General features: G+C 57.1%; 96 protein-coding genes, 3 pseudogenes and 1 riboswitch (2 of these 100 cut by a window edge). Of the genes and pseudogenes, 53 read left to right on the top strand and 46 right to left on the bottom strand.

Going from position 1 to position 115,343, the window contains the following annotated elements:
- On the bottom strand, positions 1-756 hold the 5' portion of the coding sequence (gene proP / locus J1C59_RS20825) for a glycine betaine/L-proline transporter ProP (protein WP_128086137.1). It extends 711 nt beyond the left edge of the window; only the first 756 of its 1,467 coding nucleotides appear in the window; the start codon lies at positions 754-756; its stop codon lies beyond the left edge, outside the window.
- Positions 757-1,228: 472 nt separating this feature from the next.
- Here proP and J1C59_RS20820 point away from each other — a divergent pair, with 472 nt between their 5' ends.
- The 6 genes from J1C59_RS20820 to J1C59_RS20795 all read left to right on the top strand — a co-directional run bounded on the left by J1C59_RS20820 (position 1,229) and on the right by J1C59_RS20795 (position 5,950).
- A complete protein-coding gene (locus J1C59_RS20820) occupies positions 1,229-2,248 on the top strand; it encodes an isopenicillin N synthase family dioxygenase (protein ID WP_128086136.1) in 1,020 nt (339 codons plus the stop codon).
- A 30-nt stretch (positions 2,249-2,278) separates the two neighbouring features.
- Positions 2,279-3,082, top strand: coding sequence for a MetQ/NlpA family ABC transporter substrate-binding protein (locus tag J1C59_RS20815; RefSeq protein WP_128086140.1), 804 nt, complete (start codon positions 2,279-2,281; stop codon positions 3,080-3,082).
- On the top strand, positions 3,075-3,863 hold the full coding sequence (locus J1C59_RS20810) for a methionine ABC transporter ATP-binding protein (protein WP_128086135.1): 789 nt from the start codon (positions 3,075-3,077) through the stop codon (positions 3,861-3,863). The genes J1C59_RS20815 and J1C59_RS20810 overlap by 8 nt, the downstream gene beginning before the upstream one ends.
- Entirely contained in the window at positions 3,851-4,519 is a 669-nt protein-coding gene (locus tag J1C59_RS20805; RefSeq protein ID WP_111139640.1) for a methionine ABC transporter permease, read from the top strand. Before J1C59_RS20810 ends, J1C59_RS20805 begins: the two co-directional genes overlap by 13 nt.
- Positions 4,520-4,748: 229 nt before the next feature.
- Positions 4,749-5,345 carry an NAD(P)H-dependent oxidoreductase gene (locus J1C59_RS20800; protein WP_128086134.1) on the top strand — a complete coding sequence of 199 codons (597 nt, stop codon included), beginning with the start codon at positions 4,749-4,751 and terminating at the stop codon, positions 5,343-5,345.
- Positions 5,342-5,950, top strand: a complete 609-nt coding sequence (locus J1C59_RS20795) for a TetR/AcrR family transcriptional regulator (protein WP_128086133.1) — start codon at positions 5,342-5,344, stop codon at positions 5,948-5,950. Before J1C59_RS20800 ends, J1C59_RS20795 begins: the two co-directional genes overlap by 4 nt.
- 85 nt (positions 5,951-6,035) lie before the next feature.
- Here the strand turns inward: J1C59_RS20795 and malG are convergent, their stop codons facing one another.
- The 3 genes from malG to malE form a co-directional block, all read right to left on the bottom strand.
- Positions 6,036-6,926, bottom strand: coding sequence for a maltose ABC transporter permease MalG (gene malG, locus J1C59_RS20790; RefSeq protein ID WP_111139643.1), 891 nt, complete (start codon positions 6,924-6,926; stop codon positions 6,036-6,038).
- A 100-nt stretch (positions 6,927-7,026) separates the two neighbouring features.
- The gene (gene malF, locus J1C59_RS20785; RefSeq protein WP_128086132.1) at positions 7,027-8,553 is read right to left on the bottom strand and encodes a maltose ABC transporter permease MalF; all 1,527 of its coding nucleotides are present in this window, start codon (positions 8,551-8,553) and stop codon (positions 7,027-7,029) included.
- A gap of 59 nt (positions 8,554-8,612) precedes the next feature.
- Positions 8,613-9,803, bottom strand: coding sequence for a maltose/maltodextrin ABC transporter substrate-binding protein MalE (malE, locus tag J1C59_RS20780; RefSeq protein ID WP_128086131.1), 1,191 nt, complete (start codon positions 9,801-9,803; stop codon positions 8,613-8,615).
- A 362-nt stretch (positions 9,804-10,165) separates the two neighbouring features.
- Here malE and malK point away from each other — a divergent pair, with 362 nt between their 5' ends.
- The 3 genes from malK (at position 10,166) to malM (ending at position 13,665) form a co-directional block, all read left to right on the top strand.
- Entirely contained in the window at positions 10,166-11,275 is a 1,110-nt protein-coding gene (gene malK / locus J1C59_RS20775) for a maltose/maltodextrin ABC transporter ATP-binding protein MalK (protein ID WP_128086130.1), read from the top strand.
- A gap of 42 nt (positions 11,276-11,317) precedes the next feature.
- On the top strand, positions 11,318-12,619 hold the full coding sequence (locus tag J1C59_RS20770) for a maltoporin (protein WP_128086129.1): 1,302 nt from the start codon (positions 11,318-11,320) through the stop codon (positions 12,617-12,619).
- A 104-nt stretch (positions 12,620-12,723) separates the two neighbouring features.
- Entirely contained in the window at positions 12,724-13,665 is a 942-nt protein-coding gene (gene malM / locus J1C59_RS20765; protein ID WP_140916901.1) for a maltose operon protein MalM, read from the top strand.
- A 223-nt stretch (positions 13,666-13,888) separates the two neighbouring features.
- Here the strand turns inward: malM and malQ are convergent, their stop codons facing one another.
- Complete coding sequence (gene malQ, locus J1C59_RS20760; protein WP_140916900.1) at positions 13,889-15,964, bottom strand: 4-alpha-glucanotransferase; 2,076 nt, start codon at positions 15,962-15,964, stop codon at positions 13,889-13,891.
- 8 nt (positions 15,965-15,972) lie between these two features.
- Positions 15,973-18,375, bottom strand: a complete 2,403-nt coding sequence (gene malP / locus J1C59_RS20755; RefSeq protein ID WP_128084853.1) for a maltodextrin phosphorylase — start codon at positions 18,373-18,375, stop codon at positions 15,973-15,975.
- A gap of 281 nt (positions 18,376-18,656) precedes the next feature.
- On the opposite strand from malP, the gene malT reads away from it, so the two are divergent.
- The 4 genes from malT to yfiB all read left to right on the top strand — a co-directional run bounded on the left by malT (position 18,657) and on the right by yfiB (position 23,929).
- Positions 18,657-21,359 carry an HTH-type transcriptional regulator MalT gene (gene malT / locus J1C59_RS20750; protein WP_140916899.1) on the top strand — a complete coding sequence of 901 codons (2,703 nt, stop codon included), beginning with the start codon at positions 18,657-18,659 and terminating at the stop codon, positions 21,357-21,359.
- Positions 21,360-21,685: 326 nt separating this feature from the next.
- On the top strand, positions 21,686-22,246 hold the full coding sequence (gene yfiR, locus J1C59_RS20745) for a regulatory sequestration protein YfiR (RefSeq protein ID WP_128084854.1): 561 nt from the start codon (positions 21,686-21,688) through the stop codon (positions 22,244-22,246).
- Position 22,247: 1 nt separating this feature from the next.
- The gene (dgcN, locus tag J1C59_RS20740; protein ID WP_128084855.1) at positions 22,248-23,453 is read left to right on the top strand and encodes a diguanylate cyclase DgcN/YfiN; all 1,206 of its coding nucleotides are present in this window, start codon (positions 22,248-22,250) and stop codon (positions 23,451-23,453) included.
- Positions 23,454-23,455: 2 nt separating this feature from the next.
- Positions 23,456-23,929, top strand: coding sequence for an outer membrane lipoprotein YfiB (gene yfiB / locus J1C59_RS20735; protein WP_140916898.1), 474 nt, complete (start codon positions 23,456-23,458; stop codon positions 23,927-23,929).
- A 102-nt stretch (positions 23,930-24,031) separates the two neighbouring features.
- Here the strand turns inward: yfiB and J1C59_RS20730 are convergent, their stop codons facing one another.
- Entirely contained in the window at positions 24,032-24,934 is a 903-nt protein-coding gene (locus J1C59_RS20730; RefSeq protein ID WP_128084856.1) for a LysR family transcriptional regulator, read from the bottom strand.
- A 100-nt stretch (positions 24,935-25,034) separates the two neighbouring features.
- Between J1C59_RS20730 and J1C59_RS20725 the strand changes: the two genes are divergently transcribed.
- Positions 25,035-26,102 (top strand): SDR family oxidoreductase, encoded by a 1,068-nt coding sequence (locus J1C59_RS20725; protein ID WP_128084857.1) that lies wholly within the window; start codon positions 25,035-25,037, stop codon positions 26,100-26,102.
- An 85-nt stretch (positions 26,103-26,187) separates the two neighbouring features.
- Entirely contained in the window at positions 26,188-26,844 is a 657-nt protein-coding gene (locus J1C59_RS20720; protein ID WP_128084858.1) for an SDR family oxidoreductase, read from the top strand.
- A gap of 103 nt (positions 26,845-26,947) precedes the next feature.
- Here the strand turns inward: J1C59_RS20720 and fumA are convergent, their stop codons facing one another.
- Both fumA and J1C59_RS20710 read right to left on the bottom strand, forming a co-directional pair.
- Positions 26,948-28,594, bottom strand: coding sequence for a class I fumarate hydratase FumA (gene fumA / locus J1C59_RS20715; protein ID WP_128084859.1), 1,647 nt, complete (start codon positions 28,592-28,594; stop codon positions 26,948-26,950).
- A 157-nt stretch (positions 28,595-28,751) separates the two neighbouring features.
- Positions 28,752-30,260 carry a DASS family sodium-coupled anion symporter gene (locus tag J1C59_RS20710; protein ID WP_128084860.1) on the bottom strand — a complete coding sequence of 503 codons (1,509 nt, stop codon included), beginning with the start codon at positions 30,258-30,260 and terminating at the stop codon, positions 28,752-28,754.
- Between the two features lie 590 nt (positions 30,261-30,850).
- Between J1C59_RS20710 and J1C59_RS20705 the strand changes: the two genes are divergently transcribed.
- Positions 30,851-33,631 (top strand): flavocytochrome c, encoded by a 2,781-nt coding sequence (locus J1C59_RS20705; RefSeq protein WP_128084861.1) that lies wholly within the window; start codon positions 30,851-30,853, stop codon positions 33,629-33,631.
- A 63-nt stretch (positions 33,632-33,694) separates the two neighbouring features.
- Positions 33,695-34,657, top strand: coding sequence for an FAD:protein FMN transferase (locus J1C59_RS20700; RefSeq protein WP_128084862.1), 963 nt, complete (start codon positions 33,695-33,697; stop codon positions 34,655-34,657).
- Here the strand turns inward: J1C59_RS20700 and dcuR are convergent.
- Entirely contained in the window at positions 34,651-35,370 is a 720-nt protein-coding gene (gene dcuR, locus J1C59_RS20695) for a two-component system response regulator DcuR (RefSeq protein ID WP_128084863.1), read from the bottom strand. The genes J1C59_RS20700 and dcuR overlap by 7 nt on opposite strands.
- Positions 35,367-37,001 (bottom strand): sensor histidine kinase, encoded by a 1,635-nt coding sequence (locus J1C59_RS20690; RefSeq protein WP_128084864.1) that lies wholly within the window; start codon positions 36,999-37,001, stop codon positions 35,367-35,369. The genes dcuR and J1C59_RS20690 overlap by 4 nt, the downstream gene beginning before the upstream one ends.
- A gap of 305 nt (positions 37,002-37,306) precedes the next feature.
- Between J1C59_RS20690 and mqo the strand changes: the two genes are divergently transcribed.
- Positions 37,307-38,956 carry a malate dehydrogenase (quinone) gene (gene mqo / locus J1C59_RS20685; RefSeq protein WP_128084865.1) on the top strand — a complete coding sequence of 550 codons (1,650 nt, stop codon included), beginning with the start codon at positions 37,307-37,309 and terminating at the stop codon, positions 38,954-38,956.
- 73 nt (positions 38,957-39,029) lie between these two features.
- Here the strand turns inward: mqo and J1C59_RS20680 are convergent, their stop codons facing one another.
- Positions 39,030-39,341, bottom strand: coding sequence for a VF530 family protein (locus J1C59_RS20680; RefSeq protein WP_140916937.1), 312 nt, complete (start codon positions 39,339-39,341; stop codon positions 39,030-39,032).
- A 193-nt stretch (positions 39,342-39,534) separates the two neighbouring features.
- Between J1C59_RS20680 and J1C59_RS20675 the strand changes: the two genes are divergently transcribed.
- Together J1C59_RS20675 and J1C59_RS20670 are read left to right on the top strand one after the other, a co-directional pair.
- Positions 39,535-40,848: an MFS transporter gene (locus J1C59_RS20675; RefSeq protein ID WP_128084866.1), complete on the top strand. Its 1,314-nt coding sequence runs from the start codon at positions 39,535-39,537 to the stop codon at positions 40,846-40,848.
- Positions 40,849-40,993: 145 nt separating this feature from the next.
- Positions 40,994-41,143 carry a hypothetical protein gene (locus tag J1C59_RS20670; RefSeq protein WP_158086872.1) on the top strand — a complete coding sequence of 50 codons (150 nt, stop codon included), beginning with the start codon at positions 40,994-40,996 and terminating at the stop codon, positions 41,141-41,143.
- 45 nt (positions 41,144-41,188) lie between these two features.
- Here J1C59_RS20670 and J1C59_RS20665 read toward each other — a convergent pair whose 3' ends face one another.
- The 3 genes from J1C59_RS20665 to J1C59_RS20655 all read right to left on the bottom strand — a co-directional run bounded on the left by J1C59_RS20665 (position 41,189) and on the right by J1C59_RS20655 (position 45,103).
- Positions 41,189-42,655, bottom strand: a complete 1,467-nt coding sequence (locus J1C59_RS20665) for a pyridoxal phosphate-dependent decarboxylase family protein (protein ID WP_128084867.1) — start codon at positions 42,653-42,655, stop codon at positions 41,189-41,191.
- Positions 42,656-42,669: 14 nt separating this feature from the next.
- Entirely contained in the window at positions 42,670-44,052 is a 1,383-nt protein-coding gene (locus J1C59_RS20660) for a diaminobutyrate--2-oxoglutarate transaminase (protein ID WP_128084879.1), read from the bottom strand.
- A 475-nt stretch (positions 44,053-44,527) separates the two neighbouring features.
- Complete coding sequence (locus tag J1C59_RS20655; RefSeq protein WP_128084880.1) at positions 44,528-45,103, bottom strand: TetR/AcrR family transcriptional regulator; 576 nt, start codon at positions 45,101-45,103, stop codon at positions 44,528-44,530.
- A 95-nt stretch (positions 45,104-45,198) separates the two neighbouring features.
- Here J1C59_RS20655 and J1C59_RS20650 point away from each other — a divergent pair, with 95 nt between their 5' ends.
- The 3 genes from J1C59_RS20650 to cspE all read left to right on the top strand — a co-directional run bounded on the left by J1C59_RS20650 (position 45,199) and on the right by cspE (position 48,032).
- Entirely contained in the window at positions 45,199-46,092 is an 894-nt protein-coding gene (locus J1C59_RS20650) for an ABC transporter six-transmembrane domain-containing protein (protein WP_128084868.1), read from the top strand.
- A 160-nt stretch (positions 46,093-46,252) separates the two neighbouring features.
- Entirely contained in the window at positions 46,253-47,449 is a 1,197-nt protein-coding gene (locus J1C59_RS20645; protein WP_128084869.1) for an MFS transporter, read from the top strand.
- A gap of 370 nt (positions 47,450-47,819) precedes the next feature.
- Positions 47,820-48,032: a transcription antiterminator/RNA stability regulator CspE gene (gene cspE / locus J1C59_RS20640; protein ID WP_111138446.1), complete on the top strand. Its 213-nt coding sequence runs from the start codon at positions 47,820-47,822 to the stop codon at positions 48,030-48,032.
- Positions 48,033-48,194: 162 nt separating this feature from the next.
- Here the strand turns inward: cspE and J1C59_RS20635 are convergent.
- The 3 genes and pseudogenes from J1C59_RS20635 to J1C59_RS20625 form a co-directional block, all read right to left on the bottom strand.
- Positions 48,195-48,965: pseudogene (locus tag J1C59_RS20635) on the bottom strand (lipoate--protein ligase); the annotation flags it as partial.
- 683 nt (positions 48,966-49,648) lie between these two features.
- Positions 49,649-51,058 (bottom strand): PAAR domain-containing protein, encoded by a 1,410-nt coding sequence (locus J1C59_RS20630; RefSeq protein ID WP_128084871.1) that lies wholly within the window; start codon positions 51,056-51,058, stop codon positions 49,649-49,651.
- Positions 51,059-51,068: 10 nt separating this feature from the next.
- Positions 51,069-51,779 (bottom strand): hypothetical protein, encoded by a 711-nt coding sequence (locus J1C59_RS20625; RefSeq protein WP_128084872.1) that lies wholly within the window; start codon positions 51,777-51,779, stop codon positions 51,069-51,071.
- Between the two features lie 574 nt (positions 51,780-52,353).
- Between J1C59_RS20625 and J1C59_RS20620 the strand changes: the two genes are divergently transcribed.
- The 4 genes from J1C59_RS20620 to J1C59_RS20605 all read left to right on the top strand — a co-directional run bounded on the left by J1C59_RS20620 (position 52,354) and on the right by J1C59_RS20605 (position 56,767).
- A complete protein-coding gene (locus tag J1C59_RS20620) occupies positions 52,354-53,265 on the top strand; it encodes a DMT family transporter (RefSeq protein ID WP_128084881.1) in 912 nt (303 codons plus the stop codon).
- A 144-nt stretch (positions 53,266-53,409) separates the two neighbouring features.
- Positions 53,410-54,669 carry an MFS transporter gene (locus J1C59_RS20615; RefSeq protein WP_128084873.1) on the top strand — a complete coding sequence of 420 codons (1,260 nt, stop codon included), beginning with the start codon at positions 53,410-53,412 and terminating at the stop codon, positions 54,667-54,669.
- Positions 54,666-55,727: a sugar phosphate isomerase/epimerase family protein gene (locus J1C59_RS20610; RefSeq protein WP_128084874.1), complete on the top strand. Its 1,062-nt coding sequence runs from the start codon at positions 54,666-54,668 to the stop codon at positions 55,725-55,727. The genes J1C59_RS20615 and J1C59_RS20610 overlap by 4 nt, the downstream gene beginning before the upstream one ends.
- Before the next feature lie 59 nt (positions 55,728-55,786).
- The gene (locus J1C59_RS20605; protein ID WP_128084875.1) at positions 55,787-56,767 is read left to right on the top strand and encodes a LacI family DNA-binding transcriptional regulator; all 981 of its coding nucleotides are present in this window, start codon (positions 55,787-55,789) and stop codon (positions 56,765-56,767) included.
- 189 nt (positions 56,768-56,956) lie between these two features.
- Here the strand turns inward: J1C59_RS20605 and J1C59_RS20600 are convergent, their stop codons facing one another.
- Positions 56,957-57,778 carry an alpha/beta fold hydrolase gene (locus J1C59_RS20600; protein ID WP_128084876.1) on the bottom strand — a complete coding sequence of 274 codons (822 nt, stop codon included), beginning with the start codon at positions 57,776-57,778 and terminating at the stop codon, positions 56,957-56,959.
- A gap of 259 nt (positions 57,779-58,037) precedes the next feature.
- Positions 58,038-58,259 carry a hypothetical protein gene (locus tag J1C59_RS20595; protein ID WP_139805875.1) on the bottom strand — a complete coding sequence of 74 codons (222 nt, stop codon included), beginning with the start codon at positions 58,257-58,259 and terminating at the stop codon, positions 58,038-58,040.
- A 374-nt stretch (positions 58,260-58,633) separates the two neighbouring features.
- Between J1C59_RS20595 and fdhF the strand changes: the two genes are divergently transcribed.
- Positions 58,634-61,606: a formate dehydrogenase subunit alpha gene (gene fdhF / locus J1C59_RS20590; protein ID WP_128084877.1), complete on the top strand. Its 2,973-nt coding sequence runs from the start codon at positions 58,634-58,636 to the stop codon at positions 61,604-61,606.
- Positions 61,606-62,091 (top strand): helical membrane plugin domain-containing protein, encoded by a 486-nt coding sequence (locus tag J1C59_RS20585; protein WP_128084878.1) that lies wholly within the window; start codon positions 61,606-61,608, stop codon positions 62,089-62,091. Before fdhF ends, J1C59_RS20585 begins: the two co-directional genes overlap by 1 nt.
- 9 nt (positions 62,092-62,100) lie before the next feature.
- Here J1C59_RS20585 and J1C59_RS20580 read toward each other — a convergent pair whose 3' ends face one another.
- The 5 genes from J1C59_RS20580 to J1C59_RS20560 form a co-directional block, all read right to left on the bottom strand.
- Positions 62,101-62,517, bottom strand: coding sequence for a GFA family protein (locus J1C59_RS20580; RefSeq protein ID WP_128084882.1), 417 nt, complete (start codon positions 62,515-62,517; stop codon positions 62,101-62,103).
- Between the two features lie 191 nt (positions 62,518-62,708).
- Positions 62,709-63,350, bottom strand: coding sequence for a DUF1109 family protein (locus J1C59_RS20575; RefSeq protein WP_140916798.1), 642 nt, complete (start codon positions 63,348-63,350; stop codon positions 62,709-62,711).
- Positions 63,337-63,888 (bottom strand): sigma-70 family RNA polymerase sigma factor, encoded by a 552-nt coding sequence (locus J1C59_RS20570; protein WP_128085942.1) that lies wholly within the window; start codon positions 63,886-63,888, stop codon positions 63,337-63,339. Before J1C59_RS20570 ends, J1C59_RS20575 begins: the two co-directional genes overlap by 14 nt.
- Before the next feature lie 71 nt (positions 63,889-63,959).
- On the bottom strand, positions 63,960-65,201 hold the full coding sequence (locus J1C59_RS20565; protein ID WP_128085941.1) for a protein-disulfide reductase DsbD family protein: 1,242 nt from the start codon (positions 65,199-65,201) through the stop codon (positions 63,960-63,962).
- Positions 65,202-65,225: 24 nt separating this feature from the next.
- Entirely contained in the window at positions 65,226-65,789 is a 564-nt protein-coding gene (locus tag J1C59_RS20560; RefSeq protein WP_111138435.1) for a peroxiredoxin, read from the bottom strand.
- 63 nt (positions 65,790-65,852) lie between these two features.
- On the opposite strand from J1C59_RS20560, the gene J1C59_RS20555 reads away from it, so the two are divergent.
- The 5 genes from J1C59_RS20555 (at position 65,853) to J1C59_RS20535 (ending at position 71,456) form a co-directional block, all read left to right on the top strand.
- Positions 65,853-66,137, top strand: coding sequence for a hypothetical protein (locus tag J1C59_RS20555; RefSeq protein ID WP_128085940.1), 285 nt, complete (start codon positions 65,853-65,855; stop codon positions 66,135-66,137).
- Positions 66,138-66,148: 11 nt separating this feature from the next.
- A complete protein-coding gene (locus J1C59_RS20550; protein ID WP_128085939.1) occupies positions 66,149-67,357 on the top strand; it encodes an aldose 1-epimerase family protein in 1,209 nt (402 codons plus the stop codon).
- 135 nt (positions 67,358-67,492) lie between these two features.
- On the top strand, positions 67,493-67,960 hold the full coding sequence (locus tag J1C59_RS20545; RefSeq protein ID WP_128085938.1) for a DUF3237 family protein: 468 nt from the start codon (positions 67,493-67,495) through the stop codon (positions 67,958-67,960).
- A 466-nt stretch (positions 67,961-68,426) separates the two neighbouring features.
- Positions 68,427-69,659, top strand: a complete 1,233-nt coding sequence (locus tag J1C59_RS20540; RefSeq protein ID WP_242281403.1) for a methyl-accepting chemotaxis protein — start codon at positions 68,427-68,429, stop codon at positions 69,657-69,659.
- 948 nt (positions 69,660-70,607) lie between these two features.
- Entirely contained in the window at positions 70,608-71,456 is an 849-nt protein-coding gene (locus J1C59_RS20535; protein ID WP_128085936.1) for a hypothetical protein, read from the top strand.
- A gap of 517 nt (positions 71,457-71,973) precedes the next feature.
- Here the strand turns inward: J1C59_RS20535 and J1C59_RS20530 are convergent.
- Positions 71,974-72,735, bottom strand: coding sequence for a hypothetical protein (locus J1C59_RS20530; RefSeq protein WP_128085935.1), 762 nt, complete (start codon positions 72,733-72,735; stop codon positions 71,974-71,976).
- A 104-nt stretch (positions 72,736-72,839) separates the two neighbouring features.
- Positions 72,840-73,845 (bottom strand): annotated as a pseudogene (locus tag J1C59_RS20525) (IS3 family transposase).
- Between the two features lie 263 nt (positions 73,846-74,108).
- Between J1C59_RS20525 and J1C59_RS20520 the strand changes: the two are divergent.
- Positions 74,109-74,864 (top strand): DUF2971 domain-containing protein, encoded by a 756-nt coding sequence (locus J1C59_RS20520; RefSeq protein WP_140916950.1) that lies wholly within the window; start codon positions 74,109-74,111, stop codon positions 74,862-74,864.
- 384 nt (positions 74,865-75,248) lie between these two features.
- Here J1C59_RS20520 and J1C59_RS20515 read toward each other — a convergent pair whose 3' ends face one another.
- The 3 genes from J1C59_RS20515 to J1C59_RS20505 form a co-directional block, all read right to left on the bottom strand.
- Entirely contained in the window at positions 75,249-75,503 is a 255-nt protein-coding gene (locus tag J1C59_RS20515) for a hypothetical protein (RefSeq protein ID WP_128085934.1), read from the bottom strand.
- A gap of 284 nt (positions 75,504-75,787) precedes the next feature.
- Entirely contained in the window at positions 75,788-78,901 is a 3,114-nt protein-coding gene (locus tag J1C59_RS20510) for a chromate transporter (RefSeq protein WP_128085933.1), read from the bottom strand.
- Between the two features lie 483 nt (positions 78,902-79,384).
- A complete protein-coding gene (locus J1C59_RS20505) occupies positions 79,385-80,293 on the bottom strand; it encodes a LysR family transcriptional regulator (RefSeq protein ID WP_140916951.1) in 909 nt (302 codons plus the stop codon).
- Between the two features lie 129 nt (positions 80,294-80,422).
- Here J1C59_RS20505 and J1C59_RS20500 point away from each other — a divergent pair, with 129 nt between their 5' ends.
- Genes J1C59_RS20500 through J1C59_RS20490 form a run of 3 tightly spaced genes read left to right on the top strand, consistent with a single transcriptional unit; the run spans position 80,423 to position 84,098 of the window.
- Positions 80,423-81,745, top strand: a complete 1,323-nt coding sequence (locus tag J1C59_RS20500; protein WP_128085932.1) for an MFS transporter — start codon at positions 80,423-80,425, stop codon at positions 81,743-81,745.
- A 2-nt stretch (positions 81,746-81,747) separates the two neighbouring features.
- Positions 81,748-82,836: a tartrate dehydrogenase gene (locus J1C59_RS20495; RefSeq protein ID WP_140916952.1), complete on the top strand. Its 1,089-nt coding sequence runs from the start codon at positions 81,748-81,750 to the stop codon at positions 82,834-82,836.
- 2 nt (positions 82,837-82,838) lie between these two features.
- The gene (locus tag J1C59_RS20490) at positions 82,839-84,098 is read left to right on the top strand and encodes a glycerate kinase type-2 family protein (protein ID WP_128085931.1); all 1,260 of its coding nucleotides are present in this window, start codon (positions 82,839-82,841) and stop codon (positions 84,096-84,098) included.
- Positions 84,099-84,211: 113 nt separating this feature from the next.
- Here the strand turns inward: J1C59_RS20490 and J1C59_RS21850 are convergent.
- The 4 genes and pseudogenes from J1C59_RS21850 to J1C59_RS20475 form a co-directional block, all read right to left on the bottom strand.
- Positions 84,212-84,280, bottom strand: a pseudogene (locus tag J1C59_RS21850) (MmcQ/YjbR family DNA-binding protein); the annotation flags it as partial.
- A gap of 30 nt (positions 84,281-84,310) precedes the next feature.
- A protein-coding gene (locus J1C59_RS20485) for an IS3 family transposase (RefSeq protein WP_242281402.1) occupies positions 84,311-85,431 on the bottom strand; the annotation gives its coding sequence in 2 pieces (ribosomal slippage) (positions 84,311-85,173 and positions 85,173-85,431; 1,122 coding nt in all).
- A 490-nt stretch (positions 85,432-85,921) separates the two neighbouring features.
- Positions 85,922-86,911 (bottom strand): zinc-binding dehydrogenase, encoded by a 990-nt coding sequence (locus J1C59_RS20480; RefSeq protein WP_128086678.1) that lies wholly within the window; start codon positions 86,909-86,911, stop codon positions 85,922-85,924.
- Positions 86,912-87,104: 193 nt separating this feature from the next.
- Positions 87,105-87,941: a type 1 glutamine amidotransferase domain-containing protein gene (locus J1C59_RS20475; RefSeq protein WP_140917086.1), complete on the bottom strand. Its 837-nt coding sequence runs from the start codon at positions 87,939-87,941 to the stop codon at positions 87,105-87,107.
- A 129-nt stretch (positions 87,942-88,070) separates the two neighbouring features.
- Here J1C59_RS20475 and J1C59_RS20470 point away from each other — a divergent pair, with 129 nt between their 5' ends.
- Positions 88,071-88,997 (top strand): LysR family transcriptional regulator, encoded by a 927-nt coding sequence (locus tag J1C59_RS20470; RefSeq protein ID WP_128086679.1) that lies wholly within the window; start codon positions 88,071-88,073, stop codon positions 88,995-88,997.
- A gap of 46 nt (positions 88,998-89,043) precedes the next feature.
- Here J1C59_RS20470 and J1C59_RS20465 read toward each other — a convergent pair whose 3' ends face one another.
- The gene (locus tag J1C59_RS20465; protein ID WP_128086680.1) at positions 89,044-89,817 is read right to left on the bottom strand and encodes a HalD/BesD family halogenase; all 774 of its coding nucleotides are present in this window, start codon (positions 89,815-89,817) and stop codon (positions 89,044-89,046) included.
- Between the two features lie 99 nt (positions 89,818-89,916).
- Between J1C59_RS20465 and J1C59_RS20460 the strand changes: the two genes are divergently transcribed.
- Complete coding sequence (locus J1C59_RS20460; RefSeq protein ID WP_128086681.1) at positions 89,917-90,828, top strand: LysR substrate-binding domain-containing protein; 912 nt, start codon at positions 89,917-89,919, stop codon at positions 90,826-90,828.
- A 64-nt stretch (positions 90,829-90,892) separates the two neighbouring features.
- Here the strand turns inward: J1C59_RS20460 and uca are convergent, their stop codons facing one another.
- The 6 genes from uca to J1C59_RS20430 all read right to left on the bottom strand — a co-directional run bounded on the left by uca (position 90,893) and on the right by J1C59_RS20430 (position 98,664).
- The gene (uca, locus tag J1C59_RS20455; protein ID WP_140917087.1) at positions 90,893-94,498 is read right to left on the bottom strand and encodes an urea carboxylase; all 3,606 of its coding nucleotides are present in this window, start codon (positions 94,496-94,498) and stop codon (positions 90,893-90,895) included.
- 117 nt (positions 94,499-94,615) lie between these two features.
- Complete coding sequence (locus J1C59_RS20450) at positions 94,616-95,251, bottom strand: urea amidolyase associated protein UAAP2 (RefSeq protein WP_111138424.1); 636 nt, start codon at positions 95,249-95,251, stop codon at positions 94,616-94,618.
- Positions 95,252-95,261: 10 nt separating this feature from the next.
- The gene (locus J1C59_RS20445; protein WP_128086708.1) at positions 95,262-95,990 is read right to left on the bottom strand and encodes an urea amidolyase associated protein UAAP1; all 729 of its coding nucleotides are present in this window, start codon (positions 95,988-95,990) and stop codon (positions 95,262-95,264) included.
- A complete protein-coding gene (locus J1C59_RS20440) occupies positions 95,987-96,772 on the bottom strand; it encodes an ABC transporter ATP-binding protein (RefSeq protein WP_128086709.1) in 786 nt (261 codons plus the stop codon). Before J1C59_RS20440 ends, J1C59_RS20445 begins: the two co-directional genes overlap by 4 nt.
- Positions 96,769-97,584, bottom strand: coding sequence for an ABC transporter permease (locus J1C59_RS20435; RefSeq protein WP_140917088.1), 816 nt, complete (start codon positions 97,582-97,584; stop codon positions 96,769-96,771). Before J1C59_RS20435 ends, J1C59_RS20440 begins: the two co-directional genes overlap by 4 nt.
- Before the next feature lie 24 nt (positions 97,585-97,608).
- Positions 97,609-98,664, bottom strand: a complete 1,056-nt coding sequence (locus J1C59_RS20430; protein WP_140917089.1) for a putative urea ABC transporter substrate-binding protein — start codon at positions 98,662-98,664, stop codon at positions 97,609-97,611.
- Between the two features lie 59 nt (positions 98,665-98,723).
- A riboswitch (guanidine-I (ykkC/yxkD leader) is annotated at positions 98,724-98,822 on the bottom strand.
- A gap of 274 nt (positions 98,823-99,096) precedes the next feature.
- On the opposite strand from J1C59_RS20430, the gene J1C59_RS20425 reads away from it, so the two are divergent.
- Positions 99,097-100,146, top strand: coding sequence for an ABC transporter substrate-binding protein (locus J1C59_RS20425; protein WP_128086710.1), 1,050 nt, complete (start codon positions 99,097-99,099; stop codon positions 100,144-100,146).
- On the top strand, positions 100,146-100,856 hold the full coding sequence (locus tag J1C59_RS20420; RefSeq protein ID WP_140917104.1) for a substrate-binding domain-containing protein: 711 nt from the start codon (positions 100,146-100,148) through the stop codon (positions 100,854-100,856). The genes J1C59_RS20425 and J1C59_RS20420 overlap by 1 nt, the downstream gene beginning before the upstream one ends.
- Positions 100,857-100,877: 21 nt before the next feature.
- On the opposite strand, the gene J1C59_RS20415 is transcribed toward J1C59_RS20420, so the two are convergent.
- Entirely contained in the window at positions 100,878-101,261 is a 384-nt protein-coding gene (locus J1C59_RS20415; RefSeq protein WP_128086354.1) for a cupin domain-containing protein, read from the bottom strand.
- Positions 101,262-101,525: 264 nt separating this feature from the next.
- Here J1C59_RS20415 and J1C59_RS20410 point away from each other — a divergent pair, with 264 nt between their 5' ends.
- Complete coding sequence (locus J1C59_RS20410; RefSeq protein WP_162287380.1) at positions 101,526-102,323, top strand: MetQ/NlpA family ABC transporter substrate-binding protein; 798 nt, start codon at positions 101,526-101,528, stop codon at positions 102,321-102,323.
- Between the two features lie 128 nt (positions 102,324-102,451).
- On the opposite strand, the gene J1C59_RS20405 is transcribed toward J1C59_RS20410, so the two are convergent.
- Complete coding sequence (locus J1C59_RS20405; RefSeq protein ID WP_128086353.1) at positions 102,452-103,159, bottom strand: phage antirepressor KilAC domain-containing protein; 708 nt, start codon at positions 103,157-103,159, stop codon at positions 102,452-102,454.
- 380 nt (positions 103,160-103,539) lie between these two features.
- On the opposite strand from J1C59_RS20405, the gene J1C59_RS20400 reads away from it, so the two are divergent.
- Both J1C59_RS20400 and J1C59_RS20395 read left to right on the top strand, forming a co-directional pair.
- Positions 103,540-103,974, top strand: a complete 435-nt coding sequence (locus J1C59_RS20400; protein ID WP_128086352.1) for a 6,7-dimethyl-8-ribityllumazine synthase — start codon at positions 103,540-103,542, stop codon at positions 103,972-103,974.
- A gap of 52 nt (positions 103,975-104,026) precedes the next feature.
- Complete coding sequence (locus tag J1C59_RS20395) at positions 104,027-104,500, top strand: nuclear transport factor 2 family protein (RefSeq protein WP_128086351.1); 474 nt, start codon at positions 104,027-104,029, stop codon at positions 104,498-104,500.
- A gap of 45 nt (positions 104,501-104,545) precedes the next feature.
- On the opposite strand, the gene J1C59_RS20390 is transcribed toward J1C59_RS20395, so the two are convergent.
- Entirely contained in the window at positions 104,546-104,941 is a 396-nt protein-coding gene (locus J1C59_RS20390; RefSeq protein WP_128086350.1) for a hypothetical protein, read from the bottom strand.
- A 359-nt stretch (positions 104,942-105,300) separates the two neighbouring features.
- Here J1C59_RS20390 and J1C59_RS20385 point away from each other — a divergent pair, with 359 nt between their 5' ends.
- From J1C59_RS20385 to J1C59_RS20375, 3 genes are all read left to right on the top strand, one after another.
- Entirely contained in the window at positions 105,301-106,071 is a 771-nt protein-coding gene (locus J1C59_RS20385; RefSeq protein ID WP_128086349.1) for a MerR family transcriptional regulator, read from the top strand.
- A 116-nt stretch (positions 106,072-106,187) separates the two neighbouring features.
- Positions 106,188-106,577, top strand: coding sequence for a DUF1090 domain-containing protein (locus tag J1C59_RS20380; RefSeq protein ID WP_128086348.1), 390 nt, complete (start codon positions 106,188-106,190; stop codon positions 106,575-106,577).
- 465 nt (positions 106,578-107,042) lie between these two features.
- Entirely contained in the window at positions 107,043-108,317 is a 1,275-nt protein-coding gene (locus J1C59_RS20375; protein WP_128086347.1) for a Glu/Leu/Phe/Val family dehydrogenase, read from the top strand.
- A gap of 42 nt (positions 108,318-108,359) precedes the next feature.
- Here the strand turns inward: J1C59_RS20375 and J1C59_RS20370 are convergent, their stop codons facing one another.
- A complete protein-coding gene (locus tag J1C59_RS20370) occupies positions 108,360-109,529 on the bottom strand; it encodes an ROK family transcriptional regulator (protein ID WP_128086346.1) in 1,170 nt (389 codons plus the stop codon).
- Positions 109,530-109,824: 295 nt separating this feature from the next.
- Here J1C59_RS20370 and J1C59_RS20365 point away from each other — a divergent pair, with 295 nt between their 5' ends.
- From J1C59_RS20365 to J1C59_RS20345, 5 genes are read left to right on the top strand one after another with little or no spacing between them, the layout of a single operon-like run.
- Positions 109,825-111,072, top strand: a complete 1,248-nt coding sequence (locus tag J1C59_RS20365) for an extracellular solute-binding protein (RefSeq protein ID WP_140917090.1) — start codon at positions 109,825-109,827, stop codon at positions 111,070-111,072.
- A gap of 9 nt (positions 111,073-111,081) precedes the next feature.
- Positions 111,082-111,990, top strand: a complete 909-nt coding sequence (locus tag J1C59_RS20360; RefSeq protein ID WP_128086345.1) for a carbohydrate ABC transporter permease — start codon at positions 111,082-111,084, stop codon at positions 111,988-111,990.
- On the top strand, positions 111,980-112,819 hold the full coding sequence (locus J1C59_RS20355) for a carbohydrate ABC transporter permease (RefSeq protein WP_128086344.1): 840 nt from the start codon (positions 111,980-111,982) through the stop codon (positions 112,817-112,819). Before J1C59_RS20360 ends, J1C59_RS20355 begins: the two co-directional genes overlap by 11 nt.
- A gap of 2 nt (positions 112,820-112,821) precedes the next feature.
- Positions 112,822-113,769, top strand: a complete 948-nt coding sequence (locus tag J1C59_RS20350; protein ID WP_140917091.1) for a carbohydrate kinase family protein — start codon at positions 112,822-112,824, stop codon at positions 113,767-113,769.
- A 2-nt stretch (positions 113,770-113,771) separates the two neighbouring features.
- Complete coding sequence (locus J1C59_RS20345) at positions 113,772-114,854, top strand: ABC transporter ATP-binding protein (protein WP_128086696.1); 1,083 nt, start codon at positions 113,772-113,774, stop codon at positions 114,852-114,854.
- A gap of 129 nt (positions 114,855-114,983) precedes the next feature.
- On the opposite strand, the gene J1C59_RS20340 is transcribed toward J1C59_RS20345, so the two are convergent.
- Positions 114,984-115,343: the 3' end of a methyl-accepting chemotaxis protein gene (locus J1C59_RS20340; protein ID WP_128086697.1), read on the bottom strand. Its footprint extends 1,581 nt past the window's final position; 360 of the gene's 1,941 nt are visible here — the last part of the coding sequence; its start codon lies beyond the right edge, outside the window; it ends in the stop codon at positions 114,984-114,986.

Raw genomic sequence — 115,343 nt, 5'->3', positions numbered from 1 at the left:
TTGCTCCAGCGCCTCCTGCTTTTCCATGTGCTGCTGGAATGCCGGGGTCTCTTCCAGCTTCAGTCGCACATAGAGACCGAACAGGCCCAGCGGCGCGGCGATGAAGAACGGCACGCGCCAGCCCCAGGACATCATCGCTTCGTTCGACATCAGGGTCGTCATGACCGTCACCAGGCTGGCACCCAGCAGGTAGCCGCCGATGGTGCCGAACTCCAGGAAGCTGCCCATGAAGCCACGGCGTTTATCGGTGGAGTACTCCGCGATAAAGGTCGCTGCGCCGCCATACTCACCGCCGGTGGAGAAGCCCTGAACCAGGCGCGCCACCAGCAGCAGAATCGGTGCCATGATGCCAATTGACGAGTAAGCCGGGATCAGCCCGATACAGAATGTCCCGATCGACATCATGATCATCGTCATTGCCAGCACTTTCTGTCGGCCGATGCGATCCCCCAGCGGACCAAATACCAGTCCGCCGATCGGGCGCACCAGGAAGGCCGCCGCAAAGGTACCGAAAGTGGCGATCAGCTGCACCGCGTTGTTGGCGTCGGGGAAAAAGACTTTGCCGATAATGACGGCGAGATAGCTGTACACCCCGAAGTCGAACCATTCCATCGCATTACCTAATGCCGCCGCGCCAACCGCACGCTTCAGCATGTCATTATCAATAACGGTAATGTCATCCACAGTCAGCTCTTTAGGCTTCCTGTTCCAGAAATGTTTCTTAGGGTGTTCAGACGATGAGTTTCTGGTGTCCATATTCTCCTCAGGTACTTCAGTGAAGGAGTCTTATAGCTTTCGCAGCCGCAAACGGTGTTCAGAAAATGTGGAAAAGAAAGCTATAAGAAGCCGAAAAAGATCCGTGCAGCGGCAGAAACCGCAGCCGCTAAACCATAGACCACGATTGTAAGGTTTTGCAAGTTTTCAGCCGGAAAAGCTACATTTGCTGACAAAAGCAGCAGGCTCTGCTTAGTCGGATTCACTTTGCTGCTGAAAAAAACTGGCCGAAGAGGCGGGCTTTTTTCGCGTTTCGGGAACACGCAGGAGTCTGATGTGACAACGTCACCATCGGGCGCGTGGCGACGCTGCCAGACAGAGTAATCTGCGGGTGAGAGCGAAAGAGAGGGTGGGATATATTCATCCGCCGCATATCCATAGCAGGATTAGTTGGTAGTTAACGCGTAACTGAAATGGCAATGTAAACCTATTCCATGCCAGCAGAGTGTTAATCATGAGCACATTAACCCCGGCCGCATTGCCGGTCATCGATTTCGCCTTATTGTCGGGAAGTCAGCAGCAGAAGCAGCAGGTTCTGAAAACATTAAGCCAGGCCGCGCGTGATGTCGGCTTCTTCTATCTGATCAATCACGGCGTTGACCGCCAGCTGTCCGATGCGGTGCAGCAGGTCTCGCGGCAGTTCTTTGCCCTGCCACAGGCGGATAAAGACGCTGTGGCGATGGCGAACTCCCCGCATTTTCGCGGCTACAACCTGGCGGGCGTGGAAATCACCCGCAGCCAGCCCGACTTTCGCGAACAGTTTGATATCGGCGCCGAGCGCGAAGCCCTGCCGGTAACCGCTGATTCACCCGCCTGGCAACGGATGCAGGGGCCGAACCAGTGGCCGCAGGCGTTGCCGGCACTGCAGAGCGTCGTGACACGCTGGCAGGAGCAGATGACCGCGGTAGCGCTGGAGCTGCTGCGCGCGTTTGCCGATGCGCTGGATCTGCCGCGCAACGCCTTCGATAACCTCTACGGCGACTATCCCAATGAACATATCAAGCTGATCCGCTATCCGGGCCGCACAGAGGGCGAATCGCGCCAGGGGGTCGGCGCGCATAAAGATTCGGGCTTCCTGACGATGTTACTGCAGGATGACCAGCCGGGTTTACAGGTTGAGGTGACGCCGGATCGCTGGATCGATGCGTCACCGCGTCCCGGCGCGTTTGTGGTCAACATCGGCGAGCTGCTGGAGCTGGCGACCAACGGCTATCTGCGTGCCACCGTGCATCGCGTGGTGTCGCCGCAGCAGAACAGTGAGCGCTTATCCATCGCCTTCTTCCTGGGCGCCCAGCTCGACACCGTGGTGCCAGTCTATCAGCTTCCGCCGCAGCTGGCGGCCCTGGCGCAGGGTCCGACCAGCGATCCGCTTAATCCGCTGCTGCGCGAAGTGGGCTGGAACTACCTTAAAGGCCGTCTGCGTTCGCATCCCGACGTCGCCCGGCGCTTTTATGCTGAACAGCACACGCACTAACCTACTTCCCATAACGATAAGAGATAAATGATGATGAAAAAGCCCTTACTGGTGCTGGCCGGTCTTTCCCTGCTGATTGCACAGAATTTACAGGCCGCACCGCTGCGCGTCGCCGCCGACCCGCTGCCGCACGCGGAGATCCTGGAGTATGTCAAAACCCTGGACCCGAAACTGGATATAAAGATTGTCGAGCTGAGCAACGGCGTGAACGCCAATGAACTGCTGGCTGCCGGTGATGTGGATGCCAACTACTTCCAGCATCTGCCTTACCTGAAAGATCAGGAAAAGGCGCTGGGCAAAACCTTTGCCGTGGTGGCCAGCGTCCACATCGAGCCGCTGGGCATCTATTCGCACAAGGTAAAATCGCTGGCAGCGCTGCCTGAAGGGGCGAGCATCGCCGTTCCGAATAACACCACTAACCTGAGCCGCGCGCTCTGGCTGCTGCAGGACAAAGGGGTGATTAAGCTCAACGCCAAAGGCGAGGCGGGTTCGACGCTGGTCACGCCGAAAGATATCAGCGACAACCCGAAAAAGGTGAAGATCGTTGAGATCGAGTCTCCCCAGATACCCCGTTCGCTGGATGATGTGGACGCCGCCGTCATCAACGGCAACTACGCGCTGGAGGCGGGGCTGAACCCGGCCAAAGATGCGCTGGGGCTGGAATCCGCGGCCCATAACCCTTACGCCAACCTGCTGGTGACCACGCCGGCGCTGGAGAAAGATCCGCGTGTGGTTCAGCTGGCGAACGATCTGCGTTCCCCGCAGGTGGCGGCGTTTATCCGCAAAACCTACCAGGGCTCTGTGATCCCGGTTGCGGACCCGCAGCATGATTAACATCTGTCATCTGCATAAACAGTATGCTGGCGCGCCTGCGCCAGCCCTGGACGACATCTCGCTGACCATCGAAGAGGGCACCATCTTCGGCATTCTGGGCCGGAGCGGTGCGGGCAAAAGTACCCTGCTGCGCTGTCTGAACCGGCTGGAGCATCCCTCTTCGGGCCGGATCGAGATTGACGGGCAGGATCTTGCGGCGATGGACCTGGCGCAGCTGCGCCAGCAGCGGCAGCAGATGGGCATGATCTTTCAGCACTTCAACCTGCTCCATTCCCGCAACGTCCATGACAACATCGACCTGGCACTGGAAATCGCCGGGGTGCCGGTCAGGCAGCGTCGTGATCGGGTCGCCGCGTTACTGACGCGGGTGGGGCTGGATGACTTTGCGGCAGCCTGGCCGTCGCAGCTCTCCGGTGGACAGAAGCAGCGTGTCGGCATCGCCCGCGCGCTGGCTGCCCGTCCCCGCTATCTGCTGTGCGACGAGGCGACCAGCGCACTGGATCCTGAAACCACCACCGCGATTCTCGATCTGCTGGCCGATATTCAGCAGCAGCTCAACATCACGATTGTGATGATCACGCATGAGATGGCGGTGGTGAAGCGCATCTGTCACGGCGCGGCGCTGCTGGAGCATGGCCGGCTGGTGGAGAGCGGCAGCCTGAGCCAGATCATGGGCCGCCAGGAGGGACGCCTGCGCGCAATGCTGCTGAAGGATGGCGAAGCGGATCGGGCGTTTATCGAAAAATATCAGCGAGAGGCGATGACCCGATGCGTAGCATGAGTCTTGATCGGTTCCAGGCACTGCTGCTCAACGCCACAGGCGAGACGCTCTACATGGTGCTGATGGCGGCGCTGTTCACGGTCGCGATAGGGCTGCCGGTGGGTGTGCTGCTGTTTCTGACCCGGCCGCAGGGCCTGCTGCCGAATCGCGCGATCGCGCTGCTGCTGAACACCCTGGTCAACACCGGCCGCGCCCTGCCGTTTGTGGTGCTGCTGATCGCACTGATCCCCGTTACCCGACTGCTGGTCGGCACCACGCTGGGCAGTACCGCGGCGATCGTGCCGATTACGCTGGGCGCCTTTCCCTTTTTTGCCCGCATCGTCGAGAACGCGCTGGATGAGGTCGATCGTGGCCGCATAGAGGCGGTGGTGTCGATGGGCGGCACGCTGTGGCATATCGTCAGCCGCGTGCTGCTGCCGGAAGCGCTGCCCGCGCTGGTGGCGGGGATCACCCTGACAATCGTGATGCTGATTGGCTTCTCGGCGATGGCGGGCGTGGTCGGTGGCGGGGGGCTGGGCGATCTGGCGATTCGCTACGGCTACCAGCGCTTCGACAATCAGATCATGGCGGCCACCATTGTCGTGCTGCTGGCGCTGGTGATGCTGATCCAGAAACTCGGCGACCGGCTGGTCCGTTCGCTGGCTTATCGCCGCTGACCGCCCCGTGATGCGGGCAGACCCGTGACGCGTAATACAACGGCCGGAAGGGTGATCCGCAAGGGGGTGAATCCGGCCGCTCCGCTTTTCCGCTGTCCTCAGTTGTATGCCCCCGCCAATCTTTAACAGCAGATGCGTTTTGCAGGATCAATAATCACCGCCACTTGATAACCTGCCATTAGTAACTTACCTTTAGTAACTTAATGGTGAAGCAGGTAAGGTGACGACGATGCAGGCATTATTGGTAACTTCTCATCCTCATCATGAGGCGCATACCCACCGCGTGGCGGACCAGCTGGCGCAGGGCATTATGGCGACCGGGCAGCATACCGTGGAACGCGCGGATCTGGCGGCAGAGGGTTTCGACCCCCGTTTTACCCTCGATGACCATCGCCGTTTCAACGGCGAGACTGGCGTTCCCGCCGATGTGCTGGCGGAGCAGCAGCGTCTCGATCGGGCGGATGCGCTGGTGCTGGTCTATCCGGTTTACTGGTGGTCTTTTCCGGCGCAGCTGAAAGGGTGGATTGATCGGGTCTTTATTCAGGAGTGGGCCTTCAGCGAACAGGAGGGCCGGATCGTGAAACGGCTCGGGCACCTGCCGGTGCATCTGTTCGCTATCGGCGCGGCCGACACCCGCACATATCTGCGGCGCGGCTATTTCACCAGCATGCGAAATCAGATCGAGCAGGGTATCTTCGGCTACTGTGGCGCGCCGGTGGTAACCAGCGAACTGTTACTGACGGGCGATGAGGGGTATCCTGACGCCCATTACCGCCAGGCCCGGCAGTGGGGCCAGCAAATTTTTAGCCCGCAGGAACCCCGATGACCGCTGAAAAACCGGCCCGTAAACGCCTTTCCCGCGAGGCCCGGCGCAGACAGTTAGCCGATGTCGCATGGCAGATCATGCGGGCTGAAGGAAGTGAGGCGCTGACGCTGGCACGGGTTGGCGAGGCGGCGGGCGTCAGCAAGCCGGTGGTTTACGATCACTTCACCACCCGTCACGGGCTGCTGGCCGCGCTGTATGACGATTTCGACCGCCGTCAGACTGAGCGAATGGACGCCGCCATGCGTGCCGCGCCAATGCGCGTGCAGGCGAAAGCGGAAGTGCTGGCGGCCTGCTATGTGGACTGCGTGATGACGGAGGGCAGAGAAATCCCGGACCTGCTCTCCGCCCTCAGCACTTCGCCGGAACTGGCTGCGGTCAGGCGCCACTATCAGCTCGATTTTATCCGCCGCTGTCAGCACTGGTTTGCGCCTTTTACCGGCCGCGCGGGGATCCCGGAAGCCGGCATGTGGGGCTTGCTGGGGGCTGCGGATGGCATCGCGGGGGCGGTTGCCCGCGGCGATATCGGGCAGGCAGAAGGTCAGCAGGCGCTGACGGCCCTGATCGTGGCGCTGGTGGCGGGCGACCCTCGGCCGGAAGCGCCATAAATGAAAAATGGCGGCCCGCAGGCCGCCGAAACATTCAACCACAACAGACGTTGTGTAAGCAGTGGCAACGCACAATGATGATCGTTTAGCCTTTCACCCCGCCAGCGGTCAGACCGCTTACCAGCCAGCGCTGCGCCAGCAGGAACACCAGGGTTATCGGGATCGCGGAGAGCACGGCCGCCGCGGCAAAGTCGCCCCACAGATAGTTCTGCGGATTCAGATACTGCTGCATTCCGACCGCCAGCGTGTAGCTGTTCACATCGCGCAGCAGCAGCGAGGCAACCGGCACCTCCGTTACCGCGGCGATAAAGGCCAGAATAAACACCACCGCCAGAATCGGCACCGATAACGGCAGCAGAACCAGCCGGAACGCCTGCCACGGCGTCGCGCCATCGAGCGCGGCGGCCTCTTCCAGCGATCCATCGATCGTTTCGAAATAGCCCTTAATCGTCCAGACATGCAGCGCGATACCGCCCAGATAGGCGAAGATCACGCCTCCGTGCGTATTCAGCCCGATAAAAGGCAGATACTGACCCAGCCGGTCAAACAGGGCATAGAGCGCCACCAGCGACAGCACCGCCGGAAACATCTGGAAGATCAGCATCCCCTTCAGCAGGCTGGCACGACCGGCGAAGCGCATCCGGGCGAAAGCGTAGGCGCAGGTGGTGGAGAGCGCCACGATGCCCAGCGCGCTGATGGCGGCAATCTTGACGGAGTTCCACAACCAGAGCAGCACCGGGAAGGGCGGCGGCGTGACCCGCCCATCCGCATGTTCCACGCTGAAACCCAGCGCCAGCCGCCAGTGCTCCCAGGAAATCTGTTCCGGTATCAGGCTGCCGGTGGCGAAGTTACCGGCACGCAGCGAAATCGCGATCACCATCAGCAGCGGAAAGAGGATCGCCGCGATAAATAACAGCAGCAGCAGATGCGTGAACAGCAAACGCAGCCGTTGAGATTTGGGTTGGACCATAGCCATAAGCACTCCTCATCGCCCGATCCCCGGGCTCTCTTGTTGGTCAGCACCCGGCAGCGCATACCCGTTTACGGGCACCTGTTGCGCCTGCCGGGCCAGAGCGTTAGTCGAACTTCATCCGCGAGGCTTTCAGGTTGATTACCGCCAGCGCCCCCACCAGCAGGAAGATCAGCGTGGCGATGGCCGCCGCCAGGCCAAAGTCCTGCCCGCCGCCGCCTTCGAAGGCGATACGCCAGGTGTAGTTGACCAGCAGGTCGGTATAACCGGCCGGGGTGGTCGTCCCCAGACGATCCGGTCCGCCGTTGGTCAGCAACTGCACCAGCACGAAGTTGTTAAAGTTGAAGGCGAAGCTGGCGATCATCAGCGGCATCAGCGGCTTGAGCAGCAGCGGCAGCGTAATCAGGAAGAAGTTCTGCAGCGGACCGGCACCGTCCATCGCCGAGGCTTCATAGAGATCGTCCGGAATGGCCTTCAGCAGTCCCATGCAGAGGATCATCATGTAGGGGTAGCCCAGCCAGGTATTGACGATAATCAGCATGGTGCGCGCCAGCGTCGGATCGCTGAACCAGGCGGGCTTAACACCAAACAGCCCGCTGAGCATGACGTTGATCTCACCGAAGCTCTGGTTGAACAGCCCTTTGAAAATCAGGATCGAGATAAACGCCGGAACGGCATAGGGCAGGATCAGCATGACCCGATAGATCGCCTTGCCGCGCAGCGCCTCCCACTGGACCAGACAGGCCAGCACCATCCCCACGGCGACCGTCAGAACGACGGTGATCAGCGAGAAAAAGAGCGTCCAGCCAAATATCGCCAGGAACGGCTTCTGAATGCCTTCATCGGTGAAGACCCGCACAAAGTTTTTCCAGCCAGTGTTGACGGTGAAACCGGGGCTTAACGTTTCGTTGCCCCAGTGGTTCTGCGCATCCACCACCTGATAAAAACCCGTCTCTGGATTGGCACGGTAGCGGGCACCGGTTTGCTGGTTGATGAGTCCCTTCTCTGCGTCCAGCCGATAGAGCGGCTGAGTGCCGGAGAACTGGCGCAGCGAACTCATGCGCAACGTGCGGCCATCGGGCAGCGTGGCCTGAATCTGGCTCAGTGCCTGACGGTGAGTGGTAATGACGCGCAGGGTTGCGCGTTCACCCGCAGGCGGCGGCGCGGGCGTCATTTTCAGCGTCTGCTCCGCGCCGAACTGAAAAGGCGGCGAAAGATAGTGCTCACTGCCGTCGCTCAGCGCCAGCTGCCAGCGATCGCCCGCCGGGAAGAGCGAGAAACTGACCGCTTCACCCGACTGAAAGGCGCGGCTCAGCAGCACCTGCTGCGCCCGCTCAAAGGTAAGCTGGTTGCTGCTGCTGTAGTTAGTAAAGGCAATGGCGATGGTGCAGGCGAGCGGGAACAGCACAAACAGCGCCATGCCCGCCACGCCCGGATAGACATAACGCCACGCATAGGCGCGACGGTTACCATAAATCCAGAGGCCCAGCGCGCTGAGGATCAGCGTCAGCAGCGCAAACAGATATTCACCCTGCGCGTACATCAGCACCAGCAGATAGCCGACCAGCAGACAGCCAATCCCGATGAGAACGCTCTTAAGCAGCAGACTGCGCGTTTTCGGTTTTCCTGACATGATGCGGTTTTCCTTAACGGTCACTCAGGCCGGGCAGAAGCCCGGCTGCAAAAGGGGAATTACTTTTTCAGGCGGGCCTGGGCATCTTTCAGCGCTGCGTCAACGCTCTGACGACCGCCCAGCGCGTTCAGGGTGGCGGTGCGCATGGCGTACCAGAAAGCGGCCATCTGCGGAATGTTCGGCATGATGTCACCCTGCTGAGCGTTGCTCATGGTGGCGGCGATCCGTGAATCCTTCTCCAGGGTCTGCTGGAACGACTTCAGCGCGACGGCGCCCAGCGGTTTATCTTTGTTAACCGCATCCAGTCCGGCGTCGGTCAGCAGATAGTTTTCCAGGAACTCCTTCGCCAGCTCTTTGTTGGGGCTGGCTGCGTTGATCCCGGCGCTCAGCACGCCCACAAAGGCTTTCGACGGCTGACCTTTCAGGGTCGGCAGCGCCGTAACGCCATAGTCGATACCGCTCTTGTCAAGGTTGCCCCAGGCCCAGGGGCCGTTGATGGTCATGGCGGTTTCGCCTTTATTAAAGGCGGCCTCGGCGATGGAGTAGTCGGTGTCCGCATTCAGCACTTTGGCTTTAACCTGGTCGACCAGGAACTGCATGCCCGCTTTCGCACCGGCGTTGTCCACGCCTACATCCTTCACATCGTAGTGGCCGTCCTTCAGCTTAAACGCGTAGGCGCCGCCAGCGGCCAGCAGCGGCCAGGTGAAGTAGGGCTCCTGCAGGTTGAACATGATGGCGCTTTTGCCCTTAGCCCGGAGCTGTTTGTCGAGCGCGGCGATCTCCTCCCAGGTTTTCGGTGCGTCCGGCAGCAGTTTTTTGTTGTAGATGAGGGATAACGACTCCACCGAGATCGGGTAGCCGATCAGCTTGCCGTCGAAGCGAACGGCGTCCCAGGTGAACGGAAAAATCTTCTCACGGAAGCTGGCGTCCGGGGTGATCTCCGCCAGCAGGCCCGACTGCGCGTAGCCACCAAAGCGATCGTGCGCCCAGAAGATGATGTCCGGGCCATCGCCGGTCGCCGCTACCTGCGGATACTTCTCTTCCATCTTGTCAGGATGCTCGACCGTGACCTTGATACCGGTCTCCTGCTCAAATTTCTTGCCCACTTCGGCCAGGCCGTTGTAGCCCTTGTCACCGTTGATCCAGATGACCAGTTTACCTTCCTCGATTTTTGCCAGGGCACTTGCCGAAAAGAGCACGGCAGAGAGGGCAGAGAGGGCCAGAATTCTTGCTCCGGTTTTCATCGTCATAAATCCATCCTGTTTGCGGAAGTGGGGAATGCTCTACCGGCATCATTGTGCGTATCCGTCGGGGCTTCTCATCCTCCCCGCCTCTACGCCCCGCAGGCAATCGCTGTGATCGCGCTGGCAAAAAGCCCGTTAAGCGCGCGCTTAAGCGATAAAAATCGATGCGGGTCTGCGCGGGCGATCACAAAAAAGCGTGGCGGCGTGCGGCGCGCCGTTTGTGGCCGCGTTTCTCCTCCTCCCGTCTCCTCCCCCAGCAGATTGCCGGGCGGCGGAGGATGTTACCGATTATCTCCTCTCGCATAGTGAGCCCCGGAACCCGTCTGCCGCGGAGCAGACACCAATGAGCAGCTAAGAGGGAAGGGATCATGGCGAGCGTTGTGCTACGCAATGTCACAAAAGCCTGGGGCGATACGGTGGTGTCGAAAGATATCGATCTCACTATCGGCGAAGGGGAATTTGTTGTTTTCGTGGGCCCATCGGGCTGCGGCAAATCGACGCTGCTGCGCATGATTGCCGGACTGGAAACCATCACCCGCGGCGAGCTGTTAATCGGCGACCGCCGCATGAATGAGGTGCCGCCTGCCGAACGCGGCATCGGCATGGTGTTTCAGTCCTATGCGCTCTATCCGCATCTGTCGGTGGCGGAGAACATGTCGTTTGGCCTGAAACTGGCGGGCGTCAGGAAAGCTGACATTCAGCAGCGGGTAAACCAGGTGGCAGAGATCCTGCAACTGGCGCATCTGCTGGATCGGCGGCCCAAAGCCCTGTCGGGCGGGCAGCGTCAGCGCGTGGCGATTGGCCGTACGCTGGTGGCCGAGCCGCGCGTTTTCCTGCTGGATGAACCGCTGTCGAACCTCGACGCGGCGCTGCGCGTCCAGATGCGGATTGAGATCTCCCGTCTGCACAAGCGCCTGAAGCGCACCATGATCTACGTGACCCACGATCAGATTGAAGCGATGACGCTGGCCGACAGGATCGTGGTGCTGGACGCCGGACGCATCGCGCAGGTCGGCAAGCCGCTTGAACTCTACCACTACCCTGCGAATCGCTTTGTCGCCGGGTTTATCGGCTCACCCAAAATGAATTTCCTGCCGGTCAAAGTGACCGCCACCGCCATCGACCAGGTGCAGGTGCGGCTGCCCAATCAGCAGCTGGTCTGGCTGCCGGTGGACAGTGCCGGCGTTCAGGTGGGCAGCAATATGTCGCTCGGCATCCGGCCGGAGCACCTGCTCTCCAGCGACATCGCCGACGTCACCCTGGAGGGTGAGGTGCAGGTGGTGGAACAGCTGGGGCATGAAACACAAATCCACATCGAGATTCCCGCTATCCGTCAGAACCTGGTCTACCGCCAGGAGGACGTCGTGCTGGTAAAAGAGGGCACCATCCTCGGCATTGGCCTGCCGCCCGAGCGTTGTCACCTGTTCCGTGAGGACGGGAGTGCGTGTCGCAGGCTCTATCAGGAGCCGGGCGTATAGCCCTGCCAAAACAATAAAAGCAATGACCTCAGGAGATAGAAAATGTTAACTCTGCGCAAACTTCCCCTTGCCGTTGCCGTCGCGGCAGGAATTCTCTCCGCCCCGACGATGGCGGTCGACTTTACCGGCTATGCCCGTTCCGGCATCGGCTGGACCGGCAGCGGGGGCGAACAGCAATGTTTCCAGGCGACCGGCGCGCAAAGTAAATACCGTCTGGGTAACGAGTGCGAAACCTACGCCGAACTGAAATTAGGCCAGGAAGTGTGGAAAGAGGGCGATAAGAGCTTCTATTTCGACACCAACGTGGCCTACTCCGTGGCGCAGCAGAATGACTGGGAGGCGACCTCGCCCGCCTTCCGTGAAGCCAACGTCAAGGGTAAAAACCTGATCGACGCGCTGCCAGGCTCAACCATCTGGGCCGGTAAACGCTTCTATCAGCGTCATGACGTACACATGATCGACTTCTACTACTGGGACATCTCCGGTCCGGGTGCCGGTCTGGAAGATGTGGATCTCGGCTTTGGTAAGCTCTCCTTCGCCGCGACCCGCTCCTCGGAAGCGGGCGGTTCTTACACCTTCTCCAGCGATCGTATCCGTGATTTTGCCACGCGCACCGCCAACGACGTGTTTGATGTGCGCCTGGCGGGTCTGGAAACCAACCCGGACGGCGTGCTGGAGCTGGGTGTGGACTATGGCCGCGCCAATGCCCGCGACGGCTACCGCATCGAAGATGGCGCGTCGAGGGATGGCTGGATGTTCACCGCCGAACATACCCAGAGCATGCTGAAAGGCTACAACAAGTTTGTGCTGCAGTACGCCACCGACGCGTTGACCTCGCAGGGCAAAGGCGTGCCGCAGGGCACCAGCCTGAACAACAACGGGGATATGTACCGCGTGCTCGACCACGGTGCCATCTCGCTGGCCGAACGCTGGGATCTGATGTATGTGGCGATGTACCAGAACATCGATCTGGATAACAACCGCGGCACCCAGTGGTACACCGTGGGCGTGCGCCCGATGTACAAATGGACCCCCATCATGAGCACCCTGCTGGAGCTGGGCTACGACAACGTGAAGTCGCAGCAGGCGAACGAGCGTAACGGCCAGTACAAAGTGACGCTGGCACAGCAGTGGCAGGCGGGCGACAGCATCTGGTCACGTCCGGCGCTGCGTCTGTTCGCGACCTACGCCAAATGGGATGAGAAGTGGGGCTACAACAAAGACAGCGCTGGCGATCTCACCACGTTCGCCTCCGCTGACAGCAGCGGCAACGGCATCCTGACCAACAGCCGTGGTAAAGATGATGAAGTGACTTTCGGCGCGCAGATGGAAATCTGGTGGTAAGCCAGCCCCTGTTCTGACAGGCGCAACCCTGCGCCTGATGGATCGCTTTGGTGGCGGTGTGCCATTGCCTGGTTCACACCGCTGCCCGCAATAAGGTAAGCATAATGAAAATGAAAAAACTGGCTGCGCTCTGCCTGAGTGCGGCGTTACTGACAGGCGCCGTGCGGCCCGTGCTGGCTGAGGTCAATCTGGTGCCACAGGATCTCTCTGCTGCGCCCGCTGTCGCGCCCGAAAATCTTCAGCGCCTGAGCTGGCAGCCAGTGGCGGCCGCGCAGACGCAGACCACAAAACTGGCGAACAGCGGACAGACGCTGAATGCGCCCACCATCGCCGGGCCGGTGGCGGCCTACAGCCTGCCCGCTAACATCGGCGAACTGACTCTGACGCTGAGCAGCGAGGTGGCGAACGGCCAGGTCTTTGCCCCTAACGTGCTGGTGCTGGATGAAAATCTGCGTCCCGCCGCCTGGTTCCCGAGCCGCTATTTCACCTATCAGAAGCCGGGCGTGATGACGGCCGATCGGCTGGAAGGCGTGATGAAACTGACCCCTGCGCTGGGGCAGCAGAAAATTTATCTGCTGGTGTTCACCACCGACAGCGATCTGACCCAGACCACGACCTTACTCGACCCGGCGAAAGCCTATGCGCTGGGCACGGGCCACGCCGTGCCGGATATTCCCGATCCCGTCGCCAGCCACAGCCGTGAAGGCACAATTAAGCTGAAAATGCAGACCAGTTCCGGTTCGTCTATCCTGGTCGGCCCATTGTTTGGCTCATCCGGCCCGGGCGCGGTCACCGTTGGCAATACCGCCGCACCTGCACCGGCCTACGCTGCAGCGCCGGCACCCGCTCCGGCCGCCGCGCCTGCGGCAAAACCGCGTGCGGAACCGATCATGCACGACACCGAGCGTTACTTTAATCAGCAGATCACACAGGCGGTTAACAGCGGCAATATCGATAAAGCGCTGAAACTGCTGGATGAAGCTGAGCGGGTGGGTTCCACCTCCGCACGGCAAACCTTTATCAGTAGTGTTAAAGGCAAGGGGTGAAGCGGCCCCGATACTATTGATGCTGACCCATCTGGTGCGCTCCGGCGCACCTTTTTTTTAAGGGCAGAACAGGCAGGGCGCCGGGATAGGGCGACAGAAGATTGGCAGGCTATCGGCGCAATAGCATGATGGGAGAGCGGCCCGCCAGGCTTACCCGCCGCCGCCGGTGAAACCCGTTAACCGGTGGCGGGCGACGCCAGGCTTGCCGCCCTCCTTATTTACTTCAGCGTTGCACCGACCGCTTCCGCCTCGCCGTCAGATCCCGCAACAGCGAATGGGTTTTGGGATCGCTGAACATCTCCTCAATCGTCACGCTCAGTTTCCGCCGCCAGTTGGGATATTCGTCGCTGGTGCCGGGGATGTTGACCGGCGCGGCCATATCCAGCCAGTCTTCCGGCTGCAGCCCCAGCAGGGCGCTGTGACTGTCAGCCAGATAACGCTGCATCGCCCGGTTCAGCGCCTTGCTCATCCCGGTGCGGCGCGCCTCGCGTCCGGCCCGTTTCGGCAGCGCACCGACCCGATGCAGGCTGTTCAGCAGCGCCTGTTTTGCCCGCAGACGATCCTCATACAGCCCGGCCAGCACCCCTTTATCCGGATAGAGCCCGAGCTGAGCGCCAGTGGTCAGGTCATCACTCTGCCACCAGCCGCGCAGGGTCGGCAGATCGTGCGTGGTGGCGACGGCCATCGCCTGTCGCGGCCAGCTCGCGGGCGCGCGGAAGCCATCGTCGCTGCACTGTTCAAACCAGAGCACTTTGTAGGAGTAAACCCCGCCATCCCGCAGCTTATCGACAATCGCCTCCGGCACGGTGCCGAGGTCTTCGCCAATCACCATACAGCGATGACGCTGACTTTCCAGCGCCAGAATCGCCAGCAGGTCGTCGAGGGGATAGTTTACGTAGGCGCCGTGCATTGCGCTTTCCCCGGCCGGGATCCACCACAACCGCATCAGCGCCATCACATGATCGATGCGCAGCGCGCCGCAGTGACGCATGTTGGCGCGCAGCAGGGCGATCCACGGCTCCCAGGCGCGCTGGCGCATCACCTGCGGATCCATCGGCGGCAATCCCCAGTCCTGGCCGCGCGGGCCGAGAATATCGGGCGGTGCGCCGATGCTGGCGTCCAGGCAGTAGAGATCGCGTTCGCTCCAGGTTTCTGCACCGCCGCGTGCGACGCCGACGGCCAGATCGCGATAGAGTCCCGGCGTCATCTGCTGCTGCTGGCAATCCTGCCAGCACGCCGCGAACTGCTGTGCGGCCAGCCACTGCAGCCAGAGCCAGAAGCGAACCTGATCCTCATTCACCCGCAGGAAGCGCTGCACCGCCGGACTGCCGGGGTGCTGCATCTCTTTCGGCCAGGCTGGCCAGCCCCAGCGCTGGCTGTCCTGCGCCATCTGGTCGGCGTGCAGCGCATCAAACAGCGCCTGATGCTGCAGGCTTTCGCCGCCCTCGCGGATAAACGCATTAAACGCCTCTACGTCGGGGTCGCTCACGGCGCGCCCGGTGAAGTGCGGCCACGCCAGGCGCAGCGCCGCCAGCTTCAGCCGGGTGACTGCGGCATGATCGACCCACGCCGCCGCGCGTGCCTCTGCCAGCGCCTGCTGCGTCTCCGTCTGCGCCCACCAGGCCTGCGCGGCGGGGCTCTGCCGGAAGTCTGTCACGGCGTTCACATCAATATAGAGAACGTTAAGCCAGCGGCGGGACGAGGGGCTGTAAGGACTGGCACTCTCCGGGCTGGAGGGGAACAGCGCATGGATCGGATTCAGGCCGATAAAGGCCCCGCCCCGCGCGACGACCTCCGGCAGCATCCGGCGCAGATCGCCAAAGTCACCGATGCCCCAGTTCTCCGCCGAACGCAGGGTGTAGAGCTGGACGCAGGCGCCCCACAGTGAGTCGCCCGCTTGCAGCGCGGGTGGCTCATAGCAGCGGGTCGGGGCGATGATGATCCGGCACGACCACTGCTGTGCATCCTGCTGCAGCGTCAGCTGATGATAACCTTCGGGCAGCGGCGGCAAATGCAGCGGCTGGCCGGGCTGGCAGCGCCCGGAACTGATCCCGCCCGCTTCGCTGGTGAGATGCCAGTGGGCATCCCCCTGTAACTGCGGCGACAGGCGCAGCGGGTCGTCGCGGCGAAAAATCACCGCCGGCGGCAGCGGCGTGCCGGGCTGGCCCGGCGGCTGCATCACCGCCAGCAGGCGCTGACGGGTCTGGGCCGGGATCGCCTGCGGCTTGCCGTGCGCATTAATATACTCTGCGGCGATGCCCGCCCTGGAGAACGCATCCAGCATGGAATCTGTTTTCATGGCGTTCCTTAGCGTTTCGCTTGCCAGATGCGCTGCTGATAATCGCGGATGGCGCGATCGGAGCTGAACATGCCACAGCGGGCGGTATTGAGGATAGCGGCTCGCGTCCAGGCGTCCGGATCGCTCCACAGCGCCTCAGCCTGCGCCTGGGCGGCCAGATAGGGCTGGAAGTCGGCCAGCACCAGATAGGGGTCGCCACCCTCCGGGCCGAGACTGTGCAGCATCGCGTCAAAAGCACCGCGATCGCCCTGGCTGAAGGTGCCATCTTCCAGCGCCTGCAGCACCTGATCAAGCTGCGGATCTTTGCTGCGCCACAGCGTAGGGTCGTAGCCGCTCTCTTTCAGCGCCACCACCTGCTCCACGGTATGGCCGAAGATAAAGATGTTTTCACTGCCCACCTGCTCCGCGATTTCGACGTTCGCGCCGTCAAGTGTGCCGATGGTCAGCGCACCGTTCAGCGCCAGCTTCATATTGCCGGTGCCGGAGGCCTCTTTCCCGGCGGTGGAGATCTGCTCGGAGAGATCGGCGGCCGGAATCAGCCGTTCAGCGACGGAGACGTTGTAGTCGGGAATGAACACCACTTTTAAGCGGTCGCCAGTGCGCGGGTCCTGATTGATCACCTCTGCCACTTTGTTGATGGCATAGATGATATTTTTCGCCAGCGCATAGCCCGGCGCGGCTTTGGCCCCAAACAGCACCACGCGCGGCGCGCGATTTGCCTGCGGATCGGTTACCAGCGTCTGCCAGAGCGCAATGATGTGCAGCAGGCTCAGATGCTGACGTTTGTACTCATGCAGGCGTTTGATCTGGACATCAAACAGCGCGGCAGGGTCGATCGCGATGCCGGTGCGCTGCTTAACCCACTCCACCAGCGCCGCCTTATTCTGCTGCTTGATGGCGCGGTATTCAGCGCGGAAGGCGGCGTCGTCCGCAAAGGCTTCCAGTCCCTGCAGCGCCGTCAGATCGTTAAGCCAGGGCTGTTGCAGCGTGCGGGTGATCAGCGCACTCAGCGCCGGGTTACACTGATTGATCCAGCGGCGCGGGGTGATGCCGTTGGTCACGTTATGGAATTTCTCCGGCCACAGCTGGTGATATTCCGGGAAGAGATCCTGCACCACCAGTTTTGAATGGAGCGCCGCCACACCGTTAACCGCGAAGCCGCTGGTGACGCAGAGGTTCGCCATCCGCAGCTGGTTATTGTGGACCAGCGCCAGCTTCGCCCATTTCGCCTCATCATCCGGCCAGCGCGCCATCACGGTGGTTTTCAGCTGCGCATTGAGGGTATTTATAATCATCATATGGCGCGGCAGCAGGCTGCGCACCAGCCGCACATCCCAGCACTCCAGCGCTTCAGGCATCAGCGTATGGTTGGTGTAGGCAAAGGTCCGCTGCGTGATCTGCCATGCGCGATCCCAGCTCAGCTGATGCTCATCCAGCAGCAGGCGCATCAGCTCCGGAATGGCCAGCGTCGGATGGGTATCATTCAGCTGGATCACTTCGTGATCGGCCAGAGATTCGATGCTGCGTCCGGCCTGATGGTGGCGGCGCAGGATGTCAGCCAGCGCACAGGCGCACTGAAAATATTGCTGCATCAGACGCAGTTTCTTCCCGTTCTGATGGTGGTCATTGGGGTAGAGCACTTTGGTCAGTTTTTCGGCATCGATGCCCTGTTGCTCCGCCCGCAGAAAGTCACCGTCGTTGAAGCGGCCGAGGTTAAAAGGCTGCGCATGTTTCGCCTGCCACAGGCGCAGAGGCTGACTGAGGCCATTCTGATAGCCGACCACCGGCAGATCCCAGGCTTCGCCCACCAGCTCAAACGCCGGTTGCCAGTGAGTCTGTCCCGCGTGGGTCACGACTTTGCCGCCGAGTCCGACCCGCACATTCAGCGCGGCGTTGTGGTTGAACCAGGGATAGCGATCGCGCTGCCAGTCATCCGGCTCTTCAATCTGCGCGCCCGCCTCAAAGTGCTGACGAAACAGCCCGTACTGATAGTTCAGGCCGTAGCCTGTCGCGGGCTGGCCCACATTCGCCATCGAATCGAGAAAGCAGGCGGCCAGCCGGCCCAGACCGCCGTTGCCCAGCGCCGGGTCAGTCTCATTTTCCAGCACGTCGCTCAGTGAAATATGCCAGGCCGAAAGCGCCTCATTCACTGCGTCATACCAGCCCAGATTCAGCAGGTTGTTGCCGGTCAGGCGACCGATCAAAAACTCCATCGACAGGTAGTTCACATGGCGCAGCGGGGTCGTGGCGGTCTGGACGGGCTGAGCCGCCAGCATATCGGCGAGCGCACCGCTCAGGGCCTGCCACCACTGTGCCGGGGTCATCGCCTGCGCATCGCGCAGGCCAAAACGCTGCCACTGGCGGGTCAGAGCAGCATGAAACTGAGTGGGATTAAAATCGGGCTGTGTCATCGCAGACGTCCTTTATAACGAAAAATGGGTCAGTGTGGTGACAGTTTGCCCGGCTGAAAAAGGGGGGGCCTCCTCCTGCAGAGAATAAGCGCAGGAGGATGGGGAGGGTGGAGAGGATGAGGCTTTTCCTAAATCGTTTAAGGAGTGTGATAAGGGGCGCTTTTGTAAAGTTTAAATAATGGGTTTGCTTGCATTCATCGGACGAAATGCTGAACCTGTGTAAGGAATAATTACGAAGCGTAAAATAATGATGCGCTCGACAAATGGAGAAACGCGCGCCCATGTTAATACCCGCCAAACTCAGCCGTCCGGTGCGTCTTGAAGGCACCGTGATCCGTGAGAGACTGCTGCAAAAACTCACCGCGGCCGGCAACTACCGGCTGGTATTGGTCACCAGCCCGGCAGGCTACGGCAAGACCACACTGGTGTCACAGTGGGCGGCGGGGAAACGCGATCTGGGCTGGGTTTCTTTAGATGAGGGCGACAATCAGCCGGAGCGCTTTGCCGACTACCTGATCGCTGCGCTGCAGCAGGCCACTCACGGCGGCTGTCCGCGCAGTGAACTGCTGGCGCAGAAGCGCCAGTACGTCAATCTTAACGCCCTGTTTTCGCAACTGTTTATCGAGCTGGTGGAGTGGCAGCAGCCGCTGTGGCTGATTGTGGATGATTATCATCTGATCACCAATCCGGTTATTCATGATGCGATGCGCTTCTTCCTGCGCCATCAGCCCGACAATCTGACCCTGATCCTGATGTCGCGTAATCTGCCGCAGCTGGGGATTGCCAACCTGCGCGTGCGTGAGCAGTTGATCGAGCTGGGCAGCCAGCAGCTGGCCTTTACCCATCAGGAGGCGCAGCAGTTTTTTGACTGCCGCCTGGCGGCTCCGCTGGAAAGCGAAGAGAGCGGCCGGTTGTGCGATGATGTGGCGGGCTGGGCTACGGCGCTGCAACTGATCGTGCTGTCGGCCCGGCAGGGGGCCTGTTCGGCCCAGCACTCCGCCCGGCGTCTCTCCGGCATCAACGCCAGCCACCTGGCCGATTATCTGGTGGAGGAGGTGCTGGATAATGTGGATCTGCCCACCCGCCATTTCTTACTGAAAACTGCCCTGCTGCGCTCGATGAATGATGAGCTGATCGCCTGCGTCACCGGCGAAGAGAACGGGCAGATGCGGCTGGAGGAGATTGAACGTCAGGGGCTGTTTCTGCAGCGCATGGACGATTCCGGCTGCTGGTTCAGCTACCATCCGCTGTTTGGCAATTTCCTGCGTCAGCGCTGTCAGTGGGAGCTGACGGCGGAGCTGCCCGCGCTGCATCGTGCCGCCGCCGAGAGCTGGATGGCGCAGGGCTTTCCGGGCGAGGCGATTCACCATGCGCTCGCCTCCGGCGATGCCACAATGCTGCGGGATGTCCTGCTGAAACACGCCTGGACGCTGTTTAATCAGAGCGAACTGCCGCTGCTGGAGAACTCCCTGAAAGCCCTGCCGTGGGAGATGCTGCTGGAGAACCCGATGCTGGTGCTGTTGCAGGCGTGGCTGATGCAGAGTCAGCATCGCTTCTCTGAAGTCGACAGCCTGCTGGCGCGGTTTGAACAGGCGAGCCGCTGCGAAATTGATGCGGCCCTGCGCGGTGAGTTCAATGCGTTGCGCGCCCAGGTGGCGATCAACGACGGCAATACGGAAGAGGCCGAGCGGCTGGCGAAAGTGGCGCTCGATACGCTGCCCGCCAGCCGTCACTACAGTCGCATCGTGGCGACCTCGGTACACGGTGAAGTGATGCACTGTAAAGGCGAGCTGGATGATTCCCTGAAGCTGATGCGCCAGACCGAACAGATGGCACGGCGCGATGAAGTCTGGCACTACGCGCTCTGGAGCCTGATCCAGCAGAGCGAGATCCTGTTTGCTCAGGGCTTCCTGCAGGCCGCCTATGAGATCCAGAGCCGTGCCTTTGTGCTGGTCGACGAGCAGCATCTGGGGCAGTTTCCGCTGCATGAGTTTCTGCTGCGTATCCGCGCGCAGCTGCTGTGGGCGTGGGGGCGACTGGAGGAGGCGGAGCAGGCGGCGCGCGAAGGGATTAAAGTCCTGAACGGTTTCCAGCCGCAGCAGCAGATCCAGTGTCTGGGGCTACTGGTGCAGTGTTCGCTGGCGCGCGGCAATCTGGATAACGCCCGCAGCTACCTGAACCGGTTGGAGAACCTGCTGAACAATGGCAACTGGCACAGCGACTGGATCGCCAACGCGGATAAAGTGCGGGTGATCTACTGGCAGATGACCGGCGACAGCCAGAATGCCCGTGACTGGATGCGCCAGACGCCTAAACCGGCCTTTGCCAACAACCACTTCCTGCAGGGCCAGTGGCGTAACATCGCCCGCGCCCAGATCCTGCTGGGTGACGTCAGTCAGGCGGAGGTGGTGCTGGAGGAGCTGAATGAGAACGCCCGCGCGCTGCGCCTGATGAGCGATATGAACCGCAATCTGCTGCTGCTGAATCAGATCTACTGGCAGACCGATCGTAAGGCGGAGGCGCAGCGTGTCCTGATTGAGGCGCTGAAGCTGGCGCGCAGCACGGGCTTTATCAGCCATTTCGTCATCGAAGGGGAGATGATGGCGCAGCAGCTGCGGCAGCTGATTCAGCTTAATACCCTGAACGAACTGGACAGCCATCGCGCGCGACGCATTCTGCTGGAGATCAACAAATATCACCGCCACAAGTTTGCCCATTTCGATGAGGGCTTTGTCAGCCGGTTACTCAACCATCCTGACGTGCCGGAGCTGATCCGCACCAGTCCGCTGACGCAGCGTGAGTGGCAGGTGCTGGGGCTGATCTATTCGGGCTACAGTAACGATCAGATCGCCGGTGAGCTGGCGGTGGCCTCGACCACGATTAAAACCCATATCCGTAACCTCTATCAGAAGCTGGGGGTCACCCATCGCAGCGAAGCGATGAATCAGGTGCAGTCGCTGCTGAAAATGATGGGCTACGTCTAGGGATAGCCGACTGCAGGGGGTGGCGGCGGGGACCGCGATGCGTCGGTCCCATCACTTATCCGGCAGTCTCCTTTTACCCGTGTTACGTCCTTTCTGAACAGCAGCCGACCGCCCCGACACCGCCTGTGAAGTAGGGCAGCACGACGCAGGCGCTCGCGCTGAAAGCAATGCAAATCCCTGTTTATACCGTGATAAAAACAGCCTGAAAGTATAAGCAGGGTAACTGATTGCTAAGAAAATTCTGTGTGCACGGGTAACTGTCACTATGGTAATATTTTCGCGCTTATTCAGCGTTTCTGCCGTGCGTAGTATTACTGGAATGCAGTATGACCGATAACTATGTAATTCATCCTGAAGCCGGACTGCCGCTTCTGCTACGCCGCATCTGCCAGATCTTCGTTACGCTCCTTATTCTGCTCGCCTTTCATCCGCCTGCGGCCCGCGCCGGACTAAAAGATGACCAGGCGAATCGTATCGTCAGCGGCATAATCAGTTTCACGCACTGGAACGGTTTAACGCATCCGCCAGAATTATGTGTTTTTCCGTCGGCACGCCATCTCTCATTGCCGGAAAACAGCCGCTCTGCACCCGCGGGATTTACCACCGTTTATCTTGCGGCGGCCGGTGATGTTGCCAGGCACCGATGCGACGCCCTCTATTTCGGCGATGAGACGCCGCAACAGCAGGTGGAGCTTATTGCGCAGTTAACGGGGCGAGGGGTGTTAACCCTTGCCGAGAATAATGCGGAATGCACGCTGGGCGCCGCTTTCTGTCTGATCTTTCAGCCAGACCATACGCACTTTGCCGTTAATCTCGACTCTCTGGCCCGCAGCGGGGTCAGAGTGAGTCCGGATGTTCTTCTGCTCTCCCGCGAGGGAAAAAAATAAGATGAAATTCGATGAATCCCGGCACGATAAATCATCTATCCGCAATAAACTGCGGAAAATAAGCACCATCAATTCAGCGGTAATATTACTGCTCTGCTGGCTGCTGCTCTCATCAACGTCGCTCTTTTTTATTAAGAATTACGAGAAGTGTAATCTCGAGCTGATCGGCTCAACCTTAAGCACCACTTTAACGGCGGCCACCGTTTTTGCCGACAGCTACGATGCGCGCAGTAAAATAGAACGCTTTGGGAATGAGGGCCTCTATGCTTCTGCGACGCTGGTCACCCGGGATCATACCGTGCTGGCCCGGTGGCAGGCACAGCAGGAAGAGGCGGGCTGGTATTCGCGGCTGCTGCGCGACTGGATTTATCGCCAGCCGCTTAACGTTGACATTATTCATGCTGACGTTGCCGTGGGCACCCTGACGCTGGAAGGCACCGTCACCGGTGCGAAGAGTTTCATACAGTACTCCTTTATGATCCTCTCCATCGGGATGCTCTGCGTGCTGATCATCTCGCTGCTGCTGAGTGAGTTTCTGCATCGGGGGATGATCGCGACTCTGCGAACCATCACCAGCTCGATTCACTATGTGATTAACTCCGGCGATTTCTCATGGCGCATTCCGGGCGGCCCGATCAGGGAGTTTCAGCTCTTTTCAGACGACCTCAATTCGCTGCTGAGGGAGATGCAATCGCTCAAGGCTTCGCTGATCCGTGACAACCGGTCGCTGGCTGCGCAGGCGCTGACCGATCCGCTGACCGGGCTCGCCAATCGCAGCGCCTTCACCGCGCGCCTGACCCAGCTCCTTGCGTCGCCGGATCGTGCGCGCTTCGCGCTGCTGTTTCTGGATGGCGATCGCTTTAAAAGCATTAACGACAACTGGGGCCATGCCGCCGGGGATGAGGTTTTAAAAGCGACCGGATCGCGGCTCCAGTCGCTGGCCGCAGAGCCGGATCTGGTTGCGCGATTAGGCGGGGACGAATTTGCCATGCTGGTCTGCAGCCGGACAGGCGAAGCGGAACTGCAGGCGCTGATGCAGCGCATTCATGACGTCACTCAGCAAAAGATTCTGATTATCGAAGGCATGCCGATGACGACCTCGGTGACCATTGGCTACGCCTGGTCACAACCGGGTGAAACGGTGGCGTCGATTCTTGAGCGTGCCGACAGGGATATGTACAAAAACAAGCGGAAAAATAGGGCGTAAATATGAAGAAAAACCTTTCCCTGCTGTTGCTTGCCCTGACGCTGGCGGGCTGTCAGTCGAAAGAACGTTTCAGCGAGGCGCAAATCGCCGCAATGAGAAGTGCCGGGTTCACCCAGAATATGGAAGGCTGGGGATTAGGCTTATCCGATAAAATCCTGTTTGGGGTCAATGAATCAGAACTGACGCCCGCCAGTAAACAGACGATTCAGGGGATGGCGAAAAACCTGGCCGTGACCGGTATTACGCATGTCCGTATCGACGGGCACACCGACAATTACGGCAAACCCGATTACAACCAGCAGCTGTCGCTGAAACGTGCGGACGCGGTTGCCGCGCAGTGGGCGGCAGGTGCGGCGATACCGCCTGGAAATATTGTCACCCGTGGACTGGGCATGAGTGCGCCGGTCAGCAGCAATAACACAGCACAGGGGCGCGCGCAGAACCGCCGCGTCGCCATCGTCATCACCGCCCCCTGAGGCCTGGCCGCCGCCTCATGTAGCGCGCCGATCGCCTGATACTCTCCGCTCAGCGTCGGTTAACCGGGACGCGCAGGGTCGCCCTGCGCGAGGGGGCGGGTCTCAGCGAATAGCGAGTTCGTTCAGTGCCGACAGCAGCGCATCGACTTTGGGCAGAAACTGTTTGCGGCGTGGCCACACCACGCTCAGGGTCAGGCCATCAGGCTGCAGATGCGGCAGAAGGATCTCCAGATCGCCCGCCTCCACGGCGCGCTGAATCAGCCAGGAGGGCATCTGCGCCACCCCCAGCCCCGCCAGCACCGCCTGTAGCTGGGCATCCACATCGCCCAGCGCCAGCCGGTAAGGCATCTCGCGCCAGTGCGGCTGTCCATCCTCGGTAGTAAACAGCCAGGGCTTGGTGCTGCCATCCACCCGCTCATAGAGGATGGCGGGATGTTTTAATAATTCTGCCTCACTCTGCGGGCGGCCGCTGCGGGCCAGATAGGCGGGGGAGGCACAGAACTGCATCTGTTCACGCCCCATGTTACGCCAGCCCAGCGACGCAGGCAGATCCGGCGCGCCGCCGATCCGTACCGCCACATCAACACCCTCTTCAAACAGGTCAACAAACCGGTCCGACAGGCTCAGGCTTATCGCCAGTTCCGGATGCTGCTGGCAAAAGGGTACCAGCAGCGGCATGACGTTGAGGCGGCCATAGGTCGTCGGCACGGCCAGTTTCAATCGGCCGGATGGAATGGTGCGCTGCGCCGCCAGCACCGCTTCCGCTTCCGCCAGATCCTCCAGAATACGCAGACAGGTCTGATAGTAGGCGCTGCCCGCATCGGTCAGGCTCAGGCTGCGGGTAGTGCGCTCCAGCAGCTTCGAGCTCAGGCGCGTCTCCAGGCGGCTGACGCTTTTACTGATTGCCGAGCCGGTCACATGCAGGCGCTGAGCGGCGGCGGTAAAGCTGCCACATTCGACGCTGGCAACAAACGGCAGAATATCCTTAAGGCGGTGGTCGTGCATCGATTAATGAACTCAGGTTAAGAATGCTGTGAATAAATGCCAGAGATAAGAACTGAATTCTCTATTAGGCTTAGAATTACGCAAAACGAGGAGAAATCAAATGAAAAAGCACGCTTTGATTGTGGGCATCAGCGGCGTTATCGGTCGCGCACTGGCAGAAAAACTTCAGCAGGAGGGCTGGGAAGTCAGCGGCCTGTCCCGCGGACGCGGTGCGGTGCCTGAGGGCGTGACCAGCCTGACCGCGGATCTGACGGACGCCGACGCCGTGCGCGAGGTCCTGAAATCGGAGAAACCGGATGCGCTGTTCTTCAGCGTCTGGGCCCGTCAGGAGACGGAAAAAGAGAATATTCGCGTCAACGGCGGAATGGTGCGCAACGTGATCGACGCGCTGGGCGATCGACTCAAAGGTTCGCACGTTGCGCTGGTGACCGGGCTGAAACACTACCTGGGGCCGTTCGAAGCATACGGAAAGGGCGCGGTGCCGGTGACGCCGTTCCGTGAAGAGCAGGGCCGTCAGCCGGTCGATAACTTCTACTACGCGCAGGAAGATGAGCTGTTTGCCGGTGCAGAGAAATATGACTATCGCTGGAGCGTGCATCGTCCTCACACCATCATCGGCTATGCGGTGGGTAATGCGATGAACATGGGGCAGACGCTGGCGGTCTACGCGACGCTGTGTAAAGAGAAGGGCTGGCCCTTTATCTTCCCTGGCTCACCGGAGCAGTGGAACGGCGTGGTGGATATGACCGATGCCGGTCTGCTGGCTGAGCAGCTGCACTGGGCGGCCACCTCACCTAACGGTGCCAATCACGATTTCAACGCCGTGAATGGCGACGTGTTCCGCTGGAACTGGATGTGGCCGAAACTGGCGGAGTACTTCGGTCTTGAGGCCGCCGCACTTCCGGCGCAGATGATGCCGCTGGAAAACCGGATGGAGGAGGCACCCGCAGCGTGGAAGGCGATTGCCGCACAGCATCAGCTGCGTGAGGCTGACGTCACTAAGCTGGTCTCCTGGTGGCACACAGACGCCGACCTGGGGCGTCCGATGGAAGCCTTCACCGATATGAGCAAGAGCCGTAAGGCGGGCTTTACCGGCTATCGCAGTACGCTCGACGCCTTTACTCAGCTGTTCGACAAGCTGAAAGCGGAAAAAGTGATCCCGGAATAATTCCCCCACAGGCGCCGACACCGGCGCCTGTTTTGCTTCCGGCAGAGGCTATACTCAGGCACGCGATCAGAAAAGGGAGGAACCTATGGCAACGTGTTTCATCATCGGCGCGGCGGGCAAAGTTGGCCGACAGCTCACCCGTCAGCTCAGCCGTCGTAACCATGTGGTCACGGCGCTGCATCGTAAACCGGAACAGGCTGAAATGCTGCAGGCGGCGGGCGCGAAGCCGGTGGCAGGCGATATTCAGCAGCTGGACGTCACCGCGCTGGCCGCGATGATGGCCGGGCACGATGTTGCCGTCTTTACGGCGGGTGCAGGCGGCGCGGGCATCGCGCTGACCAATGCCATCGACGGTGAAGGGCTGAAGCTGGCCGTAGCAGCCGCTACGCAGGCGGGCGTCCCGCGTTTTATACTGGTTTCCGCTTTCCCGGATGCGGGGCGGGGCAAAACCCCGTCAGAGGGTTTCGAAAACTACATGCGTGTTAAACGTCTGGCGGATGCAGCACTGGTGGCGAGCAGCCTGGCGTGGGTGATCCTGCGGCCCGGCACGCTGACCGATGACGCCGGAACGGGACGGGTTCATGCCGATCTGGCGATTCCCTATGGTGAGATCCCGCGTGAAGATGTGGCGGCAACGCTGGTCGGGATAATTGAACACCCGGCGATTACGTATCAGATCATCGAACTGACGAAAGGCGACAGGCAGATCGAAGCGGCGTTGCAGCGGTTGCAGCGCGGCTAAAAGAGAAGCCAGAACGGCGTGAGTCTGGCTGCCGCTCAACGGCCAGAGCCTTTCCATAAAAAAGCCCCGAAACCGGGGCTTTTTTTCTGTCTGGCCGTCAGCGTTACTTGACGCATCTGGCGCAGTGCGCGCGCTCGATGTGCTGGAAGAAGTCATTGCCTTTGTCATCGACCAGGATAAACGCAGGGAAGTTCTCCACCTCGATTTTCCAGATCGCTTCCATGCCCAGCTCAGGATACTCCACACACTCCAGGCTCTTGATGCTCTGCTGTGCCAGGACGGCGGCCGGACCGCCGATGCTGCCCAGGTAGAAGCCGCCATGTTTCTGACAGGCATCTGTCACCTGCTGGCTGCGGTTACCCTTGGCGAGCATGATCTTGCTGCCGCCGTGGGCCTGCAGCAGATCAACGTAGGAGTCCATACGTCCTGCGGTGGTCGGGCCGAGCGAACCGGAGGCGTACCCTTCCGGCGTCTTAGCCGGACCGGCGTAATAGACCGGGTGATCTTTGATGTACTGCGGTAAGCCTTCGCCGTTATCGATGCGCTCTTTGAGTTTGGCATGGGCGATATCACGCGCCACGATGATGGTGCCGGTCAGGGAAAGACGGGTCGAGACCGGATAGGCGGAGAGCTGCGCCAGAATCTCCTCCATCGGACGATTAAGATTAACCTGCAACACTTCGCCTTCACCCTGCTGACGCAGCGCTTCCGGGATCAGACGGCCTGGATTGGATTCCAGCTTCTCAATCCAGATGCCTTCACGGTTGATCTTCGCTTTGATGTTACGGTCAGCCGAGCAGGAGACGCCCATTCCGACCGGGCAGGACGCGCCGTGACGCGGCAGCCGAACCACGCGGATGTCGTGGGCGAAATATTTACCGCCAAACTGCGCGCCCAGGCCGAGCTGCTGCGCCGCTTCCAGCAGTTCCTGCTCCAGCTGAATGTCGCGGAAAGCCTGACCGTGCTCGTTGCCTTCGGTGGGCAGCCCGTCGTAGTAGTGCGTCGAGGCGAGTTTAACCGTTTTCAGCGTGCTCTCTGCCGAGGTGCCGCCGATGACAAAGGCGATATGGTAAGGCGGGCAGGCGGCGGTGCCGAGGGTCCGCATCTTATCCACCAGGTAATTCTTCAGCTTGCCCGGGCTGAGCAGCGCTTTGGTTTCCTGATAGAGATAGGTTTTGTTGGCGGAGCCGCCACCCTTGGCGACACAGAGGAACTTGTACTCATCGCCATCCACGCTGTAGAGATCAATCTGCGCAGGCAGGTTGGTGCCGGTATTCACCTCTTTGTACATATCCAGCGCAGCGTTCTGCGAGTAACGCAGGTTTTCTTCGATATAGGTATTGTAGATACCCTCTGACAGTGCGGCTTCATCTCCGCCGCCGGTCCAGACGCGCTGACCCTTTTTACCCATGATGATCGCGGTGCCGGTATCCTGACAGGTCGGCAGCACGCCTCGGGCGGCAATTTCGGAGTTTCTCAGAAACTGCAGGGCGACATATCTGTCATTGTCGCTGGCTTCCGGGTCGCTAAGGATAGAGGCAACCTGCTGCTGGTGGGCCGGACGCAGCATGAAGGAGGCATCGTGGAACGCCTGCTGAGCGAGTAAGGTCAGGGCCCGAGGCGCGACTTTCAGGATCTCCTGGCCCTCAAATTCAGCGACAGAGACATGCTCGCGACTCAGCAGATAGTATTCGGTTTCGTCGTGGGACAGTGGAAAGGGGTTCTGATAGACAAAAGGTTTGTTCGACATTTTTTCTCACTTACTGACTGGCTGAACCCTCGCGTGCAGGCGGCGGGGGAGCAACATCATAGGCGAATGTAGTGTTTATTATGCTTCCCCGCCGTGGGTACGACGGGGAAGTGCAGGAATGGTATCTTATAACGCGTTGATCTGCATTTGGTATCCGTCAGAACATCCACACCATCCACGGATAGGCAATCAGCATCATAGAGACCAGGAAGATGGCACCGAAGATGGTGCCCAGGCGCCAGTAGTCTTTGGTCGGCAGATAGCCGCTGCCGTAGTAAATCGGACTTGGGCCGGTACCGTAAGGGGTGATGATGCCCATCACACCCAGAGAGGTACATAACATCAGGCAGAAGACCGGCATGTTAATGCCCGGGATAGAGGCGGCGATGGTCAGCATGGCCGGTAACAGCGCGGTGGTGTGCGCGGTAGTACTGGCGAACAGGTAGTGCAGCAGGAAGAAGGCGATCAGCAGAACCACGGCTGACACCTGCGGGTCGTAACCCTGCAGCAGCATCCCCCCCTCTTTACCTAACCAGGTGATGAACCCTACACGGGCCAGACCATCGGCCAGAGCCACCAGGGTGGCGAACCAGGCGAAGGTGTTCCAGGCCGGTTTGTTACTGGTAATGTCGTTCCAGTTCAGCACGCCGGTCCACAGCATCAGCACCACAACCAGCAGGGCTGCCAGCGCCGGTTCAATCCAGGAGGTGGCGAAAATCCACATCAGCAGCGCACAGACCACAAATACCAGCAGCAGGATCTCATTGCGGGTCAGACGGCCCAGTTTCTCCAGTTCGGCGATAGCCCATTTTGGCACTTCGTCGTTGATTTTGACTTCAGGCGGATAGAACCAGTAGGCCAGCAGCGGCATGGTCAGAATCAGCAGCAGGCCCAGCGGCAGGAAGGCCAGGAACCACATGCCCCATGAGATATCAAAACCGATGATGCTTTTCACCAGCGCCAGCGCCAGCAGGTTAGGAGCCAGCGCAGAGAGGAACATTGAGCTGGTAATACAGGCGGCGGTAATCGCAACCCACATCAGGTAAGAGCCGATTTTACGGGCGCTCGGATCGTTGGGTTTAGAGCCATACAGCGGTGGCAGGTTGGCAATAATCGGATAGATGGTGCCGCCACTGCGCGCGGTATTCGACGGCGTAAACGGCGCCAGCAGCAGGTCAGCGAAGGTAATGGCGTAACCCAGCGTCAGGCTGCGACGACCCAGATACTTCACCAGAATCAGGGCCAGCCGACGACCGAACTGCGTTTTGTCATAACCGGCGGCGAACATAAAGGCACCGAAGATCAGCCAGACGGTGGAGTTACCGAAACCGCTCACCGCCCACTTAAAGGATTCGCTGGCGGCTTTGAATTTCGGGTTGGCCAGCTCTGCCGGACTGAAAAGCAGGAACTGACTGAAGAGGGCGATGACCACGACCCCGGTCAGGCCAATCACGGCACCCGGCAGCGGTTCGAAGATCAGACCGACGATGACCCCGACGAAGATGGCGAAGAAGTGCCAGGCGTAGGGTTCGAGCCCGGCGGGGGTGGGCACCAGTAACAGCAGCACGGCCACAATCACCGGTAAGGCAAGCATAAGCGCTTTCTTTCTGGCCGCCGCCGCAGGTGAGGCTTTTGGCGGTTCGGTTACAGCTGAGAGTGTTTTCATAGTGTTTTATCTGCAAGTTAAGAAGAATACGATGTGCGCCCCGGACCTTCATGAATGACTTTCTTTTTTATTCTTGAGTGTATGAATAAACCGCGATGCACGGATTTAGGATAATCTGCTGACGGTGTGTTGAGCACTGATTTTAACGCCATGTAAATATGATGCGATTTTCTGAAATATGAATTTTGATCTGGATCAAAGAAATTTAGTTATTATCCCCGGATTTTAACATTTATTTTCTCTCTATTTTCCGGTGCGCAGAGTTTCGGCCTTTTTGTGATGGAGGTCGCCAGATTATCAGCGACGGCGCGGCGTGATGTCTCATCTAACTCTCTGATAGAGATTGTTTTATTTTTTATGTAAACGATGTGTTGCTTTTCGGTTTCCATTAGTTAACAATCAATATAACTTTACTCTGGTAAATCAGCAAATTAAATTTCCAAATCGTTTAAAAGTTAAAAAAGTAAATTTATTACTTATGAAAGCAAAGAAAGGCGTATATTAACGTCATGACATCGGACCACTTAATTAGGCGATAATTTGCGTCCGCTAAAAAATTTCCAGACTTTTAAATCTTGGAGTTTATCGCAATGAATACTCTCACTCCCATCCTGAATCCCCTGACGCTCCCTGGCGGCGCCGTGCTGAAAAACCGGCTGGTGATGGCACCCATGACCACCTGTACCGGTTTTTATGACGGTACGGTCACCAGCGAGCTGGTTGAATACTACCGCGCGCGTGCAGGCAGCATCGGTACGGTGATCGTCGAGTGCTGTTTTATCGATAACCGTGGCCCGGCGTTTCCGGGTGCCATTGCCATCGACAGCGATAACAAGATTCCCGGTCTGAAACGCATTGCGGACGCGATTAAATCTGAAGGTTCTACTGCAATCCTGCAGATCTATCACGGTGGCCGCATGGTCGAGCCGGAACTGATCGGCGGGAAAACCCCGGTTGCGCCCAGTGCGATTGCCGCACCGCGTGAAGGGGCGACCAAACCGCTGGCGCTGACCGCCGAGGAAGTCGAGACCATGATCACCAAATTCGGTGATGCCGTGAACCGTGCCATCAAGGCGGGGTTCGACGGTGTGGAAATCCACGGTGCCAATACCTACCTCATCCAGCAGTTCTATTCACCGAACTCCAACCAGCGTGATGACAAATGGGGCGGCAGCCGAGATAACCGCGCGCGTTTCCCGCTGGAAGTGCTGGAGATCACCCACAAGATGGCGGCACGCTTCGCGCATAACTCCTTCATCATCGGCTACCGTTTCTCACCCGAAGAGATCGAAGTGCCCGGCATCCGGTTTGATGACACCCTCTACCTGCTGGAGAAACTGGCCGCGCGTGGCCTGGACTACGTGCACTTCTCCGTGGGTCAGCTGCTGCGTCCGTCGATTGTCGATATCCAGGACCCTACGCCGCTGATCGAGAAGTACATCGCGATGCGTTCGCCTGAACTGGCGAAAGTGCCGGTGATTGGTGTCGGTGGCGTGGTGAACAAAGCGGATGCGGAGCTGGCGCTGGAGAAAGGCTACGATCTGGTGGCGATTGGTAAAGCCTGCATCGCCTATCCGAACTGGGCCGACCGCATTCTCAATAACGAGCATCTCGAACTCTATATCGACAGCAACAAACGCGAAGCGCTGCAGATCCCGGAACCGCTGTGGCGCTTCTCACTGGTCGATGCGATGATCCGCGACATGAGCGAATCGGGCCGCAAATATAAAGCGGGCGTCTATCAGGAAAAAGTGGAAGCCGAAGCGCTGAAGCTGAAAATCAATGTGACGCTGGATACCGACCGTATCACCGACATCACGCTGGTGCCGGATGACACCCTGGACGTGGACTTCACCACCACCTTTGAAAGCCTGCGTAACCGCATCCTGGTCGCCAACAGTCCACACGTCGATGCGATTACCGGTGCCACCACGCAGAGTGAGGCGCTGAAAAAAGCGGTTTCACGCGCCATGACCACCTCCAGCAAAGAACACGTTATCGAAGAGGGCGGCAACCCTGACGCGCCGCAGAACTTCGACGTGGTGGTTGTGGGCAGCGGCGGTGCCGGTCTGGCAGCGGCGATTCAGGCGCACGATCAGGGCGCGCGCGTGGTGATTATTGAGAAGATGCCGACCATTGGCGGCAACACCATCAAAGCCTCTGTGGGGATGAACGCCGCAGAGACCCGCTTCCAGAAACTCAAAGGCATCGAGGACAGCAAAGAGTTGTTCTATGAAGAGACCCTGAAAGGGGGCCAGTTTAAAAACAATCCGGTGCTGCTGCGTGAGTTTGTTGACCTGGCACCGGAAGCGATTGAGTGGCTGGCGGAACATGGCATTGAGCTGAATGACATCACCATCACCGGCGGGATGAGCATCGATCGTACACACCGCCCGGCGGACCGCTCAGCGGTCGGCGGCTTCCTGATCAGCGGCCTGGTGAAAAATATCAATAGCCGCAACATCGAAGTGCTGCTGGAGACCTCCGTCGAAGAGATCCTCTATGAGAATGGCGCGGTCACCGGTGTCAAAGTGGTGGATGAGTACAACGACAGCCGCATCCTGAACGCGAAAAGCGTGATTGTGGCCACCGGCGGATTCAGCGCCAACCGCGAGCTGGTGGTGAAATACCGTCCGGAACTCGATGGCTTCGTGACCACCAACCACAAAGGCGCGACCGGCAGCGGCATCGCGATGCTGGAGAAAATTGGTGCCGGAACCGTGGATATGGGCGAAATCCAGATCCACCCGACGGTGGAACAGACCACCTCTTATCTGGTGTCGGAGTCCATTCGCGGCGGGGGCGCCATCCTGGTCAGTCAGGCCGGTCAGCGTTTCTACAACGAAATGGAGACCCGCGACAAAGTTTCCGCTCAGATTATCGCCCTGCCAGAGAAAAGTGCCTGGATCGTGTTCGATGAGCAGGTACGGATGAACAACAAGGCCGCGGACGAATATATTGCCAAAGGCTTTGTCATCAGCGCGCCGACTGTGGCGGAGCTGGCCGTGAAACTGAACATGAGCGAGTCTCAGACGCTGGAAGCGACGCTGGCCCGTTACAACAACTTTGTCAGAATGCAGAAAGATGAAGATTTCGGTCGTCAGACCGCGCTGCGTCACCCGCTGAGTGAAGGTCCGTTCTATGCGATTCGTATCGCACCGGGGGTGCATCACACCATGGGCGGCGTTACCATCGACACCACGACCGCCGTGCTGGACAGTCAGAAACAGGTGATCAACGGTGCCTGGGCCTGTGGCGAGGTGGTTGGCGGTATCCACGGCGCGAACCGTATCGGCGGTAACGCTGTCGCTGATATCATCATCTTCGGTATCCTGGCGGGAGGTAACGCCGCGGCCTATGCCCGCCGTTAATCACCCGCCCCGGCATCCGCCTCTGGCGGGTGCCGTTTTTTCCTCTTCAGAGCAGAGTCGCCTATGTTAAACGATGCGCGTGTCTATGCTTACTCCGCCGTATTAATGGGGTCACCCATTCTGCTGAAACTCTTCGACGATAATCAGACCCTGGCCGGTCAGGTGTTTCGCCTGATCAAACAGCAGGAGAATCTCTTCACGGTCAACCGTGCCGCGTCAGAAGTGATGGCGATTAACCATGCGGCGGGGCAGCATCCGGTGGTGGTGAGTCAGCCCGTGTTCGATTTGATCGCCTGTGCACACGCGGTGAGCCTGCTGCCCGGCAGCCTGTTTAACCTGGCTATCGGCCCGCTGGTGAAGTGCTGGAAGATTGGATTTCAGGGCCACAGCGTGCCCTCCGACGCGGCGCTGCAGGCGCGTCTGGCGCTGACTAATCCACATGAGGTGATCCTGGATGCCGACGCCCGCAGCGTGATGCTGGCCCGGCCAGGCATGGAGATTGACCTGGGTGCCATCGCCAAGGGGTATATTGCCGATGTCGTGCAGGCCTTTCTGCGTCAGCAGCAGGTCAGCCGCGCCCTGATTAACCTGGGCGGCAACGTCCAGACGGTGGGGGCGCCGCCCGATGAAGCGGGCTGGGCCATCGGCCTGAAAAAACCCTTTGGTGAAGAGGGCGCGCTGATCGGGGTGATCGAGGTCTGCAACCGCTCGGTGGTCACCTCCGGGATCTACGAGCGCTACTTCGAGCAGGAGGGCGTCCTTTACCACCATATTCTCGATCCGCGCAGCGGTTATCCGCTGGATAACGCGCTGCTGAGCGTCACCGTGATCGCGGACCGTTCGCTGGATGGCGACATCTACACCACACTGCTGTATGGCCTGGGCGTGGAGAAAGGCATCGCCTGTCTGGCCGATAAGCCGGGCATTGAGGCGATTTTCGTGACCCGTGACAGGCAGGTGATCTGCTCGTCACAACGTCACTTTTCGTTCCGGTTACTGGACACCGACTACCGGCTGGTTCACTGACAATACTGCTTCAGCAGCGTGTGATACTCCGGCTGCAGACGATAGCGATAGACCGGACGGCCCGTGACGCCGTAATGAATGCTGGTAAACAGGATATTGATCTGCGCCAGCCAGATCAGATATTTGCGGCAGGAGACGCGGGAGATATTGACCTCGGTCGCCAGCTCATCGGTGGAGAACTCGGTGCCCGGATGCGCGTCGATCCAGAGGCAGAGCGTGCGCAGCGTCTGCGGCGTCAGCCCTTTTGGCAGGCGCTTCTGTTCGCTGGCACCGGGCGGATTGCCATGCAGGAGCTGATCCACGTCCGACTGCTGATAGAACTGATGATTGTCCATCAGCGATTTTTTCTGCCGCCAGCCGGTGAGCGCCTCTTCGAAGCGGGCAAACTGGAAAGGCTTAATCAGGTAATCCACCACTCCGTAGTTGAGGGAGGTTTTGATGGTCGCGGCATCGGCAGCCGACGAGATGATGATGACGTCAACCGGCCGTCCGGCGCTGCGCAGCTCCGGCAGCAGGTCGAGACCGTTCTCCTGCTGCATATAGATATCCAGCAGGATCAGATCAACCTGAGGCTCAGCCTGCGCCAGAAGCTCTTTGGCCTGCTGCAGGGTAGAGGCGGTGCCGCAGCAGGTAAAGCCCGGTATCTGCCCGATATAGCAGCGGTTCAGCTCGGCTACCATCGCGTCATCATCGACAACTAACACATTGATCATTGGGTAATCATTCCTCTCTCCCACGGAAGTTGCACTAAGAATTGGGTAAATACACCCGGTTCCGACTCCACGCTGACGCTACCGCCCAGGCTTTCGGTCTGCTGCTTCACCAGGAACAGCCCGACGCCGCGATCGTCACCTTTGGACGAGACGCCTCGCTCGAAGATGGCGCTGAGCTGCGTGCCGTCGATACCGGGGCCGTCATCGCTTACTTCGCAGGCTAACCAGCCGTTCTGATAATGCAGCATGAGGTGAATTTCACCTTCAGCCTCCGGGTCCAGCGCCTCAAGGGCATTTTCAATTAAATTGCCCAGCACCGTGATTAACACCGCGCTCTGCTCCTCGCTGCCGCAGTCGGGCAGGAAACTCGCCTCGTCGATGATCAGCTGATGACCCTCATCGGTCACCCGGTTGATCTTACTCAGCAGGAAGCCCGCGATAATCGGCGATTTGATCTTCTGCAGCAGAGAACCAATCTCGGTCTGATAAGCGTTCGCGGTTTTCAGGATGTACTCTTCCATCTGCGCATAGTTTTTCATATGCAGCAGGCCCAGAATCACATGCAGCTTGTTCATAAACTCATGGGACCGCTCACGCAACGCATCCACATAGTTTACCATGCCGTCCAGACGCTGCATCAGCTGGCTGATCTCGGTCTTATCCCTGAAGGTGGTCACCGCGCCGATAATGCGCTCGCGGCTGCGCACCGGCACGGTGTTGCTGATCAGGATACGGTTTCCCAGCGTCAGCTCCTGATCGTACCAGGCTTTGCCCGCATGCAGCGCATCCTGCTGATGACGATGCATCACGCTCTCTTCGGCAATCAGATCGCCGCTGGTGGGCATTTTACGGGTGGTATCGTGCAGCAGCTGCTGCGCCGCATGGTTAATCAGGCTGATCCGTGACTGATCATCGACCGCAATCACGCCCTCTTTAATAGAATTGAGAATCGCCTGGCGCTGCTCAAACAGGCTGGAAATCTCGTGCGGCTCCAGCCCCAGCAGGATGCTCTTCAGTCGCCGGACCAGAATAAATATGCCGACCAGCGCCACCAGCCCGCCGAACAGACCGGTCCAGACGATATTCCAGCGGCTTTTGGCAATCTGCGCCGCCACATCGTTCAGCGCGATCCCGATCGCCACCACGCCAATCTGCTGATGCTGTGCGTTAAAGATCGGGGTAAAGACCCGCAGCGCCTCCACCAGCACACCGTGATTCACGGCCACATTCTCCCGGCCGGCCAGCGTCGGATAGATGTCGTTGCCGACGAAATGTTTACCAATAACCGCCGCGTTGGGATGGGAATAGCGGATGCCCTGCATATCGGTCACCACCACGAACAGCAGGCCGTTACGTTTGCGCGCGGCCTCCGCCAGCGGCTGGATCTGCTGGCTGCCGTCCGGCGACCCTAAACCGCGCTGGATCTCCGGGCTGTCTGCCAGCGTGCGGGCCACCGCCATCGCCTTGTCCTTGAGATGCGACTGCGCAAAGTTATCAATCTGCACAAAATAGAGCAGATGGACCGCGACCAGCACGGTGAGGATAACCGCGGTCATCATCAGGGTAGTCAGGGTACTGAGTTTCATGGGTCGTTTCGTCACGGCATGTCGGTTCTGTGGTTGGCTTTTCATTGGCGCTCAGCACGGAGAGAGGATCGCCGGGAAACATACGCGAACTCTGCGCATCCGTACAGTTTTAGCGGTCTGCAGACGGGCGGTCGCCAGAGAACAATATTTGTGTTAGGGGATTGTATAATTCAAAGGACACCCTTAATGTGTGGTTAAAATATGTGATCGGTATGGTAAGCCTTTTGTAATTAAATTAAGGCTAAATTGCTATTTTTAATTTTATAATTATTTTCGAATTAACTCATAAATAACATTCTTTTAAAATTTGAGGACTTTTTTTAACCAGTACCGTCTGAGCTGTAGATTAAATGATGAATTCAAAGAAAGTTATTCCTACCCTTTCCCTCGCGGCCTTGTTAGTTTCTTCAGCGCTTCACGCTGAAACTTCACCAGAAAAAACCGACGTCCTGTTAATCGGCGGCGGCATCATGAGCGCCTCAATGGGCACGATGCTGGAAGAGCTGCAGCCTGGCTGGAAACAGATCATGGTTGAGAAACTGGATGGCGTGGCGCTGGAATCTTCCAACGGCTGGAATAACGCCGGTACCGGTCACTCTGCCAACATGGAACTGAACTATACGCCTGAGCGTAAAGACGGCTCCATCGACGTGACCAAAGCGCTGGAAATCAATGAAGCCTTCATGGTTTCACGCCAGTTCTGGACCGCACAGATTAAAGAGGGCGTGATGCACGATCCTCGCTCTTTCATCAACTCAACGCCGCACATGAGCTTCGTCTGGGGCGACAACGTGGACTTCCTGACCAAGCGCTACGCGGCACTGCAGAAAACCGCGCTGTTCCAGGGCATGAAGTTCTCTACCGATCACAAGCAGATTGAACAGTGGGCTCCGCTGGTGATGGAAGGCCGCGATCCGCAGCAGAAAGTGGCCGCGACCTGGACCCCGGTCGGTACCGACGTCAACTACGGTGAAATCACCCGTCAGCTGATCGGCAGCCTGAAGAAGAACGATAACTTCCGTCTGGAAACCTCGTCTGAAGTCACCGATTTCAAGCGTAACGACGACAACTCCTGGCACGTCACCATCAAAGATGCCAAAAACGGCAACGAGCGTGCGGTTGACGCGAAATATGTCTTTATCGGTGCAGGCGGCGGCGCGCTGAAATTACTGCAGAAGACCGGTATTCCGGAAGCAGACAACTATGCAGGCTTCCCGGTCGGCGGCTCCTTCCTGGTGACCGAGAACAGCGCGATTGCCGATCGTCACCTGGCGAAAGTCTACGGTCAGGCGTCAACCGGTGCACCACCGATGTCGGTTCCGCATCTGGACACCCGCTACCTGGATGGCAAACGTGTTGTACTGTTCGGGCCGTTTGCGACCTTCTCAACTAAGTTCCTGAAAAACGGTTCGCTGTTCGATCTGCTGAGCACCACCACTGCCCACAACATCGGTCCGATGACCGATGTTGGCATGGATAACTTCGATCTGGTGAAATACCTGATCGGCCAGGTGATGCTGAATGATGAAGATCGCTTCGAATCACTGAAAGAGTACTATCCGGACGCGAAGAAAGAGGACTGGAAACTGATCCAGGCCGGTCAGCGTGTGCAGATCATCAAGAAAGATGCCGATAAAGGTGGCGTGCTGAAACTGGGCACCGAAATCGTGACCGATCAGCAGAAAACCGTGGCAGCCCTGCTGGGTGCGTCACCGGGTGCGTCTACCGCTGCACCTATCGCATTAAGCGTGATGCAGAAACTGTTCCCGGAAGAGTTTAAATCCGCAGAATGGCAGGCCAAAATTCACAAGATGATCCCAGGCTACGGTCAGAAACTGAATGACAACGTGCCGCTGCTGCAGCAGGTGTGGAATGACACCGCCGCGACCCTGCAGCTGACCACGCCGCCGGTAATCAACATGGATGGCAAAACTGCCGAGGCACCTGCCGCGCAGGCTCAGCCCGCTGCCCCATCCGCGAAACACGACATGGCGCTGTAATCGCGACCTGACGTAAAAAAAGCCCGCACAGTTAACCTGTGCGGGCTTTTTTATTGCCTGCGGTTGCGGCCTGTTACGCTGGCTTGCCGCCGCGCCAGTTCCCCCAGGGATCCCCGTCGGCAGGCGTATCCGCTTTCTCTGCAGGGGCGGCGCGGGGGACGGTTTTTCCCGCTAATGACGCAAGGTAGAGCGCCTCGACCTCGGCCCGCGCCCAGGGCGTGCGGCGTAGAAACTTCAGGCTCGACTTCACGCTGGGGTCGCTCTTAAAGCAGTTGATAGTGATCCGCTTTGCCAGTTCTGCCCAGCCATACTGCGCGACTAAACTGTTGATCTGCATCTCCAGCGTTACGCCATGCAGAGGATCCTTTGAGGTGTGTGCGTTCATCATCTGTCCGTTCCGTTCACATAATGCCGCACATCCTGACGATCGTTGCGGCGTAGTGCAAGGCGCAGAGACGAAAAAGGGGGACATTGGAGCTTTTTATGTGTCCGCGATAACGCCGCGCGCAGGCGGGCGCGCAGGTGTCCGGCGATTATGCTAATCATAACCCGGTGATGACACTGAAAAAGGCGCTGTTATGCATGAACCCGTAAATGATCTGCTGAGTGCTGCCCGACGCAGACGTGCGTTAATTGCCGGTTCCGTGGGTAATTTCATCGAGTGGTATGAGTTCGCGGTGTACGGCTTCCTCGCCACCGTGATCGCGCAGAACTTTTTCCGGCTGGAGGGCGAGTCTGCGCTGACCGGGCTTCTGCTGACCTACGCCTCCTTCGCCATCGCCTTCTTCTTCCGGCCACTCGGCGCCGTCCTCTTCGGGAGGATGGGGGATCGCATCGGCCGCAAGCCCACGCTGATCTTTGTGTTGATAATGATGACGCTGGCAACCGCCGCCATTGGCCTGGTGCCCCCTTACGCACAACTCGGCGTGCTGGCTCCGCTGATCGTCACCGCGCTGCGTATTCTGCAGGGGCTGTTCGCCGGGGGCGAGTATGGCGGGGCGGTCTCCCTGATGACGGAGTTTGCGCCGCGCGGCCGGCGGGGGCTCTATGGTGCCTGGCAATCCTTTACCGTGGCGCTGGGGCTGCTGGCCGGCGCCGGTATCGTCGCGCTGCTCTCCGTGCTGCTGACCCCGGAACAGATGCTGAGCTGGGGCTGGCGTATCCCGTTCTTTTTGGCGCTGCCGATGGGCGTGCTGGCGCTCTGGCTGCGGGTACAGATGGAGGAGACCCCGGCCTTTATCCAACAGCAGGCACAGCCCGTCCGGAAAGTGCAGGCCAGCCTGGGCGACACGCTGAAAACCATCCTGCTCGGCATCTGCCGGCTGATGGTCTGGTCGGCGGCCGGGTACACCTGGCTGGTGATCATGCCGACCTATCTGCAGGCCTCACTGCATACCGGCTTTAACCAGGCGCTGCTGATCGCGGTGATCTCAAACCTAGGCTTTGCCAGCACCATTATTCCCGCCGGGATGCTGAGCGACAGAATAGGGCGCCGGACGGTGATGGTCACGGCGGCAGTCTTGCTGCTGGTGCTCTCGCTGCCGCTGCTGCATCTCCTGCAATCCCCTGAAACCGGGCTGCTGCTGAAAGCGCTGGTGGTCTTTCTGGCGGGCGGGGTGGTCGGCCTGCTGGCCGGGCCGGGGCCTGCGATGCTGGCGGAGATGTTTCCGACGCAGGTGCGCTACACCGGGCTGGGGCTGGCCTATTCGCTCTCGAATGCGGTCTTCTCAGGCTGCGCCGGATTAATCATCACCGGGCTGATTAAAGAGACCGGCAATCCTGACATTCCCGCCTGGTATGTGATGGCGACGGCGCTGGTCAGCATTGTGGCGCTGATGACGCTGAACCGGGACGATCACCTGCGGCAGCTCGACGAGCCACCGGAGCGCTGAAAACGGATCCTGGAGTGCGCGATCACTGACACCCAGCCTATTCGATTCTCATTTGAGACGCGATTTTGTCTGCAGGCAGGCTATATCCTCCTGAAGTGCAGGGCTATTTCATCTGCCCTGTTTCCTGATTATGAGAGGAGAGGATATGGAATTATCAGAAGAGGAACGCGAAATCGTCGCCTGGTTTCTCAGTCAGCACTGGACAGCATTCGCAGAGGCAACAGAGGACTATCTTTCACAGACAGCGCGACATCGACTCGCGGAAAAGCCGGGTCTGGAAGACGCAGAAAAATAAAAAAAACCAGCCGGGTGGCTGGTTTTTAGTCGGGGAACAGGAACGTTACACCAGCTGCTGTGCGGTGGTCTCCACCAGCGTCAGCAAGACTTTAATATCGTCCAGTGTCACCGTCGGGTTCAGCAGGGTCATCTTCAGGCAGGTCACGCCCTCGTGCTCGGTCACGCCGACGTTAGCGCGGCCCGACTCCAGCAGCGCATCACCGATACGCTGATTAAGCAGGGCAATATCGGCACTGCTCAGATGCGCCAGGTGCGCCGGACGATAGCGGAACAGCACGCTGGCGAGCTGCGGGGTCATGACCAGTTCCAGCGCAGGCTGCGCATCCACATACTGCGCCACCTGCTGCGCCAGCGTCACGCCGTGATCGATGATGTCGGCATACTGCTTCTGACCCAGCGCTTCCAGGCCCATCCACAGCTTCAGCGCATCAAAACGGCGGGTCGTCTGCAGTGACTTCGACACCAGATTCGGCACGCCCTGCGCTTCATCGAACTCTGAGTTCAGATAAGCCGCCTGGTAGCGCATCAGCTCATAGTGACGCGCTTCCTTCAGCAGGAAGGCGCCGCAGCTGATGGTCTGGAAGAACTGCTTGTGGAAGTCCAGGGTAATGGAATCCACCTGCTCAATGCCGTCCAGATAGTGACGATACTTCTCCGAGAGCAGCAGCGCGCCACCCCAGGCCGCATCGACGTGCACCCAGATGTTCTCTTCTGCCGCCAGCGCCGTGATTTCGCGCAGCGGATCGATCGCACCGGCGTCGGTGGTGCCGGCCGTGGCGACGATCGCCAGAATGTTTTCACCGTTGGCTTTGGCCGCCGCCAGTTTCAGGCGCAGATCGTCCATATCCATGCGGGCGAAGCGATCGCACTTCACCTGGGTCACGGACTGGTAACCCAGACCGAGCAGCGCCATGTTCTTCTGCACGGAGAAGTGCGCGTTCTCTGAACAGAAGACCTTCATCTTCTTCAGATCGCCGGTTAAGCCATCCTGCTGGACAGAGTGACCCTGACGGGCGTACCAGGCGTCACGCGCCAGCATCAGACCCATCAGGTTGCTCTGGGTGCCGCCGCTGGTGAAGACACCGGCATCGCCCGCCTGATACCCCACCTGGGTACGCAGCCACTCAATCAGCTTCATCTCAATCAGGGTGGCAGAGGGTGCCTGGTCCCAGGAATCCATGCTCTGGTTGGTGGCGTTGATCAGCACTTCCGCCGCCTGGCTGATGACCAGGCTCGGGCAGTGCAGATGCGCTACGCACTGCGGGTGATGCACCGACAGGCTGTCCTTGAGGAAGTACTCAATGGCGCGTTCAATCGCGGCCTGGTTACCCAGGCCCTGAGGATTGAAGTCCAGTGTGATGCGCTCACGCAGCTCCGCGACGGTTTTTCCCTGATACATCTCAGGTTGTTCCAGCCACTTAACGACGGCCGCACTGCTCTGGGCGATCGCCTGCTGGTAGGCCTCGGTGCTCTGCGCTGAGGCCGCCAGAATCGGGTTTAACCGGGACATTGCATTCACTCCACTCAAACTGGTTGTACGCCAGCTGACAGCAGGGCGTTTTCAAATTTATCCATAAACACGTCCAGTTCTGCATCCGTGATCAGCAGGGAAGGCAGCAGACGCAATACGCTGCCGTGACGTCCGCCACGCTCCAGAATCAGGCCGTTCTCAAAACATTTCTTCTGCACCAGCGCTGAGAGGTCGCCATCTGCCGGGAAGCTGCCCATGTGATCGGCAGGCTCGTGCGGCTTGACCATCTCAATGCCGAGCATCAGGCCCAGACCACGCACGTTGCCGATGACCGGATAGCGCTGCTGCAGTTCACGCAGTTTGCCTTTCAGCATTTCACCCTGCGCCGCCACTTTGTCAGCAATGTTGTTGTCTTTCAGCAGTTTCAGCGTGGTCAGACCGGTCGCCATCGCCAGCTGGTTGCCACGGAAGGTGCCGGTGTGATGACCCGGAGACCAGGCGTCGAACTCTTTCTTAATACCCAGAACCGCCAGGGGCAGACCACCGCCGACCGCTTTTGACATTACGATGATGTCTGGCTCGATACCTGCGTGTTCAAACGCGAAGAACTTACCGGTACGGGCAAAGCCTGCCTGAACTTCGTCCAGGATCAGCAGAATGCCGTGCTCTTTGGTGACCTTACGGATGCGCTGCAGCCACCCAGCCGGCGCCGGGTTAACGCCGCCTTCACCCTGAACGGCTTCCAGGATCACCGCCGCAGGTTTACGCACGCCGCTTTCCACGTCGTTAATCAGGTTATCGAAGTAGTAGGTCAGCGCTTTCACGCCCGCTTCGCCACCGAGGCCCAGCGGGCAGCGGTATTCGTGCGGGTAAGGCATGAACTGCACTTCCGGCATCATGCCGTCGACCGCTTCTTTCGGTGAAAGGTTGCCGGTCACGGAGAGCGCACCGTGGGTCATGCCGTGGTATCCACCAGAGAAACTGATGACGCCGCTGCGGCCGGTGACTTTTTTCGCCAGTTTCAGCGCGGCTTCAACCGCATCCGCGCCCGAAGGGCCGGTGAACTGCAGGCAGTACTCTTTGCCCTGACCTGGTAAAACGGAGAGCAGGTACTCAGAGAACTCATCTTTTAACGGTGTGGTTAAATCCAGAGTATGTAACGGCAAGCCGCTGGTAATGACATGTTGAATGCTCTGCAGAACGTCTGGATGGTTATGACCCAGTGCCAGCGTTCCGGCACCGGCAAGACAGTCGAGATAGTTGTTGTTCTCGACGTCGGTGATCCAGACACCCTGTGCCTTCGCGATCGCGAACGGCAGTTTGCGCGGATAACTTCGAACGTTTGATTCAAATTCAGCCTGACGGGCCAGATAGGTTTCATTGGTTGCGTTTGCGTTTTGTGCATTCAAACTATCAATACGGACTTTATCCGTCATCATATCTCTCCTACAACCGAAACGGTCAAAGCGTCCCAGTTGAATAAATGAATGGTAAAAAGGGTCTGTGTTTAAAGCGCGGCCAATATAGGGTTTTTTAAGGTCCGACTCAATCTTTAATTTTATCGGTGAAAAAGAGATTCTTTGTTATAGGAATCAATCAGTTGTTGAGTTTCTGACCGGATGTATTGCATAGGCTTTAAAGGCATGTTTCCAATAAGTGGCGTAAAAACACCAGCTTACCCGGCTCAGGCCGCGTCAGATCAAAGATAATAATCTGTGTAAACAGCTGTTTCCGGAGAAAAGGCTATTAAAAAGCGGCCGTTTCAGAGAGAAAAAATATATGCCGCCTGCGCTGATAAAGTCGCATCCTCTGGCGTTAAAAACCGCAGATTAATTAAAATAATAAACCTTCTATTAACATTTAATTAAAATCCGGGCGGAACATGAACGGGATCCGCCGGATTAATCTGACTTATGACAGGCAGTGATCCACAAAATGGTTCAGGTCGGCCAGCGCCTCGCGCACCCGGCTGTCGGCGGCGTTGATCGTCAGCAAATCGGCGTAGCCGTTTAACATGGCGCTGATTTGTCGGGCGGTGCGCGGGATATCGTCACAGCGCAGACTTCCCTCTGTGACGCCGTCACGGATGATCGTCTCCATCAGTGTCTGCCACAATTGTGTCATCTCTTCGGCCAGTAATGCATAGGGTTCATTGTGAGCCGCCATCTGCCAGAACGAGGAATAGAGTTGCCAGGTGGTGTCCGGCGCGCTGGGCAGATGGCTTTCAAACAGCACATCCAGCCGCTGACGCGGGGTGAGGGGCTTCAGGGAGTCCGCAAAGGCTTCAAAATCCACCCGCATAAAGCGATCCAGCGCCGCCAGACAGAGCGCCTGCCAGTTGCTGAAGTAGTGGTAGATGTGGCTGCGCGATATGCCGACCGTCTCTGTCAGTTCGCGGGTGGTCACTTTTTCGATCCCTTTTTCAATAAATAACCCGATGGCCGCATCCAGGATTTTTGTTCTTAGTACTTCTGCTGACTCTTTCATCATGACTCTCACGTTGACTTTGAGCAACCGCTCAAATAGACTGCTTTTTGAACTTGAGCAACCGCTCAAAATTAATCATAACAGAAACCGAAAAGATGCACTCCCTGAAACCTGTCCTGCCCGTTGCGGCTCCCCGCAGCGCCATTCTGACATTAAAATCGCTGGGCCGTCTTCACAGCCGTAAGCTCATCCTGACGCTGCTGCTGGTGGTGGCGGAGAATGTCATGTACCTGCTTTATCCCCTGCTGGCGGGATTCGCGATCAACGCCATTGTCGCCGGCAAGAGCTGGCACGCGGTGCTCTATGCGGTCATGGTATTCACCATGTGGGCGATCGGTGCGGCGCGGCGCAGCGTGGACACCCGCACCTTCGCGCGGATCTATGCTGCCCTGGCGGTGCCGGTGATCGTGACGCAGCGCAGCGAAAACCAGAGCGCCTCCACCATTGCCGCGCGGGTGGCGCTGTCACGCGAGTTTGTTGACTTTTTCGAGCAACATCTGCCGGTGCTGATTACCTCGCTGGCCTCCATGACCGGCGCGGCGGTGATGCTGCTGGCGATCGAGTTCTGGACCGGCGCGGGCTGTCTGGCGATTCTGCTGTTCTTTGCCTGTTTTCTGCCAGGCTTTACCCGGAAAAACGATCGCCTGTTTGGCCGGCTCAATAACCGGCTGGAGAAAGAAGTGCGCTTCGTCAGCAGCGCCAGCGCCACTTCACTGGGCCGTCATTACCGCGTCCTGGCCAGCCTGCGCATCCGGCTTTCCGATCGCGAAGCCCTGGGATATCTGGCGATCGGCAGCGTAGCGGCGCTGCTGTTTGCGATTACCATCGCGGCGATGTCCCGTCGAGGCGGCATCGATGCGGGACACATCTACTCGGTAATGACCTATATGTGGATGTTTGCCATGAGCCTGGACGATGGCCCGCGACTGCTGGAGAAATATTCGCAGCTGAAAGACATCGGCCGCCGGGTGAACACCGGGACGTACTGATCCCGCTGAGCCGGAGCAATGTGTGCGCCAGATCACATAAATGGATTGCTAAGCGCAGCCTGAGTTTTTATAGTCTGAGCGCTGTTGCCGGATGAGAATGCGTTTTACTCTTCTTTCCGGCTCACTTCTGCTTTTACCTTCAGGCCATTGGGAATCCATTTTGTTAAGAAAAAATCATAAAACCGACGCTGCCGGTTTTGTCGGCTGGGCATTGCTGGCCCTTGCGCTGGGCGGCTTTGGCATCGGTACGGGCGAGTTCATCATGATGGGCCTGCTGCCGGACGTGTCGCGCTCTCTGGCAATCACCGAGCCGCAGGCAGGCAACGCCATCGCCGGTTATGCGCTGGGCGTGGTCGTGGGTGCGCCGGTCATTGCGGTGATGGCGGCGCGCATGGCACGGAAAACCCTGCTGCTGATTCTGATGGCGCTCTTCAGCATCGGTAATGTCGCCAGCGCAATGGCCGACAGCTACCACGGCCTGCTCGTGGCGCGTTTTCTGACCGGTCTGCCGCACGGCGCTTATTTTGGCGTGGCGTCGCTGGTGGCGGCATCGCTGGTGCCGGTTGAACGACGGGGCCGCGCACTGGCATCACTGATGCTGGGGCTGACGGTGGCGACGCTGATCGGTGTGCCGCTGGGCTCGTGGATCGGACAGCTCTTCAGCTGGCATGTGGTCTTTACCTTTGTCGGCGCGATCGGTCTGCTGACCTGCCTGCTGATTGGCCGCTATGTGCCTTACACGCCCGGCGATGCGGATGCGCATCCGCTGCGTGAACTGGGTGCGCTGAAAAACGCGCAGGTCCTGCTGACGCTGCTGGTGGGCGCGGTCGGATTCGGCGGGATGTTTGCTATCTTCAGTTATATCGCGCCTACGCTGATTAACATCGCCGGGCTGTCACCTTCGCTGATCCCGTGGGCGATGGTGGCATTCGGACTGGGAATGATCATCGGAAATCTGGTTGGTGGTCGTCTGGCCGATGGGTCAGTGCTGAACATCATTGGCTGGACGCTGCTCTGGAACGTGCTGGTGATGCTGGCCTTCCCGGTGCTGGTTCAGCATGTGGCGACCGGACTGCTGGCAACCTTCCTGATTGGTACCTGTTCGGTGCTGCTGCCGTCGCTGCAGATCCGTCTGATGGATGTCGCCAACGACTCCCAGACCCTGGCGGCCGCGATGAACCACTCGGCGCTGAACATCGCCAATGCGATGGGCGCGTATCTGGGTGGCCTCACCGTGTCGCTGGGGTATTGCTGGCTCTCCACCGCCTGGGTGGGCGTGGCGCTGGGCGTCGGCGGTCTGCTGGTGTTTGTGCTGACGGCGCGACATGCCGCCCGTCAGCAGACTCAGCTGGCCTGATGGCAGGAACGCGCAGCGGCAGTCTCTGTCGCTGCGCGTTCAGACTTACCGCCTGATCGTTCAGCCTCTCTTATCGATTTTTCAGCCCGGAAAGGGAAAAGGGCAGCGATGACAGCAGGGCGTTCCGGACGTCTGGATGTTAAAAATAAATTAAAATAATGTTCGCTAATGGGATTTATGTATGTTCTGATAGCGTCATCGGTTTGGAACACAGACCTTATCAACGCAGTTTTAGTCAAGCAGTCCTCAGTGCAAGCGATATCTCAAGATACCCCTTCTTTGTGAGTCTCCTCCTAAAATCCTGGTAAGTAACCCTCTGGAAGACAGGCCATCTCTGCCACGTCGTGGCTCATTAATTAAGGAAGTATCGATGTCGAATAAAATGACTGGTTTAGTAAAATGGTTTGATGCGGGTAAAGGCTTCGGTTTTATCTCTCCTCAGGATGGCAGCAAAGATGTCTTTGTTCATTTCTCTGCCATTCAGACCAACGATTATAAAACGCTGGACGAAGGTCAGCAGGTTGAATTCACCATTGAAAACGGTGCTAAAGGGCCTTCAGCGGCAAACGTTGTCCCGATGTAAGACATGACCGATCGGGCTTACGATAGCGATGACGGGAACACCCTGAGCAGTGAAGCCTGAAACGGATAATGACAAAAACCCGCCCTGTGCGGGTTTTTTGCATTCTGGCCTAGGTAAAGGCGGCCAGAGGGCAGCGCGAGGGGGTCTGTCTGGCCGGCGGGATTAGCGCAGGCTGTTAATCAGCCACTGCTGTAATTCAGTCAGCTCAGTCGCCTGCAGAGGAAAATCGCGTATCAGCTGATGTAATACCGGTTCGAGCGCATCCGGCTTGTAGGTCACACCCTGCAGATGCTGCGCCAGGGCTTCCAGCGGCGCAGGATTCAGGCTGTCGCTGAAGATCTGACAGCGGCTGATCACCCCGCGTTCGACATCGAAGTGAATCTCCACGCCACCCCAGACAAAGCGCTGGTCCAGCAGATGGGAAAAGTCTGGTGCCTGGCCGAAATTCCATGCCCAGCTACGCTGGTGCGCAAACTGCGCGGTAAAACCTGGCAGGTCGGGCAGGGCGTCCGGCGAGATAAATTCCGGTTCACAGCGGGCACCAAAGTGGTCAAAAAACGCCTCTGTGATGGCCTGACAGACAGCCTCATAGCGGATATCTGGCATCAGGTCGGCAAGATTGTTGACACGGGCGCGTACGGAAGTGATCCCTTTAGCCTGCAATTTTTTCGCGTCAGGATTCAGGTAATCTGCCAGCCGCGACAGGTCGGCGTTAATCAGAATGGTGCCGTGATGAAAACCGCGATCGGGTGTTTCGCGGTAGGCTGAACCGGAGATTTTGCGCCATCCCTCCGTAGTGTTGACCACCAGATCGTTTCGCCCCGACGCCTCAGCCACAAGTCCGGTCGCCTGAAGTGCCTGCAGAATAATGTGGGTTGAAACGCTTTTATCGTAGTCCGGCTTGCCGGCCATGAAGGTGAAACAGCAGTTGCCTGTACCAAAAAGAGATTTTTGAGCGTTCGTTTTTTAGTCGATATCGGGTTAGTGAAAAGTTCATTACTGAGATCTGAGTACAGGGTATTTGGTCGGCGGGCTTGACCCTGATCATACGAACGAGATTGTAAATCGTGCAGAAAGATACTGACTGTACTTTTATCTCAGTAAACGATCCCTTTAACTTTTTTGTCAAAATCGGGATACCTGGGATATGGTTATTTATGATCTAAAGACCAGTAACCTTATCGCTTTCGTATTCACGAACAAGAAAAGCCGCTTTAGCGGCTTTGTAAAATAGGCTTAGAGAAATAAGTAAGATGTTATAATGGTTGTACAAAACAGAAAAATCATTATTAAGAATAAAGTGAACTTAACTTTTAGCCACGATATTTCCTCTTTAGGTAAATTTTTGATGAAATCATAATGTTCGGGATTCATATTTCTCACAGGAAAACTTCCCTTTTTAAAAGCAAATGGGAAGATGAAGTACATATCCTTCTGAAAAGCTAAAAATATCCCTCCAGCTTGTGCAATGATTATACCTGCGGGTACGTGTCCAAATCGTTCTTTAAAAATATCGCACAATAAAAGGTGTTGTTTATTCTTCGTCACCGAATATGCATACGCTACAATTGTCGATATGATAAATAATATGAATATGATAACAGATACAATTTTCATCATTTTCCTAATGCGTTATAAATTATTTCACCATATTCTTCACCTTTATCTGAAAGATACTCTCCGCCTAAATACCCCCCACCAGTACCAAGAATTACACCACAAGCTAATGCACCTGCTCCGGCAGCTTCTATTGTTAAAGCCCCCAAAATGACAGAACAGAGGCCAACACCAGCAGCACCGCCAGCATAACTACCAGCAAGCCCCCCTGCAAAGCTACCTATTTCCGTGTATTTCTTTTTAGTACATTCGTCTTCACGATCAACAGAACAAGCCTCATTTATCTCATTGATTGAATGCAGGGCACTAAAGCCGATCCCGACATAACCAACATATCGCATAGCTGCTACATATTTTGATGCTCGTTCTATATATGTAGCGTAGCCATCAATATCACTTATTCCCGTTTGATTCCATTTATGAGTTATCGATTTAGTTGATAAACCAAGAGCACTTTTTAAGTTATTGTACTCACCAAGTTTCATAACTTTATTAAGGAAGCCGACTTTAAGTACACGATCAAGTTCCTTGAATAGTTGAGCACGTCTTACATAGAACTGCTCACCAATTAAAACTCCTCTTGTGATGTATGTATTCTTGTACGTTTCCTGAATTTCTTTCAGGATTTTCTCAATATTTTCAAAATACTTTCCAACAGGTTCAGCAGCAAGCCCGATTCCTTTGTCGGCAATGTTGCTAAAGTTAGCTATTGTTGCATAGTGATTGTGTAAGAAGTTAGCCTCTTTATGCGTAAGCGGGTCTAATGCTGTATCAATACGCTGTTTAGCGGCCTGCATATGTGCGATCTGAACACTGTCCTGTTTTTCTGGATCAACAACAAGCAGGATAGAACCCGCTTTATATTCCTTACCTTCGCCATTCAGTGAACGGTAAAGTTCGCGTGTTCCTGCTGGCGGTTCACTTTCAAATAAGTATCGCTCATAAGCACCAGTTTCAGCACCGTAAGGAAGTACACAGAAGCCAGCATCTACTGGTTCACGTTTGGCTTCTTCCTTATGTGGTTTTTTAGCTGTCTGGCCGTGCTGTAGGGGTTCTTCCGCTTTTGTTGGTCCAGGAACAGCCAAAGGGGCAGCAGTAACTACAGGGGCAGCCTTAACGGCTTTCTTTTCCTCGACCCAATAGGAAGCATTTGGGAATGACGAAATGAAACCTGCGTTACAGGGGCATGTACTGCGGCTGTGCAAAGTACCTGCTGCGGCAACGCCATGAATCGAGTAAGTGGGGATACCACCTGCGATATGGTATACCTTGCCATCTTTACCACAAGAGACAGAATCGCCATTTCTCGCGGTCGCAATCTCTCCAAAGCTGTGATTTGGGGAACCTGAAAGAATACTACCCCCGCACGTTGTTTTGTCGCCAATCCTCAGAAAATGACCCGTAGCCATAGAATCATCCTTAATGAAGTTTGTTAGCAGGTTCAGAACCCTTCGCTGCCAGAGAAGATACAATCCACATTTTCTTTTCGATGGAATAGGTGGATACACAGTATTGCGTTGCCGGGCGAACGATCGGTGTTGCGGTGACAAGTGCTGTTGATACAGCATTCCGGGCATGTTCTTTTATGAAGTCGAGAGGTTGAGAGTTCAGGATCTCCATTGATTCACAGAAGCTGGGGAACTCTTCATGCCAGTAATCATTCATCCCTTCGAACAGGGATTCATCAAATTTCAGGGTTACCTTGTTTGTGATGGGATTTAAACCGTCACCGATAGGGAACGATTCAGAAAATTGCAGAGTACGGTATAGATCAGATTGCAGTATAAGGTTTCTGAAATCGTCGATTGAGAACCCAAACACAAGCATCATGTCGTAATGTGATTTATGGGCTTTGGTGTTGATCATCATCTCTGTGATGTTCAGATCAGAGAATGGGTAAACCTTCCATTCCGGCGGGGTTTCTGCCTGATTCAGTACTTCAGCAGCAATTGCCGCATCAAGAATCGAAGTGTAAAGAGCCATCCCCTGAACATTGCCACCGCCAACCCACTGAGTCTCTAACCACTGAATCCCGTCATCATTTACCGTCATCCGGGCAACTGAGAAAAGTAAAGCCGGGCTGATGTAATCGTTTGTACCAGGCGCAAAAAAATAAATCTTTTTAGTCATAACGTCCTGTTCTGTTGGTGCTTTTTTAGACTCTGATTCTCACATGAATATTATGGTTTTGTACAGAGGTTGAGCTATCAACCTCACATTCCTGCCACAAATACATAAAAAAAAGTACTGAGATATCATTTGATTGCCATTAAAAAAGGCCGCTTTCGCGACCTTTTAGCACCGTGCTCATTGAGTGCGATCAAGCACTACATACGCTGGCTGGCACATGCTTCCACCTTTCTGTAGCCAGTAGTAATCCAAATCAGCTACCCGATCATTCAGCCCCGAATCCACCCGGTTGATCTGTAACCGTAGCCCTATCTGGTTTTTCTATTTTCCCATCTGGTACAGCCTGACCTGCTCCCCATTGAGTGGCAACGCCCCGAATCAGGGCAGAAGGCAGAGTGTACCAGCCGGGCCAGCACACCGTGTGCATCTTCATGCCGTGACGCCATGGCAAAAAAAGATAAAATGCCGTCTGCAGCGCAATCGCGGCAGATTGCCGCACAGCATTATGCCAGTATGGAGAGTAAGGATGCTGATTCCGCTGCGTATTTTCCCCAATCATGAGATAACAAACCCGATGAACGCTTCTGCTGGCATAGCCATGAAGATTACCGCTGCGCTGAGTTCCACGCTGATGCTGGCCTGTGTAAAAGGACTGGATGGCGCGATACCGGTGGGCGAGGTGATATTTTTCCGCTCGGTGCTGGCGCTGGTGCCGCTGTTGATCTGGCTGCGTTTCCAGGGGGGCGTGCTGGAGGGGATCCGTACCCGCAATATTCGCGGTCACTTCGTGCGCGGCCTGGCCGGAACCGGCGGTCTTTACTTCAGCTACCTGTCGCTGCTCTATATCTCCCTGACCGACGCCACCGCCATCAATTATGCCGCGCCGCTGTTTACCGTGCTGCTGGCGGCGCTGCTGCTGCGGGAAAAAGTGCGTCATCATCGCTGGGTCGCCGTGTTTACCGGTTTCAGTGGCATTTTGGTGATGTTCTCCGGACACCTCACGCTGACGAGTCAGGCGAGCTTCTCGCTGTCGTCGTCGTTGGGCATCCTGCTGGCGCTGATGGCTGCGCTCTGCACCGCCTGTGCGCTGGTTCAGATCCGTTTCCTGAACGGAAAAGAGAAGCCGGGCGCTATCGCGTTCTGGTTCGCGGTGACCACGGCACTGACGTCGCTGGTCACGCTGCCCGGCGGCTGGAAGGTGCCACACGGCAATCAGCTGGCGCTGCTGATAGGGTGCGGGCTGCTGGGGGGGATCACGCAGATCCTGATGACCCTGAGCCTGCGCTACGCGGAAGCCTCATTACTCGCTCCGTTCGATTACACCACGCTCCTCTGGTCGGTCGCAGTGGGGTATCTGCTGCTGGGGAATCTGCCCACCTCAACGACCCTCATCGGGGCGGCGCTGGTGGTCATTGGCGGGCTCTATTCGGTGCTGTATGAGCGTTACCGGTTTCGCAAAGCGCAGGTCGTTAACGTTTCGACCTAAAATCAGCATCAGACTACCGCGCCGTGAATGGTTAATTACGCACGGTTAATAATTTGTGATCGCGGCAGAGGAAACACCGGCAGTAATCGATTACTTTACACGCAGACAGTAAAAAGTAATCGATTACTTATTGGTGAGGTTCCTATGATTGCGACGGTACAGCAGAATGCAGGCCAGCGGGTGCAGCATAAGCTGCTGGTGCCGCGCCTCTCTCTGATGATGTTCATGCAGTTCTTTATCTGGGGAAGCTGGTCGGTAACGCTGGGGCTGGTCATGACCCGCCACAATATGCCGCTGCTGATCGGCGATGCGTTCTCGGCAGGGCCCATCGCCTCGATTCTCTCGCCGTTTGTGCTGGGTATGCTGGTCGACCGCTTTTTCCCCTCGCAGAAGGTGATGGCGATGATGAATCTGGCGGGCGCGGCAATCCTCTGGTTTGTGCCGCAGGCGCTGATTGCAGAAAACGGTGCGCTGCTGATCGCACTGCTGTTTGGCTACACACTCTGTTTTATGCCGACGCTGGCGCTCTCAAATAACATCGCCTTTCACAGCCTCGCCAGCAGCGAGAAAAGTTTCCCCATCGTCAGGGTCTTCGGCACCATTGGCTGGATCGTGGCGGGGATCTTCATCGGCGTCACCGGCGTGGCTGACAGCGTGGCGGTCTTCCAGCTGGCAGCGCTCTGTTCCGTGCTGCTGGCGATCTACAGCCTGACGCTGCCCCATACCCCGGCCCCCGCCAGAGGGTTGCCGCTGAAAGTCCGCGATCTCTTCTGTGCCGATGCCTTTGCGCTGCTGCGTCTGCGTCATTTTATGGTCTTTGCGATCTGCGCCACGCTGATCTCCATCCCGCTCGGCACCTATTATGCGTTCACGGCTTCGTGGCTGTCGGATGCCGGGATCCGGGAAGTCAGTACGCTGATGTCGCTGGGTCAGATGTCTGAGATTGTGTTCATGCTGATCATCCCGCTGCTGTTTCGCCGCCTGGGGGTGAAAACCATGCTGCTGATCGGTATGGCCGCATGGTTCGTCCGTTACGCCCTGTTTGCGCTGGGAATGAGCGATGAGACGCGCACGCTGATTTACCTCGGGATTCTGCTGCATGGCATCTGCTATGACTTCTTCTTTGTGGTGGGATTCATCTACACCGACAGGATCGCCGGCGAAAAAGTCAAAGGGCAGGCGCAGAGCATGGTGGTGATGTTTACCTATGGCGCAGGCATGCTGCTGGGGTCGCAGATTTCGGGGGCGCTTTACAACCATCTGGTTGCCGGTCATGCCAGCGCGCAGAGCTGGGCCACATTCTGGTGGATCCCCGCTGTTGCCGCCGCGCTGATCGCCCTCATTTTCTTCTTTTCCTTTACCTACCGCGACCCGGCGATGGAAGAGCAGAGGAGCCGCCGATGAAAACCATTAAAGGGCCGGGCATCTTCCTGTCCCAGTTTATCGGCGAGCGGCCGCCGTTCAATACGCTGGCGGGGCTGGCGGCGTGGGCCGCCGGGCTGGGCTACCGGGCGCTGCAGATCCCCTGTCATCAGCCTGGCATCTTTGACCTCGAACGGGCGGCGGTGAGCCAGACTTACTGCGACGAGATACGCGGCGTGCTGGCCGGGTTCGGGCTGGAGATCAGCGAGCTTTCGACGCACCTTGAGGGGCAACTGATGGCGGTGAATCCCGCCTATGACCTGGCGTTTGATAACTTCGCGCCACAGGCGCTGCGTGGCGACCCTGCCCGGCGCACCGACTGGGCCGTCGCCACGCTGAAACGTGCGGCGGCGGCCTCTGAAAAACTCGGCCTGCGTGCCCATGCCACCTTTTCCGGCTCACTGGCGTGGCCCTGGTTCTACCCCTGGCCGCCGCATCACGAGGCCCTGTTTGATGAGGCGTTTGCGGAGCTGGCGCGGCGCTGGTTACCGGTGCTGGAGACCTTTGACCAGCACGGCGTCGATCTCTGTTACGAGCTGCATCCCGGCGAAGACCTGCATGATGGCGTCACGTTTGAACGCTTTCTCCAGGCGGTGAATCAGCATCCACGCTGCCATATCCTGTATGACCCCAGCCATCTCTTTCTGCAACATATCGACTATCTGCAATTTATCGATCTCTATCATCCGCACATCAGAGCCTTTCACGTTAAGGACGCCGAGTTTCAGCGTAACGGGCGCAGCGGCGTGTATGGGGGCTATCAGCCGTGGCTCTTACGCGCCGGACGCTTCCGTTCGCTAGGGGATGGCCAGATCGATTTCGGCGGTATCTTCAGCAGGCTGGCGCAGTACGCCTTCAGCGGCTGGGCCGTGCTGGAGTGGGAGTGCTGCCTGAAGGCGGGGAAAACCGGCGCACGCGAGGGGGCAGAGTTTATCCGTAACCATATCATTCCGGTGTCTGACCGGGCATTTGATGATTTTGCCGCAGCCGGAAACGCCTCATCGGTCCGGCAGCAGTTAGGTCTGGATCGCGACGCCTAGGGCGGTGGCCAGGCGACTACGTATAGGCCGGTATTGCACGGATTACCAGAAGGATCGCTATGTCTGTACAGAAGATTGCGCAAATGGCGGGTGTCTCGGTCGCCACGGTTTCCCGGGTACTGAATAACAGCGACAGCGTAAAACCGGCGAATCGCCAGAAAGTGCTCGCCGCCATAGAAGAGAGCCACTATCAGCCTAACCTGCTGGCGCGCCAGCTGCGAACCGCCCGTAGCTCGATGATTCTGGTGCTGGTGTCGGACATTTCCAACCCGTTCTGCGCGGAGGTGGTCAAAGGGATCGAGGCGCAGGCGGAGAAAAACGGCTATCGCATCCTGTTGTGTAATTCGGGTGCAGATATCGCGCGTTCACGTTCCAGTCTGCAACTGCTTTCCGGTAAGGTGGTGGAGGGTATCATCACCATGAATGCCCTCAGCAGGCTGCCTGAACTGAGCGAGCTGATTGGTTCGGCGCCCTGGGTTCAGTGTGCTGAGCATGATGACAACGGACAGATCGCCTGCGTCGGCATTGATGATGACGCCGCTGCACAGTCGGTGGTGCACTACTTAGCCGGGCAGGGAAGGGAGCGCATCGCCCTGATTAATCACGATCTTCGCTACCGCTACGCCCGCCTGCGTCAGCAGGGTTACACCACTCAGCTTACCGAGCAGCAACTTGCCTGGCAGGCCATCGTCTATGCCAGCGAACTGAGTTTCAGCGCCGGCAGGGTGGCCATGCAGCAGCTGCTGGCTGATACAGTACGCCCGGATGCCGTATTTGCCGTCTCCGATACTCTGGCAGCCGGAGCCATGGCGGCGATTCAGCAGGCGGGACTGCGGATACCCCAGGATATTGCTGTGGTCGGCTTCGACGGCAGCGACCTTGCTGAGATGATGTCACCGCCCCTGACGACGCTGGCTCAGCCTTCTCAGGCGATTGGGCGCCGGGCCTGCGAGCTGCTGCTGCAGAAGATTGCCCTGCCGGACGTGCCGCCGCAGTACGTGATCATGCAGGGTGAGCTGGTGGTGCGGGCCAGTAGCTGAACATCGCCTCTGTAGCCTCTCTTCACGCCACGGCGGGGGCCTGGCATATGCCCGTTATCGGATGCAAAAGCGCAGAGGGGAACGGCCGGCAGGAGGGTAAAAGGCGGGGGCTTCTGCTGGCATCCTTCGTCAGACCGCTGTTCAGGCTACGCGAAGCACTGCGCGGCCTTCACCGCGCAGTGTTCTGCATTACTGTGCGTTCAGGAATGCCAGCAGATCCTGATTCAGCTGATCCTGATGCGTGACCGCGAATCCGTGCGGTGCATTGTCATAGACCCTGAGTTCAGCCCCTTCAATCATCTCTGCGGCGACCTTGCCCGTCGATTCAAACGGCACGACCTGATCGTTGCTGCCGTGGATCACCAGCGTCGGCACATTTACTTTGGCGACGTCGGCACGGAAATCGGTCTCTGCAAAGGCGGTCACGCAGTCGACGGTGCTCTTCAGCGAGGCCAGCAGCGCGATGTTCAGTGTCTGCGTCATCACCCCCTCGGAGACGGTCTGTCCGGCGTTGGTGCCATAGAAGGGGGTTGCGAACTCTTTGATGAACTGCGCGCGATCTTTCAGCAGGCCATCGCGGATCCCCTCAAACACCGACATATCCACTCCCTGCGGGTAGTCAGCCGTTTTACCAAAGACAGGCGTGACGGCACCCAGCAGCACCAGCGCCGCGACGCGATCGCTGCCATAGTTGCCGATGTAGCGTGTGACATCGCCGCCGCCCATGGAGAAGCCGACCAGGGTGACATCCTGCAGATCAAGATGAGTGATCAAATCATTGATGTCAGAGGCGAACGTATCGTAGTTGTTGCCGTTCCAGGGCTGGTCGGAACGACCAAAACCGCGGCGGTCAAACGCAATCACCCGATAGCCATTTCCGGCCAGGAAGTTCATCTGGCTGTCCCACATATCGGCATCCAGTGGCCAGCCGTGGCTGAACAGGACCGGCTTACCGGTTCCCCAGTCTTTGAAGTAGATCTGTGTGCCGTCTGTCGTTTTAAAGGTACTCATAATCTTGCCCTCTGTATGACGTAATGGTTGGATGTGGCGCTGTCTCAGTCAGGCAGCACCCGATGACGAATCCGGGGTAAAGGTTCACCCAGTTTACCTGCCACTTACCGTCAGGCTGAGGCGGGTCTCTGGCACGCGCGGGCCGGATGCTGACCTCTGTTCCGGGACCGGACTATCGGGCCGCTGAAGTGCCGTGCAACGTGCCCCGATAAGCGCCAGTTCGTGAGGTTTCATACCGACGAAAAAGGCCTGTGCATCATCAATAGTAATCCGCTATTTGTAATTCACCATGACAGGGGCGTGTCAGCATCGGTTTTGTCGTGGGGGCAGGAGGCTGTCGCGACATCCGCCAGGCGAGGGGTTTGCGTACAACCTCTGCGGTTAAGTCCACGCCATATTTGCCCTCATTGACAGAGATGTGCGTATCGGGTGCCATCTCATTATTTCCGTCGGGTGCGCCTGATGAATTCACGATCGCCATTCTGCAAAGCTTCTGTTTCGGGCCGGAGGGGTCAGAATAATGCTTCATTACAGCGGGTCATAAAAAACGCCTGGTCAAACGTCATATAGTTACAACATCCTTAATGTGAATAACCCCCATAACCTGATCCTCTGCACCCGTTAGCGCCTTGCAGAAAAGAGGTCCTCTCTTTCCGGAGACAGTTGCGCCCGGTGGGCGGGCCGGTAAGAAGTCATTACATTTAAAAAACGTCCGAATAATCAGCAGGTAACCGCGTTAAGCGTAGCGGTATTCATGACGGAGTCGTTAATCCTCACTAAGCTTGTGAAGTAACCCCTTAAATAAAGGGACCTTTTCCAGCCGCAAGCGACAGGCGATATCGTCATGAGGCGTATATGAGTGAAAACTACTGCACCATTACTTTTAATGGTGAACGGCTGAAAGGGCTGGCGGATCAGCCGCTGATCGATTTTCTGGATGCCCACGGAAAAAAACTCCTTCATGTCTGCTATCACCCGGCGTTGCCGCCGCTGCAAAGCTGCGATGTCTGCTGGGTGGATGCGGATGGTGAGCGCGTCCGGGGCTGCACGCTGCGTACCGAAGAGGGTCTGACGGTTCAGAGCGAAGGCGCGGCACTCAGGGCCGCCCAGCAGGAGGGCATGGACCGGCTGCTTAACCGTCATGAGCTTTACTGCACGGTCTGTGAGCACAACACCGGCGACTGTACGCTGCATAATGCGGTGGCGGATATGCACATCCCGATTCAGTACTATCCACATCAGCCCAAACCCTATGCGAAAGATCACTCCAATCCGTTCTACACCTACGATCCTGACCAGTGCATCCTGTGCGGGCGCTGTGTTGAGGCGTGTCAGAACGTCGAGGTCAACGAAACCCTGTCGATTGACTACACCCAGGCACATCCGCGCGTCCTCTGGGATGGCGGAACGGAGATCGCCGGTTCGAGCTGCGTCAGCTGCGGCCACTGCGTGACGGTCTGCCCCTGCAATGCGTTGCTGGAAAAAACCATGCAGCCCGACGCCGGTCCGTTTACCGCGATGGATGAGGGGCTGAAGCGGCCACTCATCGACTTTGTGAAGTCGCTGGAAAACAGCATCGGCATGGCGCCGATCACCGGCGTGTCAAATATCGATGTGGCGCTGCGCCAGTCTGAAATCAAACGTACCAAAACGGTCTGCACTTACTGCGGCACCGGCTGCAGCTTTGAAATCTGGACCCGCGATCGTCACATCCTCAAAATCCAGCCGGTGGCTGAAGCGCCAGCCAATGGCATCTCTACCTGTGTGAAAGGAAAGTTCGGCTGGGACTTTGTTAACAGCCCGGAACGCCTGACAACGCCCTTAATTCGCGAGAATGGCCGTTTCCGGCCCGCCAGCTGGGATGAGGCGTTGCAGCGGGTGGCTGACGGGTTGCGCGGCATCGCGCTGCAGCATGGGGGGGATGCGATTGGCTTTATCGGATCCAGCAAGGCCAGCAACGAAGAGGCCTATCTCACGCAGAAAATTGCCCGGCTGATCTTTGGCACCAACAACGTCGATAACTCCTCGCGCTATTGTCAGAACCCGGCCACGGAAGGGCTGTTTCGCACCGTCGGCTATGGGGGCGATGCCGGCACGATTGCGGATCTGCAGCAGGCAGGGCTGATTGTGCTGGTCGGCAGCAATCTGGCCGAAAACCATCCGGTGATCGCGTCACACATCAAACAGAGTCACAAACATCGGGGTCAGAAACTGCTGGTCGTCGATCCGCGGCGGCATGAGATGGCAGAGCGCGCTGACTGCTATCTGCGCATCCGTCCGGGGACCGACCTGGTCTGGGCCTCGGCGATGGCGAAATATATGTTCGACCACGGCTACGCGGATGAGGCTTTCCTGACGCAACGGGTCAATAACGTGGCGGCGTATCGTGCCTCACTCGATCCTTTTACGCTGGCTTATGCCAGCGAAATATGCGGACTCAGCGAGTCAGCGCTGACCGAGGCGGCCGGACTGATCGGCCAGGCGGGCAGCGTCTGCATACTGTGGGCGATGGGCATTACCCAGCACAGCCACGGCGCCGATACCAGTACGGCGCTGTCGAATCTGCTGCTGGTCACCGGTAACTATGGACGTCCCGGCACCGGCGGCTATCCGATGCGCGGCCACAACAACGTGCAGGGTGCCAGCGACTTCGGCTGCCTGAGCAATCTCTATCCCGGTTATGAGAAAGTCACCGATGCAGCGGTCCGGGAGAAGTGGGCCCGCGCCTGGGGTGTCTCTCCGGAGGCGCTCTCCGACCAGGCGGGTGCGGATAACTTCAGAATGGTGAAGCAGGCGGGCGAGGGGAAAATTCGCGCGATGTATATCACCGGCGAAGAGACCGCTTTTGCGGATGCCGACTCGGCGTCTGTCCATGCCGCCTTCAGCCGGCTGGATTTCATGGTCGTGCAGGATATCTTCATGTCGCGCACGGCCGAATTCGCCGATGTGGTACTGCCCGGCGCGCCAGGGGTGGAAAAAGAGGGCACCTTTGTGAACACGGAGCGGCGGATCCAGCATTTCACCCCGGCGATGAAGCCGCTGGGCGACTGCCGTCCCGACTGGCAGATCTTTACCGAACTCGCGGCCCGTCTCGGGCATCCCTGGAACTACCCTAATCCGGGCGCGATCATGGCGGAGGTGGCGGGGATTGCCGACATCTTTGCCGGAGTCAGCTACGAGCGTCTGGCCGGCTGGCAGTCTCAGATCTGGCCGGTCAGCGCCGCAGGCGAGAGCACGCCGCGACTCTATACGGAACGTTTTAACTTTCCCGATGGTAAAGCGCGACTCTATCCGCTCCACTGGCAGGCGCCCGCAGAACAGGCGGATGCAGAGTACAATCTGCTGCTGAACAATGGCCGGATGCTGGAACATTTCCAGTCGATGAACCAGACCGGGCAGGGCGGCCGCATCCTGTCGCTGTCGCCGAATGCTTTTGTGGAGATCTCACCGGAACTGGCCGCCTCGCGGGCGTTGAGTGAGGGTGAGTGGGTCCGCATCAGCTCGCGGCGCGGTTCGGTGGATGTGCCGGTGGTGATTACCGATCGCGTGGCGGGGAACGTGCTGTTTATGCCGATCCATCATGGTCAGGACGGCGTCAACCCGCTGACCGGTGACCATCACGATCCCGACGTCAATACACCCGCCTATAAAGAAACGGCCGTTAACATGAGGCGCATCGACCACCGCCTACAGCCTAATCCCCTGCCGCTGCATAATTTCCGCAATGGCAGCCGCACCCCTTTACCCCATCTGCCGATTGAGCAGAAATGGCAGCAGGCTGGCTACCGTGAACCGCCTGAACACGTCGAAAAACCGGAGAAATTCTGATGGCAGAACGGATGAAATACCAGGTTACGCCTGCGCGCACCGAGCCCACGGCGCGCGAGGCGCTGGACGAGCTGATCGAAAATCTCCACCAGCACGGTTTTCTGCGGCTGGCGAACGATCTGGTGAAATCCAACAGCGAAGTGGGAAAGATTCTGGTTTCAGGGCTTAATCAGCCCGGCACCCAGAACGCCGTGCAAAACCTCTCGCTGCTGATGATGACGCTGGGCACTGTTCCGCCGGAACGGTTTACGCATCTGCTGCTCGCCGTTCGCGATGCGGCGATGGCCGTTAAACCGGCCCGCGATGAGGCCCGGCAGGAGAAAGCCGCACCCGGCATTCGCGGCATGATTCGGCTGCTTAATGACGAGGATCTCTGGCGCGGCCTGCGCCCGATATTCGCGGCGCTGGAGGTATTTTCGCAGCAGATTGACCGCGAGGAGCAGAAGCCGATCACCCGCTTCAGCGGCAAAAGCAGCCGGGAATAGCGCAGTCGGTCAAGCGTCAGGAGGGCGTGGGGTGTAGACCAGATGACCGGCAACACCGCCCGCGCCGCCATCCTTAGGATGGTGGATGCCATCGGAGACCGGCACATCGGTGAAATCGAAGGGCGAAACGCCTTCCAGACAGGCGACGTTGACCCCGAACTGTTCGGGCTGCGAGCGGCTCTGATGAAAGGTGTAGATGCCGCAGACAGCGCAGAAGTAGTGGCCTACCGCCTTGCTATTGAAACGGTACTCGGTAAGCTGCGCTTCGCCCCGAATCAGCGCCACATTAGTCGCAAATACCACCACCGCGCCACGCATCCGGCAAAATGAGCAGTTGCAGCGGCGCACCGTATTAAATCCATCCTTCAGCGTCACCCGGTATGTCACCGCGCCACAGTGGCATTGTCCTGTCATCTCATTATCCATCATCCTCTCCTGTAATGTGAAAACGGCCTCTGTTCAGCCTGTGTCAGCGGCGGGGTTCTGGCCCCCCTGATAACGGCTTTTCGTGTCACACGCTAAAACAGCGGGCTGAAAAGCCGGATTTGCAGCCTGCCGCCTGCGGTTGCCGTGTAAATCGGCTCCGCCTGTTTCAGGCGGACAGAAACTGTCTCTGCTCAGTCGCCGAGCTGCACCCAGCGGCGACCCGCGATCACCGTCAGCGCCACAATCGTTATGCCTGCCGCCAGATGCATGGAGAAATCGATAAGATGCAGGTGCGTATCATGGCAGAGCGACAGCAGCATCGATGCGGTAAACGCGCTGCCGCAGCCGCTCAGCGCCAGGCTGCGCGCAGGATAGAGTGAGCGGGTACGCTGCAGGGTAACCACCGACATCAGCATCATGGGCAGGCTGGCCGACAGCATAAACAGATAGCAGTGGATCCCTTCACCCAACCGGGCCGCACCCGCAGGCGGGGTTTCTGAAGTCAGGTTGAACAGGTTCAGCGCCAGCCAGATGCCGATCATCAGCAGCGGCCAGCGGAGGCTGACCGGTTTTCTGCCGGCAATACTCAGCGTGAAGGCGGCGGCCAGCGTGCTGCCCGCGATAACGAGCGACAGCAGCAGGGCCGCCAGCGCGACGAGGGCGCCAGGCTGAGACCAGTCAGTGAGCCGGGTATGAAATGCCCAGCTGGTCAGCGCGCCACAGGGCAGGGCGAGCGCGATCCAGCCCGCGACGCGCCAGGCGGTCGGCCAGACGCGGCGGACCGGCTGTGCGGAAGCACTGAGCTGATTAATTAACTGGTCATGATTTCTCATGATGCGTCCGTCCGAATTTACGAAGATTAACCATTGCGCGATGCAACAGGGATTTAACCGCAGAGAGCGACTGATCGGTTTCGGCGGCGGCCTGCGCCAGACTCTGCTCACGCAGATGAACCGATTCGACAATGGTCCGCTGACGCTGCGGCAGGGTCTCCAGATAGCCGGAGAGGCGATCCGTGTCGTCGGCGGCGTCCGCAGGCTGGGCGGGCTCAGCCTGCAGCGCCTCCTCATCCTGAATTTCCTGACGACGGCCCTGCTGGCGCAGCATATCGATCGTCCGGGCCGAGGCGATGGCGGCAACCCAGGGAAGGATCGGGCGTTCAGGATCGTAAGTGTGGCGCACACGATGAATGGCCAGCAGGGTCTCCTGAATGACATCCTCTGTCAGCGCCTCATCATGGATTTTTTTGCGCACCAGTGCCCGGATGGCCGGAACCATCGCTTTCAGTACCTGGTTGTAGGCAGCCCGGTCGCCCGCCTGCGCGCGGGCCATCAGGGCTGGCCACTGCGCGCGTTGGTCACGCTCTGACATCGGTCACCCGCAGGTCACTCTCCTGTCGCGCTGCCCCGGCAACGCGTCAGCCAGTCCTGTCGTCATCAGTTTCAGGTTTTCTTTCCTTTTTCTGTCGCCTGATCCAGGGCGGAAATCACAATGCCCGGCGTCAGCACCTGCGGCAGCACCACCGGTTTACCGCCATCAGCCGGATAGACCACATAGAGCGGTAACCCGCCACGGCCAAAGTCGCTGAGCGCCTGCTCGACATCGGGATTATATTTAGTGGAATCGGCAACCATGTAAATCGTACTGGTGCGCGCCATCGCGGCTTTCACCGCCTGGGTCGACAGCGATGTCCGATCGTTAACCTGGCAGGTAATACACCAGGACGCGGTAAAGTTCACCAGAATGGGCTTGCCCTGACCTTTGATTGCATCGACATTCTGCGGCGACCAGGCAACGGCGGCGGCGGCCTCAGAAGCGGCCTCCGTTTCAGCCGGTGCACTGGCAAAACGGTTCAGGTTCATCAGCGGCACGATCACCAGCGCCACAAAGAATGCGGTTGCAACATGCAGCATCACATGACGCTGACCCATCATACGGCGTTTCTGCGCCATGCCATACAGCCAGGCGGCGAAACTCAGCAGTAAACAGCCGATCAGGATCGCGGCCAGCGCCGCCGATCCCGCCTGACGCTCCAGCACCCAGATCAGCCAGCCCACCGCGCCCAGCATCGGAAACGCCAGCCCCTGCTTCAGCGTGATCATCCACGCACCGGGCTTAGGCAGGATGCGAGCCAGCAGCGGGAAGAACGAAATCAGGGTGAAGGGCGCAGCAAAACCCAGCGCCAGCGCGATAAAGATCACCAGACTGACCAGCGGAGGCTGGGTCAGCGCATAGCCGACCGCGCTGGCCATAAAAGGAGCGCTGCAGGGCGTGGCAACAATTATCGCCAGCGCACCGGTCAGGGCGGAGCCGACCAGCCCGCCCCTGTCGCCGCCCATGCCGCCCACGCGCTGTATCGACAGCCCCACTTCAAACAGTCCGAGCAGGTTCAGCGCCGACCCCAGCATCACCAGAATCAGCGCGGCGATAACCAGCGGCGATTGCAGCTGAAATCCCCAGCCGACCGATGCGCCTCCCGCCCTGGCGAGCAGCAGCACGGCGGTCAGGGCGACCATCGTCACCACCACACCCAGCAGAAACGCCACGCCCTCTGCGCGGGCATGACCGGGCGCGTCATGATGGCGGATCAGGCTCAGTGCTTTCAGCGAGATCACCGGAAACACGCAGGGCATAAGGTTCAGAATAATGCCGCCGAGGAAGGCGGCTGCAATCGCAGTCAGCATGATTTACCTGCTCAGATGATGAAGTTAAGCCGGATTGGCCTGACGGTACTGTTTAACGGCATCCATCGCTTTCTGGATGTGCGTATCCGGATTCTTATCGGTGAAGCTCATCAGGATTTTGCCGTCCGGGGCAATCACGTAAGAGGTGCGGTCTGAGACTTTCTGACCCTTCATCTCCATCGTGCTTTTATATTCGGTCGCGACTTTCGCACCCGGATCGGCGGCCACGGTGAATTTGTCACGGCACTCCAGCTGCGAGAACTTCGCAATCTGATCGGTATTGCCTGCGGTCACTCCAATCACTGTCGCGCCCAGCTTTTTGAATTCGTCCGTCGCTTCAGCAAAATCGTGTGCTTCGAGCGTACAGCCTGCGCTGAAGGCTGCGGGGAAGAAGTAGAGCACCACCGGACCTTTCTGCAGGGCCTGCTGCAGAGAGAAGGTGGTTGATTTACCGGCCAGCGCGGCATCGAGTTTAAAGTCAGGCGCTTTCTGACCGGCTTCTAATGCCGCAAAAGCGGAGGTGGCCGGAACACTCAGTGCCAGCAGCGTCGCGACGGCCAGGGTTTTCAGGGTCTTTTTCATTGGCATTACTCTCTCGATTGACGAACAGACGGAGTTGTCTGCTGCCTCTGTTAACAGGTTCGCTTAGAAATGGAAAAAGTTGCGCTGGTTTTAAAATTTTTCACGGATTTTTATCAGGAGGTGAGCGTCCGGTTAATCTTTCGTCGGGTTATCAACGCTGAATCGATTAAAGCTACTGACCTTCCGCGTCTCATAATGCGCCGTTGTTATTCCTGTTTATGCGGAATTTATGTGATTCAGTCCGCATTAATGCCGCTTAAAAATACAAATTTAGTATCAGGTGAGCATGGTCACGTTTCTGAAAGGCGTCAGCCAGTAAGTTTCGCTTACACAATGAAAAAACGATTCAGCTAATGGAGCAAAGGATGAAGATAAAACTGACGTTAACGATGCTGGCGGTTCTGGTTTCCGGCTCAGCGGCTGCAAAAACCTGGGTGCTGACTAGTGCTGAACAGGGCACCGAGCAGGGAAACTGGAAGATCACCAGCAGCGAGCTGAAAGCGCAGGGTAAGCCGTTCAGCATTGAGCAAAAGGTGCTGCACGGCGGCAAGCAGGAGGGCAGTAAAATTCTGACCATCCACAGTCAGGATGGGCTGACCATTACACTGAGTCCGACGCGCGGCATGAACCTGTTACGTGTTGAAGGCTTTGGTTCCCGCATGGGCTGGGATTCGCCGGTGAAAGAGGTGGTCAATCCCGCCTATATCAATCTTGAGAGCCGTAACGGTCTGGGCTGGCTGGACGGCTTTAACGAAATGATGGTGCGCTGCGGCTATGAGTGGACCGGCCATCCGGTTACTGATGAAGGGCGTATTTACACCCTGCACGGTAAAGCGGGCAACACGCCGGTTTCTCAGCTGGAAGTGGAGGTCGCCGATGCAGCCCCGCACGAGATTCGCATTCGTGGCCTGATCAAAGAGAGCACCTTCAAGAAAACCGATCTGCAGACCATGACCGAACTGCGTTACGTACCGGGCAGCGACAGTTTCAGCCTGCATGACGTGTTAACGAATCATGCCGACTATCCGCACGATTATCAGATCATCTATCACAGCAACTTTGGTCAGCCTATCCTGGAAGAGGGCGCCCGCTTTATCGCGCCGATGTCCGGCATCAGCCCGTTCAATGACTACGCGAAGGCCGGGCTGAAAGCGTGGCAGACCTATAATGGGCCGACCAGAGATTTCGATGAGATGGTGTTCAACATCAAGCCTCTCTCTGACAGCAATCATCAGAGTGTGGCTGCGGTTGTTAACAAGGCGGGAAACAGTGGCGCTTCGATTCAGTTTGATACCCGCCAGCTGCCCGTGCTGACGCTGTGGAAAAACACCGACACCCTGAAGCAGGGATATGTGACCGGCATCGAGCCGGGCACCAGTTATGCTTATCCGGTGACCGTGGAACGCGAGCAGAAACGCGTGAAGCAACTGCAGCCGGGTGCCAGCACGCAGTTTGATCTGACGTATACCCTGCTGCACAGCCGCGAGCAGGTCAGTGAGGTGGAAAAACGTATCAGCACCATTCAGGGCGAGACAAAGATTGAGGAAAGTGAAACGCCGATAGCAAAAGAGTAAACCACGCACCCATCCCGGTCCTCCGGCACCGGGATTTTTCATTCTGGCTAAAGAGTGAATTAACGCGTGAGGCGCATCATTGGCTATACCGCGCGCTGCGGGTCTCTCTATACTGGCGGGATAACAGGAGGAACTATGTTACCCGCACTCGAATACAGCTTCAGAATTGATATTCACGTCGATAAACCCGTTGTGATCTCCAGCAGCCCTTTAAAGGGGAAGCGCCAGCTTATCCCGATACGCTCCGGCACCGTCTCCGGCGCGCTCAACGGGCAGGTCATGCCGGGGGGTATCGACAGCCAGTTCATTGATCCGGATGGGATTTGCCGCCTCTCGGCCCGTTATGCCTTACATGTCGGCCAGGGCACAGTTTATGTCGAGAATAATGGCATTCGTCGCGTACCTGACGCATTTAAAGAGAAGCTGTTCGGGGATGACATGCGCTTTTTTGATGAACTGCCGCCTTCACAGATTTATTTCAGAAGCGTCCCGGTATTTGAAACCGATGTGCCTGAGTTGTCATGGCTCACGACATCGGTGTTTATCTGCGCCGCAGAAAGAACCGCGTCCGGCGTGACGCTGGAATTTTACAAAGTAGTCTGATTTTTAACTCACAGTAAATACAATCTCTTTGCTCAGCCCTGACGCCCTGGTCCTCGCCAGGGCCGTTTCCGCTTGCTGCCCTCCCTGACCGGCAACGCAATCCCTGCCGGATCCTGCTCCGGTTTCCATTAACTGCGAGATGAAGATCCGTAACACCCTTTCTGTCACCCCAAATCAGCAGGCGCCCTTAACAGTTAATATCCGTTAAAGTCTTGCCGGTCACTTCCGATAATGCTTAGAAGGTGTGCTTCCATGTGCAGGCCCAGGCCTGGGTGTTTTTCCGGTCTGCGTGGCGATATCGGTGACGCTTAAGGCGTACAAAGGATTTTCTTGCATGTAACCGGCATTGATCTGATGCGGCAATACGTCAACGAAAAATGAAGATACATTACAGTCATCCTCTGAGGTTTGTATGTTCAATGTGAATGAAGTCATCCAGAGAGCGATAAAATCAGACGCCACCGGAATGGTTGATGATGTCAGCGCTATTAAAGGCGCAATGGGATGGGTTGAATTTTCTCCTCAGGGGAAGATCATTAAGGCGAATGATATTTTCCTCGCGATGACAGGCTATACGCTGAGTGAAGTGACGGGGTTGCATCATCGCGCACTCTGTCAGAGCGCCTATACGCAGACGGCAGAATACGCCAGCTTCTGGCAGTCATTGTCTCAGGGCAACGCAATAAACGGCGTTTTTGAACGCTGCCGGAAAGATAAATCCGTTTTTTATATTGGCGGTTCCTATTTCCCGGTAAAAAATAAACATAACGAAGTGGTGCGGGTGATAAAAATCGCCAGCGACATTACGGAAGAACACAAAGCACTGAAAAGCAAAGAGGCGATTATCAGCGCCATTAACGCCTCAATGGCGTTAATTGAGTTTACGACCGACGGTGAAGTGTTAGATGCCAATGATAACTTTCTGAAGTTAATGGGTTATCAGCGCAGTGATATCGTCGGCAAGCATCACCGGATGTTCTGTTTTAATGATTTCTATACGAAGAACCCCGATTTCTGGGCGAAAATCCGCAGCGGTCACTCTTTCAGCGGGCGATTCGAAAGGAAAAACGCCGCAGGAGAACGTGTCTGGCTGGAAGCGAATTATACGCCGGTGCTTAACGCGTATGGCACGATTGATAAGGTGATTAAAATCGCCTCTGACATTACGGTCAGAGTCGAAAATGCGCGCAGAATCGCTGATATTGCGGTGACGACCTCTGAAGAGACCTCGCAGATTTCACACAACGCCAAAGACGTGTTAACGGAAACCGTTAAAAACTCGATGCTGGTTTCGGACAAGGTAGAAGCGGCAGTTACGGTGAGTAAAAAGCTCTACGAATCGGCGGCGAACATCAGCGAGATAATCTCGACAATCAGCAGCATAACGTCACAGACCAATATCCTGGCGCTGAATGCGGCGATTGAGGCAGCACGGGCAGGCGAAGCGGGCAGAGGATTTGCAGTCGTGGCTGGCGAAGTCAGGCGGCTGGCCGCGTCCACGTCGTCATCCACCCAGAAAATCACTGCGGTAATCGAAGAGAATAACCGGCTTATCAGCGACATGTACCATCAGCTCGATGAGATAAAGAGCATCATCACCCGCGAAAATGACAAAATTACCGAGCTGGGCCGGAGCTTCCAGGAGATTAACAGCGGCGTCAATGAGTTTTCGACCGTTATCCATCAGCTCAATGCTTAACTGATTTATCCCCGGAGCGCCTTTCGCGGAGCCGTGAGCGGCTCAGGCGAGGCGCTTTTTTCTGGCTGCGGTTTAGGGCAGGTCTGGTCGGTTTTTTCCGCCGGGCTGTATCATTGCGGTGAGGTTGAAGCATTTTTTCAGGCTGAACAGGGGTTAGGGTGCCTGGCGGCTTGACGCTAGCGTCAGTTCAGGCTGAAGAACAGAAGGGAACGGAGCGGCAGTATGATAAGCCCGACACATTCAATTTAACTTATGTTGTGTAAGAATTCAGTTCATAAGGCAAATGCGGCACATTTAGTTGTTTTAAATGAATATTTCTAATTTAGATACCAACTAACTTCCAGGTAACTTCATGAACTAACAGAGAGTCCGCTTCTTATGGGCATTTCCTGTCAGCTTATTTTACTCTAGTTCATGAACTATTTCCTTCCGTAATCGCATAACCAGGTTCATAATTTTTTAGGGTTTATCTGATTGCATTCTTGAGCAATCCATGAATTTCGGTAATATATAGATGCATCAATATTTAATCATAACTGATATCTCTGAGGGCGGTAGCGTTGTCAAGGCTGGCTTGGTTTATAGTCTGGTAAGAGGGCTATTAAGATCTATGTTGGATGAGCGGCGTGAAGCGAGCACTAATGGTATGTTGGTGCAGTTTATAAGTCTTACAAGGTGTTATAGCCCTTACTATTTTGCTCTGATAGGGTTAAAAATAATTCTGATAGGTAGGCTTAATTTTCAAAAGGGATAACTCATGGATAACGAATATATGTATCAGGAAGCAATTGGAAATATCAAGTATCAAGCTCACAAAATAACATATCTTGCTAATGATTTCAATGCTTCACTTATAGATGCTATTAATCTTTTTTTAAGTCTGGCAACAATAACGTTAATCCAGTCGATAATGATGTTTTTTTTAAAGCTCAAGTGAATGCAGATTCATTGTTAAATGCATATGCGTCATTGATAGATTATTATTATATCGCTATTGCGATTAAGATGAATGCCCCTTTAGATGTTATTAATAGTGTTCAATACAAGAAAATCACTAACGAGTTAATTGCAAAGAAAGAGTCATGGAGTAAATATCTACAACATTTAAAACCAATTCTTGAGGAGAAGTTTGAGCCTGAAAACGACATATGGAATGAGTTTTATTTTATGTGGGGTGGTGTTTTTAAACAAGAACTAGTTAAATGGAGAGTGCTTAAGACTGAAGATCCTGCATTCTCAGAATTGACGAAAGAAAATGGGAAGATTGACATTCTTCCCAACGAAGCTGTTCTGGAATATTACCGCCTTACACATTTCCTTTACTGCAATAGAACAGGTTCCGGTCATAAGTATAATATTTATTTGGAACTTAACAACTACTTGAAACACAATAGATATCCATTAGTTAAGTATGAGACACAGAGGCTTAAAGATGGTGACTATGCTTATGCGTTTTATACTATACATCAAAATGAATATCATTTATTAAAAGCTGGCATTATACGAACTTTCGCTGAGATTGATTTTGATACTCTGAAAGAGGGATTGAAGCATTGTTATGAAAACAGAGGAGTAATCTCTAGTCTGGAGATGGAAATTGGTTTACCCATTATCAATGTTGACCGGGCGAATGGTTATGAATCGAATTCATGTCTTTATTTTCAATTGGATGGAGTTCTTATGTCAAGGAGCGTAGATTCTATATCGGTCAATGCACATAGCCTTTTTTCAGTCTCAGGATCGTTACTTCGAGAAATAAGCAATGCTCTTGACTGCAAGTTGATACCAGATATATAGTAATGCAACCAGAATGTTACGCCATTCACAGCATGGTGTAATTATAACTATATAGAGGGTTGATTTTCTTCGAGTTGGTAATCCCCGCATATCCTTCCCCACGAACATACTACGCTGGAGTGCGGGTGTTTGCGTTAGCAAACTGGCAAAAAAAGCAATAACTCAGAATGTCAGTGTAAATAACCTAATGTTCTATTCAGTTATTCAGTAAGTGTACTCTGAACCCAACGCAAGAAACGGGAGGGATTTCAGAAAACACAATGTATTCCCTTTAGTGGAAATCAGCTTTCGAATATATTTATCATGTACGCAGTTGGCACAAATGCAATGCTCTTCGTCCATATTTTCCATCATTAATTTTGCTGGTGATTCTGAGATAGAGTGTAACCTTTTGAATATCCTCTATGTCAGAACGATGAGAGAGCCGCGGGGGTGTTTCGCCGCGCTGACAGCAGCGTGCATGATTGCGCACCGGTCGGGTATGGGAAAATTATCTGCTTCACCGTAGTGAGTCAGTTCACGAAATCGTTGCGATAAGCAAATAGCTAGGAACTATTTTTGATTGCCATCCCATGCCCACAGGGAAATCCTCGCGAATTAGAATACGTTCGCTAATCGTGATTTCTGCACCTGTTTCAAACAAAACCTCCCGTTCATGGCCTTTCCTTGAAAATCCCTCTTCGTTATCTTCGTGCGAGAAGAAATAAGCCCTAGATTTGGGCTGTGTAACGGTCAGCATTACTAGATCAATGTAACCTGCCTCAAAGGCTTTACCCAAGTGCCATCCATTTGCAATTGCAGCTCCCGGACAGAATGATGTAGCTAGCGGTCTTTGAGAGGTGTATTGCCAAGGCAGATCAGCAAATTGCCCGCCGTGGAAAAGTACCTGTCCTTCAGGAGGGATTGCACCATATTGTTTAATGAGAGTGTCAACGTTACTAAGATTCAGCACATTATAAGTTTCCTGATACCGCTCAAGTGCAGCAGGCGTTGGCTCAGGCATAAGATGTCGCCAGTTCTCGAATATGGGATTGCTCCTGAAGTAATCGCTAACATGTCTGGTTAGCCTAGGAGAATGCGCAAATGCGGTAAGCGCTCCTGCTTTGCAGGGGGCATCAATGAATCCAAATTGGTCATCCTCATATAAACCAGGATACAAGCGGTTAACTCTATCTGCCTCTGGCGGAGCCTCTGCAATTCTGTAGCATTCCGGTAGAAAACCATCGGGCATTTTAGCCGGGCATGGAGTGCAGAAAGGATTTAAAACTTGTAATTGCATAGCTGACGTTCCATGTATGTAATGTAACTAGCCATTATCGGCATGAGCAATAAAGCCAGTATTTTACCTCCGCGAGAACATTGATGTAAATCGCCACGGATAATCTAGACACTTCTGAGCCGTTTATAATATTGGTTTACATATTCTGTCGTTGACATCTGATCACTCGAACCATGCCGACGCTTACTGTTATAACTCATTTCGATGTAATCAAAAATATCGCTACGGGCTTCTTCCCGCGTTCCATAGAACTTTTTCTTTATCCGCTCGCGTTTCAACAACTGGAAAAAGCTGTCTGCAACCGCATTATCGTGGCAGTAACCGCGACGGCTCATGCTGCTCTCCAGGCCGTATGATTTCAGGAACGACTGCCACTCATGGCTTGTGTACTTACTGCCCTGATCCGAGTGAACCAGCACCTGTTTTTGGGGATTACGCCGCCAGACAGCCATCAGTAGTGCGTTCAGGACAATGTCCTTTGTCATCCGGGATTGCATTGACCAGCCGATAATTTTGCGTTAGAACAGATCGACAACCACGGCAAGATACAGCCAGCCTTCGTAGGTCCTGATGTAGGTTATGTCTGTTACTCAACGCTCATCCGGATTGAACTGTCGTCAGACTCTGTTCACTCCGCACTTTTGCCCACTGTCCCGTAGATCCAGATGGATCTTTCGATCTCCATATACGCATACCGATTCCAGCCAGAACTGTTTAATCTGCCCTGTAGTCTTAGGTCTGCCTGATGGCGTTGCGAATGCGGCTGCTGAAGCCAGGCGTAAAAGCCACTGGGATGAACATCCAGCCCCCGACAGAGCAGGCGAACAGGCCAGCAACAGCTGTTGTCACGGATAAAGGCGTACCTCAGTCGGACAGCTTTGCGAAGTACGCCGCGGCTTTTTTTAATATGTCCCGTTCGTCGGTAACTCGCTTCAGCTCTTTCTGGAGACGGCGGACCTCAGTCTGAGCATCTGACTGTTCTTTATGAGTGGAAGAATCTGGACCGTACTTCTTTATCCAGGCATAAAGGCTGTGGGTGGTGATATCGAGACGTGTTGCAACGCTGGAAACAGAATTACCACGATCAATAACCTGCTTGACTACTTCAATTTTAAACTCTTCGGGATAACGCTACCGCTCATGGGCACCTCTCTTTAAGCCATCTTAAATGACTCTGAGGTGTCTGTTAAAACCGTGGCGATTTAGTTCAATTCATGAGGTTAGGTAACATCTTGTCACGCCATTTCCAGCTCTTTACTTGATGAAGGTTGGAATCAGGCATAGTCTACGATGAAATCAAGCGCGAGCTGATTAAGAAAGGTTGAACTTACTAGACGCTGGAAGGTGCATTTTAAGTGGAGTGATTTCAGACCATGTTGTACAAATATGTAGGGAATGTTGACGACAATAAAGTCATCGAGTATTTAGATGCTTTTGTTGAGAAAGGTACAGTATATGCCAGCAGAGCCTTAGGATTTAATGATCCAGCCGAGCTAAAGCTAATTTTTGACTTCAATGCCGAATTTGAGGTGATCAAAAAACGATTTCATCAGGCCCGTCCAGATAGAACAGAACAAGAATTTTGGGCATGGTACAAATCATTTGATGAAAACTCCAGGTGGGGTGTTGAGAATAGTATGCGAGAGCATAATTTGACGACAAAAGGTATTGTGTGCCTTACGCGTGACTATGATAACTATTTGATGTGGTCACATTACGCTAGTTCGCACACCGGATTCTGTATAGGCTTTGATGATGCTTTCTCTCATAGTATTGAAGATCGTGGGATTGAGGGCGATGTTCTCTATGTTGATTCATACCCCCATTATAACTATTACACTGATTCTCCGAAAGACTATTTAAACGCCACATATCTTCATAAGGGTAAACCGTGGGCTTATGAAAATGAGTACAGGGTAATTACTGAGGGTTCTGGTGTTAAACAATTTGATAAGTCTCTTATCAAAGAAATTACTTTAGGTTGCAGGGCTTCAGTTAAACTTCAAGATTACGCCAGTAAGCAAATAGACAAAGGAATAGATGTCTACAAAATGGCATTAGATCGTAATTCATATAGATTAATACGAATTTGTGTAAAAGAAGGCCATTATTTCCAAGGTGACACATAGTCCGTAAGTAAAATCAGGCGGGTAGAAACCCCCGCCTAATACATTCTAACCCAGATTATTAGTAATTTAACTCGCCGAATAATCCGATCATCAGGACTCCGTCCAAAATTTTCATAGCTGCGACATTAAGGATCTGTTCTAGAGATGGCCGGTATTTGCCGTCATATTTAGTGCGCAAGGCGTCGAGAGGATCACGCAAATACGAACGATAGTGCCCGTTCAGCTCTTAAGCCGCCTCAATAAGCTCGACAATGTGTGTTGTGTGTTGTGTGTTGTGCGCTCCAGCGAAAAGGCGTTACGATTGAGTATCTGGTCCTGCTATGTCAGTAGCGCAGACAACGCCGCCGCCTGCGCAGCGATTTTCTCATTTAGTTTAGTCAGCCTTCAACCGACTGCTATTATCCCTAGTGCCTTAAGCCCTCGCAAAAAAATCTGCTCCAGAAACGTGTAGCACTTCTTCCAGCAAAGCCGCTGCTGCGCAATGTTTTCCCATACCTGCATCATTTCTGTTTCACGGGAAATAAGCCTGTCCAGCAGCGGCCAGTGTGGCTTTCGTAACGTATGCTCGTGGAAATAATCACGGTACGCTTTAATTGTATTAAGCACCTCATCGGCAGTACGGGTATGCAGGTATTTCATGTCTTTTCCTCATCATTTGCGGCTCCACCAATTATGTCCAGGCACCACAAAGATGTCGGGAACGCAGGAGAGAAATATTTTCAGTCGCTGCGTTACTTCACTTCCGGATCTGGCATTTTTCGGATCTTAGCGGAGGAGGAGAGAAAGTTAGTACAGATAAAGCACTAATGAATCAAAACTATTGTGAATAAGGGATTATTACAAATATTTAAAGTAAATACTTTCATTATTAGCATATAAGCATAAAAAGGCGACGCCCTGTCTGCGTCGCCGGAAGGATGAAATCAAAGGTGGTCGAACCGGCCGGCCAAGGGGCCTTTTACCTGCATGTCAAATTCCCACACCGTTCTAAGCTCCCCCTCAAGCGGATCGGCGCTACTGCGATAGAAGGTATTGAAAAGCGTGCCATCCGGATACCGGAACAGCTTCAGTTCACCAAAGGTTTCCCTGTTGACCAGCAGGGAATAATTCTGCAGGGCATGGCGAACCTGATAAATGAGACAGTTATTGATCCTGACGGGCAGTCCGTGGACACCCCGGACAGGGGTATCAATCTGTAGATTTAGCGCAGCATGCCTGTCCGGCTGGTAACTCAGCTCCCGTAATTCGTCACTGAACCGGGAACCATAAATAATGAGCACAGAATCGCGCTGATCTGCTGTGTGCTGCCGGACAGCCTGCAGCAGATCCGGCAGGTTGCTTACCGGTGTATTAAGGGTGGAGGGTAATTTACCCAGCATAAAATGCAGCCGGTGAAGCATGCTTCCCTTCAGGTCTGCCGTGGCAGGAAAATCGCCGTAGAAATTCGTGTTCAGATGGCGGGCCACATATTCTCTGGGCACTCCTGCCGAATAGCACCTCATTTGCCAGTCATGCCGGAAATCCGGGTCCGCAGTGAAGTTGAAGCGTGCAAGGAGAGGGTCTTCTGACAACGCCCCTGGCAACTCTGCCGTCAGACGAATATCGGTCTTTCTCAGTCGTTCCGTATCCACTTCTGCTGCCAGGATATCAGCTGTCCTGCTGCGGCTAAACGCCTCAATATACCGGTCCAATATGCCATTGAAAAAGGGAACCTGTCCGGCATATTCGGCGGCCGACAGCATATACCCCTGATAAGGGACAAACGGGTCTCGTTTGAGTCTTTCGAGTGTATGAATGATCTGCTCTTTACGGAAATAAGAAAACAGGCCCCCGGCCAGTGCCTCCGAAACGCGTTCGGTTACAGGCTCTGACGTTCTGGCGAGCCGGATGGCCAGGAGCGCAAACGCACCATAAAGAGAATCCAGATCATCCTTTATCCCTGAATAGACTCTGCCGGATATTAACGGTCTCTCATTAAACGAGGTCAGGGCTTCAATGGTCTCTGACAGGGCACCATACCAGTTGTCATGGTTCTGCGACCGGTAATGTTCGATTCTCAGGATTATATCGATAATATCCGTGGCCGTTTTGAAAGCGGGCGTGGCGGCGTCATTGTCATCCCTTTCTTCAAATAATGACGACAATCCCAGACGGTTAACCAAGTCAGCGAGATCAATATTCCCCTGGGGCTCCAGGTTGGCAACGATATACCCTGATATCAACAGCCGCATATCGCATAAGGCATTACTGAAAATGATGGCTGATGCTGCCTTTTCATTATACGTACCGCCCCTGAGCATCGTGGTCCACTGCGGGCCCGAAGGTTCCAGATTAATATAATCAGGATTGAGGAAGAAGCTGTGCCATCGAAATTCTTCCTCCCAGTACCGGGAGAAGCGACTTTTCTCATTCCATAGACACAGCACATCATGCGCATGTCTTGCAGACGACACATTGTCGGCCACTACCGGAGGAATAATTAGTCTTACGGTGTAGTGCAGATGGAATAAAAGGCGGCTGGCATAATCCCCGGCGTCAGGTTTACCGATGACGTCCCCCATACTCCAGCCTTCCCACAGACTGATGAAACTGCGGATCAGATCCTGGTGTGTCTGCTCCTGGCTGACGGATAGGGTACCGCCGTTTCCTGCTTTCCATTCAGTAAGGGTGTGCCATACGCTAAAGAGCGACTGTATAAACTGTCTGAAATCCGTGAAACTGGTGCTGTCAGATTCCCTGTAGACGTGTAAGGGGACATACATCGCTTCACTGAAGTAGGCACCCGTCGTCTCAGTTGATTTTACCGTTTCCCTTATAAACTGCCTTAACTCAAAATGAAACGACTGGCTTAAAGAATAGCTCAGGCCTGAGGCGTCCTGTTCGTCCAGAAAATTACCGTCAGCATAACAAAAGCTCCTTTTGACAGACGTGTAGGTTCCCGTAAGTCTTTTTACAGCCATTTTAAAAATGCCAATGTTTTTATCATTCAGGGCATCATAGGCCTCACCAAAAAAATCATAGGGGATGTCATTATAATCTTTCTTTTGCCGAGGTATGCCCGTCGGAATACAACGTCTGTACAGCCAGTTCCACAGCTGGGAGGTAATGACTCCTTTTGCCGACAAAAGGGTTAAGTTGCCGTTTTCTCTGCCGGACGAAGGTAGAATCACAATCTCAGCCTCCTGATCCGAAACGGGCCGTAATCGTCTCAGAAGGAAAAGTAGTGGCCTCAGGTAAATATCCTTTACGATTTCATTTTTTTTAACGGGGCAGGTAAGCGTGTTCATCCCGTCGTTCATGGCGTCTGCGTAGGGCAGTATTTTTATCGTTTTCAGATACTGGTAACCAATATAATGACCCGGATACTGCAACCAAGATCTTATCATGGATTGCTGTATATACTGGCTCACCATCTGTGACTGATAGTATTTTTTCATCAGACGGTCCCGTTTGTCATCATCTAGGACATTGAGACTAGTGACAAAGAACCAGATGGACAGAAAGATATTGAACAGCATCCAGATAAAGGCGGTAACCGCTATCGCAGTATTGAGATAGTTATCCCCGAGTGACGACGCTATCCCCGCCATCAGAATAAAGCCCGCCAGGGAAAGGGCGCTTAATCCTGCAAACATATACCCGGAATTCAGCTGATAGGCAGACTGGATATGAATCCGGGATGATTTTTTCTGAAAAAGAACACTGATCAGACCGACAACCAGCGGGAACACAATACCGATGAGGGTCACCTGGCTTCCCAGCAGGCTGGACATCCACCCGGGCAAGGCGGTAATACCTTTAAAATGTTGACGGGCAAACGGATCAAAGACAGGGCGGGCATAGTGAGCCACCGCCACCGCGCCGGCTGCCACTCCCCAGAGTATCAGCATGGCCCGAATGTAATGCGTGGAGCAATAAACCTGCAGCCTTTCCGCCAGATTCCAGCTGAGATTTTTATGATCCCGGTTGGCTTTGAGTTTGCGGCGGAGGTCAGCTCTGACCTGCCAGGTCACGCTGTTAAGGAGCTTTCCAAACATAGATATCCTGAATTCCCTATATGCTAAGTGCAGAAATAATAAGCGTTAACCCACTTTTTATCGCGGGGAAATTCACAATTAATTACCTGAGCCTGTCCGGGCCCCGTGGTTACTGCCAGAATGCTGAGATCAACGACACGGCCAGCACTAGGCATACCGTTACGCTAGGTTGACGAAGAAGCTCAGCAAGACAGAAGGTGGCTCCCCGGCGACGTGCTTTATTTAAAAGTGATGGATGACCGCACTTTTCATCGGTCTTGTTAGGTATCTTTTCTCCACCCTTAAATCAACTAGCGAGAAAAGTATTTATATTGTGACGAGGAATATGAGTGCGGAGCTGGGTAGGGCGACCGTCATCTTTGAGTGGCCTATAATCCTTCGTCATGTAGTCAGACTGTCCTTGTGACAGAACGTGTACTCCTTAGGTTAAGTTATAGATTTTATAATCAAAAATAATAATTAGGCTAAAATACGTTTCCCACATCACAAATTACGGGTCAGCTCTTCGATGTTATCGGAAAGCATATCCAGCAGGGATCTGACATAAATATTATTATTTCCCTGATGCCACATTGCGCTCAGTGGTAGCCCTTCAACATGCTTCATCGGCGAGAGAGCAAGGTATCTGACACCGTCGGCATTCATATTTTTATATGATGCAGGCACCAGGGCTACGCCCAGCCCGGCGGCAACAAAACTCAGGATGGTCTGCTTCTCTTCGGCATATTGCGCAATAACGGGCATGCTGCCACCCTCCCTGAAAATATTCATCGTCAGATCATGGCTGTGACGCCGGGTACGTCTTTCCGGCACGATAACGGGTTCATTACGAAAATCAGCGATACTGACTTCGTCATAACTGACCAGCCGGTGGTCAGCAGGTACGGCAAGCACACAGGTCTCATTCGCGATAAAACGGGTAGTCAGCGTAGCATCAGCATGTTCAGGCGGACGCACAAAGACCAGGTCCAGCCATCCGGAAATGAGCCGCGGAATAAGATTGTGAGATTTATCTTCCGTGATATGGATATCTGCATCAGGAAACTGCCTGACAAAAAGATTAAGTAACTCCGGCAGTAATCCTCTGGCCGCGCTGTCAATAGCACCGATCCGCAGCGTCCTCTTTTGCGGCAGCACATTTTTACGGAACCGCAGCCGTAGCGCATCGAAATCAGCAATCACGGCTTTAGCCTCATTTAAAAACTCTGCGCCTTCAGGCGTAAGCGACACATTCCGGGTTGATCGATTCAGTAGCCTTATCCCCAGATCTTCTTCCAGCAGTTTGATGAAACGGCTGAGTGACGCAGGCATCATTTCGAGATTACGGGCAGCCCGGCCAAAGTGAAGCTCATCACCTAACACCACAAAGCAACGCAGCTGATTTATATCCATTTTTTCACCAGAAACCGATTATCTAAATAATTTGTATAAAGCAGTGCTGATGATAAAACCCCACACCTCTCCATACTGGGCTTATTACAAAACGATAACAACCCTACACGACAATGGAGCATCCCCAAAATGAATAATCACCTCGAAAAAAAGGTTATGCGCAAGGTTACCCTGCGCATTATTCCTTTTATCATGCTGCTTTATTTCATCGCTTTCCTCGATCGGGTAAACATTGGTTTTGCCGCCCTGACCATGAACGAGGATCTGGGGTTTTCGCCCACCGTTTTCGGGATGGGCGCCGGCATTTTCTTCCTCGGCTACTTTCTGTTTGAAGTCCCGTCAAACTTAATCCTGCATAAAGTGGGAGCCCGCATCTGGATCGCCCGCGTGATGATCACCTGGGGCTTAGTCTCTGGCTGCATGGCTTTTGTGCAGGGTACAACAAGCTTCTACATTTTGCGTTTTCTGCTCGGCGTGGCGGAAGCCGGTTTCTTCCCGGGCATTATCCTTTATCTCAGCTATTGGTTCCCGGCAGCCCGACGCGCGCAGGTTACAGCCATCTTTATGGCCGCTGCACCGCTTTCCACCGCGCTGGGATCGCCTATTTCAGCCGCTCTCCTCGAAATGCACGGTTTCCTCGGCTACGCAGGATGGCAGTGGATGTTTGTGCTGGAAGCCTTGCCGGCACTGGTACTTGGGGTTGTGGTTCTGTTCTTCCTTACCGATCGTCCGGCCAAGGCCAAATGGCTGACTGACGAAGAGCGTGCGTGGCTGGAAAACACCATGCAGGCCGAGGAACTGGCCCGGGCGGCAAAACAGAGCCACAGCAGCGCATGGAAAGGGCTGGCGGATAAACGCGTGCTGGCTCTGGCGCTGGTCTATTTTGGTACGTCTGCCGGCCTGTACACGCTTGGGATCTGGTCTCCGCAAATCATCCGCAGCTTCGGTGCTACCTCGCTGGAGATCGGTTTCCTCAACGCTTTCCCGGCTGTCATCGGCGTAATCGCCATGATCCTGTGGGCACGGCATTCAGACCGCACCAAAGAGCGCAGCTGGCATGTGATTGGCGCCTGCCTGCTGGCGGCAGCCGGTCTGATTTACGCCGGTAACGTCAGCACACTCTTTACCGTGATCGTCGCCTTAACGCTGGTCACGGTGGGCATCAGCGCATCGAAACCGCCACTGTGGAGTATGCCTACAGTGTTCCTGAGCGGCCCGGCAGCAGCAGCTGGTATCGCCACGATTAACTCTATCGGCAACCTCGGCGGCTTTGTCGGCCCGATGATGATTGGCGTAATCCGCCAGCAAACTGGTAGCTACACCTGGGGCCTGTACTTTGTCGCCGGACTGCTGGCGCTTTCGGCCCTCATTGTCCTGATTCTTTCTGCCAGGGCTGACAAGCCGCAAACGGCAGAGATCCCTCATCCTCATACTCATCAACTGGAGAAGTAACTATGCGTACCTACAAAATTGCTGCCATACCCGCCGACGGCATCGGTCCGGAAGTCATCTCTGCTGGGGTTGAAGTGCTGCATGCGCTGACGCGCCACGATCCGCAGCTGAACTTTGATGTGGAGACCTTTGACTGGGGGTCGGACTATTACAAAAAACATGGCGTGATGATGCCGGAGGAGGGGCTGAATACGCTGAAAACGTTTGATGCTATTTACTTTGGCGCAGTGGGCGCGCCGGATGTGCCTGACCACATCACTCTCTGGGGGCTGCGTCTGCCAATTTGCCAGGGCTTCGACCAGTACGCCAACGTGCGTCCAACCAAAATTTTGCCGGGTGTCACCTCACCGCTGCGTAACCGCGGTCCGGGCGATCTTGAATGGGTCATTGTGCGTGAGAACTCGGAGGGGGAATACTCCGGTAACGGCGGTCGGGCACACCGTGGCTTACCGGAAGAAGTCGGCACCGAGGTGGCCATCTTCACCCGCGTCGGGGTTACGCGCATTATGCGCTATGCCTTCAGGCTGGCGCAGTCTCGTCCGCGCAAGCTGCTGACCGTGGTGACCAAATCCAATGCCCAGCGCCACGGAATGGTGATGTGGGATGAGATTGCTGCCGAGGTGGCGCAGGAGTTCCCGGATGTCCAGTGGGACAAGATGCTGGTCGATGCCATGACGCACCGCATGACGCTGCATCCGCAGACGCTGGATACCATCGTTGCCACCAATCTGCACGCCGATATCCTTTCCGATCTGGCCGGCGCGCTGGCTGGCAGCCTAGGGGTAGCGCCGACTGCCAATATCGACCCGGAACGCCGATTTCCCTCCATGTTCGAACCTATCCATGGTTCAGCATTCGACATCACCGGCAAAGGTATCGCTAACCCGATAGCGACCTTCTGGACTGCCGTACAGATGCTTGAACATCTGGGAGAACGCGACGCCGCAGCGCTGATTATGGAAAGCATCGAATATGTTTGTGAGAAAGGCATTCTGACGCCAGACGTCGGCGGAACGGCCAGTACCGCGGACGTCACCCGCGCTGTAGTGGAATTTATCGAAGCCAGAGCAAATATTGCCGAGACCGTATAACCATGAAAAATGAACAGGCTGCAGAGATCCTGCAGGATATTTTTCAGCATGCTGTCGAAAGCGCCCGAGCCGGGCCTGCGATCCTGTCTAACCTGCCGGAAAAACCGCGCGGCCGCTGCGTGGTAATCGGTGCCGGTAAAGCCTCGGCGGCAATGGCGGCGGCTGTGGATGCAGCCTGGCCGGATGTGGATGTTTCTGGCGTGGTGGTGACGCGTTACGGTTACGCGGTGCCTGCTGGCCGCATCCGGATTATTGAGGCTGCTCATCCGGTATCGGATTCGATGAGCGAAGTTGCCGCAATGCTGATTGTGGAAGCGCTGCGCGGGTTGACCTCTGATGACCTGGTGCTGGCGCTAATTTCCGGTGGCGGGTCGGCGTTGATGGCGCTGCCCGTACCAGGATTAACATTGAAAGATAAGCAAGCAATTACCCGCGCGCTACTGCACAGCGGTGCCAATATCAAAGAGATGAATCTGGTACGTCGTCATCTCTCCGCGGTGAAAGGCGGCAAGCTGGCAAGAATGGCGCAACCGGCCCATATTGTGTCACTGATTATCAGCGATGTGCCGGGGGATAACCCGGCAGATGTGGCATCAGGTCCTACTGTTGCAGATGACAGCACGCCGCTTGATGCGCTTCGGGTACTCCAGCGCTACGGTATTCAGACCCCGGAACCTGTTCATAAACTGCTAAGCCAGCCGGCAGACCCGGTTGAAAGCACAGCGAACAGTGAGGTTAAACTCATTGCCACGCCGCAGCTGGCTTTGAAGGCTGCCGCGCTGGCTGCGTGCAGACACGGACTGACGCCGCTTATTCTGGGCGATGCGATAGAAGGTGAAAGTCGTGAAGTGGCCATTGTTATGGCCGGGATTGCTAAATCCGTGAAGCAGTATGGTCATCCGGTTTCCGGTCCGGCAGTACTGCTGTCGGGTGGTGAAACCACCGTAACGGTAAACAATGACCAGCCCGGAAAGGGTGGGCGAAATACTGAATTTTCGCTCAGTCTGGCCTGTGCATTGCAGGGGGAGAGCGGCATATGGGCTATCGCCGGCGACAGTGATGGTATCGACGGCACAGAAGATGCAGCAGGTGCTCTGGTATTCCCGGACACGTTAATACGCGGCAAAATGGGAGGTCTGGATGCAGCTAATTATCTCGATGTTCACGACAGTTATAGCTATTTTCACGCGCTTAATGACCTGGTGATAACCGGACCAACGCTAACAAACGTAAACGATATTCGGGCAATAATGATTATCTGACGCTGCCGTTACTTGCGCGCCGCCGCGCAGAAAGAGGGAGGACGCCGCCCGCAGGCGGCGCTGGCACCCTATACAGAGGTCAGCCGGTGACTTTCAGACAGCAGATCGTGGATCTAGTCTGGCGTGATGGGACCGTCCAGGATCACGCTCACCCAGTGCTCTTTATTCATGTGCCAGGCAGGGTGACCTGCCCCCAGTATTAGATACAACCTTCAGTTAGTAATGTCGGTTGGTTTTTCTTCATTTTTTCCGTTTCGCCAGCATGCTGCAAATTCAGACGGCGTCTGATAATTCAGCGATGAATGAGGTCTGGACTCGTTATAGTCCTGCCGCCAGTCATTAATGATTTTCCGGGCATGGAGAATATCGCTGAACCAGTGCTCATTAAGGCATTCATCCCGAAAGCGTCCGTTGAAACTCTCAATAAATCCGTTCTGTGTTGGCTTGCCCGGCTGGATAAGTCGCAGTTCTACGCCATACTCAAAAGCCCGCTGGTCGAGCGCACGGCAGGTAAATTCCGGGCCCTGATCGGTTCTGATCATTGCCGGATAGCCACGAAACCGCGCGATGCTGTCCAGAATACGCGCGACCTGAACGCCTGAAATACCGAAAGCAGCGGTGATCGTCAGACACTCCTTCGTGAAATCATCCACGCAGGTCAGGTACTTAATCCGGCGGCCGCTGGCAAGTGCATCCATGACAAAATCCATCGACCATGTCAGGTTCGGCGCATCCGGGCGTAGAAGCGGAAGCCGCTCAGTCGCCAGCCCCTTACGGCGTCGCCTGCGTTTTACACCCAGACCGTTAAGGCGATAGATGCGGTAAACCCGCTTGTGGTTGACTTGAAGGCCCTCCCGACGTAATAACTGCCAGATGCGCCGGTAACCAAACCGGCGACGTTCAAGTGCCAGCTCTGTGATACGCAGAGACAGCTGCGCGTCAGCAGCCGGACGCTGAGCCGAATAACGGCAGGTTGAAAGGGACAGACCAGGCAGCCTGCAGGCACGGCGTTGCGACAGGCCCGTTGTCTCACACATGACTTCTACGGCTTCCCGCTTCTGGTCTGTCGTCAGAACTTTCGGCCCAGAGCCACCTGAAGCGCCTCCTTATCCAGCATGGCTTCAGCGAGCAGCTTCTTGAGTCGGGCATTCTCCTCTTCAAGTGACTTGAGCCGCTTCACATCGGGGACTTCCATGCCGCCAAACTTCTTGCGCCAGGTGTAAAAGGTGGCGTCGGAAATGGCGTGCCTGCGGCAGGGTTCCCGGGCAGAAACGCCGGCTTCAGCCTCGCGGAGAATACTGATGATCTGTTCGTCGTAAAAACGCTTCTTCATGGGGATGTCCTCATGTGACTTATGAAGACATTACTAACATCGCGGTGTATTAATCAATGGGGAGCAGGTCAGACTGTGTGGACAATGAGCGGAAAGCCAAATGGTCAATATGGTACCTAAGGGGATACAGCAACGGTAGAGAGGTTTCCAAGTCCATCAGGATCCATCGCCTTTTACGGCCTGAGATAACCAACTGCTTTAGTGAATACACAATATTTACCTCAAAATTATCATGGATATGAAGAGAATGTACTCTGTACCTAATGCAAGAAACGAGAGGGAGATCAGAAATCCTAACGTATTGATTTATCCGTTAGTGGGAGTGTCTTATGAACTTATTTACCACAGTAGGTGATTTAACATAAGATAGATTGTGCGCATTAATAATCCAGGCTCTCAGTGACACACTCCGCTATGAACCTATGGCTTTTCCGCGCCCGCCGCCATGACGGGCGCGGAACGTTAACTGAACTACACGCGCGTCAGCCCCTTACTGCGGTGCAATCAGCGCCACATACTTGGTGCCATCGTTGTTGCGCTTGAGTTTCTCCAGCGCCGCCGGAATGTCATCAAAGGTCACCGTTTCTGGCGCTGCGAGCTGTAACTCACCATTACCGACCTGCTTCAGCAGCGTTTCACCGGCCAGACGGAGCTGACTCAAATCCTGCGCTGTTCCGTAGGCATGAATGGATGCGAGTGCGATCTCATGTAACGAAATACTGGTGGTGAATGCCGGCAGCGGCGCGGTTTCGATTCTGTCCTGAACACAGACGAGATGACCATAGTAACCCAGTAATCCGGCGAGGGAGATCGCGCTCTGCTGGTTTACCGTATCAAACACCGCGTGCACTGCTTTTTCGCCCAGCATGCGACGAAAATCCTCTTTCCAGCCTGACGCTTTGTAGTCAAAAGCCTGAATCACGCCCCGTGCAGAGAGTTTTTTATGATGACGCTCGCTGGCGGTGACATAGACATGGGCGGCGTGGTTAATCAGAAGCTGCGTAATCAGATTCCCCACATAGCCCCCTGCACCGTTTACCAGTACGGTCTGCCCGGCAATATCGGGCAGTTTTTTAATGGCCTGCCAGGCAGTCAGCCCTGGACAGGGAAGCGAGGCGGCGGTGGCATCGCTGATGTTATCCGGCACGGCAATGACGGCATTCGCCTTAACCAGGGTATGGCGTGCAAAACTGCCGTGATAGCGAAGATCGGTATGGTACATCACCCGGCTGCCCTTGCGGAGATGCGCAACATTCTTACCGGTCGCGACAATAATCCCCATCCCATCGACACCCGGGATCTGGCCCGCCTGCCAGGCAGGAGACAGCCCTTCCATCAGTTTCCAGTCGACGGGATTAAGGCCGACGGCACGATTTTCGACTAACACGTCATCGTCGCCCGGTGCTAGTGATTTTTCTTCTTTGCTCAGCTGAAGGGGCGATGGATTGCGATGCCAGGTCCACGCGTCTGTCTTATACATTTATGTTTCCTTTGATTCTGTTCCGAGAAAGAGAGAGGTTTTGGTAAGCAGGCGGCCAGGCTCCCGGTGACAGAGGACAGAGCCGCCCTGCTGACCATTCCGGCGGCAACGCCTCTTCGCGTTACCGCCGGCGGTCTCTGATACTGTTTATAGCCCATCCCGGTTACCGTGCGGAGACAACCGGAAAATCCGTTTATTGTGCTGCAAGCGCCTTCAGCAATGCCGAGGCGAGCAGATGGTCTGAGAACGGGTTCTGCCCGGTGATCAGTTCACGATCCACCACCACATGCGGCTGCCAGGCGGCAGCAAAGTTCATGTTTCCGCCCGCCTGCTTCATCGCTCTGGCCGGGTAATAGCGAAGCTTTTCGCCTTTTAAAGAGGCCTCGAAAATTTTCTCTTCCTCGTCGGCAAAGATGGTCATCTTATAGCCGCGGTAGATCCAGTGATCTGCGCTGACGTCTCTGTCTGCCACTACCCCCTGCTCATAGCCCTGCGGATCATCCTGAGCGGCAAGGAGAGTGATCGGGCCGTGACAGATGGCTGCGGTCGGCTTCCCTTTACGATGGAAATCACGAAGCAGTCTGCCGACCTCCGGATTATTCGACAGGTCAATCAGCGGTGCATGACCGCCAGGAATAAAGAGCGCGTCATAGTTATCCAGTCCGGCAGCCAGAACAGTTTTCAGCGATTTCACCTGATCGGCCTGCGTTAGCGCACTGACCACGCCCTCGATCCGGTGCATCTCGTTTACATCGCCGCCAAAGTACAGCGCATCGCGTGAACGCTGATCGGCACGCGGCTGAGTGCCCTCCGGGGTGACGACCGTTAAATGATAGCCTGCCCGGATCAGCGCATCGGCAGGCACGCCAAATTCATTCAGATAATAGCCGGAGGGGAACGTCTTATTATTCTGCAGCGGTAATTCTGTTTTACCTGAGAGCAAAACCAGTACTTCGCCCTTGCTGGCCGCAAAGGCGGTTGCACTGGTCACCAGCAGCATAAGCGCCAGCGTTCTGAAAATCTTTTTCATTTTAACCTTTCATTACGGGTCTGCGATGTGGGGTGATCCGGTGAGGGTCACCGTTGGAGTCACTCTATTGAATCGGTTAAAGATGATAAAGTGCCCTTCAGGCAATTGACTTGTTACACAGGTGAACAAATGAGAAGCTTCGATCCCGTTCAGCTGGGCAGTATCGAGCTCTTCTGCAGAGCGGCCGAGCTGCACAGTTTTACCGCTGCCGCAGAGCTGCTGGGCCTGACGCCCGCGTCGGTCAGTCGATCGATCAGCCGTCTCGAAGCCCGGTTAGGCGTGCGGCTTTTTGCCAGAACGACAAGAAACATCAGGCTGACAAACGAAGGTGAGATCTACTACAGGCAGTGTCAGCAGGCGCTGGAACAGATTGCAGAAGCCGAACGGGTCATTACCGGCACGCAGAAGATCCCCAGCGGGCGACTGCGGGTCAGCGTCGGCACGCCTTACGCGCATCATCGTCTCCTTCCCCTGCTCCCGCGCTTTCAGGCAGAGCATCCGCAGATCGAACTCGATATCAGTATTGCCAACCGGGTCATCGATTTCGTGGACGAAGGGTTCGATCTCGCTATCCGTCTGGGGACACCAAAGGATTCCAGCCTGATTGCGCACAAACTGGAGGACGCGACGCTGGGGATTTTTGCCTCGCCGGATTATCTGCGTCGCCGGGGCCGACCCGTCACGCTCGACGATCTGGACCAGCATGACTGCATCAGATTTATTCTGCCCAGCTCGGGCAAACCGATGCCGTGGGAATTCCGCGATGAAAACGGGAAGCCTGTCGATATTAACGTCAGAAGTCCCTACAGCGTCTCTGACGATGTTCTGGGTGCGGTCAGCTGGGCGGTGGCGGGAGGCGGGCTGTTCCAGTTTTATCACTTCATCGCCGAATCTGCCCTCTACAGAAACGCCCTGACCGAAGTCCTGCAGAACTATAGCGGGCGCTCGCGGCCGTTCTCAATACTCTACCCGCAGAACCGGCATCTCTCCGCCAGGGTACGGGCCTTTGTCGATTTCCTCCGGCGCGCAATCCCCGGCGCACCGCCACGGGAGTAACACGTTGGCGCTGACCGCGGTCAACGGCGCATCGGCCAGGGAGGGTTCAGAGTCGGCCGTAGAAGGTCATCCGCGCGGTTTCCGACAGCGCGATACCGGGCTGCGTGTTGTAAGCCAGCACGGCCAGCATTCGCGTCACCTCGCCCTCTGTCGGCGTGACGCGATGCAGGGCGTTACGGCCCCGAAACAGCACCAGATCGCCGGCATCGATCGTTAGCGAATTCACCGGCTGCCGCGCATCCAGCACCGCCTCGACACCTGAGAAGTTCATCCCGCCCGCATCGGCGTCGCGCAGATCGTTGACATACTGGAACACCCCGCCCGCCCGCGGCTTCTGCACCAGCAGGGTGATAGCAAACGAGGAGTTGTCGAAGTGCCAGCCCAGTTCCTGGCCGTCAGACGCGTAGTGCAGGTTGATTGAGGAGAGCGGATCGGCGTAGGGATAGAGTGCCGCCTCACCCAGCACATCGCACAGGAAGCGCTGGAATAAGGCATCATTGTAGAGCTGGCGTAGTGGCGACCCGGCAGCAATCACATCGTCGGTGATACAGCCTTTGGTGCTGACCACTTCCCGGTTACGCGGATGCGTGTCGCTGAACGCCGCATCCGGCTTCATCAGATACACGTTATGTCTGCTGCGGGTGTGATAAGCCAGAGGGCGCTGCGCGTTGCCCTCTTCAACGATCGCCGCCAGCGCCTGCGGCTGTAAAAACTGACGCAGAACCAGCGTGCCTGTGTGGTTTAATGCTTCATGACAGCGTTGACGCCAGCCATGATCGGCCAGCGGATGGAGATCGAGACGAACCAGGGCATCACTCATAGCATCATTTCTCATCATCAGCAGGTGTGGTGTTACTCTATCTTTCGTTCGAGAAGCTATGTAACGATAAAAATTTAATGCCCTCATAAGGAAGCGTTAATGCCGGCCAGAATCACCAGGTTGCCAAAAATCAGCGTGATACACGCCTTCAAAGTGGCTGCCGAGCTGGGCAGCCTGGCGAAAGCGGCCGCCCAGCTGGCGCTGACGCCAGCGGCCGTCAGCCAGCAGATCCGCCAGCTGGAAGAGCAGCTCGGCAGCGCTCTGTTTCTGCGTACGCAGAGTGGCGTGGTGCTGACCGAAACCGGCAAAGAGTATCTGCGCTACGTCACCGAAGCCTTTGATATTCTGCATCTCGGTCAGCAGAACATTCGTGATGCGGTTCGTGCGCCAAAACTGACGATCTATGCCCTGCCTGCTCTGGCGTCAAACTGGATCATGCCCCGGCTGGCGAGCTGGCGCGAACAGTGTCCGGATGTCGATCTGGCGCTGCACGGCACGCATGCGCAGGTCGATTTTCAGGCGATGCCGGCGGATTTTGTCCTCTGTTTTGGCGAGGATCGTTACCCGCAGCTCGAAAAACAGTGGCTGTTTCATGATGAGGTGCTGCCGGTCGCCAGCCCCGCGCTGCTGCAGCGCTTTGCGGCAAAGGCGATCTTCAGCCGTGCGCCGCTGATCCATCTGGACTGGGGAGATGAGGGGCGTTTCCTGCCGGACTGGCGCAGCTGGTTTCAGGCCAGAGGCATGGACGAGCCGCTGCCGCAGCCGGGCTACACCTTTAATCTTACCTCGCTGGCAATCGACGCGGCTGTCGCGGGTGCCGGGCTGCTGCTTGGACAGCGACGCCTGATTGCGCCGCAACTGGCGCGCGGCGAACTGGTGGTGGCAGACGATTTCAGCCTGCCGCTCAGCAAACCCTATTATCTCGCCTGGCCGCCCCGCACGCGGGCGCTGCCGGGCAGTGCGGCGATGATCGCCTGGCTTGGCGGCCTGGCCGGTAAATCGTCATCGTAATACCCTGCGCCCGCCGCGTGTTTCCGGCGGGTTCAGAGCGATAGCGTGACACTGTCACGCTGCGTTACGCATTATCCTCCACGATCACCGCCACCCGTTGCCCTGCACGCACTGCGCCGCCCGGCTGCACGCTTACCTGCTGGACGATGCCATCACAGGGCGCGATTAACGGGATCTCCATCTTCATCGACTCCAGCACGACCAAGACGTCTCCCGCCCGCACCCGGCTGCCTGCAGTAGCCTGCACCTGCCACAGATTGCCGGAAATCGGGCTTTCGATCCCCTGCTCGCCCGGCTGCAGCGGCATCTCGCCGCCCTCTTCGGCTATCGCTTCCAGACTGTCGAAATGGGCCTGTCCGCTGGCGATCCAGCGGTCGCGCTCCGCGTTAAACGCGCTCTGCTGATGCTGGCGGAAGGCGTCGATACTCGCCGCTTCGCGGGCGAGAAAAGCCTGGTATTGCGCCAGCCGCAGCGTGCAGTGTTCGATCTGCAGCGGAAAGCGGCCAAGCGGAAAATCGCGGCGGATCTGCAGCAGTTCGCTGGCCGAAACCGGATAAAAGCGGATCTGGTCGAAAAAGCGCAGCAGCCAGGGCTGACCACTGAAGTCAGCGACCTGATGATAGCGATTCCACATCTGCAGTGTGCGCCCGACAAACTGATAGCCGCCCGGTCCCTCCATGCCATACACGCACAGATAGGCGCCGCCGATGCCCACCGAGTTCTCCGCCGTCCAGGTGCGGGCCGGATTATATTTGGTGGTGACCAGCCGATGACGGGGGTCCAGCGGCGTGGCAACGGGCGCGCCCAGATAGACATCGCCCAGCCCCATCACCAGGTAGCTGGCATCAAAAACGGTATTCCAGACCGCCTGTTTATCCGGCAGGTCGTTGATGCGGCGGATAAACTCCAGATTGTCCGGACACCAGGGCGCGTCCCGGCGTACGGTGGTCATATATTTCTCTACAGCCTGCTGACAGGCCGGATCGTCCCAGGAGAGCGGCAGATGCACGACGCGCGAGGGCACCTGAAGATCGTCACTCAGGCAGACTTTCTCCCACTCCCCGCGCACCCAGGTCAGCAGCCTCTCCGGCGTCAGGGTTTCCGGCCGGAAGTGGATCTGCAGTGAGCGGATGCCGGGGGTGATATCAATAATGCCGTCGCGGGCTTGCGCCTCCAGCCCCTGCATCAGCGCATGAATACGGAAACGCAGCACCAGATCCAGCTCTGGCTCGCCCGCCTCCAGCAGCAGATGGGTGTCGCCGGAGAGACGGGCGACCAGACGCTTATCTGCCTCGCCACAGCTCATCACCACAGGCGAGGTCAGCGGCGCGGGCTGCCAGTGCGTTTCCTGCGGCTGTAGCGTGGCCAGCTCCTGGTGACGGGCTATGGCCAGCTGCCGGGCGACGGGAATCGCCACCGCCACAAACTGCACTTTATCTCCCGCTTTGAGCTGGCCCATCTGCCACAGGTCCGCCTCAATGACCGTCACCGGACAGACAAACCCGCCGAGGCTCGGCCCGTCCGGGCCCAGGATCACCGGCATGTCACCGGTGAAATCGACCGCGCCGATGGCGTAGGGGTTGTCATGAATGTTCGAGGGGTGCAGGCCAGCCTCCCCGCCGCTGTCGCGGGTCCAGATCGGCTTGGGGCCAATCAGACGTATGCCGGTGCGGCTGGAGTTGAAGTGAACCTCCCATTCCGTGGCGAAGAAGGTCTCGATATAGTCTGGCGCAAAGAACTCCGGCGCACCGTGCGGGCCATAGATCACGCGCAGCGTCCGCAGTGCGCCGGGACGGGTGCGCAGCGCAGAAGGCAGTTCTGCCCCGGTCGCGCGCGTGGCGCGGGGGGCCAGATGCAGTACGTCACCACTGCGCAGCGCCCGTCCGGCGTGCCCGCCAAACTGACCGAGCGTGAAGGTACTTTTGCTGCCCAGATAGTCCGGCACCTGAATACCGCCGCTCAGGCAGAGGTAGCTTCGCACGCCCGCGCCGGTGATCGCGCCCAGCTTCAGGGTCGCCCCGGCCGGAATGGTGAAAACGGTGTCCATCGGCTGTGCGATCCCGTCCAGCGTGACGCTGAGCGGCGCACCGCAGATTACCGCCTCGACCGCTGTGTTAAATTTCAGGGCAGGCCCGTTAAGGGTGATTTCCAGCGCCGCATCCCCTTCACCATTGCCCAGCAGGCGGTTGCCCGACCGCAGGGCGCGATCGTCCATCGGGCCTGACGGCGGCACGCCGACCGCCCAGTAACCCAGACGGCCCGGATAGTCCTGAACGCTGGTCTGCGTGCCCGCACTGATGACCTCAAAGGTTGCCGCCTGATAGCGGAGCTGCTCCAGACAGCGCGTCCAGGGCTCGCCGGAGGTAAAGGGTTCGAAAGCCAGAATCTGCTGCAGATAGCGGCGGTTGGTTTCCACGCCATAGAGACGGGTTTCCGCCAGCGCCTGCGTCAGAGTGGCAATGGCCTCGTCGCGGGAGGGCCGCCAGGCGATCGCTTTTGCCAGCATCGGGTCAAAGAAGGGCGGCACCTCACACCCCGCTTCCACCCAGCGGTCGATACGCAGCGTCTTATCCCCGCTCTCCGGGAAGAAAACGTCGGTCAGCAGCCCCGGCGACGGCTGGAACTGCCGCCCCGGATCTTCCGCATAGAGGCGCGCCTGCACCGCATGGCCCTGCGGCGTTAGCGTGGTGGCCAGCGTGCGGAGCGGAGGGAGATCGCCTGCGGCCAGCGCAATCATCCACTGCACCAGATCCACGCCCCACACCTGCTCTGTGACGCCATGTTCAACCTGCAGCCGGGTGTTGACCTCCAGAAAATAGAACTGCTGCGCGGCGCTGTCATAGACAAACTCGACGGTCCCGGCGCTGCGGTAGTTCACTGCTTTTCCCAGCGCGATGGCGGCCTGGCAGAGCGCCTCCGCCATACCGGCTGGCAGGTTGGGCGCCGGGGTCTCTTCGATGACTTTCTGATTCCGCCGCTGCACCGAGCAGTCACGCACGCCCAGCGCGATCACCTCCCCCGTGCCGTCACCGAAGATCTGCACTTCCAGATGGCGGGCGCGCTCAATATATTTTTCCAGGAATACCCCGGCGTCGCTGAAGTTGTTCTGGCCCAGACGGCGCACCGTTTCAAACGCCTCGGCCAGCGCCTGGGCATCCCGACAGACGCGCATCCCGATGCCGCCGCCGCCCGCGGTACTTTTCAGCATGACCGGATAGCCGACCTCATCTGCTGCGCGACAGGCCTCGTCGATGTCCGCCAGCAGTTCGCTGCCTTCCAGCAGCGGCACTCCCTGGGCTTTCGCCAGCGCACGGGCGGTATGTTTCAGGCCGAAGGTTCGCAGTTGCGACGGCGTGGGGCCGACAAAAACCAGCCCCGCCGCCTCGCACGCTTCGGCAAACGCGGCGTTCTCTGACAGAAATCCGTAGCCGGGATGGATGGCCGTCGCCCCGCTTTGCCGGGCGGCAGCGATGATTTTTTCGCTCACCAGATAGGTGTCCGTTGCGGGTCCGTCGCCAAGGCTGATCGCCCTGTCCGCTTCACGCACGTGTAAGCTGCTCAGATCGGCCTCGGCGTAAACGGCCACGCCTTTTACCTGCATAGTACGCAGCGTGCGCAGAATGCGGCAGGCGATCGCGCCGCGGTTAGCAATCAGTAAGGTATCAAACATAAGCGAACTCTCAGGGAGGCGGGTCGTCCCGCCACATTCGATATTCCCTGGGGTCGTCCCCGGGGCTGACCGGCGCGCAGGAAACGCGCGGGCGGTATCTTCAGCGGATGGTGCCTCTCAGTTCCAGACCAGCACTTCGGCGGGCGTCGGGTTCCAGCCGTTACAGGGGTTATTCAGCTGCGGACAGTTGGAGATCAGCACCATCACGTTGCACTCCGCCACCAGCTCCACATATTTGCCGGGCGCGGACAGGCCATCGGCAAAGGTCAGTCCCCCTTCGGGCGTGACCGGCACATTCATGAAGAAATTGATGTTGGCGCCGATATCGCGCTTGTGCAGGCGACCATCGTGCAGACAGGCGCAGAGAAAGTTATCGCGGCAGCTGTGCATGTAACGTTTATCCTGGGCGTAGCGCACCGTGTTGCTCTCCTGCGAGCAGGCGCCGCCCAGGGTGTCGTGACGACCGCAGGTGTCGGCGACGATAGTCAGCAGCGGATTTCCCAGGTTTGAAAAGAGCACGCTGCCGGTGGTCAGATAGACATTGCCCTGACGGCGCAGCGTACGCTGCGGATCGTATCGCTCCCTTGGGTTATCGGCGTTATAAAACAGGGTATCGATCGCCTGATTGCCTTCGAGGTCGAGCAGGCGCAGCGTCTGGCCCTTTCTGACTTCAAACAGCCACGGCTCGCCCGCCGGGATCTGATGGCGATAGCACGCCTCTTCGGGAGAACGTTCAGAGTGAATGAGGGTCATGGCAGCCTCCTTACAGGGCAAAAAAGCGGGTGTTCTGAAATGCGCGCTGGTTCTCATCGCGCGTAAGCATGGCGTCCGTCACGGCCTGACTGTCGTCGGCCTGATACCAGCTCAGCTGGACCGGGCGCGGGTTGTATTCCGTTACCGGATCCTGCGGATGCGGCAGCGCGGTGAGGATCAGCAGCACATCCATCGGCGCGTAAAGCTCCACGTAGTCGCCCGCACGGCTGTTATCCGGGGTGAATGTAAACCGGCCTGCGTTATCCACCGTGACCCGGCTGAAGAAGTTCACCACCATCAGCAGATCCGCCAGGCCCAGATCCCATTTGCCCATCTCAACCAGCAGATTATCCACACCGTTGCGGTAGAAGCCGTTGCGCAGCTCCTGATAGCGCCCTGTGCCATACTTCTCCTGCGTCTCAGCCGCGTTGAGTACGCCGCCAAAGGGATCGTGCCAGCCGCAGCTATCGGCGACGATCGCCGCCATCACGCGGCCCATATCAGAGTAGAAACAGTGTCCGCGCGTCAGCCGCGCGGTGTGCTGCCCTTTCAGGGTGTCCGGCAGGTTCAGGCGCTCACTTTTTTCGTGGGGATTGAGCATCATCATGCTGACGTTAGCGCCGCCGTTGATATCGGTCAGGCGCAGAATCTGCCCTTTGCGCAGAATCAGTGAGGTATGGGCGCCACCCGGCAGCCGCTCGTCGCGCAGGGCCGGGGCGGAGTGAAACAGTGTGGTCATCGGGCGATCTCCTTAATCGGATAGAGGTTGTTTTGCGTGCCGGTCGCCAGCTGAGAGAGCCGGGTCTCATTGAGCGGGATGTCGTAAGTGATCCGCGCGCCCCACGCATTCGGGGCCTGAGGATCGAGGCGGACCTTGTCAAAGACCAGCAGCCGGGTGCCGAGATTAAAGCCCTCGGCCAGGTCGTGGGTGACCATAAACACCGTCATGCGGGTTTCGCTCCAGAGCTGAAGCAGCAGCGCGTGCATATCTTTGCGAATGCCGGGGTCCAGCGCGCCAAACGGCTCATCCAGCAGCAGCACGCGCGGCTGCATCACAAACGCCTGAGCGATCGCCAGTCGCTGCTGCATACCGCCTGAGAGCTGCGCCGGATATTTGTCGAGCGCATGCCCCAGCCCGACCTTCTCCAGCATCGCTTTTGCCTGCTCACGGGCCTGGCGTTTCCGGGCACCGAGCAGCCGTCCCAGAAACGGCGAGGCGGGCAGTTCGAGGCCGACAGCGACGTTATCCAGCACGTTCAGGTGCGGAAACACGGAATAGCGCTGAAATACCACGCCACGGCTGCGATCGGGTTCGGCGGACAGCTGCGCGCCGTCCAGCGTGATCGTGCCCCGCGTGGGCTTCTCCTGGCCAAGCAGCAGCCGCAGAAACGTCGATTTCCCGCAGCCCGACGCGCCCACCAGCGAACAGAACTCGCCCTCTTTCACCTGCAGGTTGATGCGCTCCAGCACCACATGGTCGCCATACTCCTGCCAGATGTTTTTGATATCGATGAAACTCATTCCCGGCCTCCTTCCGCCCAGGGGAAACAGGCCTTGTGCAGCTGACGCAGCGCCAGATCCATCAGCCACGCCAGCAGCGTGATCCAGATGACATAGGGGATGATGACGTCCATCGCCATATAGCGGCGCACAAGGAAAATGCGATAGCCCAGACCGGCCGTGGCGGAGATCGCCTCGGCGGAGATCAGAAAGAGCCACGCCGACCCGAGCAGCAGCCGCAGCGAGGTGATCAGCCGTGACAGCAGCTGCGGCAACACCACGCGCAGCACCACCGTCCAGCTGTTGGCCCCCAGGGTCTGCGCCTTGATGAACAGTTCGGCGGGGATCTCCCGCGCCCGCTGTTCCAGATCGCGCGCCAGCATCGGCGTAATACCGATGACGATAAGCATCATTTTTGACAGCTCATCCAGCCCGAAGACGATAAACAGCATCGGCAGCAGCGCCAGCGGCGGGATCATCGATACCACGGTCATAAAAGGCGACAGCGCCGCGCGGCTCATCGGGAAGACGCCCGCCGCGATGCCGATGCACAGGCCGATCAGCGATGAGATCGCCAGCCCGGTCAGCAGGCGGCTCAGGCTGATCCAGGTGTCTGCCCACAGCAGAAATTCCCCGCTGCGCTTGTCCGGCGTAAAGGCCATCCGATCGATGGCCGCGATCATCTGCGACAGGCCCGGCAGCAGCTTGTCATGCGGATTCGCCTCCAGGCGCACCGCCGAACTGATAAACCAGGCGGCGGCCAGCAGCACAAAGGGTAATAGCATCAGCGTCAGGCGCATTCCCTGGCGGGGATAGCGGTTGATATGGCGCATGGCTTGAACTCCCGGAGTCAGTAATTAGAGCTTGCCTGCGGCGGCCATCTTCAGATAGCTATCGTCAAAGCGCAGTTTGATGTTGGCGGGATCACCGACGGTGACATTGCCAGGGAACTGCATCCCGATGAAGTCCGCACTCTGCGCACCCTCTCCCAGCAAGCCCTTATCAAAGGAGAACGCGGCAACGCGCTGCATGGTTTTCGGCAGGTCGGGCGAGCTGACAAAGGTGGTGGTTTCGGCGGGCGTCGGGAACAGGTGGGTGGTTTTCAGCTGAGCCTGATAACCGGCGAGATCGGTGCCGGAATCGGCGGCCATCGCGCTCAGCGCCTGTGTATCCCCGGCCTGCATCTTCGCCATCATCTCAAACCAGGCCCCGGTCAGCGCCTTGCCCAGTGCCGGGTTCTCTTTCAGGGTGTCGGTATTCACTACCATCATGTCGATCAGTTCCCCCGGTACGGCGGAGGAGCTGAACACTTCGGTGGTCTGCGGCGTCTTTTTAATTACCGACAGCTGCGGATTCCACGCAACGGCCGCCTTAACGCCGCTGGTGCCGAAGGCCGAGACGATATCGGCATCCGAGGTGTTCACCACTTTGACATCCTTCTCCTGCAACCCGGCCGTCTCCAGCCCCCGGACCAGCAGATAGTGAGAAACCGACAGCGCAGGCAGATAGACCGACATCCCTTTCAGATCGCTGAGTTTCTTTCCGGTTCCTTTCAGGACGATGCCGTCGTTGCCGTCGGAATAGCTGCCGGTGATCAGCGCCGTGGAGTCAACGCCCCCGGCGGCCGGAATGGTCAGGGCATCCATATTGGTCATGGTGCAGCCGTCGAACTGGCCCGCCGTGTACTGGTTGATCGACTCGATATAGTCGTTCAGCTGGGTGATGTGAATTTTGATGCCATATTTGCTGGCCCATTTATCAATGATCTTCTCATTGCTGATGGCGCCCCAGGGCATCCAGCCCGCATAGATGGTCCAGCAGATGTTGAACTCTTTTTTCGCCGCGGCAAACGAGGGGGCGCTGACCAGCAGCGCCAGCGACATAACAAGTGTCAGGAGGGGGGATTTCTTCATGGTTGACCTCTGGTTGGCACAAAAAAAGGGAGCAGCGCAGGACACCAGATGGTGCCGCTGTCTCCCGGGCTTTTGTCCCGCCGTGTAACCTCGCAGAGGTCGCCAGCTCTCGGACCAGCCATTCACCTGCGTGAACCGGAACCCTAGCCAGCTATTGATGATCTTGTGTCTTACGCTGCTTACTGCCGGAAGTCCTGCAATTGGCGTACCAGAATTTAAATCGCGCAGAATCAGTCGGTTAACGAGGTCAGAAAGCAGAAGGCACCGGGATGGGGAGCCAGCGGCGCGCGTTGCACATAATCGGTGCCCAGCTGACGGCGTTCCGGCAGTCTCAATCTGTCACGCTGACCGCCGCTGAAAATGGCGGCAGACCGTGACGCCCTCTCTCCTTCGTTATATAATCCTGTGCATAACGAAATTTGAGGAGCCATAATGAAGCGTTTCTGGCAGGTATGCACCCTCGGTTTACTGGCCGTTCTTCCCCTGGCATCTCAGGCGTCGCGTCAGATTACTGACCAGACTGGCCGTCAGGTTACGATTCCTGACCGCGTCGACCGCGTGGTGGTACTCCAGCATCAGACCCTGAATCTGCTGGTGCAGATGAACGCCACCGATAAGATTGTCGGGGTGATGGCGAACTGGAAGCAGGAGCTGGGCGACGGCTATGCGCGTCTGGCACCGGAACTGAATCAGAAAGCCACCCTCGGCGATTTGACGCACGTCGATCCGGAAAAGCTGGTGGCGCTGCATCCGCAGGTGGTGTTTGTCACCAACTATGCGCCGCAGGCGATGATTGACAGCATCAGCGCCCTGGGTATTCCGGTGGTGGCGATCTCTCTGCGTCACGATCGGCCCGGTGAAAAGGCCAAAATGAATCCCACGATGATCGACGAGGAAACGGCCTACGATCGGGGGCTGCGCGAAGGCATTACGCTGATCGGCGATATCGTTAATCACCCCGCAGACGCGAAGGCGCTGATCGCGGCCACCGATGAGGGCCGTCAGATTGTCCGCGACCGTCTCAAGGCAATCCCGGCGGATAAACGCATTCGCGCCTATATGGCGAATCCGGAACTGACCACCTACGGTGCGGGCAAATACACCGGTTTGATGATGCAGCATGCGGGTGCAGTCAACGTCGCCGCCGCGACCATTACGGGATTTAAGACGGTCTCAATGGAGCAGGTGATCAGCTGGAACCCGCAGGTTATTTTTGTGCAGAACCGCTATCCCGGTGTAGTACAGACGATCAAGCAATCCCCGCAATGGCAGAGCATCGATGCGGTTAAACACCATCGCGTTTATCTGATGCCGGACTACGCCAAGGCCTGGGGCTATCCGATGCCGGAAGCGATGGGGCTGGGGGAACTCTGGATGGCGAAAAAACTCTATCCGCAGACGTTTCAGGATGTGGATATGGCCCGGCTGGCCAATCAGTGGTATCAGCGCTTCTATCGCACCCACTGGCAGGCAACGGAGTGATGCTCAGGGTGGCGGTGGCGGGCAGTCTGAAACCGGTCTGGCCCGCGCTGATGGCGAGCTTCCCGGCGCCGGTGGAGACCCGGTCTGGCCCGGCCGGTCTGCTGCGTGAAGAGATTGAAGCGGGGCTGGTCTGCGATCTCTTCGTCTCAGCCAGCGAAGAACATCCGCAGCGGCTGCGGCAGGCGGGTCAGGCGCTGGCAACCCTGCCCTTTGCCACCAATACGCTCTGCCTCACCGTCCGCAGCGATCGGCTTCAGGCGGGCGACGACTGGTTCACACTGCTGACCCGTGACAGGCTGCGGATCGCCACCTCCACGCCGGGCGACGATCCCGGCGGTGACTATGCGCAACAGCTCTTTTCCCGGATGGGAAAGGCGGGCGAAGCGGTGCGTCAGCGGGCCAGAGCGCGGGTCGGTGGACGCCACTCCCCCCCGATCCCGCCGGGCAGGCTGGCGGCGGAATGGCTTATTCTGGAAGATCGGGCCGATCTGTTCATCGGTTATGCCAGCTATCGGGCGGCGCTGCGCCGGATTGCCGGGCTGACGGTGATGGCAATCCCGCCCGCGTTTAACCCGGTGGCGCGTTACTGCTGCGCCATCCTTACCCCGGAGGCGCAGCCGCTGGCCGGGTTTCTGCTGACCGACTGGGCGCAGGCGCGGCTGCGGGAGGCCGGGTTTGGCGGTGCGCCGCAGGCTCATTCCCCGGCCTGACAGCGCCCGCGCGCCCCTGCCCTAAAACTCCTCCGGCTCACCTGGCAGAGGTTCGCTCAGATCCTGCCCCTTTACGCCGGCATAGGTGATCACCAGTTCGGCAGGCTCTTCCAGCGTGTATCCCCGGTGTGCGCTGTTGACGGTTTCATTCAGGGCCTCTCCCGCGTGAAACGTGCGCTGCTCGCCGCTCTCTTTATCTTCGACGATCAGGGTGCCGGAGAGAATAAACGCCGCATTTGGCATCGGATGGGTGTGCCAGGGGAGCGAGGTATGGGCAGGCAGCGACAGTCGCATTACGGTCAGTTCAGGTTCGCCAGCGGGATAAGCATCAATTACCTCGCCATTCCAGGCCTGGCTGCTGCGCATTACCTCAACGGCGTTAATTTTGTTCTTTTGCTTCGACATGATAATCCCTGTTTTCCGGAAGCGTGCCGGTCATGAATGAGAAGTAAGCTTAGAAGATAATGGCGGTGACGGGCCTGCTGTCCGCGCAACTGATTACTGTTTCGCCACCTCAAATATTCATGGTAAATAGCGGCTGACGACAGCGCTGGTTATTTTATGCCCGATAATGGCCTTGCGGTTATAAGATATAGCCCGGCGCGAGTTCGCAACCTGCCCGTTCTGTATTATCTTTGAAATCATCTACTACCTGAGGGATTTCTGATAATGAAAGGTCTGTTTACGGCGTTACTCGCCAGTTCTGTTTTATTATTATCTGCCTGCTCGAAAGATGACGATAACAAAGTTAAAGTTGCCATTAATACCGGGCCGGATGAGGCGATCTGGCAGGTGGTTCAGCAGGTCGCAAAAGATAAATACAAACTTGATGTTGAGGTTCTCAACTTCAATGATTATGTGCTGCCTAACGAGGCGCTGAATAATAAAGAAGTGGATGCCAACGCTTTCCAGAGCCTGCCTTATCTGGAGGCGCAGTCCAAAGAGCGCGGCTATAAGTTTGCCGTGGTCGGCAAAACGTTTGTCTTCCCGATTGCGGCCTATTCGCACAAGATCAAGAACATCAGCGAACTGCAGAATGGTGCCACCATCACCATTTCTAATGAAGCCACGACGCTGGGACGCAGCCTGCTGCTGTTACAGGCACAGGGTCTGATCAAACTGAAAGAGGGTGTGGGTTATTTACCGACCTCGCTGGATATTATTGAGAATCCAAAGAATCTGAAGCTGGTTGAAGTGGATACGCCACAGCTGACCCGCACGCTGGACGATCCCAACGTGACCCTGTCGATTATCAATACCAACTTCTCCGCTCAGGCGGGATTATCAGCGCACCGCGACGGCCTGTTTATGGAGAGCGCCTCATCGCCTTACGTGAATGCACTGGTTTCACGCGAAGAGAATAAAGACAGCGATAAAATCCAGAAGCTGAAAGCGGCGCTGCAGTCACCGGAAGTGGCGGCGAAAGCCGACGAAGTCTATAAGGGTGACGCCATCAAAGGATGGTAAGAACGGCTCTTTGGGGATCGAAAAAGGCCGCAACCGTGTTGCGGCTTTTTTTGCGCCCTGGCTGACGGCTGACGGCTGACGGGGGGGACGCAGCGACGTCAGCCCGGCACCACCGGGTCAGTATGCGCTCAGGCGGCTGCCCCTTTCAGCTGCGCAGAGAGATGACCGGCCCATAAGCTGGCGACCCATTTCACCCCTTTGGAGGTGAAGCGCGCCTGAGAAAAGGCATGCTGGTTTTCACCCGTGCCGGTGTGCAGTGTGAAGTAGCCGGCCTGCAGGTGATAGTGCTGCGGCGTCAGGATGCCCTTCGCACGATACATGATATTGCGTTCCAGCAGGAACTGACGGAATTCCGGCTCTTTGGCTTTCAGCATCTTGCAGAGCTGACGGAAACCCAGCGCGTCGTCCACCTCAACGAAGGTATCAAAGAACGCGGCTTTGGGTGCCGAGAGCGCCAGCTGCTGCTCTGCGGCCTGACGCTGTTCAAACTGCTCCGCCCAGGCACGCGCCGCTTCGGCCGGATTGGTAAAGTCTGGAAGATGGGTGGTCTTTTCCCGGTCCTGCCAGCGATCCAGCACTTCAGCCGTGAAGCCCGGCGACAGGCGAGCCACGGCCAGCAGCGAATCACGCTTATTCAGGCGGTACTCCTGACGCACTTCCCCTTCCCGCTCATACTCGCTGACGTTGAGTGGCTGGGAGAGACGCTGCGCCGTTTCCAGACTTTTGATTAACCGCTTCACTTCTCCGTGTGTGATGCCGGTCATCTGAGCCAGTTCACGGCTGCTCATTGTGACCGATTGTTCCAGAGATTTGAGGCTTTCAGTCGAAATCATCATGGGTTCACCCCTCACTAAAACGCTACCAATACCCGGCGGGCAGTCCAATTATTATACAACTACCTGTTCATATATCCAGTATTTTATTTAAGCAATTGCATAACCGGAACCGGTTACGCAAACGGCGGCCAGAGGGCGATGGTCGGGAGAGTACAGAGGGCGATTTGTCCGGATTTCTGGCGGGCTGCGCCGCTACGCAGGCGCGGTTTCTTCACTCCGGTATTCACATAAAATAACAATCATGGACACAGACTCTTTACATTGCAGTATAGTGAAGGCTGTCAGCAGGTTAACGGCCTGTCAGACGCCCTTTTCGATTCGGGGCCAGAAGGCTAATCTGGCCCGTTACCACTGGATATTATCTTTTACTGGAGTACGTCATGCAGCCGTTGAAAGTCGCCTTTATCAAAGCTAACTGGCATAGCGAAATCGTTTCACAGGTCCTGACCGGCTTTGAACAGGAAATGGAGAGCCGCGGTGCGACCTGCGAGATCAGGACATGGGATGTGCCGGGCGCTTTTGAAATGCCGCTGCTGGCGCAACGTCTGGCGCAGACCGGCAAATATGATGCGATCGTCTGTGCGGCTCTGGTGGTGGATGGCGGAATCTACCGTCACGATTTCGTCGCCCAGGCGGTAGTCAGTGGCCTGATGCAGGCGCAGCTGGCGACCAACGTGCCAGTCTTCTCCGTGTCGCTCACGCCGCATAATTTCCAGCCCTCTGCCGAATTCATCGACTTCTACACGCACCACTTCGTGAAAAAAGGCCAGGAAGCGGCGCGGGCGGTCTGCCAGATCCACGCGCTCGAACTCTGATCGTCACCTGCTGAGGCTTCATACGCTGAGCGGCCATGCTAAGGAGAAAACGTTGGAACAATCACGTCCGCCTTTACCGCCCTTTACCCGCCCCGAACAGGCGAGGGAGAAAGTCCGGCTGGCCGAAGATGGCTGGAACAGCCGCGATGCGGAGCGGGTCGCACTGGCCTACTCCGTGGACAGTCAGTGGCGCAATCGCGATACCTTTCTGATCGGCCGGGCTGAAATCGTCGCTTTTCTGCAGCAGAAGTGGCAGCGGGAGCACGCGTACCGGCTGATTAAGGAGCTGTGGAGTTTTGATCAGAACCGGATTGCGGTGCGTTTTGCCTATGAGTGGCACGACGATAATCAGCAGTGGTATCGCTCATACGGCAATGAGAACTGGGCGTTTGATGCGCAGGGGCTGATGAAGCAGCGCTTTGCCAGCATCAATGATCTGAAAATCAGCGAGGCGCAGCGGCTGTTTCACTGGCCTCAGGGACGACGCCCAGACGACCATCCGTCGCTGAGCGATCTCGGCTTGTAGCCCTTGCGTGTCCAGCGGAGAGCGTGGCTCTCCGCCAGCGTTCCATCAGCCCTGCTCGCCTTTGCTTTCAACAAAGGCCGCTTTGTTACGCGTCACCGTATAAGCCACTTTTTTGACATCTTCCGGTGACGTGGTCACTTCTATCGGGGCAATCGTCACTCTGCCCAGGCCAAACAGCGTGGCCACATAGCCACCCACCTGATGCTTGCCCGCAGGCACATGCAGCAGCTTGCTTTCCCCGTTAGGCAGTTTTCCGGCCTCTTTCCCATCTACCGTCAGGAATACGCTGGAGCCATCATCTGCACGGGTTTTGATATGGGAGACATCGATCTGCGTCGGGCCAGCAGCAAATTCATCGGCTGCATCGGCAGGGGCATGTTTCGCACAGCCGGTCAGTACAGCGGCAACCGTTACAACGGCGAGAGTAAAACGATAACGCATTTGGCACTCATTCTCCTGATTGTCAGAACCGACTATTTTAGCGGGTTCCCGGCCGGATGTAAGGGGGCCGAAGTCGGCATGCTCTTAAAAAGTGCCTGAAAAGCGGGCCTGTTGTGACAATTTACGTAAAGTTTTTTTACTGAATATATACACAGTCTTTTTGTCACCAGCGGGCGCGCGTTTTAACCTCTTGATCCGCCTGATTTCTCTGGCCGGATAAGACCCGATCTCGCCTCTGCAAACGGCTGCGCGGCGATTTTCCTCTGTGCTGCCCCTGTCAATTCAGCCTGATCAGGTTCATAGTAGAGGTTCATCCCCGGGGCCTTCCCGGCGGCCATTCCCTCAACAGAGGGTTCGATATGCAATTTCATACGACTGATACGATCTGTGCGTTTACCGGCACCCATCCCGCGAACCTGAAACGCTGGATGAAGCAGGGTTTACTGACGGCACAGGCGGATGCGGAAAGCTGGAGTGACGATCACCTCCGCGAAATTCACACCCTGATCAACTTAACGGCTACAGGCGCCACGCTGGAGGAGATCCGGCAGAGTCAGCAGGCGGCCTCGACGGTGAAGACACAAGGCTGGGCGGCGCGTAAAGGCGACATGCTCTGGCAGCTGGAGTTCGGCACCCCGCTGTCGCTCTCCCGTCAGATGCACCATATGGCCAGCAACTACAGCGGCGATGACTTCATCATCAATCTGCTGCGGCCGCTGAGCAGCTGGCTCCATGCGGACCAGCGTCAGGGCGCCGCGCGCCGCCTCGATCGTTTCGAGCAGACCGTACTGCAGCAGGCGGGCCGGGTGAAGCGCGCCTCGTCGCGTAGCGTCACCGCCGTTCCGCTGTTTCTGGAAGCGGTCAGCGTGCTGGATAAAACGGAGATCTGGCTGGAAGCGATTCGTCTGACGGCGATGGGCTTCGATGTGGCGGTTGACGCCCGGGCAAGCGGTAAGCCTGCCACGAAAATCCAGAACCATGAGCACCATGTGATGTGGTGTGGTGCCGGCATCAGTCAGGCGATGCAGGACTACTTCGAACAGGAATCTCAGGCGGGGCATCCGATCATGCTTTCCGGCCCCGATCGCAATCTGCTGTTTTCCCACACTTCCGCATCCAGCGCTGCCTGATCGCAGGCAGCGTCTGTCCCGCTTTTTCCCGCCAGACAATATTTTTTTCCGTTAAGACGCTCTTAAGGTGGCTGCGTATACTGGTGGCTCAACCCTGACTCATTGACGAGACGCTGATGAAAAAGAGATTACTGGCCTTTGGCCTCTGCCTGTTACCCCTTACCTTCACCGCTGCGCATGCGGCTTCTGACCTGACCGGCTGTGCCGCTAAAAAGCAGGCGATCGAGACACAACTCGCTTTTGCCCGGCAGCACAACAACAGCCAGCAGGCTGCCGGCCTTGAAAAGGCGCTGCGTGAAGTGGAGCAGCACTGCACCGGGAGCGGCCTGCTGAAGCAGCGTCAGGAAAAGGTGGCGGAGAAAAAGCGTAAGGTCGGGGAGCGCGAACAGGCGCTGGCAAAAGCAAAAGCGGAAGGACGCAGCGCCAGCAAAATCCAGAAGCGGGAAGAGAAACTGGCCGAAGCCCGCCAGGAACTCGACGAGGCCGAACAGGCTCTGCGGCAGTAACACAACGGGTCAGCCCGCCGGGCTGGCCTGCGCGTGTGGCGCTCCGGACACCTTTCGCCCGCGCCATGTTTAACTCACTGATTCCCCTGCGCAAATCCTGCCCTTTCCATTACATTATGTAATGCGTTGATTACTTATATTCATGCACCTAATTGGTGCAGTAAAGTCAACATGGTTGCGATCAATTATTTAACTTTTTGAACACCTTCAAGGAATTGAAAGATAGCGATATTTTCCCCTCTATGCAGCAAATACGCACTCCGGGCGCATCATTATTCGCGACTGAGCAGGCTTATTCATCGATCTATTCACTTACGCCGCCCCAAAAAGAGGCATAGCGCCCTTCTGGCCTGTCGGATGCCACATCTTATTTGTTTCAGGAGTGTTAGATTATGTCCGCGCCCTACAATGCGCTTACCATCCACGGCTCCACACAATAAATAACTTCATTAAGAAAGGTTTTTTATGGATAAGTTATCTTATGCGTCTGAAAGCAGCACATCTGCCTGGTCCACCTATCTGCAGCAAATCGACCGGGTTGCGCCCTATCTGGGCGACCTTTCACGTTGGATAGATACTTTGCGTCATCCTAAACGCGCGTTGATTGTCGATATTCCCCTGCAGATGGATGATGGCTCGATTCGTCACTTCGAAGGCTATCGCGTTCAGCACAACCTTTCGCGCGGCCCCGGTAAAGGGGGGATCCGCTATCACCCGGACGTTGATCTTAATGAAGTGATGGCGCTCTCCGCCTGGATGACCATTAAATGTGCGGCGGTAAACCTGCCTTACGGCGGTGCCAAGGGCGGCATCCGTGTCGATCCGTTTAAACTCTCCGAGAGCGAACTGGAGCGTCTGACCCGCCGCTACACCAGCGAAATCGGTATCATCATCGGGCCGCAGAAAGATATTCCGGCACCGGACGTCGGCACCAACAGCAAAGTGATGGCGTGGATGATGGATACTTACTCCATGAACCTCGGCACCACCGTGACGGGCGTCGTCACCGGCAAACCGATTCACCTGGGCGGCTCACTGGGGCGTGAAAAAGCCACCGGCCGTGGCGTATTCATCACCGGACGCGAAGTGGCGCGCCGCGCAGGCATCGAGATCGAAGGTGCCCGCGTGGCCGTGCAGGGCTTCGGTAACGTCGGCAGCGAAGCGGCCCGTCTGTTTGATGAAGCCGGTGCGCGTGTGGTGGTGATTCAGGACCACACCGCCACGCTGTTCAACGCCGATGGCATTAATATGGCAGCGCTGACCGAATGGCAGATCGCTCACAAGCAGATTGCCGGTTTCCCTGGCGCGCAGGACATTGAGAAAGAGGCGTTCTGGACCACCGAAATGGATATCCTGATCCCGGCCGCACTGGAAGGGCAGATTACCCGTGAACGTGCAGAAATCCTGAGCTGTAAGCTGGTGCTGGAAGGCGCGAATGGCCCGACCTATCCGGATGCGGATGACATGCTGGCTACACGCGGCATCATCGTGGTGCCGGATGTGGTCTGTAACGCGGGCGGGGTGACCGTGAGTTACTTCGAATGGGTGCAGGATATGGCCAGCTTCTTCTGGAGCGAAGAGGAGATCAACCGCCGCTCCGATAAGATCATGACGGAAGCGATGGTGCACGTCTGGGAGAAATCGAAGGAGAAAGCGTGCTCGCTGCGCACCGCGGCCTACATCGTGGCCTGTGAGCGCATTCTGATGGCGCGTAAAGATCGCGGTATCTTCCCGGGTTAATCCCGTGGGCGCTGTTGTCCGCAACCGCGCCCGTTTTCCCGCCTACTTCATCAGCACCTGAAACTGCGGGTTAAACTCATCGAAAATCGGCAAGGCGGCCGCACCCAGCGCCGCCGTGTCGCTGCCGGTCATGCCCCGCTTCAGTCGCATATCCAGAAGATAACGCCCGCGTACCGACTGATAGAGAGGTGGCAGCCGCTCAATCATCTGTTCCAGTAACGGCGCAGGCATCATGCCGCCGATAATCACCGCCTCAGCATCAAACACCGACTCCAGAATATTGATCGCCTGGCGCAGCGGCGTGGTCACGCTCTCAATCCAGGCGGTGAAGCGCGCAGGGTCGATCTGCAGGAGATCTTCCGGCAGCGCCCGCATCGGATCGAGGCCGCAGAACTCATAGGCAGCCTGCAGCGAAACATAGCGCTCCAGACACCCCTGATTACCGCAGTAACAGGCCCGCCCGCCCGGTGCCACCACGATATGGCCGATTTCTCCTGCGTTGTGGGCGTGACCGGTGTAGATATGACCGTCGGTAAAGATCCCGGCGCCCAGTCCGGTGCCGATATAGAGATAGATAAAGGAGTTGAGGTGACGGGCGCAGCCGTGAAAGCGTTCGCCGATGGCGGCGACCGTGGCATCGTTTTCCAGCGTGACCGGCAGACCGCTGATGGCAGCCAGTTCCGCCTCGATATCGACCTGCTCCCAGCCGTTCAGCGTGGTCGGCCCGACCGAGGAGATGCCCTCCACGCCAAACGGCCCCGGCATCACCACGCCAATGCCCAGCACCTTCTGCCACTTCGTGCCCAGGAAAAGGCGCATCTCCGCCAGCACGCCGGCAATGCACGCCAGCGTGGCAGCCGGCTGGGGCTTCTGCACCATCACAAGGCGGCGGAAGTGGACTTCGCCGCTGAGATCGACTAGCACCAGCAGCAGCGTCTGATGATCAAGATGAATACCGATGGACCAGGCACTGGTGGGATTGAGCGTGACCGGAATCGAGGGCTGGCCCCGTCCGCTGCGGCGCGGCTGGCGGCTGGTCAGCAATCCGGCCTGCTCCAGTTCGGCCACGATATTCGACACGGTCTGCGGCGTCAGCGAGGTCATGCGGGCCAGTTCGGCACGGGTCAGCTCCCCGTGCAGGCGGATGGCTTCGATTACCACACGCCGGTTGTGTGCCCGCGCATGTTCAAGGTTGGTTCCCGAGGTTTTCATGGTGTTTTCCATTACAGCGGCGCCTGACAGTATTGGGGGCCAGGGGCCTGCGGGCAAACAATATCTTTGATGCTGTACGCAATTCTGGCGCGTTGCGATAGGCAATTTTGCCATAAAAGCGCAGTCTGTGTTTCAGCGTTGTTACGGTGTTGTTCACTATCCGCGAGATGAGTGGCACGCCGTTTGCTTCTGTCTCTCAGGCCCTTTCACAAAGTGGCCCGTTTTACGCCCCGGATTAAATCAATCAAATTGATTTAATTAACCGACAGCTTGTTGCTGCATAGTGGAGAAGAGCATGTCACAGCATTACATCCCCCAACTGAAAGCCGGTTTTGCTGCCTTACTGCTGTTAAGCGCAGGCAGTGCGGCGGCGGCCAGCCAGATCAATGCCCTGTTTATGACCCAGGCGGCCTATAGCGAAAATGATATCCGCGCGATGACGCAGAGTTTCCAGCAGCAGCATCCCGATATCAGCGTTAATCTTGAGTTTGTGCCTTATGAAGCGCTGCACGACAAAATTGTGGCGGCGCGCGGTGCAGGCGGTAATGGCTATGATGTGGTGCTGTTTGACGCCATCTGGCCGGCCGAGTTTGCCCGTTTCGACCTGCTGCAGGATGTCAGCGCCCGCATCACGCCTGCGGAGAAACAGAACGTCTTTCCGGGCGCAATGAACACGGTGATCTATAAAGGCAAAACCCTGGGCATGCCGTGGATCCTGGACACCAAATACCTTTATTACAACAAGGCGATGCTGGCGAAAGCGGGCATTACTACCCCGCCGCAGACCTGGCAGCAGGTTCTGGATGACGCGAAAATCATCAAGCAGAAGCAGATCGTCACCTATCCGCTGGTCTGGAGCTGGTCGCAGGCCGAAGCGCTGGTGTGCGACTACACCACGCTGGTGTCCGGCTTCGGCGGGCAGTTCTATCAGAATGGCAAGCTCAGCTTCTCCGGCCCGGCCTCCCTGAAGGCGCTGAACCTGATGAAAAGCTCGCTCGATGAGGGGCTGAGCAACCCGGCTTCGCGCGAATATCTGGAAGAGGATGTCCGGAAATCGTTCTCTAACGGCGATGCGGCGTTCGCACTGAACTGGACCTACATGTACAACATGGCGAACGATCCCAGGCAGAGTAAAGTCGCGGGCGATGTGGGCATTATGCCTGCGCCGGGTGACGCGCCGGGCAAGGTCGGGGCGGTGAATGGTTCGATGGGGCTGGGGATCGCCAAAGGCAGCACCCATTCCGATCAGGCCTGGCAGTACATTCAGTATATGACCTCTCAGCCCGTGCAGAATCAGTACGCGAAGCTGAGCCTGCCGATCTGGAAATCTTCTTATCAGGATGAGGCGGTGAAAAAAGGTCAGGAGAGCCTGATCGCGGCGGCGGATAAATCGCTGAACGTGATGCTGTCACGTCCGGAAACCGCTGAGTACTCCCGTCTTTCGAACCAGCTTCAGCAGCAGTTGCAGCAGGTATTACTGGGGAAAATCCCGGCCCAGGATGCGATGGCGACCGTGGATAAAAGCGCCGCCCGGCTGCGTTAAGGAGTGATGATGCTGAGTCTGCGTCAACGCGAACAGCGTCAGGCATGGGTGCTGCTGGCACCCATGCTGCTGGTGATGCTGCTGCTCACCGCCTGGCCCCTGGTGCGCACTATCTGGCTGAGCTTTACCGATGCTGCGCTGATCGGCAGCGGTGAGGCGCCGGTCTGGACAGGGCTGGATAACTATCTCTATGCGCTCGGCGATCCCGATTTCCGGGCGTCGATCTGGCGCACGCTCTACTTCACCGTGGTCTCCGTCTCAATCGAAGGCGTCATCGGCGTGCTGGTGGCCCTGCTGCTCAACCAGAGATTTGTCGGACGCAACGTCCTGCGGGTGCTGGTGATCCTGCCCTGGGCGCTGCCGACCATCGTCAATGCGATGATGTGGCGGCTCAACTTCAATCCCGATTATGGCAGCATCAACGCCCTGCTCACGCAGCTCGGCATCCTTGATGGCTATCGCAGCTGGCTGGGATCGCCGGATGCCGCCCTGAACGCGGTGATGTTCGCGGATATCTGGAAAAACTACCCGCTGGTTACCCTGCTAGTGCTGGCGGCCCTGCAGTCGATTCCGGACGATCTGTTTGAAGCCGCCAGGCTGGATGGTGCCTCTGCCTGGCGTCGTTTCCGGGCGATTACCTTCCCGGCGATCGTGGCGCCGCTGGGCGTGGCGCTGGTGTTACGCACCATCGATGCCTTCAAGATTTTCGACATCATCTATGTGATGACGCGCGGCGGGCCGGTCGACAGCACTAAAACCCTGAGTTTTTTCGTCTATCAGGAGTCGTTCAGCTACCTGCGCGCCGGCAGCGGTGCCGCCTACGCGATACTGATGACCCTGATGTGCGCCCTGCTGATCACGATCTATCTGCTGATGTTGTGGCATCAGCGCCGCCGGAGTGCCGCCTATGAAAACTAAACTGCGCCGGGTGCTGCGTTACGGGGCCGCGCTGCTGGTTGCGATCTCTATACTGGCGCCGATGGGCTGGCTGTTTCTGATGAGCGTCAGCTCGGCCAGCGACCTGTCGCGTGTGCCGCTTGAGTGGCTGCCGCGTCAGTGGGATTTCAGCCGATATCAGGGGCTGATTTCGCTGGCACCGAACCAGCCGGGCACGATTTTTCTGCACGCGCTGGGGAACAGCCTGCTGGTCGCCACCGTCGCCACGGCGATTTCGCTGCTGCTGGCGATACCGGCGGCGTTCAGCTTCTCCCGCTACAGCGGCCGCGAGGCCTGGCTGTCCGGTGCGCTGGCAATCTATATGGTGCCGCCCGTGGCCTTTGTGCTGCCGCTCTACTTTCTGCTGCAGCAGCTCGGGCTGCTCAATACCCGCCCCGGCCTGGTGATGGTCTACTGCTCGCTGATCCTGCCATTTCTGACCTGGATGCTGAAAAACCAGTTCGACGCGCTGCCGCGCGATATCGAACAGGCTGCGCGTCTGGATGGCCTGCGTTTCTGGCAGGTGCTGCTGCGCATCACGCTGCCGCTGGCTAAACCGGTGCTGGGCGCGGCGGCCCTGTTTGGCTGGCTGCTGGCCTGGGATGAGTTTTTCTATGCGCTGCTCTTTACCAGCAATATTTCGGCACAGACCCTGCCGGTCGCCATCGCGGGTTTTACGGCCGGACGCGCGACCGACGATGGGCTGATCGCGGCGATCGGTATTCTGGCGTCGGTGCCGCCACTGTTCATCGCCATCTGGCTGCAAAAGACGCTGGTCAGCGGTCTCACCAGCGGCGGAAGTAAGGGATAATCATGATCGGGACTACCGCATCCACCCTCTATGTGGTGGGCAATATCAATGTCGATTTAATCATGAGCACGCTCGGCGAGTGGCCGCAGCGCGGCACGGAAGTGATGCTGCAGCACAGCGAGTTACGCCCCGGTGGCTCCGCCGGAAACTGCGCGCTGGCGCTGGAGGCGATGCAGGTGCCTCACAGGGCTATCGCGAATCAGGGCGACGACGGGTTCAGTCACTGGCTTGCCAGCCACTTTCCCCACAGCGCCGCCCACTGGCCGCGCTACCCCTGTGAAACTTCACTGACGGTCGGGGTGACCCATCCCGATAACGAGCGATCCTTTCTCAGCAATTATGGTCATATTACCGTGCTGACCGCAGAGGATGTGCTGGCACAGCTGCCCGTGCAGGCGGTGCCGGGCGACATCGTGCTGCTGTGCGGCACGTTTCTCTGTCTTGAACTCTATCAGCACTACCCGACGCTGCTGGCGACGCTGCAGCAGCGCGGCTTCTGCGTGGCCGTGGATACCGGCTGGCCGCCCGCAGGCTGGAGCAATGAAGTCCGCCTGCACGTCGGCCACTGGCTGGCGGCGTGCGACTGGCTGCTCCTGAACGAGGTGGAAGCGCTGGGGTTAACGGGTGCGGCGCGGCTGGACGAAAGCGGAGCCTGGCTGGCCGCGCGGCTCAGCGGTCGCGGCGGCTGCGTGATCAAGTGCGGCGCTGAGGGCGCACGGCTCTGGTCAGCCGCCTCGGTGCAGTATGCCGCCGCGCAGCCGGTGACGGTGGTCGACACCATCGGCGCCGGTGACAGTTTCAATGCCGGCTTTCTCGCCGCGCTGCTCTACGGTCAGCCCTCCCATACTGCGCTGCGCTGGGGCATCGATGTGGCGTCCCAGGCGATAAGCAGCTCTCCCCGCCGCTACCCCAGCTGGCAACAACTCCAACTTTCCAATGAGGTGCGCTGATTATGGCCCGTGTTGAACTTGTACAGGTGGCGAAGCGCTACGGTAAACAGAGCGTGCTGCATCCGCTGGATTTAACCATTCCCGACGGCAGTTTCACCGTGCTGGTCGGCCCGTCCGGCTGCGGTAAATCGACCCTGCTGCGGCTGCTGGCCGGGCTGGATACCGTCTCTGACGGAGCGATCATGCTGGACCAGAAACGCATCAACGACCTCGATCCGGCTGACCGCGACATCGCCATGGTGTTTCAGAGCTATGCGCTCTACCCGCATCTTACCGTGGCCGAAAACCTGGCTTTTCACATGCAGGTGAAGAAGGTGAAGCGCGAGGAGCAGAAAAGCAAAATCGCCCGTATCGCGGCGATTCTGGGCATCGATCAGCTGCTGCAGCGCTATCCCCGCGCGCTGTCGGGCGGCCAGCGGCAGCGCGTGGCGATGGGCCGGGCGATGGTGCGAAATCCGCAGGTCTTTCTGTTTGATGAGCCGCTCTCGAACCTGGATGCACAGCTAAGAATGGAGCTGCGTGCCGAGATCAAATCGCTGCATCAGCGTTTCAAAACCACGATGGTGTATGTGACACACGATCAGGTCGAAGCGATGACGCTGGCAGATCAGATCGTGGTGATGAAAGAGGGCGTGATTGTGCAGCAGGGTGCGCCGCTGGCGATTTATGATCGCCCGGTTAACACCTTTGTGGCGCGGTTTATCGGTTCACCGCCGATGAATCTGCTGGCGGCCCGCTTTGAGAAGCGGGATGGCCTGCCGGGGCTGCGCTGTGGTGAACAGTGGCTGCCGTTGCCGCATCGCTGGCATGATGCCGCGCAGCGGCAGGCCAATCAGCCGGTCACGCTGGGCGTGCGCCCGCACGATCTGATCAGCGATGTCAGCGGGCAGCCAGCCACGGTCAGCATCGTGGAGATCACCGGCGAGTCTACCCTGTTGCATCTCAACTGGCAGGGTTTTCCGCTGCATATGCAGCTCAGCGGACGCAGCGACGCGGTGCCGGGTGGTACGCTGCCGGTGACCGTGAATCCGGAGAAGATGCACCTGTTTGATGCCAGCAGCGGTGTGCGGCTGACGGAGCAGTGATGCACGGCGGTCAGCGGCTGACCGGCTTAAGGCGACGCGCCTGCACACGCCTCAGGGGCGTATGTATCCTGCGGCGCACGCGCACCTCCTGAGCCGCCGCACTTTTCAGATGCGGCGGCATGCAGGATGTTACGCCAGGTGGAACTGCTCGACCGACTGCGCCAGCTGCTGGGCCTGATCTTCCAGCGAGCTGGCGGCCGCCGACATCTGCTGCACCAGCGCGGCGTTCTGCTGGGTGGTGCCGTCCATCTCATTGACGGCAATGGTGATCTGGCTGATACCGCGGGCCTGTTCATCGGAGGCCGTTACCATCTCGCCAATGATCCCCTGCACCGAACTGACGGCGTGCATCATCGCCTGCATGGTCTGGCCGGCATCGTTCACCAGCCGGACGCCACTTTCGACTCTGACGCTCGACTCCTCGATCAGGGCGCCAATCTCTTTCACCGCGTTCGCACTGCGCTGCGCCAGGTTACGCACCTCTGAGGC

Origin of the sequence: Pantoea deleyi (assembly GCF_022647325.1) — a bacterium.
GTDB classification, from domain to species: Bacteria; Pseudomonadota; Gammaproteobacteria; order Enterobacterales; family Enterobacteriaceae; genus Pantoea; species Pantoea deleyi.
This window is presented reverse-complemented; position numbering and strand designations above follow the sequence as displayed.

Coding starts and splice junctions, on each gene's coding strand:
- J1C59_RS20420 (WP_140917104.1), top strand. CDS start 100,146: ATGCTCAGGGTGGCGGTGGCGGGCAGTCTGAAACCGGTCTGGCCCGCG.
- J1C59_RS20805 (WP_111139640.1), top strand. CDS start 3,851: ATGCGTAGCATGAGTCTTGATCGGTTCCAGGCACTGCTGCTCAACGCC.
- J1C59_RS20795 (WP_128086133.1), top strand. CDS start 5,342: ATGACCGCTGAAAAACCGGCCCGTAAACGCCTTTCCCGCGAGGCCCGG.
- J1C59_RS20400 (WP_128086352.1), top strand. CDS start 103,540: ATGCAGCCGTTGAAAGTCGCCTTTATCAAAGCTAACTGGCATAGCGAA.
- malP (WP_128084853.1), bottom strand. CDS start 18,375: ATGACACAGCCCGATTTTAATCCCACTCAGTTTCATGCTGCTCTGACC.
- J1C59_RS20520 (WP_140916950.1), top strand. CDS start 74,109: ATGTTGTACAAATATGTAGGGAATGTTGACGACAATAAAGTCATCGAG.
- J1C59_RS20435 (WP_140917088.1), bottom strand. CDS start 97,584: ATGCGCCATATCAACCGCTATCCCCGCCAGGGAATGCGCCTGACGCTG.
- yfiR (WP_128084854.1), top strand. CDS start 21,686: ATGACCGATAACTATGTAATTCATCCTGAAGCCGGACTGCCGCTTCTG.
- J1C59_RS20465 (WP_128086680.1), bottom strand. CDS start 89,817: ATGAGTGATGCCCTGGTTCGTCTCGATCTCCATCCGCTGGCCGATCAT.
- J1C59_RS20730 (WP_128084856.1), bottom strand. CDS start 24,934: ATGCACGACCACCGCCTTAAGGATATTCTGCCGTTTGTTGCCAGCGTC.
- J1C59_RS20375 (WP_128086347.1), top strand. CDS start 107,043: ATGGATAAGTTATCTTATGCGTCTGAAAGCAGCACATCTGCCTGGTCC.
- J1C59_RS20510 (WP_128085933.1), bottom strand. CDS start 78,901: ATGTTTGGAAAGCTCCTTAACAGCGTGACCTGGCAGGTCAGAGCTGAC.
- fumA (WP_128084859.1), bottom strand. CDS start 28,594: ATGTCGAACAAACCTTTTGTCTATCAGAACCCCTTTCCACTGTCCCAC.
- malF (WP_128086132.1), bottom strand. CDS start 8,553: ATGTCAGGAAAACCGAAAACGCGCAGTCTGCTGCTTAAGAGCGTTCTC.
- J1C59_RS20460 (WP_128086681.1), top strand. CDS start 89,917: ATGCCGGCCAGAATCACCAGGTTGCCAAAAATCAGCGTGATACACGCC.
- J1C59_RS20770 (WP_128086129.1), top strand. CDS start 11,318: ATGTTAACTCTGCGCAAACTTCCCCTTGCCGTTGCCGTCGCGGCAGGA.
- malM (WP_140916901.1), top strand. CDS start 12,724: ATGAAAATGAAAAAACTGGCTGCGCTCTGCCTGAGTGCGGCGTTACTG.
- J1C59_RS20470 (WP_128086679.1), top strand. CDS start 88,071: ATGAGAAGCTTCGATCCCGTTCAGCTGGGCAGTATCGAGCTCTTCTGC.
- J1C59_RS20705 (WP_128084861.1), top strand. CDS start 30,851: ATGAATACTCTCACTCCCATCCTGAATCCCCTGACGCTCCCTGGCGGC.
- J1C59_RS20675 (WP_128084866.1), top strand. CDS start 39,535: ATGCATGAACCCGTAAATGATCTGCTGAGTGCTGCCCGACGCAGACGT.
- J1C59_RS20385 (WP_128086349.1), top strand. CDS start 105,301: ATGCAATTTCATACGACTGATACGATCTGTGCGTTTACCGGCACCCAT.
- J1C59_RS20355 (WP_128086344.1), top strand. CDS start 111,980: ATGAAAACTAAACTGCGCCGGGTGCTGCGTTACGGGGCCGCGCTGCTG.
- J1C59_RS20600 (WP_128084876.1), bottom strand. CDS start 57,778: ATGAGTACCTTTAAAACGACAGACGGCACACAGATCTACTTCAAAGAC.
- J1C59_RS20430 (WP_140917089.1), bottom strand. CDS start 98,664: ATGAAGAAATCCCCCCTCCTGACACTTGTTATGTCGCTGGCGCTGCTG.
- J1C59_RS20440 (WP_128086709.1), bottom strand. CDS start 96,772: ATGAGTTTCATCGATATCAAAAACATCTGGCAGGAGTATGGCGACCAT.
- J1C59_RS20555 (WP_128085940.1), top strand. CDS start 65,853: ATGGAAAAAGTTGCGCTGGTTTTAAAATTTTTCACGGATTTTTATCAG.
- J1C59_RS20345 (WP_128086696.1), top strand. CDS start 113,772: ATGGCCCGTGTTGAACTTGTACAGGTGGCGAAGCGCTACGGTAAACAG.
- J1C59_RS20700 (WP_128084862.1), top strand. CDS start 33,695: ATGTTAAACGATGCGCGTGTCTATGCTTACTCCGCCGTATTAATGGGG.
- J1C59_RS20380 (WP_128086348.1), top strand. CDS start 106,188: ATGAAAAAGAGATTACTGGCCTTTGGCCTCTGCCTGTTACCCCTTACC.
- J1C59_RS20630 (WP_128084871.1), bottom strand. CDS start 51,058: ATGGCTACGGGTCATTTTCTGAGGATTGGCGACAAAACAACGTGCGGG.
- J1C59_RS20690 (WP_128084864.1), bottom strand. CDS start 37,001: ATGAAAAGCCAACCACAGAACCGACATGCCGTGACGAAACGACCCATG.
- malK (WP_128086130.1), top strand. CDS start 10,166: ATGGCGAGCGTTGTGCTACGCAATGTCACAAAAGCCTGGGGCGATACG.
- J1C59_RS20490 (WP_128085931.1), top strand. CDS start 82,839: ATGAAAAATGAACAGGCTGCAGAGATCCTGCAGGATATTTTTCAGCAT.
- J1C59_RS20365 (WP_140917090.1), top strand. CDS start 109,825: ATGTCACAGCATTACATCCCCCAACTGAAAGCCGGTTTTGCTGCCTTA.
- J1C59_RS20370 (WP_128086346.1), bottom strand. CDS start 109,529: ATGAAAACCTCGGGAACCAACCTTGAACATGCGCGGGCACACAACCGG.
- J1C59_RS20670 (WP_158086872.1), top strand. CDS start 40,994: ATGGAATTATCAGAAGAGGAACGCGAAATCGTCGCCTGGTTTCTCAGT.
- J1C59_RS20610 (WP_128084874.1), top strand. CDS start 54,666: ATGAAAACCATTAAAGGGCCGGGCATCTTCCTGTCCCAGTTTATCGGC.
- J1C59_RS20550 (WP_128085939.1), top strand. CDS start 66,149: ATGAAGATAAAACTGACGTTAACGATGCTGGCGGTTCTGGTTTCCGGC.
- J1C59_RS20500 (WP_128085932.1), top strand. CDS start 80,423: ATGAATAATCACCTCGAAAAAAAGGTTATGCGCAAGGTTACCCTGCGC.
- J1C59_RS20615 (WP_128084873.1), top strand. CDS start 53,410: ATGATTGCGACGGTACAGCAGAATGCAGGCCAGCGGGTGCAGCATAAG.
- J1C59_RS20660 (WP_128084879.1), bottom strand. CDS start 44,052: ATGACGGATAAAGTCCGTATTGATAGTTTGAATGCACAAAACGCAAAC.
- J1C59_RS20650 (WP_128084868.1), top strand. CDS start 45,199: ATGCACTCCCTGAAACCTGTCCTGCCCGTTGCGGCTCCCCGCAGCGCC.
- malE (WP_128086131.1), bottom strand. CDS start 9,803: ATGACGATGAAAACCGGAGCAAGAATTCTGGCCCTCTCTGCCCTCTCT.
- J1C59_RS20445 (WP_128086708.1), bottom strand. CDS start 95,990: ATGACCACACTGTTTCACTCCGCCCCGGCCCTGCGCGACGAGCGGCTG.
- J1C59_RS20585 (WP_128084878.1), top strand. CDS start 61,606: ATGGCAGAACGGATGAAATACCAGGTTACGCCTGCGCGCACCGAGCCC.
- J1C59_RS20390 (WP_128086350.1), bottom strand. CDS start 104,941: ATGCGTTATCGTTTTACTCTCGCCGTTGTAACGGTTGCCGCTGTACTG.
- dcuR (WP_128084863.1), bottom strand. CDS start 35,370: ATGATCAATGTGTTAGTTGTCGATGATGACGCGATGGTAGCCGAGCTG.
- uca (WP_140917087.1), bottom strand. CDS start 94,498: ATGTTTGATACCTTACTGATTGCTAACCGCGGCGCGATCGCCTGCCGC.
- J1C59_RS20720 (WP_128084858.1), top strand. CDS start 26,188: ATGGCAACGTGTTTCATCATCGGCGCGGCGGGCAAAGTTGGCCGACAG.
- mqo (WP_128084865.1), top strand. CDS start 37,307: ATGATGAATTCAAAGAAAGTTATTCCTACCCTTTCCCTCGCGGCCTTG.
- J1C59_RS20810 (WP_128086135.1), top strand. CDS start 3,075: ATGATTAACATCTGTCATCTGCATAAACAGTATGCTGGCGCGCCTGCG.
- J1C59_RS20410 (WP_162287380.1), top strand. CDS start 101,526: ATGAAAGGTCTGTTTACGGCGTTACTCGCCAGTTCTGTTTTATTATTA.
- J1C59_RS20545 (WP_128085938.1), top strand. CDS start 67,493: ATGTTACCCGCACTCGAATACAGCTTCAGAATTGATATTCACGTCGAT.
- J1C59_RS20530 (WP_128085935.1), bottom strand. CDS start 72,735: ATGCAATTACAAGTTTTAAATCCTTTCTGCACTCCATGCCCGGCTAAA.
- J1C59_RS20665 (WP_128084867.1), bottom strand. CDS start 42,655: ATGTCCCGGTTAAACCCGATTCTGGCGGCCTCAGCGCAGAGCACCGAG.
- J1C59_RS20480 (WP_128086678.1), bottom strand. CDS start 86,911: ATGTATAAGACAGACGCGTGGACCTGGCATCGCAATCCATCGCCCCTT.
- yfiB (WP_140916898.1), top strand. CDS start 23,456: ATGAAGAAAAACCTTTCCCTGCTGTTGCTTGCCCTGACGCTGGCGGGC.
- J1C59_RS20595 (WP_139805875.1), bottom strand. CDS start 58,259: ATGGCGATCGTGAATTCATCAGGCGCACCCGACGGAAATAATGAGATG.
- J1C59_RS20415 (WP_128086354.1), bottom strand. CDS start 101,261: ATGTCGAAGCAAAAGAACAAAATTAACGCCGTTGAGGTAATGCGCAGC.
- fdhF (WP_128084877.1), top strand. CDS start 58,634: ATGAGTGAAAACTACTGCACCATTACTTTTAATGGTGAACGGCTGAAA.
- J1C59_RS20515 (WP_128085934.1), bottom strand. CDS start 75,503: ATGAAATACCTGCATACCCGTACTGCCGATGAGGTGCTTAATACAATT.
- J1C59_RS20575 (WP_140916798.1), bottom strand. CDS start 63,350: ATGAGAAATCATGACCAGTTAATTAATCAGCTCAGTGCTTCCGCACAG.
- J1C59_RS20560 (WP_111138435.1), bottom strand. CDS start 65,789: ATGCCAATGAAAAAGACCCTGAAAACCCTGGCCGTCGCGACGCTGCTG.
- J1C59_RS20625 (WP_128084872.1), bottom strand. CDS start 51,779: ATGACTAAAAAGATTTATTTTTTTGCGCCTGGTACAAACGATTACATC.
- J1C59_RS20655 (WP_128084880.1), bottom strand. CDS start 45,103: ATGAAAGAGTCAGCAGAAGTACTAAGAACAAAAATCCTGGATGCGGCC.
- J1C59_RS20800 (WP_128086134.1), top strand. CDS start 4,749: ATGCAGGCATTATTGGTAACTTCTCATCCTCATCATGAGGCGCATACC.
- J1C59_RS20495 (WP_140916952.1), top strand. CDS start 81,748: ATGCGTACCTACAAAATTGCTGCCATACCCGCCGACGGCATCGGTCCG.
- J1C59_RS20605 (WP_128084875.1), top strand. CDS start 55,787: ATGTCTGTACAGAAGATTGCGCAAATGGCGGGTGTCTCGGTCGCCACG.
- J1C59_RS20450 (WP_111138424.1), bottom strand. CDS start 95,251: ATGACCCTCATTCACTCTGAACGTTCTCCCGAAGAGGCGTGCTATCGC.
- J1C59_RS20725 (WP_128084857.1), top strand. CDS start 25,035: ATGAAAAAGCACGCTTTGATTGTGGGCATCAGCGGCGTTATCGGTCGC.
- J1C59_RS20540 (WP_242281403.1), top strand. CDS start 68,427: ATGGTTGATGATGTCAGCGCTATTAAAGGCGCAATGGGATGGGTTGAA.
- J1C59_RS20565 (WP_128085941.1), bottom strand. CDS start 65,201: ATGCTGACTGCGATTGCAGCCGCCTTCCTCGGCGGCATTATTCTGAAC.
- J1C59_RS20405 (WP_128086353.1), bottom strand. CDS start 103,159: ATGATGATTTCGACTGAAAGCCTCAAATCTCTGGAACAATCGGTCACA.
- J1C59_RS20360 (WP_128086345.1), top strand. CDS start 111,082: ATGCTGAGTCTGCGTCAACGCGAACAGCGTCAGGCATGGGTGCTGCTG.
- cspE (WP_111138446.1), top strand. CDS start 47,820: ATGTCGAATAAAATGACTGGTTTAGTAAAATGGTTTGATGCGGGTAAA.
- J1C59_RS20475 (WP_140917086.1), bottom strand. CDS start 87,941: ATGAAAAAGATTTTCAGAACGCTGGCGCTTATGCTGCTGGTGACCAGT.
- J1C59_RS20570 (WP_128085942.1), bottom strand. CDS start 63,888: ATGTCAGAGCGTGACCAACGCGCGCAGTGGCCAGCCCTGATGGCCCGC.
- J1C59_RS20680 (WP_140916937.1), bottom strand. CDS start 39,341: ATGAACGCACACACCTCAAAGGATCCTCTGCATGGCGTAACGCTGGAG.
- J1C59_RS20580 (WP_128084882.1), bottom strand. CDS start 62,517: ATGGATAATGAGATGACAGGACAATGCCACTGTGGCGCGGTGACATAC.
- J1C59_RS20620 (WP_128084881.1), top strand. CDS start 52,354: ATGAACGCTTCTGCTGGCATAGCCATGAAGATTACCGCTGCGCTGAGT.
- malG (WP_111139643.1), bottom strand. CDS start 6,926: ATGGCTATGGTCCAACCCAAATCTCAACGGCTGCGTTTGCTGTTCACG.
- J1C59_RS20820 (WP_128086136.1), top strand. CDS start 1,229: ATGAGCACATTAACCCCGGCCGCATTGCCGGTCATCGATTTCGCCTTA.
- J1C59_RS20815 (WP_128086140.1), top strand. CDS start 2,279: ATGATGAAAAAGCCCTTACTGGTGCTGGCCGGTCTTTCCCTGCTGATT.
- J1C59_RS20425 (WP_128086710.1), top strand. CDS start 99,097: ATGAAGCGTTTCTGGCAGGTATGCACCCTCGGTTTACTGGCCGTTCTT.
- malT (WP_140916899.1), top strand. CDS start 18,657: ATGTTAATACCCGCCAAACTCAGCCGTCCGGTGCGTCTTGAAGGCACC.
- dgcN (WP_128084855.1), top strand. CDS start 22,248: ATGAAATTCGATGAATCCCGGCACGATAAATCATCTATCCGCAATAAA.
- J1C59_RS20505 (WP_140916951.1), bottom strand. CDS start 80,293: ATGGATATAAATCAGCTGCGTTGCTTTGTGGTGTTAGGTGATGAGCTT.
- malQ (WP_140916900.1), bottom strand. CDS start 15,964: ATGAAAACAGATTCCATGCTGGATGCGTTCTCCAGGGCGGGCATCGCC.
- J1C59_RS20350 (WP_140917091.1), top strand. CDS start 112,822: ATGATCGGGACTACCGCATCCACCCTCTATGTGGTGGGCAATATCAAT.
- J1C59_RS20710 (WP_128084860.1), bottom strand. CDS start 30,260: ATGAAAACACTCTCAGCTGTAACCGAACCGCCAAAAGCCTCACCTGCG.